109 protein-coding genes, 10 pseudogenes and 1 riboswitch (2 of these 120 cut by a window edge) are annotated in these 112676 nt (G+C 68.7%); of the genes and pseudogenes, 53 read left to right on the forward strand and 66 right to left on the reverse strand.

The window, feature by feature from the left end:
• On the reverse strand, positions 1-682 hold the 5' portion of the coding sequence (locus ACFYRY_RS00240) for an amino acid adenylation domain-containing protein (protein ID WP_389138439.1). It extends 3677 nt beyond the left edge of the window; the window shows 682 of its 4359 coding nt (coding positions 1-682); its start codon is at positions 680-682; the stop codon falls past the left edge of the window.
• On the reverse strand, positions 679-3186 hold the full coding sequence (locus tag ACFYRY_RS00245) for a beta-ketoacyl synthase N-terminal-like domain-containing protein (protein ID WP_389138442.1): 2508 nt from the start codon (positions 3184-3186) through the stop codon (positions 679-681). Before ACFYRY_RS00245 ends, ACFYRY_RS00240 begins: the two co-directional genes overlap by 4 nt.
• A gap of 169 nt (positions 3187-3355) precedes the next feature.
• Between ACFYRY_RS00245 and ACFYRY_RS00250 the strand changes: the two genes are divergently transcribed.
• From ACFYRY_RS00250 to ACFYRY_RS00290, 9 genes are all read left to right on the forward strand, one after another.
• The gene (locus ACFYRY_RS00250) at positions 3356-3592 is read left to right on the forward strand and encodes an MbtH family protein (protein ID WP_389138445.1); all 237 of its coding nucleotides are present in this window, start codon (positions 3356-3358) and stop codon (positions 3590-3592) included.
• Positions 3589-3843 carry a phosphopantetheine-binding protein gene (locus ACFYRY_RS00255; RefSeq protein WP_389138448.1) on the forward strand — a complete coding sequence of 85 codons (255 nt, stop codon included), beginning with the start codon at positions 3589-3591 and terminating at the stop codon, positions 3841-3843. Before ACFYRY_RS00250 ends, ACFYRY_RS00255 begins: the two co-directional genes overlap by 4 nt.
• Before the next feature lie 84 nt (positions 3844-3927).
• The gene (locus tag ACFYRY_RS00260; RefSeq protein ID WP_389138451.1) at positions 3928-4902 is read left to right on the forward strand and encodes a glycosyltransferase family 2 protein; all 975 of its coding nucleotides are present in this window, start codon (positions 3928-3930) and stop codon (positions 4900-4902) included.
• Between the two features lie 27 nt (positions 4903-4929).
• On the forward strand, positions 4930-6315 hold the full coding sequence (locus ACFYRY_RS00265; RefSeq protein ID WP_389138453.1) for a condensation domain-containing protein: 1386 nt from the start codon (positions 4930-4932) through the stop codon (positions 6313-6315).
• On the forward strand, positions 6251-6586 hold the full coding sequence (locus ACFYRY_RS00270; protein ID WP_389138456.1) for a transposase family protein: 336 nt from the start codon (positions 6251-6253) through the stop codon (positions 6584-6586). The genes ACFYRY_RS00265 and ACFYRY_RS00270 overlap by 65 nt, the downstream gene beginning before the upstream one ends.
• 264 nt (positions 6587-6850) lie before the next feature.
• On the forward strand, positions 6851-8089 hold the full coding sequence (locus tag ACFYRY_RS00275) for an MFS transporter (RefSeq protein ID WP_389138458.1): 1239 nt from the start codon (positions 6851-6853) through the stop codon (positions 8087-8089).
• A gap of 47 nt (positions 8090-8136) precedes the next feature.
• Complete coding sequence (locus tag ACFYRY_RS00280; RefSeq protein WP_389138461.1) at positions 8137-9489, forward strand: NAD(P)/FAD-dependent oxidoreductase; 1353 nt, start codon at positions 8137-8139, stop codon at positions 9487-9489.
• Between the two features lie 54 nt (positions 9490-9543).
• Positions 9544-11361 (forward strand): amino acid adenylation domain-containing protein, encoded by a 1818-nt coding sequence (locus tag ACFYRY_RS00285; protein ID WP_389138464.1) that lies wholly within the window; start codon positions 9544-9546, stop codon positions 11359-11361.
• A gap of 88 nt (positions 11362-11449) precedes the next feature.
• Complete coding sequence (locus ACFYRY_RS00290) at positions 11450-12226, forward strand: thioesterase II family protein (protein WP_389138466.1); 777 nt, start codon at positions 11450-11452, stop codon at positions 12224-12226.
• A 77-nt stretch (positions 12227-12303) separates the two neighbouring features.
• Here ACFYRY_RS00290 and ACFYRY_RS00295 read toward each other — a convergent pair whose 3' ends face one another.
• Positions 12304-12915: an LmbU family transcriptional regulator gene (locus ACFYRY_RS00295; protein ID WP_389138468.1), complete on the reverse strand. Its 612-nt coding sequence runs from the start codon at positions 12913-12915 to the stop codon at positions 12304-12306.
• Positions 12916-13641: 726 nt separating this feature from the next.
• Between ACFYRY_RS00295 and ACFYRY_RS00300 the strand changes: the two genes are divergently transcribed.
• The 5 genes from ACFYRY_RS00300 (at position 13642) to ACFYRY_RS00320 (ending at position 16748) form a co-directional block, all read left to right on the forward strand.
• Positions 13642-14391, forward strand: a complete 750-nt coding sequence (locus ACFYRY_RS00300) for a thioesterase II family protein (RefSeq protein ID WP_389138470.1) — start codon at positions 13642-13644, stop codon at positions 14389-14391.
• On the forward strand, positions 14388-15026 hold the full coding sequence (locus ACFYRY_RS00305; protein WP_389140982.1) for a class I SAM-dependent methyltransferase: 639 nt from the start codon (positions 14388-14390) through the stop codon (positions 15024-15026). The genes ACFYRY_RS00300 and ACFYRY_RS00305 overlap by 4 nt, the downstream gene beginning before the upstream one ends.
• Positions 15027-15095: 69 nt before the next feature.
• The gene (locus ACFYRY_RS00310; RefSeq protein ID WP_389138472.1) at positions 15096-15335 is read left to right on the forward strand and encodes an acyl carrier protein; all 240 of its coding nucleotides are present in this window, start codon (positions 15096-15098) and stop codon (positions 15333-15335) included.
• A 210-nt stretch (positions 15336-15545) separates the two neighbouring features.
• A complete protein-coding gene (locus tag ACFYRY_RS00315; protein WP_389138475.1) occupies positions 15546-15752 on the forward strand; it encodes a hypothetical protein in 207 nt (68 codons plus the stop codon).
• A 447-nt stretch (positions 15753-16199) separates the two neighbouring features.
• Entirely contained in the window at positions 16200-16748 is a 549-nt protein-coding gene (locus ACFYRY_RS00320; RefSeq protein ID WP_389138477.1) for a hypothetical protein, read from the forward strand.
• Between the two features lie 70 nt (positions 16749-16818).
• Here the strand turns inward: ACFYRY_RS00320 and ACFYRY_RS00325 are convergent, their stop codons facing one another.
• Positions 16819-17004 (reverse strand): hypothetical protein, encoded by a 186-nt coding sequence (locus tag ACFYRY_RS00325; protein WP_389138480.1) that lies wholly within the window; start codon positions 17002-17004, stop codon positions 16819-16821.
• Positions 17005-17592: 588 nt separating this feature from the next.
• Between ACFYRY_RS00325 and ACFYRY_RS00330 the strand changes: the two are divergent.
• A pseudogene (locus ACFYRY_RS00330) lies at positions 17593-17778 on the forward strand (hypothetical protein); the annotation flags it as partial.
• A gap of 7 nt (positions 17779-17785) precedes the next feature.
• Here the strand turns inward: ACFYRY_RS00330 and ACFYRY_RS00335 are convergent.
• Positions 17786-20803, reverse strand: coding sequence for a BTAD domain-containing putative transcriptional regulator (locus ACFYRY_RS00335; protein WP_389138482.1), 3018 nt, complete (start codon positions 20801-20803; stop codon positions 17786-17788).
• A 384-nt stretch (positions 20804-21187) separates the two neighbouring features.
• On the opposite strand from ACFYRY_RS00335, the gene ACFYRY_RS00340 reads away from it, so the two are divergent.
• Together ACFYRY_RS00340 and ACFYRY_RS00345 are read left to right on the forward strand one after the other, a co-directional pair.
• Entirely contained in the window at positions 21188-21598 is a 411-nt protein-coding gene (locus ACFYRY_RS00340) for a hypothetical protein (RefSeq protein WP_389138485.1), read from the forward strand.
• Between the two features lie 315 nt (positions 21599-21913).
• Complete coding sequence (locus tag ACFYRY_RS00345) at positions 21914-22327, forward strand: hypothetical protein (RefSeq protein ID WP_389138488.1); 414 nt, start codon at positions 21914-21916, stop codon at positions 22325-22327.
• A 261-nt stretch (positions 22328-22588) separates the two neighbouring features.
• Here ACFYRY_RS00345 and ACFYRY_RS00350 read toward each other — a convergent pair whose 3' ends face one another.
• Entirely contained in the window at positions 22589-22972 is a 384-nt protein-coding gene (locus ACFYRY_RS00350; RefSeq protein ID WP_389138491.1) for a hypothetical protein, read from the reverse strand.
• Positions 22973-23082: 110 nt separating this feature from the next.
• Between ACFYRY_RS00350 and ACFYRY_RS00355 the strand changes: the two genes are divergently transcribed.
• Positions 23083-23232, forward strand: a complete 150-nt coding sequence (locus tag ACFYRY_RS00355; protein ID WP_389138493.1) for a hypothetical protein — start codon at positions 23083-23085, stop codon at positions 23230-23232.
• A gap of 214 nt (positions 23233-23446) precedes the next feature.
• On the opposite strand, the gene ACFYRY_RS00360 is transcribed toward ACFYRY_RS00355, so the two are convergent.
• From ACFYRY_RS00360 to ACFYRY_RS00410, 11 genes and pseudogenes are all read right to left on the reverse strand, one after another.
• A complete protein-coding gene (locus tag ACFYRY_RS00360) occupies positions 23447-23920 on the reverse strand; it encodes a phosphotransferase family protein (protein ID WP_389138495.1) in 474 nt (157 codons plus the stop codon).
• 5 nt (positions 23921-23925) lie between these two features.
• Complete coding sequence (locus tag ACFYRY_RS00365; protein ID WP_389138498.1) at positions 23926-24360, reverse strand: hypothetical protein; 435 nt, start codon at positions 24358-24360, stop codon at positions 23926-23928.
• Positions 24361-24572: 212 nt separating this feature from the next.
• On the reverse strand, positions 24573-24899 hold the full coding sequence (locus ACFYRY_RS00370) for an HAD family hydrolase (protein WP_389138500.1): 327 nt from the start codon (positions 24897-24899) through the stop codon (positions 24573-24575).
• A 102-nt stretch (positions 24900-25001) separates the two neighbouring features.
• Positions 25002-25511, reverse strand: coding sequence for a hypothetical protein (locus ACFYRY_RS00375; protein WP_389138502.1), 510 nt, complete (start codon positions 25509-25511; stop codon positions 25002-25004).
• A 725-nt stretch (positions 25512-26236) separates the two neighbouring features.
• The gene (locus tag ACFYRY_RS00380) at positions 26237-27148 is read right to left on the reverse strand and encodes a MerR family transcriptional regulator (protein ID WP_389138504.1); all 912 of its coding nucleotides are present in this window, start codon (positions 27146-27148) and stop codon (positions 26237-26239) included.
• A 179-nt stretch (positions 27149-27327) separates the two neighbouring features.
• A complete protein-coding gene (locus ACFYRY_RS00385; RefSeq protein ID WP_389140984.1) occupies positions 27328-28197 on the reverse strand; it encodes an IS5 family transposase in 870 nt (289 codons plus the stop codon).
• Positions 28198-28557: 360 nt separating this feature from the next.
• Positions 28558-28863 (reverse strand): DUF6207 family protein, encoded by a 306-nt coding sequence (locus ACFYRY_RS00390; protein WP_389138507.1) that lies wholly within the window; start codon positions 28861-28863, stop codon positions 28558-28560.
• Between the two features lie 210 nt (positions 28864-29073).
• Positions 29074-29888: pseudogene (locus ACFYRY_RS00395) on the reverse strand (alcohol dehydrogenase catalytic domain-containing protein).
• Entirely contained in the window at positions 29885-31111 is a 1227-nt protein-coding gene (locus ACFYRY_RS00400) for a cytochrome P450 (RefSeq protein WP_389138510.1), read from the reverse strand. Before ACFYRY_RS00400 ends, ACFYRY_RS00395 begins: the two are co-directional and overlap by 4 nt.
• A 23-nt stretch (positions 31112-31134) precedes the next feature.
• The gene (locus ACFYRY_RS00405; protein WP_389138513.1) at positions 31135-32142 is read right to left on the reverse strand and encodes a PDR/VanB family oxidoreductase; all 1008 of its coding nucleotides are present in this window, start codon (positions 32140-32142) and stop codon (positions 31135-31137) included.
• 68 nt (positions 32143-32210) lie between these two features.
• On the reverse strand, positions 32211-33038 hold the full coding sequence (locus ACFYRY_RS00410) for an IclR family transcriptional regulator (RefSeq protein ID WP_389138515.1): 828 nt from the start codon (positions 33036-33038) through the stop codon (positions 32211-32213).
• An 812-nt stretch (positions 33039-33850) separates the two neighbouring features.
• On the opposite strand from ACFYRY_RS00410, the gene ACFYRY_RS00415 reads away from it, so the two are divergent.
• From ACFYRY_RS00415 to ACFYRY_RS00450, 8 genes are all read left to right on the forward strand, one after another.
• Positions 33851-35053 (forward strand): family 1 glycosylhydrolase, encoded by a 1203-nt coding sequence (locus tag ACFYRY_RS00415; protein WP_389138518.1) that lies wholly within the window; start codon positions 33851-33853, stop codon positions 35051-35053.
• 23 nt (positions 35054-35076) lie between these two features.
• Positions 35077-35901 carry an SDR family NAD(P)-dependent oxidoreductase gene (locus ACFYRY_RS00420; protein WP_389138521.1) on the forward strand — a complete coding sequence of 275 codons (825 nt, stop codon included), beginning with the start codon at positions 35077-35079 and terminating at the stop codon, positions 35899-35901.
• 54 nt (positions 35902-35955) lie between these two features.
• Positions 35956-37785, forward strand: a complete 1830-nt coding sequence (gene uidA, locus ACFYRY_RS00425; RefSeq protein ID WP_389138524.1) for a beta-glucuronidase — start codon at positions 35956-35958, stop codon at positions 37783-37785.
• 102 nt (positions 37786-37887) lie between these two features.
• Positions 37888-38436, forward strand: coding sequence for an SDR family NAD(P)-dependent oxidoreductase (locus ACFYRY_RS00430; protein ID WP_389138526.1), 549 nt, complete (start codon positions 37888-37890; stop codon positions 38434-38436).
• Between the two features lie 56 nt (positions 38437-38492).
• Positions 38493-38735 (forward strand): SDR family oxidoreductase, encoded by a 243-nt coding sequence (locus ACFYRY_RS00435; protein ID WP_389138529.1) that lies wholly within the window; start codon positions 38493-38495, stop codon positions 38733-38735.
• 145 nt (positions 38736-38880) lie between these two features.
• Positions 38881-40233 carry an MFS transporter gene (locus ACFYRY_RS00440; RefSeq protein ID WP_389138531.1) on the forward strand — a complete coding sequence of 451 codons (1353 nt, stop codon included), beginning with the start codon at positions 38881-38883 and terminating at the stop codon, positions 40231-40233.
• A gap of 52 nt (positions 40234-40285) precedes the next feature.
• Positions 40286-42949 (forward strand): family 78 glycoside hydrolase catalytic domain, encoded by a 2664-nt coding sequence (locus ACFYRY_RS00445; RefSeq protein ID WP_389138534.1) that lies wholly within the window; start codon positions 40286-40288, stop codon positions 42947-42949.
• A gap of 145 nt (positions 42950-43094) precedes the next feature.
• On the forward strand, positions 43095-43700 hold the full coding sequence (locus ACFYRY_RS00450) for a TetR/AcrR family transcriptional regulator (RefSeq protein ID WP_389140986.1): 606 nt from the start codon (positions 43095-43097) through the stop codon (positions 43698-43700).
• Between the two features lie 90 nt (positions 43701-43790).
• Here ACFYRY_RS00450 and ACFYRY_RS00455 read toward each other — a convergent pair whose 3' ends face one another.
• On the reverse strand, positions 43791-44015 hold the full coding sequence (locus tag ACFYRY_RS00455; protein WP_389138537.1) for a 2Fe-2S iron-sulfur cluster-binding protein: 225 nt from the start codon (positions 44013-44015) through the stop codon (positions 43791-43793).
• Between the two features lie 496 nt (positions 44016-44511).
• Between ACFYRY_RS00455 and ACFYRY_RS00460 the strand changes: the two genes are divergently transcribed.
• The 4 genes from ACFYRY_RS00460 to ACFYRY_RS00475 all read left to right on the forward strand — a co-directional run bounded on the left by ACFYRY_RS00460 (position 44512) and on the right by ACFYRY_RS00475 (position 48151).
• A complete protein-coding gene (locus ACFYRY_RS00460) occupies positions 44512-45327 on the forward strand; it encodes an oxidoreductase (RefSeq protein ID WP_389138540.1) in 816 nt (271 codons plus the stop codon).
• Positions 45328-45623: 296 nt separating this feature from the next.
• Positions 45624-46706 (forward strand): SMP-30/gluconolactonase/LRE family protein, encoded by a 1083-nt coding sequence (locus tag ACFYRY_RS00465; RefSeq protein ID WP_389138542.1) that lies wholly within the window; start codon positions 45624-45626, stop codon positions 46704-46706.
• 51 nt (positions 46707-46757) lie between these two features.
• Positions 46758-47348, forward strand: coding sequence for a TetR/AcrR family transcriptional regulator (locus ACFYRY_RS00470; protein WP_389140988.1), 591 nt, complete (start codon positions 46758-46760; stop codon positions 47346-47348).
• Positions 47349-47560: 212 nt separating this feature from the next.
• Positions 47561-48151 carry a TetR/AcrR family transcriptional regulator gene (locus ACFYRY_RS00475; protein ID WP_389138544.1) on the forward strand — a complete coding sequence of 197 codons (591 nt, stop codon included), beginning with the start codon at positions 47561-47563 and terminating at the stop codon, positions 48149-48151.
• A gap of 301 nt (positions 48152-48452) precedes the next feature.
• Here the strand turns inward: ACFYRY_RS00475 and ACFYRY_RS00480 are convergent, their stop codons facing one another.
• The 12 genes and pseudogenes from ACFYRY_RS00480 to ACFYRY_RS00535 form a co-directional block, all read right to left on the reverse strand.
• Entirely contained in the window at positions 48453-49472 is a 1020-nt protein-coding gene (locus ACFYRY_RS00480) for a dihydrodipicolinate synthase family protein (RefSeq protein WP_389138547.1), read from the reverse strand.
• A 23-nt stretch (positions 49473-49495) separates the two neighbouring features.
• Entirely contained in the window at positions 49496-50989 is a 1494-nt protein-coding gene (locus ACFYRY_RS00485; RefSeq protein ID WP_389138549.1) for an NAD-dependent succinate-semialdehyde dehydrogenase, read from the reverse strand.
• Between the two features lie 8 nt (positions 50990-50997).
• Complete coding sequence (locus tag ACFYRY_RS00490) at positions 50998-51978, reverse strand: ornithine cyclodeaminase family protein (protein ID WP_389138551.1); 981 nt, start codon at positions 51976-51978, stop codon at positions 50998-51000.
• 33 nt (positions 51979-52011) lie between these two features.
• Positions 52012-52193 (reverse strand): annotated as a pseudogene (locus tag ACFYRY_RS00495) (succinyl-CoA--3-ketoacid-CoA transferase); the annotation flags it as partial.
• Between the two features lie 35 nt (positions 52194-52228).
• Positions 52229-52312, reverse strand: a pseudogene (locus ACFYRY_RS00500) (succinyl-CoA--3-ketoacid-CoA transferase); the annotation flags it as partial.
• 43 nt (positions 52313-52355) lie between these two features.
• On the reverse strand, positions 52356-53108 hold the full coding sequence (locus ACFYRY_RS00505) for an SDR family NAD(P)-dependent oxidoreductase (RefSeq protein ID WP_389138554.1): 753 nt from the start codon (positions 53106-53108) through the stop codon (positions 52356-52358).
• Positions 53105-54064 carry a fumarylacetoacetate hydrolase family protein gene (locus tag ACFYRY_RS00510; protein WP_389138556.1) on the reverse strand — a complete coding sequence of 320 codons (960 nt, stop codon included), beginning with the start codon at positions 54062-54064 and terminating at the stop codon, positions 53105-53107. The genes ACFYRY_RS00505 and ACFYRY_RS00510 overlap by 4 nt, the downstream gene beginning before the upstream one ends.
• A gap of 111 nt (positions 54065-54175) precedes the next feature.
• The gene (locus ACFYRY_RS00515) at positions 54176-55114 is read right to left on the reverse strand and encodes a VOC family protein (RefSeq protein ID WP_389138558.1); all 939 of its coding nucleotides are present in this window, start codon (positions 55112-55114) and stop codon (positions 54176-54178) included.
• Positions 55111-56202 carry an amidohydrolase family protein gene (locus tag ACFYRY_RS00520; protein ID WP_389138561.1) on the reverse strand — a complete coding sequence of 364 codons (1092 nt, stop codon included), beginning with the start codon at positions 56200-56202 and terminating at the stop codon, positions 55111-55113. Before ACFYRY_RS00520 ends, ACFYRY_RS00515 begins: the two co-directional genes overlap by 4 nt.
• Positions 56199-57329 (reverse strand): FAD-dependent oxidoreductase, encoded by a 1131-nt coding sequence (locus tag ACFYRY_RS00525; protein WP_389138563.1) that lies wholly within the window; start codon positions 57327-57329, stop codon positions 56199-56201. Before ACFYRY_RS00525 ends, ACFYRY_RS00520 begins: the two co-directional genes overlap by 4 nt.
• Positions 57330-57392: 63 nt before the next feature.
• The gene (locus tag ACFYRY_RS00530; RefSeq protein WP_389138565.1) at positions 57393-58349 is read right to left on the reverse strand and encodes a cyclase family protein; all 957 of its coding nucleotides are present in this window, start codon (positions 58347-58349) and stop codon (positions 57393-57395) included.
• Complete coding sequence (locus tag ACFYRY_RS00535) at positions 58346-59344, reverse strand: fumarylacetoacetate hydrolase family protein (protein ID WP_389138567.1); 999 nt, start codon at positions 59342-59344, stop codon at positions 58346-58348. The genes ACFYRY_RS00530 and ACFYRY_RS00535 overlap by 4 nt, the downstream gene beginning before the upstream one ends.
• A 128-nt stretch (positions 59345-59472) precedes the next feature.
• On the opposite strand from ACFYRY_RS00535, the gene ACFYRY_RS00540 reads away from it, so the two are divergent.
• Both ACFYRY_RS00540 and ACFYRY_RS00545 read left to right on the forward strand, forming a co-directional pair.
• Complete coding sequence (locus tag ACFYRY_RS00540) at positions 59473-60399, forward strand: LysR family transcriptional regulator (RefSeq protein WP_389138570.1); 927 nt, start codon at positions 59473-59475, stop codon at positions 60397-60399.
• Positions 60400-60580: 181 nt separating this feature from the next.
• Positions 60581-61792: an MFS transporter gene (locus ACFYRY_RS00545; RefSeq protein WP_389138572.1), complete on the forward strand. Its 1212-nt coding sequence runs from the start codon at positions 60581-60583 to the stop codon at positions 61790-61792.
• Positions 61793-62111: 319 nt separating this feature from the next.
• On the opposite strand, the gene ACFYRY_RS00550 is transcribed toward ACFYRY_RS00545, so the two are convergent.
• Positions 62112-63251 (reverse strand): PucR family transcriptional regulator, encoded by a 1140-nt coding sequence (locus tag ACFYRY_RS00550; protein WP_389138575.1) that lies wholly within the window; start codon positions 63249-63251, stop codon positions 62112-62114.
• Between the two features lie 85 nt (positions 63252-63336).
• On the opposite strand from ACFYRY_RS00550, the gene ACFYRY_RS00555 reads away from it, so the two are divergent.
• From ACFYRY_RS00555 to tal, 3 genes are all read left to right on the forward strand, one after another.
• Positions 63337-64392 (forward strand): ferredoxin reductase, encoded by a 1056-nt coding sequence (locus tag ACFYRY_RS00555; protein ID WP_389138578.1) that lies wholly within the window; start codon positions 63337-63339, stop codon positions 64390-64392.
• Positions 64393-64399: 7 nt separating this feature from the next.
• Positions 64400-65518, forward strand: a complete 1119-nt coding sequence (locus ACFYRY_RS00560; RefSeq protein WP_389138580.1) for a fatty acid desaturase family protein — start codon at positions 64400-64402, stop codon at positions 65516-65518.
• Positions 65519-65840: 322 nt separating this feature from the next.
• On the forward strand, positions 65841-66989 hold the full coding sequence (gene tal / locus ACFYRY_RS00565) for a transaldolase (protein ID WP_389138582.1): 1149 nt from the start codon (positions 65841-65843) through the stop codon (positions 66987-66989).
• Between the two features lie 361 nt (positions 66990-67350).
• Here the strand turns inward: tal and ACFYRY_RS00570 are convergent, their stop codons facing one another.
• Positions 67351-67536, reverse strand: coding sequence for a hypothetical protein (locus ACFYRY_RS00570; RefSeq protein ID WP_389138585.1), 186 nt, complete (start codon positions 67534-67536; stop codon positions 67351-67353).
• Between the two features lie 620 nt (positions 67537-68156).
• Positions 68157-68594 carry a MarR family winged helix-turn-helix transcriptional regulator gene (locus ACFYRY_RS00575; protein WP_389138588.1) on the reverse strand — a complete coding sequence of 146 codons (438 nt, stop codon included), beginning with the start codon at positions 68592-68594 and terminating at the stop codon, positions 68157-68159.
• A 299-nt stretch (positions 68595-68893) separates the two neighbouring features.
• Between ACFYRY_RS00575 and ACFYRY_RS00580 the strand changes: the two are divergent.
• The 4 genes and pseudogenes from ACFYRY_RS00580 to ACFYRY_RS00595 all read left to right on the forward strand — a co-directional run.
• Positions 68894-69010, forward strand: a pseudogene (locus tag ACFYRY_RS00580) (DUF4440 domain-containing protein); the annotation flags it as partial.
• A gap of 26 nt (positions 69011-69036) precedes the next feature.
• Positions 69037-69417, forward strand: a complete 381-nt coding sequence (locus ACFYRY_RS00585; protein WP_389138591.1) for a nuclear transport factor 2 family protein — start codon at positions 69037-69039, stop codon at positions 69415-69417.
• Between the two features lie 283 nt (positions 69418-69700).
• A complete protein-coding gene (locus ACFYRY_RS00590) occupies positions 69701-70840 on the forward strand; it encodes an ABC transporter substrate-binding protein (RefSeq protein WP_389138593.1) in 1140 nt (379 codons plus the stop codon).
• Between the two features lie 67 nt (positions 70841-70907).
• Positions 70908-71111 (forward strand): annotated as a pseudogene (locus tag ACFYRY_RS00595) (cation:dicarboxylate symporter family transporter); the annotation flags it as partial.
• 229 nt (positions 71112-71340) lie between these two features.
• Here the strand turns inward: ACFYRY_RS00595 and ACFYRY_RS00600 are convergent.
• Together ACFYRY_RS00600 and ACFYRY_RS00605 are read right to left on the reverse strand one after the other, a co-directional pair.
• Positions 71341-71535 (reverse strand): hypothetical protein, encoded by a 195-nt coding sequence (locus tag ACFYRY_RS00600; protein ID WP_389138596.1) that lies wholly within the window; start codon positions 71533-71535, stop codon positions 71341-71343.
• Positions 71536-71740: 205 nt separating this feature from the next.
• Complete coding sequence (locus ACFYRY_RS00605) at positions 71741-72469, reverse strand: sulfite exporter TauE/SafE family protein (RefSeq protein ID WP_389138599.1); 729 nt, start codon at positions 72467-72469, stop codon at positions 71741-71743.
• Positions 72470-72720: 251 nt separating this feature from the next.
• On the opposite strand from ACFYRY_RS00605, the gene ACFYRY_RS00610 reads away from it, so the two are divergent.
• The 5 genes from ACFYRY_RS00610 (at position 72721) to ACFYRY_RS00630 (ending at position 76046) form a co-directional block, all read left to right on the forward strand.
• Positions 72721-73134 (forward strand): peptidase, encoded by a 414-nt coding sequence (locus ACFYRY_RS00610; RefSeq protein ID WP_389138603.1) that lies wholly within the window; start codon positions 72721-72723, stop codon positions 73132-73134.
• A 104-nt stretch (positions 73135-73238) separates the two neighbouring features.
• Positions 73239-73472, forward strand: a complete 234-nt coding sequence (locus tag ACFYRY_RS00615) for a hypothetical protein (protein ID WP_389138606.1) — start codon at positions 73239-73241, stop codon at positions 73470-73472.
• Between the two features lie 82 nt (positions 73473-73554).
• On the forward strand, positions 73555-73695 hold the full coding sequence (locus ACFYRY_RS00620) for a hypothetical protein (protein ID WP_389138609.1): 141 nt from the start codon (positions 73555-73557) through the stop codon (positions 73693-73695).
• A gap of 174 nt (positions 73696-73869) precedes the next feature.
• Complete coding sequence (locus ACFYRY_RS00625; RefSeq protein WP_389138611.1) at positions 73870-74604, forward strand: response regulator transcription factor; 735 nt, start codon at positions 73870-73872, stop codon at positions 74602-74604.
• Positions 74601-76046, forward strand: coding sequence for a sensor histidine kinase (locus tag ACFYRY_RS00630; protein ID WP_389138613.1), 1446 nt, complete (start codon positions 74601-74603; stop codon positions 76044-76046). The genes ACFYRY_RS00625 and ACFYRY_RS00630 overlap by 4 nt, the downstream gene beginning before the upstream one ends.
• 177 nt (positions 76047-76223) lie before the next feature.
• On the opposite strand, the gene ACFYRY_RS00635 is transcribed toward ACFYRY_RS00630, so the two are convergent.
• The 3 genes from ACFYRY_RS00635 to ACFYRY_RS00645 all read right to left on the reverse strand — a co-directional run bounded on the left by ACFYRY_RS00635 (position 76224) and on the right by ACFYRY_RS00645 (position 79485).
• Positions 76224-76838, reverse strand: coding sequence for a TetR/AcrR family transcriptional regulator (locus tag ACFYRY_RS00635; protein ID WP_389138616.1), 615 nt, complete (start codon positions 76836-76838; stop codon positions 76224-76226).
• Positions 76838-77686: an oxidoreductase gene (locus tag ACFYRY_RS00640; protein ID WP_389138618.1), complete on the reverse strand. Its 849-nt coding sequence runs from the start codon at positions 77684-77686 to the stop codon at positions 76838-76840. The genes ACFYRY_RS00635 and ACFYRY_RS00640 overlap by 1 nt, the downstream gene beginning before the upstream one ends.
• Positions 77687-78198: 512 nt before the next feature.
• Entirely contained in the window at positions 78199-79485 is a 1287-nt protein-coding gene (locus ACFYRY_RS00645; protein ID WP_389138620.1) for a hypothetical protein, read from the reverse strand.
• A 283-nt stretch (positions 79486-79768) separates the two neighbouring features.
• Between ACFYRY_RS00645 and ACFYRY_RS00650 the strand changes: the two genes are divergently transcribed.
• Positions 79769-80218 (forward strand): DUF1931 family protein, encoded by a 450-nt coding sequence (locus tag ACFYRY_RS00650; RefSeq protein WP_389140990.1) that lies wholly within the window; start codon positions 79769-79771, stop codon positions 80216-80218.
• Positions 80219-80446: 228 nt separating this feature from the next.
• Here the strand turns inward: ACFYRY_RS00650 and ACFYRY_RS00655 are convergent, their stop codons facing one another.
• The 10 genes from ACFYRY_RS00655 to ACFYRY_RS00700 are packed head-to-tail and all read right to left on the reverse strand — an operon-like array spanning position 80447 to position 90566.
• Positions 80447-80944 (reverse strand): Hsp20/alpha crystallin family protein, encoded by a 498-nt coding sequence (locus ACFYRY_RS00655; RefSeq protein WP_389138621.1) that lies wholly within the window; start codon positions 80942-80944, stop codon positions 80447-80449.
• A gap of 47 nt (positions 80945-80991) precedes the next feature.
• Entirely contained in the window at positions 80992-82773 is a 1782-nt protein-coding gene (locus tag ACFYRY_RS00660; protein ID WP_389138622.1) for an FAD-dependent oxidoreductase, read from the reverse strand.
• Complete coding sequence (locus ACFYRY_RS00665; protein ID WP_389138624.1) at positions 82773-83036, reverse strand: UBP-type zinc finger domain-containing protein; 264 nt, start codon at positions 83034-83036, stop codon at positions 82773-82775. The genes ACFYRY_RS00660 and ACFYRY_RS00665 overlap by 1 nt, the downstream gene beginning before the upstream one ends.
• Positions 83037-83042: 6 nt before the next feature.
• Positions 83043-83501, reverse strand: coding sequence for a thioredoxin (gene trxA, locus ACFYRY_RS00670; protein WP_389138626.1), 459 nt, complete (start codon positions 83499-83501; stop codon positions 83043-83045).
• A complete protein-coding gene (clpB, locus tag ACFYRY_RS00675) occupies positions 83498-86137 on the reverse strand; it encodes an ATP-dependent chaperone ClpB (RefSeq protein WP_389138627.1) in 2640 nt (879 codons plus the stop codon). The genes trxA and clpB overlap by 4 nt, the downstream gene beginning before the upstream one ends.
• Positions 86128-86535 carry a chaperone modulator CbpM gene (locus ACFYRY_RS00680; RefSeq protein WP_389138628.1) on the reverse strand — a complete coding sequence of 136 codons (408 nt, stop codon included), beginning with the start codon at positions 86533-86535 and terminating at the stop codon, positions 86128-86130. The genes clpB and ACFYRY_RS00680 overlap by 10 nt, the downstream gene beginning before the upstream one ends.
• Positions 86535-87482 carry a DnaJ C-terminal domain-containing protein gene (locus ACFYRY_RS00685; protein ID WP_389138629.1) on the reverse strand — a complete coding sequence of 316 codons (948 nt, stop codon included), beginning with the start codon at positions 87480-87482 and terminating at the stop codon, positions 86535-86537. The genes ACFYRY_RS00680 and ACFYRY_RS00685 overlap by 1 nt, the downstream gene beginning before the upstream one ends.
• Before the next feature lie 6 nt (positions 87483-87488).
• Positions 87489-88106, reverse strand: coding sequence for a nucleotide exchange factor GrpE (locus tag ACFYRY_RS00690; protein ID WP_389138631.1), 618 nt, complete (start codon positions 88104-88106; stop codon positions 87489-87491).
• A gap of 9 nt (positions 88107-88115) precedes the next feature.
• Positions 88116-90026: a molecular chaperone DnaK gene (gene dnaK / locus ACFYRY_RS00695; protein ID WP_389138633.1), complete on the reverse strand. Its 1911-nt coding sequence runs from the start codon at positions 90024-90026 to the stop codon at positions 88116-88118.
• A 51-nt stretch (positions 90027-90077) separates the two neighbouring features.
• A complete protein-coding gene (locus tag ACFYRY_RS00700; RefSeq protein ID WP_389138635.1) occupies positions 90078-90566 on the reverse strand; it encodes a general stress protein in 489 nt (162 codons plus the stop codon).
• A gap of 244 nt (positions 90567-90810) precedes the next feature.
• Between ACFYRY_RS00700 and ACFYRY_RS00705 the strand changes: the two genes are divergently transcribed.
• On the forward strand, positions 90811-92559 hold the full coding sequence (locus ACFYRY_RS00705; RefSeq protein WP_389140992.1) for a PucR family transcriptional regulator: 1749 nt from the start codon (positions 90811-90813) through the stop codon (positions 92557-92559).
• 333 nt (positions 92560-92892) lie between these two features.
• Here ACFYRY_RS00705 and ACFYRY_RS00710 read toward each other — a convergent pair whose 3' ends face one another.
• The 4 genes from ACFYRY_RS00710 to ACFYRY_RS00725 all read right to left on the reverse strand — a co-directional run bounded on the left by ACFYRY_RS00710 (position 92893) and on the right by ACFYRY_RS00725 (position 98459).
• Complete coding sequence (locus ACFYRY_RS00710; protein WP_389138636.1) at positions 92893-96096, reverse strand: glycoside hydrolase N-terminal domain-containing protein; 3204 nt, start codon at positions 96094-96096, stop codon at positions 92893-92895.
• Positions 96097-96281: 185 nt separating this feature from the next.
• On the reverse strand, positions 96282-96434 hold the full coding sequence (locus ACFYRY_RS00715) for a hypothetical protein (protein ID WP_389138638.1): 153 nt from the start codon (positions 96432-96434) through the stop codon (positions 96282-96284).
• 256 nt (positions 96435-96690) lie between these two features.
• The gene (locus tag ACFYRY_RS00720) at positions 96691-97296 is read right to left on the reverse strand and encodes a dihydrofolate reductase family protein (RefSeq protein ID WP_389138639.1); all 606 of its coding nucleotides are present in this window, start codon (positions 97294-97296) and stop codon (positions 96691-96693) included.
• Between the two features lie 197 nt (positions 97297-97493).
• Positions 97494-98459, reverse strand: coding sequence for a helix-turn-helix transcriptional regulator (locus ACFYRY_RS00725; protein WP_389138641.1), 966 nt, complete (start codon positions 98457-98459; stop codon positions 97494-97496).
• A gap of 92 nt (positions 98460-98551) precedes the next feature.
• On the opposite strand from ACFYRY_RS00725, the gene ACFYRY_RS00730 reads away from it, so the two are divergent.
• The gene (locus tag ACFYRY_RS00730; protein WP_389138642.1) at positions 98552-98917 is read left to right on the forward strand and encodes a VOC family protein; all 366 of its coding nucleotides are present in this window, start codon (positions 98552-98554) and stop codon (positions 98915-98917) included.
• Here the strand turns inward: ACFYRY_RS00730 and ACFYRY_RS00735 are convergent.
• Both ACFYRY_RS00735 and ACFYRY_RS00740 read right to left on the reverse strand, forming a co-directional pair.
• Positions 98820-99635, reverse strand: a complete 816-nt coding sequence (locus ACFYRY_RS00735; RefSeq protein WP_389138644.1) for an alpha/beta fold hydrolase — start codon at positions 99633-99635, stop codon at positions 98820-98822. The two genes, ACFYRY_RS00730 and ACFYRY_RS00735, sit on opposite strands and share 98 nt — an antisense overlap.
• 408 nt (positions 99636-100043) lie before the next feature.
• Positions 100044-100742 (reverse strand): TetR/AcrR family transcriptional regulator, encoded by a 699-nt coding sequence (locus tag ACFYRY_RS00740; protein WP_389138646.1) that lies wholly within the window; start codon positions 100740-100742, stop codon positions 100044-100046.
• Positions 100743-100901: 159 nt separating this feature from the next.
• On the opposite strand from ACFYRY_RS00740, the gene ACFYRY_RS00745 reads away from it, so the two are divergent.
• Positions 100902-101579: an SDR family NAD(P)-dependent oxidoreductase gene (locus tag ACFYRY_RS00745; RefSeq protein WP_389138647.1), complete on the forward strand. Its 678-nt coding sequence runs from the start codon at positions 100902-100904 to the stop codon at positions 101577-101579.
• Positions 101580-101931: 352 nt separating this feature from the next.
• On the opposite strand, the gene ACFYRY_RS00750 is transcribed toward ACFYRY_RS00745, so the two are convergent.
• Both ACFYRY_RS00750 and ACFYRY_RS00755 read right to left on the reverse strand, forming a co-directional pair.
• Complete coding sequence (locus ACFYRY_RS00750) at positions 101932-102219, reverse strand: zinc-binding dehydrogenase (RefSeq protein WP_389138649.1); 288 nt, start codon at positions 102217-102219, stop codon at positions 101932-101934.
• A 509-nt stretch (positions 102220-102728) separates the two neighbouring features.
• Positions 102729-103265 (reverse strand): AAA family ATPase, encoded by a 537-nt coding sequence (locus tag ACFYRY_RS00755; RefSeq protein WP_389138650.1) that lies wholly within the window; start codon positions 103263-103265, stop codon positions 102729-102731.
• A gap of 510 nt (positions 103266-103775) precedes the next feature.
• Here ACFYRY_RS00755 and ACFYRY_RS00760 point away from each other — a divergent pair.
• Positions 103776-103926, forward strand: a pseudogene (locus tag ACFYRY_RS00760) (AAA family ATPase); the annotation flags it as partial.
• Between the two features lie 21 nt (positions 103927-103947).
• On the opposite strand, the gene ACFYRY_RS00765 reads toward ACFYRY_RS00760, so the two are convergent.
• The 7 genes and pseudogenes from ACFYRY_RS00765 to ACFYRY_RS00795 all read right to left on the reverse strand — a co-directional run bounded on the left by ACFYRY_RS00765 (position 103948) and on the right by ACFYRY_RS00795 (position 109225).
• A complete protein-coding gene (locus tag ACFYRY_RS00765) occupies positions 103948-104499 on the reverse strand; it encodes an adenylyl-sulfate kinase (protein WP_389138651.1) in 552 nt (183 codons plus the stop codon).
• A gap of 276 nt (positions 104500-104775) precedes the next feature.
• Positions 104776-105435, reverse strand: a complete 660-nt coding sequence (locus tag ACFYRY_RS00770; protein ID WP_389138653.1) for a class I SAM-dependent DNA methyltransferase — start codon at positions 105433-105435, stop codon at positions 104776-104778.
• Positions 105436-105442: 7 nt separating this feature from the next.
• Entirely contained in the window at positions 105443-106204 is a 762-nt protein-coding gene (locus tag ACFYRY_RS00775) for a glycine-rich domain-containing protein (RefSeq protein ID WP_389138655.1), read from the reverse strand.
• A complete protein-coding gene (locus ACFYRY_RS00780) occupies positions 106201-106653 on the reverse strand; it encodes a hypothetical protein (RefSeq protein WP_389138656.1) in 453 nt (150 codons plus the stop codon). Before ACFYRY_RS00780 ends, ACFYRY_RS00775 begins: the two co-directional genes overlap by 4 nt.
• Before the next feature lie 166 nt (positions 106654-106819).
• Positions 106820-106957 (reverse strand): annotated as a pseudogene (locus ACFYRY_RS00785) (integrase core domain-containing protein); the annotation flags it as partial.
• A gap of 135 nt (positions 106958-107092) precedes the next feature.
• Positions 107093-108256: a hypothetical protein gene (locus tag ACFYRY_RS00790; protein ID WP_389138658.1), complete on the reverse strand. Its 1164-nt coding sequence runs from the start codon at positions 108254-108256 to the stop codon at positions 107093-107095.
• A 546-nt stretch (positions 108257-108802) separates the two neighbouring features.
• Positions 108803-109225: an AMP-binding protein gene (locus ACFYRY_RS00795; protein WP_389140994.1), complete on the reverse strand. Its 423-nt coding sequence runs from the start codon at positions 109223-109225 to the stop codon at positions 108803-108805.
• Between ACFYRY_RS00795 and ACFYRY_RS00800 the strand changes: the two genes are divergently transcribed.
• The 3 genes and pseudogenes from ACFYRY_RS00800 (at position 109224) to ACFYRY_RS00810 (ending at position 110523) form a co-directional block, all read left to right on the forward strand.
• On the forward strand, positions 109224-109409 hold the full coding sequence (locus ACFYRY_RS00800; RefSeq protein ID WP_389141132.1) for a hypothetical protein: 186 nt from the start codon (positions 109224-109226) through the stop codon (positions 109407-109409). The two genes, ACFYRY_RS00795 and ACFYRY_RS00800, sit on opposite strands and share 2 nt — an antisense overlap.
• Positions 109410-109582: 173 nt before the next feature.
• A pseudogene (locus ACFYRY_RS00805) lies at positions 109583-110321 on the forward strand (IS5 family transposase).
• 28 nt (positions 110322-110349) lie between these two features.
• Complete coding sequence (locus tag ACFYRY_RS00810) at positions 110350-110523, forward strand: hypothetical protein (protein WP_389141134.1); 174 nt, start codon at positions 110350-110352, stop codon at positions 110521-110523.
• Here the strand turns inward: ACFYRY_RS00810 and ACFYRY_RS00815 are convergent.
• The 3 genes and pseudogenes from ACFYRY_RS00815 to ACFYRY_RS00825 form a co-directional block, all read right to left on the reverse strand.
• Positions 110498-110943, reverse strand: a pseudogene (locus ACFYRY_RS00815) (transposase family protein); the annotation flags it as partial. The gene ACFYRY_RS00810 and the pseudogene ACFYRY_RS00815 sit on opposite strands and share 26 nt — an antisense overlap.
• Positions 110944-111016: 73 nt before the next feature.
• Complete coding sequence (locus ACFYRY_RS00820; protein ID WP_389138660.1) at positions 111017-111331, reverse strand: DMT family transporter; 315 nt, start codon at positions 111329-111331, stop codon at positions 111017-111019.
• Positions 111332-111341: 10 nt separating this feature from the next.
• Positions 111342-111403, reverse strand: a riboswitch (guanidine-III (ykkC-III) riboswitch).
• 182 nt (positions 111404-111585) lie between these two features.
• Complete coding sequence (locus tag ACFYRY_RS00825; RefSeq protein WP_389138661.1) at positions 111586-112017, reverse strand: hypothetical protein; 432 nt, start codon at positions 112015-112017, stop codon at positions 111586-111588.
• 469 nt (positions 112018-112486) lie between these two features.
• Between ACFYRY_RS00825 and ACFYRY_RS00830 the strand changes: the two genes are divergently transcribed.
• Positions 112487-112676, forward strand: partial view of a VOC family protein gene (locus tag ACFYRY_RS00830; RefSeq protein WP_389138662.1) — the start only. It continues 239 nt past the right edge of the window; the window shows 190 of its 429 coding nt (coding positions 1-190); it begins with the start codon at positions 112487-112489; the stop codon falls past the right edge of the window.

Here is a 112676-nt window from a genome sequence, read left to right on the forward strand (position 1 = left end):
AGGACAAGGACGCCCCCGCGAAGGTCTGCACGACCGGCCGAGGGCGGTCGGCCGGCAGATCGACCACCGTCGGGAAGCCCGTGAGCTCGCTTACCTGCGCGGTCCGTCGTTCCACGGCCTCCGGCGTGTTCGCCCACTCGCGCTGCCTCCTCGCGAAGTCGACGTAACGGGTCGGCGGCAACTCGGGCAGGTCCGGGACACCGCCTGTCCTGTCCTTTCGGTAGAGCTCGGCGACCTCGCGCAGAAAAATGTCCAGAGACCGGGCGTCGGCCACGACGTGATGCAGTACGAACACCAGAATTCTGGTGCCATTGCTGCCCTGCACCAGACCTACCCGCACCAAGGGAGCGTCGGTCAGGTCGAACGGTTCGCGGGCGAGTTCCTCCGCTTTGGCGAAGACCGACGGTTCATCGGACGCGTCGAGCTTCTGCACGGTGATGCGTGCGTCGTCCAGCACCTCCTGGACGAGGGCGTCCTCCAGGATGCCGAAACGAGTCCGCAGGACCTCATGCCGTTCGATCACGCCGTTGACAGCGTGTTCGAGAGTCGGGACGTCCAGTTCGCCGCGTACGACGAACCGCGCGCACAGGTTGTTCCGGGAGGTCCCGGGCAGCAGCTGTTCAGTGAACCAAAGCCGCTGCTGCGAGAGCGAGGCCGGGTTTGCACTTGCGTCGAACGTCATCGGCTGACCTGCTTTCCCGACAGTTCCGCCGGGTCGATCCCGGGGCAATGCTCCAGCAGTGACGGATGCAGACAGGGAGTCCGCTCGAAAGTCCGCGGTGCCATGTCGATCCGGAGCGCATGATCACGCTCGGCGTAGGCCTGCCAGTCGATCCGCACACCACGTTCCCAAAGGGCTCCGACCGCCTGGAGCAGCGAACGTCGGCTGTCCGAGGCTTCTCCGTCGGACACCAGGGCCAGGGCGGCGTCTTCGCGGAGCTGGGCCGACTGCAGCAGACTCGTCCCGCCGTTCAGCTGGAGGCACACCGCCTCGGGGTGCTCGGACACCACCGAGCGCAGGACATCGTCGAACGGGACGTGCTCACGCAGTTGCGCACCCCAGTATCCGGGATCACGGGCTTCCTCGCTGGTCAGCCAAGTCCCGGTGACGCAGGAACGCGTCGGCGTCGTGGGAGGGCTCAGCCGCACGTCGCGCATCCGACGGGTGAAGCGGACGGCGGCTTCGGCGCGTTCCGCAATATCTGACATGGCCTGGCTGCGCCAGCACACCGCCCGCGCCGCGTCCTCGAACGAGAGGACACCGCTCAGCTGGGCAGCGGTCAGCTCGCCGACGCCGTGTCCCACCAGCAGGTCCGGTCCGACTCCCAGGTCGCTGAGGAATGCGTGCTGTCCGACGCCGAGCAGGTGGAGCACCGGTTGAGAGACCTGCGTCGCGGTCGGATACCTGCCGTGGAGGAACGCATCGCGCACGGCCGCGAACGTCTGGGGAGGCAGTACCTGTTCCATGGTTGCGAGGCCGTCGTCCACGGTCGATCGGAAGACAGGCTCGGCCTCGTAGAGCGCGAGCGCCTCGTCCGACGCGCCGGCCTCCTCGCCCGGGAGCATGAAGACGAGTGTCGGCGGCCCGTCGGGAGCCGTACGGAACTGCACCGGCTGCGGCCACCTCACGCCGGTCGAACTGTCGTCAACAGGGATCAGGGCGGCCGCGCGTGTGGTGAGTTCGGGGCGACCGGTGCGCAGCGTGTGGCCGATGTCCTGTCGCACCGCGGCCGATGCTCCGTCCACGGCCGCACGCACGGTGTCGACGGCTTCGGTGAGGCGTTCCGGGTCGTCCGCGGACAGCGGAAGCAGTTGCCAGGACCGCCCCTTGCGGGAGGCGAGCAGCAACTCCGACTCGGCGTCGCCGATGATGACATGCGCGTTCGTCCCGCCCAGCCCGAACGAACTGACCGCCGCATAGCGGCCCTGGTCCGACCGTTGCCAGGCGGTCGGCTTGCCTGCCAGCTTGAACGGTGTGCCCCGAAGGTCGATGGGCGGGGCTCCGTCCACCAGGGGAGCGTTGGGAGGGATCTGGCCATGGCGCAGGGCCAGAAGGCAACCGATGATGCCAGCTGCGCCGGCCGCCGCGGTGAGGTTGCTGATGTTCGCCTTGACAGAGTGGAGTCGACACTCGCCGGCACCGGCTCCGGTGGATCGAAAGGCCTGGGTCGCGGCGTCAATCTCCAGCGCGTCCCCGATGCTCGTGCCTGCGCCGTGCCCCTCCAGCAGGCCGATGCTGGAGGAGTTCAACTCGGCAACGTCGAGGGCTTCTTCGATCAGTTCGGTCTGACCGGCAACTCCTGGGGCCGTGAAGCCGGCGCGCTCTCGGCCGTCGTTGTTCACCGCGGTACCGGCGATGACTCCGAGGATCGGGTTGCCCGCGGCCAACGCCGCATCCAACCGGCGTAGGAACAGGACGGCAACGCCATTGCCGTCCACCGTGCCGTCGGCTGACGCCATGTATGGCTCGCACCGGCCTCGCCGTGAGTAAATGCCGCCCTCGGTGAACGTATATCCCGCGTCCCGTACGTCCAGGGCGACGCCGCCCGCCAGTGCAGAGTCACACTCACCGGCGAGAATCGCCTGACAGGCGAGATGCACTGCCACACTTGAGGACGAGCAGGCGGTCAGGACCGTCATCGAGGGACCGGTGAGACCGTAGGTGTAGGAAACTCTGCTCGACATGTAGTCGGGATCGGTTCCAATGGCCAGGCCGGCGAGATCCACCTGACTGTCGGCTACGGCCGAGCAGTGTTCGATCTGCGCACCGTAGCCACTCGTCCGTGATCCGACGAACACTCCGACGCGATCCGGCAGCGAACCGATGAAGCATCCCGAGCTTTCCACTGCCCGATAACAAGCTTCCAACATGGCCCGATGCTGTGGGTCGGTCAGTTCCGCCTCGGACCGGCCGAATCCGAATGCCTTGAAATCGAACCCGAGGTAATCTTCCATGGAATACGCAACGGGCACGTATGTCGGGTCCTTGTATATGCGGCCTGGAATCCTACGTCGCGCCAGTTCAGCATTGTCGATTTCACGCCGACCGGAACGGCCCGTGCTCAGCATTCGCCAGAAGTCCGCCGTGCTCCGCACGCCGGCCGCACGAATCGACATTCCTATCACGGCAACACGATCAGACATTACCCTGCCCACCTCACCCATAGCGTCGACCAGGTCGCCCATGCGGACGACCAGGCGTCCGGCTCGCGATCAAGCTTGTCTCGCCAGCGAGACAAGCACAATAATCAGCCGGGTGAGGCGTGCCGGGCATGGCGGGCATACCTGCGCCCCATTTCGACACTTTGTCGCCCTTGCGCTTCAAGGGCGTAGATAGATTCAGAAGGGGGAGCCCGTGGCGAATCCACTCGAAGACGACGAAGGTGTTTACCTGGTCCTTGTCAACGACGAGAACCAGCACTCCCTGTGGCCTGCGTTCAGATCGGTGCCGGCCGGTTGGAAGGTGACACACGGAGAGGACACTCGAAAGAGCTGTCTTGAGTATGTTTCCGCGCACTGGACCGATATGAGGCCGGCCAGCCTGGTCAGGGCGATGGACGACGAACCGCACGGAGAGGCCTCGGGAGCATGACGAACGACAGCGAGTTCCGCAACTCCATGGACGCATTGATAGTCGACAGCGTGCGAAAGCTGACGGGTAACGCCGACATCGGCCTTGACGACGACTTCTTCGACGTGGGCGGCAACTCCATCATAGCCATCCGACTCGCACAGGCCCTGAGTGAGGAACTCGGGATACGTCGAAATCTCCGCCTCGTTTTCAAGAATCCCGTACTCAGGGACCTCAGCGATGCCGTGGGAGCTCTTGACACGATCTCGTGAAGGTGCCCTGATCGCACCCAAGTCTTCGACGGGCAACTGGTTGAGCTTCTACACCGGGCATACATGGGAAAGGGTTGGTGTGCGATGCCACCGACACTGAGCGTCGTCATTCCGATGTTTGACGTCGAGCCATACATCTCCTCCTGCCTCGACTCGTTGCTCGACCAACAAGTCGCGGACGTCGAGATCATCGTGGTTGATGACGGGTCCACGGATCGCAGCCACAGCATCGCCGAACAGTGGGCGCGCAAGGACTCCCGCGTTCAAGTGCTCCAGCAGCCGCATTCCGGAGTGAGCGCTGCCCGAAACGCCGGGGCTCGGGCGGCCCGCGGACGCTATCTCGCTTTCTGCGACGGTGACGACATCGTGCCGACCACCGGGTACGCCTCGCTCATCAAGTCGCTGGAACACACGGGATCCGACTTCGCTTCCGGAGACGTACGTCGACTGCACAGCTCCGGTGTGAAACCGTATTTCGGATACCAGGACGTGTTCGAGCAGGACCGGCGACGCACACACATCCGGAGCCACACCGCGCTGGTACGCGACCGTATGGTCTGGAACAAGGTGTTCCGGCGCTCGTTCTGGAATGCGCGAGATCTCGTGTTCACCTTGCCCGAGTACGAGGACGCGCCGGTGATGATACGCGCGCACATCGAGGCGTCGTCCGTCGATGTGGTGTCGGAGGTCGTCTATTTCTGGCGTATTCGCGAAGAGGGCGCGCTGTCGATCACTCAGCGGGGCGAAGAACCGGAGAACATCGCGGCCTGTATGCGGATGGTGCTCGACACATTCGAGGTCATCACGGATCTCGCCCCGGAACTTGTCCCCCCGTACGCGGACGACATGTGCCGCGGCAACGTCCGGCGGGCGCTCCGCACGCTGCATCTGCACAGTGACGCCACACTGCGCGACGCGCTGTCGCCCGCCCGCTCGTTCGTCAGGAGTCTTCCCGCCGACCTTCTTGACGCGTTGCCGGCCACGGACCGGCACCTCATGACTCTGCTGGTACGCGGTGAGCTGTCGGAGATTCGTCGCCTGGTGGAGGAACCGGAATAAGTAATGGCCGACGCGAGAGGCAGAGCAGTGTCAGAAAGTGTCGAGAACGCGACGGGGGAACGAGAAGGCCGTCTGAACTGGCCCCAGGCCGACTGGTTCGCCGAGCGCCCCACCGATCCTGAGGAGCTCAAGAAGCACAACGAGGATACTCACGAGGACAACCTGTACACCGTGGTCGACGGAAAGGGAGCCACGGTCCCTCAGGTGCTTCAGGCACTGACCCAGTTGGTCGCCCGGCACGAGTCCCTGCGCACCCTGCTGTCGTTGGGCGGAAACAGCAGTGACAGGCAGCGGGTCACCGCGGTGTCCGCCCCGGCGGTGGAGGGCGCCGTCTCGGTGAGCAGCGTCCAGGCAGCCGAGGAGCTCTTCACTCAAGTCCGGCACTCTTCCTTCGATTTGTCGCCGAAATGGCCGTTCCACGCGGTGCTGTCGACCAGGGCCGGGCGCGTCGAGGAGATCGGCCTGGTGACCGACCACAGCGCGGTCGACGGATGGGGCATGAACGTGCTGCGGCAGGATCTCGACGGCTTTCTGCGGGGGGTGCCCCCTGCCGATCCGGACGTCACGCAGCCGTTGGATGTCGTCCGCTGGGAGGACTCGGAGGCGGGGAAGCGCCACGGCCGACAGGCTCTCGAGTACTGGACCGATCAGTTCCAGGAGCTCCGGAAGGCTGTGGGGCCACCAGGCGGCGTCGATGCCAGCTCGTCGGTCGTTTCCACGGACTCGGACCGGTATGCCGGCTGCATGCTGCGGTCCGCCTCCCTGCTCAAGGCGGCCGAGGTCGCGTCGGTCAGGCTCCGGGTTCCGGTGGCCACGGTGCTGCTGATGGCATACGGTGCGGCGCTGTGCCGTTTCACCGGCACTCCGTCGATCGGCGTGCTGGCCCTCTCCCACAACAGGTGGCTGAAGAACGTCCGGTCCAGTGCGAGCAAGATGTTCCTGCAGGCTCCGGTGCTCGTGTCCAGTCCGTCACCGGAGGACCTCTCCCGCTCCGCGAGAGACACCTTCCGCCGGCACACCCAGGCCAACCTGTTCGCCCACATCGACCGTGCGGAGGCCGAGACCGTCAGGGATGAGCTGCTGCCCGGCGCACACTCGATCCGGGTCGCCGGCGCCCTGTTCAACTTCATCGACACATCGATGTTCGACCTCCACACAGATCCGCAAGGGCCTCTCGCGTCCTCCCTTGCGCCGCAGCTCCTGCCCGACGAGGAGATCGTCCTTGAGGAGGAGCGGAAACACGGTCCGCAGCTGATGCTGTTCGCCTGGCAGGAGGCGGACAGCATCTCCATGCGGCTCGCCTGGCGCTTGAACGGAGAACTCACCCGCCCGGGCGACCTCTTCCTGCGTGACATCGGCGACGCGGTTACAGCCCTGGCACGCGGCCTCGATCCTCACGCCGTCGCGTCGTGAGGTCGTCCAGGATGAGCAGCTGGCCACGCACCGAATACGGATCACGTCTCCGTGGCGAGGGCTGACAGCGGGGTGTCAGGGGCTAATCGTTCTCGCGCATCCGCGGTACGGCGACACCTACGCCCAGCTCCCGGCCTGGTTCGGCATGAGGATCGCCACCGTGTGCCGCTACGTCCACGAGGCCGTCGCCATCCCGGACGGCACCCCGCCGCTGCAGATCAGCGACCGGGTAGCCGCCGACCGCCCGTACTGCTCCCGGAGTGCTTTGTAACCGCGCCGCCCGCACCCACGGCTACGGCGCCCCAACACCACGCACGCCAAGCCCCGGTGCGTCGGCGAACGGGCCACGGCCACGCTCCAGGGGGCGTGCGGACCGCGGACCTGGGCGTCGGTGCCGTCGATCCGCAGGGGCACGTATGCCGCGCCCGCGTGGGCGAAGGCCGGGGCGTCCATGAGTGGGCAGCAGCACACCCGGCCTGGTGCGGGGCCTGGACCCCGTTGACTGGCACGCCTCCCAGCCCCGACGATCAGGCGCATGTCTGCCGCCCTGGCGCCGCTGCGCCACCGCCCGTTCCGTCACCTCTTCATCGGTACGACGGCCAATCTGCTCGGCAACGGAGTGGCGCCGATCGCCTTGGCCTTCGCCGTACTCGACGCCACTGGCTCGGTCGGCTCGCTCGGGTTGGTGGTCGGCGCCCACTCCCTCACCAGCATCCTCTTCCTGCTGTTCGGCGGGGTGTTGGCGGACCGCCTGCCGCGCGGCCCGCTGCTGGTCGGCAGCAGCCTGATCAGCGCCGCCAGCCAGGCGGTGGTCGCCGCCCTGGTCCTCACCCACAACGCCGCCATCCCCCTGCTCATGGCGCTCGCCGCGGTCAACGGGGCGTCGAGTTCCTGCTACCAGCCCGCCGCCCAGGCCCTGTTGCCCCAGGCCGTGCCGACCGAGTTCCGCCGCGCCGCCCTCGCGCTCTCCCGGATCGCGGGCAGCAGCGCGACGATCGTGGGCGCGTCGCTGGGCGGCGTGCTGGTCGCGGCGATCGGCCCCGGCTGGGGCCTGGCCGTCGACGCGCTCAGCTTCGCGCTCGCCGCCTCGGCCTTCGCGCTGGTCCGCGTCCAGGCCGTGCCGCCCGCGCCCAGCCCCGGCCTGGTGCACGAACTGCGCGTCGGCTGGCAGGAGTTCACCTCCCGCAGCTGGGTGTGGGTGATCGTGGTGTCCTTCTGCTTCCTCAACGCCGGCGTCACCGCCTCGTTCACCGTCCTCGGCCCAGCCGTTGCCGACACCACCGGGATCGGTCGCACCGGCTGGGGTCTCGCCGTCGCCGCGGGCTCGGTCGGCGCGGTCGCCGGCGGTCTGCTGTCGCTGCGCTGGCGGCCCCGGCGCGCGATCCTGGTCGGCTGCGCGCTGATGAGCCTGACGGCGCTGACACCGCTGCTGCTCGCGCTCGCGCCGTACACCTGGGTGCTGGTCGTGGCCAACTTCGTGTCGGGTGTGGGCGTCGAGCAGGCCGGCGTCGCCTGGTATTCGACCCTCAACGACCAGATCCCCGAGGACCGTCTTGCCCGCGTCTACGCCTACGACGACCTCGGCTCCTATCTCGCGCTCCCGCTCGCCCAGTTCGCCGCCGGTCCCGCCGTACTCCTCATCGGCCTCCACGCCACCCTCTACGCGGCCGCCGCGCTCATCCTCCTCGCCACCCTCGCCATGGTCGCCACCCCCTCCATCCGCGCGCTGGCCCCGAAGCCCCCGGAACCGCTGCTCGCCACCGAAGCGGCGTGACACGCGCCCGGCGCCCCCCCCCCTTCCGGAACACACAAGGAGACGAGTTGCCGACCAACGTATTGACGGTCGATTACCTGGTCATCGGCGCTGGTGCGATGGGAATGGCTTTCGCCGACGTCCTCGTCGGCGAAAGCGCGTCCACGATGGCCATCGTGGACCGCAATGACGCCCCGGGCGGTCACTGGACCGTTTCCTATCCATTCGTCAGGCTGCACGGGCCCTCGAACTTCTACGGCGTCATTTCCCGGCCGATGCCCAGTGACGAGGGAACGCGAAGCCGCGCGTCACGCAATGAGATCCTGGACTACTACGACCGTGGGATGCGCGAGACGTTGCTCGCCTCGGGGCGCGTCACCTATCTGCCCAAGCACCACGTCGACGTGGCGGAGCCCGGCCGCCCGGCCAGGGCCCGCTCACTGGTGACAGGGGAGACGACGGAGATCGTCGTGCGCAAGCGCGTCGTCGACGCCTCGTACATGAACATCACGGTCCCCGCGATCCGGCCCGCCGGTTTCGACGTCGACGACGCGGCGACCGTGGTCCCGATCAATCAGCTGCCCGAACTGGACCGCTCGCCCGAGCGGTTCACCGTCATCGGCGCCGGCAAGACGGGGATCGACGCCTGCCTGTGGCTGCTGGAGCGGGGCATCGACCCTGACCGCCTCACCTGGATCGTGCCCCGTGACGCGTGGCTGATCAACCGTGAACTCGAATGGCAGAACGGCGGCTTCCAGCCGCTGCTGAACCTGCTGATGTGCCGCTCGGCCGACGAGGTGATCAGGGTCCTGGAGGAGAAAGGCGTCGTCATACGACGTGACGTCGACATCGAACCGGCTGCCTTCCGCTGCGCCACCGTCGACACCGAGGAACTGGTCCAGCTCCGCCGGATCAAGAACGTGGTGCGTCTGGGACGGGTGCGTGCCGTCGGTGCCACGACCGTGACGCTCGACGAGGGAACGATCCCGACCACGCCGGAGACGGTGCACATCGACTGCACCGCGGACGGCCTGACGCAGAAGCCGCTGAAGCCGGTGTTCGAGGACGGCGCCATCACGCTCCAGCCGCTGCTGCCCTGTCTCCTTCCGCCCAGCGCGGCCGTCGCCGCCCGCCTGGAGTGCATGGACGGCGACGACGAGTGGCGCAACGGCCTGTGCCCACCGGTCGTCAACCCCGGCTCCTCGCGCGACCTGCTGTCCTTCTACTCCCTCAAGCTGGAGCGGATGGCGCGGTGGGCGCGGTCGCCCGAACTGTTCGAGTGGCTCGTCACGTCGCGCTTCATGTCCGGGGCCGGACTGGAGAAAATGGCCGAACCGGACGCACAGGCCGCGGCCTTCTTCTTCGCCTCGCGCATGGAGGACCTCCTCAAAGCCGACGCCGCCGTGTCCGTCGCCGGGTGACACGACGCCCCCAATTGGCAGCCGACCATCTGGAAAGGCGCAGAAGGACCGATAATGACATCGACCGCTGAATCGGTGCACGCGGCTTTCGAGCGGCGGGCGGCCACCTTCCCGGACGCAGTAGCGATATCCATGAGTGGCCAATGCGTCACTTATGGGGAGCTCAACGCGCGGGCCAACCAGCTCTCCCGGCACTTGCGCGGTAAGGGAGTCGACGTGGAGACCCCGGTCGGGGTCTGCATGGAGCGATCCGTCGACACCGTCGTCGCCCTGATCGCGGTCCTGAAGGCCGGCGGGCACTACGTCGCGCTCGACCCGCGCCAGCCACGTGAGCGTCACGCGCTTCTGACGGCGGAGGCAGGCATCCGTCTGGTCCTCACTCAGGAGCGTCTGCTCGCACAGGTTTCCGGGCTGGCCGACATCCTGGTGATCGACTCCGACACCCTCGAACTCACCGATCTGCCCACCACCGACCTCGCGCTACCCGTACAGCCGGACCATGCGGTGTACGTGGCTTACACCTCCGGGTCGACCGGCAGACCCAAGGGCGCGTGCATCACGCACCGCGCCGTGCTTCGTCTCGTCCAGAACAGCAACTTCCTGGCAGTCGAACCCGACGACGCCTTCCTGATGTTCGCTCCGCTCGCCTTCGACGCCTCAACGCTGGAGATCTGGGCCCCCCTGCTGGGCGGCGCCCGGCTGGCGGTCGTCCCGCCCGGCGAACCGTCCTTGGCGGAGCTGGCCGAGACGGTCGTACGGGAGCGGGTGACCGTGCTGTGGCTGACCGCGGGTCTCTTCCACCAGATGGCCGAGGGCCCGATGGCCCGGATGACAACGCTGCGTCAACTGCTGGCCGGCGGAGACGTGCTCTCCCCGCACCACGTCAACCGCACGTTCGCCGCCCTTCCCGGAATCCGTCTGGTCAACGGCTACGGCCCGACGGAGAACACCACGTTCACCTGCTGCCACATCATGGAGGGACCGGTCGACGGCGACACCGTCCCGATCGGCCGACCCGTCACCGGCACCGAGGTGTACGTACTCGACGACCGTCTGCGGCCGGTGCCGGACGGCGAGAGCGGCGAACTCTACGCCGGAGGGGCCGGCGTGGCCCGCGGATACGTGGGGCGCGCGGACCTGACCGCGGACCGCTTCCTGCCCGATCCTTTCGGCTCCGAACCCGGCGCACGGATGTACCGCACCGGCGACCTCGTCAAGCGCCGGACCGACGGGGTCGTCGAGTACCTCGGCCGCCTCGACCACCAGGTCAAGGTCCGCGGCTTCCGCGTCGAGCCCGGTGAGATCGATACGGTGCTGCTGGCTCACCCCGGCGTCAAGGACGCCTGCGTCGTGGTCCATACGCACACGGAGGCGGGAAAGCGCCTGGCCGCCTTCTACGTCTGCGCCGAGAACGTCGGGGCCGCGGACCTGCGCGAGCTCCTCCGCCGTTCACTGCCGCCCTACATGGTCCCGTCGGTCTTCGCCCGGCTCGAAGCCCTGCCCCTGACGAGGAACGGCAAAGTCGACCGGGCCGCGCTCGCGGCACGCCAGATCCGCGAGCGCCCCGAGACAAACGCCGACTTCCGGGCCGCGCGGACGCCGGTCGAACGGCAAGTCGCCGACTTGTGGGCCGATTTGATGGGGCTGGACGAGGTCGGCGTGGACGACGACTTCTTCGAACTGGGCGGCGACTCCCTGCTGGTGACTCGGATCGTCACCCACATCGCCGAGCGCTACGGCGTGGAACTCCGCCCGCGCGACCTCTACTTGAGCTCGACCGTCGCCGAACTGGCCGAGATCATCGACGAAGCGCTGTCACCGGGAGCCCCGGCGCCGGCCCCGTCAGGAGCGGACGCGGCGACGACGGACTGACGACTCCGCCCCGCCGCGAGCTGCTTTCGTCACCACTCGCCCCCTGCCTCCCCACTCCCCCGTTCCGACGTTCCACATGAGGAGAAGGATGACTTCCGCCCAGCGTCCCTCGAAGTGGCTGCTGCGTCGCCCCAAGGACGACAGCCCCGCGCGCATCTTCCTGTTCCCCTACGCAGGGGTGGGGGCGTCGATGTATGCAAGATGGCCGCGGTACATCGGCGGCGCCGAGGTTTGCCTCGTGCAACTGCCCGCGCGCGAGAACCGGCTGCGGGAACCGCACTTCGGCACCTATGACGCCCTGGCCGGCCCGCTGTTGGAGGGGCTGGAGCCCTACCTCGACCGCCCCTTCACCTTCTTCGGCCACTGCAGCGGCGTCCTGCCCGCGTTCGCCGTCACGGTGGAACTGGCCCGGCGGGAGCGGCGGCTGCCGGACCGGCTCTTCGTCTCCTCCCAGGTGGCCCCGCACGACGGCCCGTACGGGCGCCTGCTGGAGCTCACCGAAGACGAACTCCCCCAGGAGATCGAGGCCATGACCCGGGCCATGGGCGGCGAGCCGCATCCCGACCTCGTCGAACTCGGCGTGCAGCTCCTCGCCGCCGACATCGAGGCCAACCGCCGGTACCGGCCCACCGAGCCGGTGCGGCTCGCGACCGGCATCACCACCATCGGCTGGCGGGAGGACACGGTCATCCCCGCCCGGCTCATGGGCGGTTGGCACCCGTACGCCGATGAGGGGCGCGTCCGCGAGGTACTCCTGGACGGCGCCCACTACGACTTCCTGGGCGCCCCAAACGCGTTGCTCACCGAGCTGGCCCACGACATGGAGAACAAGGAGGCCGACTGGACGGCGGGATCGTACAGGTGACCTTCGGCGCGGGTTGGGCGGCCAGAGCCTTCTTGGCCTGGTCCACCCAACCGCGCACACTCTCGGAACGGATGTGCTCAGGAACAGGCGATGGCGCGCCGTACGATCTTCGCCGCCCAGGTCTCGATCGGCTCGCCGTCCCTCCTGGCGGCTCTCTCCAGACCCTCCAGGTCCTCGGCCGAGAGCTGGAGTTTCAGCGGGCGCGCTTCGGGCGCGGAGGTGGTGTCGAGCAGGGCCGGCGTCGACCTGGACCCGGCCGCTGTGCGGTCGATGCCGCCTGCCTCGTCGTCGCTGTCGGCATCTGACGGCATCAGGTTGCCTTGCCGCATGAGCAGACTGCTGCGGACCTCACGGCGCAGCTTGTTTCGGCTCCAGCCCAGTTCTTCCGCCTTCCGCAGCCAGTAGTCCTGCTCCGGCTTTTCAAGGGCCACGACTTCGAGATGGTGGCTGAAGCTCAGGGTTTGATGCCTGCGGGACAACGAAAACGCGCGCGCAACCCAGCTGTAGTTGCGCAGGGTCTGGTAACTGAGCGACGTACGCCTGATGGCTTCCTCGTAGCGGTCGTGGAACACGGACTCGCCGTAGACCAGCCAATCGGCGATCCACCAGGTGGAGGAGTCGGCGAAGGAGAACAGTTCGGTACCCAGATCTTCCCAGGTGCTGAAGCTCTGCTTGGTCGTGAACAGCAAGCCAGATTTGTGGAGCTGGACACCCGAGTTCCGCGGTCGCCGCGCAACACCTGCCGCCGCTGTGTGCCGTGCGGCTTGATTTGCCGAGCTGACTACTTTACGCATCTTTACCCCTTGGACACGTTCCATGCATCGTCTGGCCTTCGGTGATCGTATCGATCACCGAAGGCCGTACGCACGTACTATCGGCAAATTTTCACGCCGTGATCATTCTTGGTTGGCACTTTTCCCTAAAACCTGGCGTTTAAAGCCAGTTGGGTTACGCAAGGATGTGACTGTCGCTGGAGGGACCGCTGGATAGCACTCGGCCGCACCTTGGTGGCGCGATCACGGCGGGTCACTGCACCAACTTGACGCGGCGCAGGGGGCGTCGATCGAAGAATGGGCGATGAGCTGCTCTTTCGTTAGCCCGTCGCGGTCTTCGCGGCGGTTCTCCGGTCACCTGACGCTTGACGGCGGGTAGTCAGGGGCTCGAAAGATCCGCCGGGCCCTTGACGAACTCTCGGGGCTCGAAGCAAGATCGGCGGGGCAATACAACCGGTTGCCAGCGGCAGGGCATTCGACGATTCACTCTTGTTCGGTATATCAAACACGAGGCACGGGGGCGCGCTTATCCCCTTGCATTTCGCCCCCCTCGGGGGCATCGTCGCGAATCGGAAGGAAGGCAATTCCATCAGCGAGCGCATATTCCTGTATGGCCCGCCGTCCTCTGCAGCCGGCCTCCGGATGTTCTGCCTGCCGTACGCGGGCAAGGGCGCCAGCCTCTATCGGCAGTGGTGGGAGGGCTCGGACCAACGGATCGAGTTCGTGCCGGTCCAGTTACCGGGCAGGGAGAACCGTTTCCGGGACAGCCTTGTCCACGACATGCAAGAGCTGGTGGGCTCCCTTGCCGCCGATCTCGCGCCGCATACGGATCGGCCCTACGCGCTGTTCGGCTACTGCATGGGGGCAGGCGTCGCGTTCGAGCTGGCGTACAAGCTGTCCGACCTCACCGGGAACCGGGCCCAGCACCTGGTCGTCGCCGGGGGCGCCCCGCCGCACCGGCTGCAGGCCGTGCCGTCGGCGCAACCGCGCACGGACGAGGAGTTGATGACCGAACTGCGGGGACTGGGCGGCACACCCCAGGAGGTACTGGACGACGAGCGGCTCCTCTCGTTCGCCCTGCCCGTGCTCCGCGCGGACTGGCGCGTCGTCGACGGGTACGGCTACCAGCCCAGACCGGCACTGGACATCCCGATCACGGTCCTCGGCTCCACCGACGACCCCGGTCTCCCGACGGACGAGCTCCAGCACTGGGACCACCACACCCATGCCGGCACCAAGGTCCACGTCTTCCCCGGCGACCACTTCTTCGTGGACCGCTGTCGTGAGGAAGTCCGAAGCCTCCTGGTCAGCGAGCTGACTGTCGATACGAACGCGTCGCGCGCGGCACTGCACGACCTCGATGCCGCCGACGAAACGACGTGCTCGTCGTGACGGACGATACGGACAAGACTGGTCCTGATCCGGCCGACCACGACCGGATATCGAAAGCGTGCGCAACGCTTGGCCAGGTCGACGACCTGCGCGGCAGGGCCGGAACCGCACCGGCCCCGATTCTGGAACTCGGGGCTGGCATCGGCGCTACCACGGATGGCCTACTGCCGAAGCTGCCCGCCACTGGGATTGAGCTGCGTTACGCTTACAGCGATATCTCACCAGAGTTCCTCGAGACAGCGCGCGAACGCTTCGCCGCCCATCCGTTCGTCGAGTTCGAGTTGCTCGATATCAAGAGGAGAAGTGGGCCGGCCGCACCGCCGGCCGACGTGTTGTTGTCAGCGAATGTGCTCCACAACGCCCACAATGTCGGGGCGACGCTGACGCAACTACGGCGGATGACCGCGGACCGGCGCTGTTCATGCTGCCGACCCCCGAGGGGAACCCTCGGCCCGGCTCGGCCGACTTCCGGTCCGCCTAGACTAGAACCGTGTTTTCCTCACCCCCGCGGAATGGCACGAGCAATTGCGTCTGGCCGACTTCACCTCGAAAGCCACAGTGCCGTACGGAAAGGGGACCCTCCGGCGGTGCTGGAACAGCATCTCTACGTGGCCACCCCCGGCACGGCAGCATGACATGGGATTGCAGAGAATCTAGTGGGTCAGGAGACTGCATTGTCCTCGCACAGCACCACTCGGGATGTCATGTCCCAGATGTGGCTCCAGAGGCTTGGCCGTTCGACCGATGGGCAGGTTGAGGATCACGAGAAGTTCTTCGAATGCGGAGGTGACTCGATCGGCGCGATCAAGCTGTACATGGAAACGGAAGAGCGGCTTGCCCCGCTCGTCGATGCCGCCGAATTTCTGGGGACCCTTGCGGAAGGCGATTTCGGGGACATCGTGCGGCTGGCGGAGGGCGCCGGGGGTGAAAAGGCTTCCGAGTAGGCCTACGAGGGCACGGACGGTCACCTCGTCACGAGAATCCGGCGAGACCCACTACTCAGGTTGAATCGGTGATGTCCGAGCGGTCGTGACGAGTGGTGATCCCTGCGGTACGACGGCGTCATGCGGTACGGGCAAGGGGCCCGCCGTCCCGCGGCTTCGATGATGAGGACCAGGGCTGGACACTCAAGCGCGTGAAGTCAGGCCGCCGCCATGCCGACCGGAGGGTTCACCCGCTCCGTCGGCATGCGCTTCGCCATCGTCGGGACCGCCCAAATCCAGGCTCGCGACCTCGACCACGGCCTCGAGCTCGGCTACCGATCCGTCGACATCCTCGCCCGCGTCCAGTCGAGCCGGGCCAAGGACTACCTGGCCGAGTTCAACGCGACCCTCGCCCCGCGAGCGGGCGGAACGGGATGATGTTGTCCGCAGCCAGGAGGTCCGGCGACGGCTGTGGTGCCTGCTGCTGTTGGGTGAGGACGGCGTTGGCCAGCGTCAGATTGGTCACCAGCTGACCCAGTTCTTTGAGTTCAGTCGGCACTGGCATGCAGTCGTACTGGGACAGATTCCATCCGAACTGGTCGGTCAGCAGCACTGCTAGCGCCGTGAGCTCCGAGCGGTCGAGGAACAACCGGCCCTAGGTCTTCTCCGAACGGTTGCCCCCCAGCAGGTTGCGATGCGTCACGTGGACCTGGCCGCCCGGATAGGTCGTGCGCGGCACGTTCCCGTGCGGGCGGTGTGATCGAGCCGCGTAGGTGTGGAAGGCACCGGGGCTCAGGGCGGTTTCGAACGGAAAATAGCGGCTGCCGCTGCCCCTGGCACGCCTCTAAACTTCAGATTCCCAGAGCAGAGAGGACCGCCCGTCAGATGGCTGCGCCGGACGATTCGACATCCCAGAGTGGAGATCCTCAGCCCTGCGACCCGCAGCCAGACGGCAGCGACGGACAGCGGACCCTGCGCCAGCGCATCGCGGACAGATGGAACAGCTTCGGGCACGTGCGCCAAGCAGGTTTTGTGATCGGCGGCGTGGCCGTTGCAGTGGCCGGAGCCGTCCTCATCTCCCTTTCCAACCCCCGCGCGACTGCGCCCTCCGCGTCGGAGGAGGAGGACACCGACCTGCTCATCACCCGCCGGTGGACCAACCATGCAGGCGGCTACTTCGTGTGCAGTCACATGGGGTGTGCGAAAAAGGTAGATCCGACCATCTTCGGTCACGACTGCTGCGGCCGCTGCCGGCCCGGCCGGGACTGCCAGAGCGCCGCACAACGCGATTACGACGGCCCCGGCGGCTTCGCTCACAACTACTTTGAGGTGGCCCTGCGCCCCGGCATCTGCGAAGACTGCGGCGAACCCCCCGAAGCACACCACTGGGTGTTCGACCGCAACCGCGGCGACCGCTACCGCCGGGCCGCCTAAGGAGACCGCGGGTGGCCAGGCCTCGCTGGGCGGGGATGCAAGGGCAGCGCGCCCAGCGCCATGTCGAAGATTAGTACCGGGTCTGCACCCACAGCACGATCAGGCTGACCGTGCCGCTGCCGACGCCATAGGCCATGCCGCGGACGACGTGCTGGCGGATCTGCCACTCTCGAATCCGCCGACGAAGCCGGGCGGTGCGGCTCTCCGGCTCGTCGGGCGTGTTGCCGGGGCCCTCCGTGTTGCTACCGTCGCTCATGACGGATCTCCTTCATCGATGGGATTCGGTCCGCATCCAGGGCTCCTGGCCCGATGCCCGGTCAGGCTCAGCCGGGCCTAGGAGCCCTGCAGCGCGGTGGGCCAGCGGCCCGATGTGATGACGATGAAGGATTGACAGTTAGCGCCGCAAGTCGTCGTTTGCGCAGGTCAGTTGAGGGTTGGCCTAGGCCGTCCGTAGCTATGTTCGCTCTGCTGTTCGGGCAACACTGGAGTCAGTGGCCAAGGTTGATTCTCAACTTTGATGGTCTGGCGGTGGGCTTCGGCGGCGTGCTCAGCCGGAGAACGTAGGAGTTTTACGTCCGTGGACCGTCAGCCCGCGGGGCTCGGGTGTGGGCAATCGTGCATGCGGCCGACGGAGCAGGCCCTGCTACACGAGGACAGGGCCGGGAAGGTGTTTCGATCGAAACGAAACGCCCGCTCGACTCGGCTCGACCAACCCGAAGCCGGCGCCTGCCAGACATGGCCAACATGCCTGACGCCCCTCGGATATCTGTCAGGCACGTCCCTGAACAGGGCACTTGCCTCACATGCCTGACGCCCATTTTTTACCCCAGACAACGACGATCCCGCCCGTGCCGTACGCCTGCTGGCCGAGACCGGGGCGACCAGCCAGTCCTGTACCCTCACCCCGGCCGATCTCGGGCTGGGCCGGCCGCACTTCCCCGAGCCGTCTGTCGTGGGCGCGGGCCCGGAGCCCGGTTCGGCTATGCGGCTGCTGCGGCAGCGATGCGAGGCCGGGATGGTCGCCAGCGGCCACCAGCTCAAGCGGTCCGTATGTCGTCGGCGTCGTCTCGCGCACGAGCCGCGGCCGGGTGGTCGCCGGCCAACTCGTGTGCCTCGGCCAGGGTTTCAAGGCCAACTGCCAGCCACCTGCTGGAGCCGATCTGCCTCCAGAGCCTGACGGCCGCTTCGGCGCGCCTGCGGGCTGGTGCCCCACGGCCCACCGCGAGTTGTGCCTCGGCGAGCGCATTGAGTGTCGCCGCTTCGCCCCAGAGGTTGCCGAATTCCCGGTAGGTCCACAGGCTCCGGGCCAGCAGGCGGCGTCCTTCCCGGTGCTCGCCCTGCCGGATCAGGACGTCCCCGAGCCAGCACGTGGCGTGTGTAGCGCTGAGGCGGTCGCCGAGGTCCTCACTTATCGCGACGGCTCGCCGGTAGGCGTCGGCGGCGGCCGGATAGGCGCCGAGTGCGCGATGGCTTTGGCCCAGACATCGCAGTGCTTGGGCCTCTCCCGGCCGGTAGCCTGAGACCCTGCTGACCCGCAGGCACTTGGTGAATCGCGCGATGGCGGCCTCGACACGGCCCTGCTCGAGGTCGATGACGCCGAGGCCGTTGGTCGCGTAGACGAGGCAGTTGACGTTGCCTGCCGATCCGGCGAGCTCGGCGGCCTCTTCGAAATGGAGCACGGCGGAGGAGTACTGGCCGAGGAGCCGGTACACATAGGCCAGCCCGGCCGTGGCGCTGGCCCGGTAGGTGGGCCCCTCGCCCTCGGCGAGCAACAGGGCCTGCTCGAAGTGGTCCAGTGCTTCCGGATAGCGGTCGAGGATGGTGGTGAGTTCGCCGAGGCAACGGTGGGCCTTTGCGGCGCTGCGCCGGTCGCCGCTGCTCAGGGCCGTCTTGAGCGCCCGGTTCTGGAGCCTCTCCCAATCGTCGAAGTGGCTGCCGACCTGGAAGAGGGTCGTGAGGGTCGTGGCCAGCCCGACGGCGGGTGCGACGCCCTCCGTTCCGTTGAGCGCCTGTTCAGCCACGGCGATGAGGAACTGGCGTTCGTCGTTGAACCAGGCGAGTGGATCGGCGAGCAGCTGATCGGCCTCGGCGGCGGCTGGCCGCCAGGAGGCCAGGTCCAGCTGTGAGATGCCTTGGAAGTCGACGCTGAGGGTGTCTGCGGCGAGGTCGGCGAGATGCAGGCTCGCCCCGAGCAACCGGGTGAGCGCGGCCCTGCGATCCCGTTCCGGGACGTCTTGCTCCGCGCGCTCCCTGGCCAACAGTCGTACCAGGTCGTGCAGTTGATAGCGGATTCCGGTGGCGTTCGCTGAACCGGTCTGCACCAGGTGTACCTCGACCAGGTCGTCGAGGACGGCCTCCGCCTCGGACATGCCCGCGTCCAGCAGCGCGGCCAGCGCCCAGGCGGCGAAGCTCGGTACGGGCAGCAGGGCGATCATCCGCAGAGCGTGCTGCGTCGCCTCGGACATCTGCTGGTACGTCAGTTCGAGACTGGCCCGTACGGCGATGTGGCCGACGGCCAACTCGTCGAGCTTGCGCTGCTCGTCGGCGAGGGCGTGCGCTACCTTGGCCAGCGGCCAGTGAGGTCGAGCAGCCAGCCGCGCACCGGCGACCCATACTGCCAGGGGAAGTCCACCGCAGGTGTCCACGATCGAGCGGGCCCACCCGGACTCCGCGTCGGTCCGGTCCCGGCCCAGCATCTCGCGCAGCAGGTCGAGTCCCGTCGCGGAGTCCAGTACTCCCAGAGGGAGTCGGCGGCCGCACACGTCCGCCATGGTCGTCCGGCTGGTGATGATGGTGGCGCAGCGCACGCCACTGGGCAGGAGGTCACTGACCTGCTGGGCACTGGCGGCGTTGTCCAGGACGACGAGTATCTGCCGCCCTGCCAGCAGGGTGCGGTAGAGATGGACGCGGCCGGTCAGCTCTGCGGGCACGGTACCGCCGGGGATACCGAGCGCACGGAGGAAGGTGCCCAGGACCGTGAACGGCTCGGCCGGATCGTCGCCGAAGCCCCGCAGATCCGCATGGAGCTGACCGTCCGGGAAGCGGGAAGCGAGCAGGTGCCCTGTACGTACGGCAAAGGCGGTCTTGCCCACTCCGGCGGGGCCGGTGACCAGCAGTGTCACCGAGCTAGGCCGTTCTTCGCCAAGCAACCGACGAGCCTCGTCCACCTCGTGCTCCCGGCCGACGAAGAGTGACAGGTCCGCCGGGAGGAGCCGGGGAGCGAGCTGGCGTGCCATCGGCGGGCCTACGTTTGCCACCGTGCCGCTCTTGCCGGACGGTTTCGTGGTGACGGGCGGTGCAGCGGCGCGGGGCGCAGCCAGCTCCGGGTCGCCGGCGAGGATCCGTTCATACAGCCGCTGCAACGCCGCGCCGGGGTTGACCCCCAGTTCGTCTGCGAGCCGCCGCCGAGCGCACTCGTACATTTCCAGCGCTTCGGCCTGCCGTCCGCACCGGTACAGGGTCAGGATCAGTTGTCCGATCACGCGTTCGTCGAGCGGATACGCCTCGGCCCGGGCGGCGAGTTCGCTCACCATCCCATCGTGCTGCGCCAGGCGGAGCCGCACATCGACCAACTCCAGCTGGGCTGCCAGCCGTTCGCCGTCGAGGAGGTGGCGCTGCGTGTTGAACCACAAGGTGTCCGCTCCGTCGAACGCGCTGCCTCGCCACAGCGCCAAGGCTTCCCGCCACAGAGCCTCCGCCTGCCCGTCACTGCCCGCCTTCCGGGCCCGGCCCGACAGGTCGCGGAAGCGGTGTGCGTCCACCAACGAGGGCTCGACCGCCAACCGGTAGCCGCCGCTCCGCTCCCGTGTGATGGCCGTTCCGTCGGCCGCCAGTACGTGCCGCAGCCGGGAGAGGTATCCATACAGTCTCCGACGGCCGTACGCGGCCCCTCCGTCGCCCCACACCCGGTCCACCAGAGCGTCGGCCGGCACCGCCCGGTCCGCGTCGACGAGCAACGCCGCCAGCACTCGCCGTTGCATCGCGTGCCCCACGTCGATCGGCGCCCCGTTCCGCCGTACCTCGATGGGCCCCAGGATCCCGAAGTGCGTGGCCATCACACCCCCTGCGTCACCGATCACCGCTACGCCCCACTCTGCGCGCCACTGACCTGGTCTCCTAGGCGGATTCAAGCTTTTCCGAAGGTTTGCCGATGCCGGCCCCGGCATCGTGAGCAGCACGTCCCCGAACTTCAGGAGAGTGGACCTATACCGAAAACTGCAGGCGCTGGGAACTGCGGAGGGTCGGTGTGACGGCGAAGGTGATGGCCTTCGTGGTCCCGCGGTTCGGCGAAGTGTGTAGTCGGTCAACCGGATGGTGAAGGTGGCACCAGGTCGCCTTGTCAGCCTCGAATGTGAAAGCTTCTTGGTAGGGGGTTTAGTGTGAAACGGGAGAACCGCCAGAGGAGTCCGCGCAGGTGGGCACTTACGGCGACCAGCGGGGTGCTGGCACTGGCGGGGGTTTTGGCCTCCGCGAGCACCGCACAGGCAGCCACCGCTTGGAACGCGACGGGTACCCAGGCTGATGTTGTGGGGGCCTGGGCGCACGGCGACTACTGGATCGACAGCTCGCACATGCCTTACACCAGCTACGCCAAGGTGACAATCACCGACTCGAAGTCGGACCGCGCCTCCGCTCGCGTCTATTTCCGCTGGCGCTTCACTTGGGGAGACACCAGCGGGATCTACGGGCCGCTCACCGCTTCCGGTTACCAGAACGAGACGACGCAGACGTACCACGAGGATCGCGACTCCCTCGACACGTGGCAACCTTTCGAGGTGATGGAATGCCGAGTTGACGACGGGCGAGAAGTCGCCTGCGGCGGCTGGGACGTTCCGTCACCGTACAACTGACCGGGCTGAATTGCGGGGGGGGAGGGGGAGTAGGCCCACCAACTGGTCCTGCTCCCCCGGCAACTGCTGTGACGTAGCCCTTTCTCGGGGCCGATGCGTCCTCCTTGGCTTGTCCGCCAGCCGAGCACGTACTGGAACAGGAAAGCCGGCGCAGCAATGGCCCGCTGAGGCGAAACGTGCGGGAGTTCGTTCGTTTACCAGCGCAGCTGTTTTCCCTTACCCGCTCCGGGCGCGAGTCCACCCATCAGGCTCCCATCATTGGATCAGAAAGGAAACGCAATGCGTCGAACTGGTGCCCAGCTTATTGCCATCATCATGGCAATCGCCGCGCTATTCGTCACTGCGGGCGGCGCTTTCGCTTCCAGCGGAGACGTCGACCTCCTGGTTGGCGTCGAGCGTGTCAGCACAACCAATGGGTTAACCCTCTACAGCGGGGTGAAGACCGAGGCCCAAGCCGCCGCCCTCTGCGACGACGCCTTCTGCGCCTACAGTTCAAACGCGGGAGAGGTTCAGGTCGCCGACGACTGCGGCGTCGGAGCCTACATCCCACAGAGTTGGAGGACTGGGGCCGCCGGCGGTTGGTGGCAGAACAGCCTGCCCACTGGCTTCGTCTCCATGTACAACAACGCGGGGACCAACATCTACGACACGCCGGACGCCTACTCGGCGGACTGGACGGCGAACTGGGGCCCCGTCCGCTACTGGGAGATCCAGTGCGGGAACCCGTGACAGACCGCATGCACCCTGCCTGACGCAAAGACCGTGTCCTACCTGAGCTTTCTCGGACTCGCCATCGCCCTGTGCTGGTACAAGAGACTTGTCCGCCTCACGCGAAATCGAGGCGCCGGAAGCTCACCGCCGACAAGCTCCAGGCGACTGCAGACCTCGGGCTGGAGGCGGTACGGGTGGGGCTCCGTAAGTCGCCTTACGGAGCCCAGCAAGGGCGTTGCAACCCACGCCAGTGCAGCGCCCGCGGACCGCTGGAGCGGACTACGGGTAGAGCTTGATGCTGTTGATCGGCGTGATGTCGGCTACGCCGACGGTGTAGCTGTTGATGATCAGGCCGGTGCAGTTGGCACCGCTGTACCCGTAGCACAGCTGGGCCTTCGCGCCGGAGTACTGGTTGTTGAAGACCCACTTCTTGCCGTACTGGTTGTTCAGGTTGTGGGCGCCGTACTGAGACCAGCGGTGGCTGGGTTGGCCAGCGTTCCAGTCAGCCTCATTCTGATACATGCAGACATAGCCGAGCTGGCAGCCTGCGTAGTCCCCCTGCTGCGCTCCCAGTTCACCGGCCTGTACAGTCGCGGCGGTGGCGGCGAGAGTACCGGTAGCCAGTGCCAGGGCCACGGCGATCCGCTTGATCTTCTTGAGCATCGAATTCCCCTCGTTGGACGAGTACGCGGCAGCGAGGTGTCGCTCATCCGCGCCCCGGTTGCGTGTGCAGCATCCTCACCAGTGGTCCGTGTTGCGTGAACCTCGCATGTGTGAGGTTGACGCGTCTGCTCCCTGGCTCGCTGCGCCTGGAGGACGGCACCGAGTTGAAGCTCGCCGTATTCCTGTCCAACATCAGAAGCCGGTGGGCGAAACTCACCGCAGACAAACTCCAGGCGCTCCCCGAACTCGGGCTCGGCTAGGCGACGTCCTGACGCTGTCGGGCAGACCCCGGGCTCTGTGAGCGGCCCGGGGGCATTCGCTGTCTGAGGCTTGCCGCATCGCACTGGAGCGTGTGTAGGCACTGGGATCTTGGGCGGCTCCCCTCTCGGCCATGTGGCGGCCGGGAGGGTTCGCTGAGGTCCGAGCGCGGTCACGACAGGCAAGAGGATATCTGCCGCGCAATCAGCTCAGGCGTTAGCCGAGGAGCCCCAGACCGGCGGTCGCAGCACGGTGTTGGTAGGCGCGCAGTCCGGGGGGTGCGGGCTTGCGGGCGTTGCGGTGCCAGTGGCCGGTGAGCGCGGCGAGGAACGCGGTGGTGGTGTCTGGGCTGCTGGCGGTGACGGGGTGGTCGCGGAGCAGGCGAGCGATGGCTGCGGGTGTGTGTCCGGCGAGGATGAGTTGCAGGGCGAGGGAGGCGGCGTCGATGCAGGCCGGGCCTGTGGTGGCGTGTGCCCAGTCCACGAAGGTCACGCCAAGGTGGTGGTCGCGGACCATGTTGTCGGCCCGCAGGTCGCCGTGGACGATGCGGTTGCCGTGAGCGAGGGCGGGCCAGGCGGCTTCCAGTTCGGCGAGCTGCGGAAGGCGGTCGCGGGCGGCGGGGGCGAGGTCGGCCGGCGGATCGGCAAGCAGTTCGTCCCAGCCGTGTAGAACGGCCGCTGTTGAGGGCATGGTGCTCACCGCCGCGGCGTAGGGGGCAGGGGCGGGGCTGGAGGTGAGCTTGTCCAGCAGAGCCCAGGTCTGTTCGGCGTCGCCGGACTGCGGGGAGAAGTCGGGGTGCGGGCCGTCCAGGTAGGCGATGACGACGGCGGTCCAGTCGGCGCGCGGTGGATGCGCAGCAGGCCCGGGGCCGGAGCGCCGGGCGGCAGCGCGTCCAGGACGTCGGCCTCGTGGACGTTGGCGGCGGTCAGCGGGTCGTCGTCGGGGGCCGCCTTGGCGAAGCCCCGTCGCCCGCTGTCCAGGCGGAGCGCGACGGCGAGCTGGTGGCCGAAGCCGGCGCCCGGAGTGACCGTGTCGGTGACGGGTGAGGCCAGGACGTCTTCGATGCGGGCGCGCAGCTCCAGGGGGACATCGGTCCATTGCAGGCGGCCGCTGGTGGGCGGCACAGGCATCGGAGCAGCTCTCAGAGGTCCAGGAACCGGCGGCCGGGTGATGGGGTGCGGGCCGAGCCGGACCGCGAGTCGGCTGAGGACCGGGGTCGTCAGTGCTCCAGCTCGGCGCCGGGCGCCCGCCGCCGCATCACGCGCATCGCCTGTGTCCTCTGGGTGCAGAAGTGGAGGGGAACCCGTTGCAGGTTCCCCTCCACTGCAGTGGGGCTACTGGGTCACGCGCTGTCGATCAGGGGCAGGTGGCGCAGCAGGTACGGCCCGATGCCGGCGGGCCCGGGCAGGAGGTGATCGGCGCCGCCGGCCGCGCGGAGAGCGGCAGGCGGGTGCCAGCCCCAGACCGCTCCGAGGGCGAGGACTCCGGCGGCACGGGCCGCGGTCATGTCGGTGGGACTGTCCCCGACGAACACCGCGCGCTCCGGCTCGATGTTCAAGCGGTTCAGGGCGAGATACAGCCCGTCGGGAGCCGGCTTGGGCGGTGCGTCCTGCCGGGTGATGACAAGCTCCAGCAGTTCGGACAGGGCCGGCGGCAATCGTTTGATCACTGCTGGTCAGGCAAGGCTCCGCTCAAAGTGAGGGAGGGTGCGGCGACTCCGCGGCCGGGTCGATGGAGACGACCCGGCCGCCGTGGAGCGTGTTTCCAACCATCAGCGGATCAGGTGGACGGTGATCTGAGTTTCGGTGTCACTGGTGTTGACGGCGTGGATGAACCCGTGGGCTGTCTGGTAACGGCCCGTGCCTCCTGTGATCGCCAGGGTGATGTCACCCGGGCCGGAACCGGAAATGCTGAACACTCCCTGCACGGTGATCTGCCCGTCCGGCAGCGAAAGGGTGATCTGGCACTGCAGGTCGCTCGTGTCATTGGGGCCAGTACGGGTCACCGTGCAGACCTCGTCGAAGCGGCCCACCGTGGCATTGGGAACGATGTCCCCGGTGACGATGAGCTCGTCCCCTTGACTGTTCCCAGGAGGGTCCACATCAACGAAGTTCAACTGAGTCGGCATCGCCGTCAGGGAGAAGACCTCTTCCTTGTCATGGAGAGGAAGAGGGTCAGCTGCACCAACGGGCGGTGTGGCGGCCGACGCCAGGGGAGCACAGAAGAGGGCAGCGGTCAGGCCGGTGACCGCGCTCAGACCAAGACGTTTGACATGGCGCATGATGCGTCTCCTGATGGCGTACAAGAAGGGCGAGTGTCCTGTGTCACTTGAGGCGCCCACTTCCAGGTCAGCTTGCGGCGGGCGGCGGGCCACAGCTACTTCAGGCGGGCATCCAGGTGAGCACTGTGCAGCGGGCGCACGGACAGGCTCGAACAGGCCGTCGAACCATACGGCGGCGCCTACGAGCTTGTTGCGCAGTACAAACGGCCAGCGTTGGTCACGGCTGTGGCCGGGATCGCGGTGCCAGCGGACAAGGGCGCGGGCGGCGGCCGGTGGACGTCACAGGCAGGGCAGAGTTCCATCCACACGCCAGCCCCCACAAAACATTTCACTGCACCAGGAGGCCGCCCTCCGCAGCGGGAACATGCCCGGCCAGCCGTTCGCCTCGGTCCGGGCCGGTGGCCGGGCGCAGGCGGAGAAGCCCTTCGCCACTGACGTTGCCCAGGTCGGCACCGACGTTGCCGGTGGGGAGAAAGGAGCCGTCAGGACGCACAATTCAGACTCAGGTGCCGACCCCCTAGGCTCGGGCGGCCAGGGCGTCGCACAGGATGCTGTGGGGCGTACGTGCCATGCGGACTGTCGTCGGGATGGCGCCCTCTGCCCTCGGGGCGGGCCGCGGGGCCGTGTCGTACATCGTCGTCATGCCCGGTCGACCAGCGGGCCGTGCCATGGGACGTGCGGTCCCGGTCTCCGTACCTGTTTCTGACCCCCGCCTATGCCGTGTTTTAGGTAGCGGGTGGCTCTTGGGCGGATAGTTCTTCGGCCAGTTCCATACAGCGCAGGCGGGCTGGGGAGAAGTCGTAGGGCATCTTGCCGGTGGCTTCGAGCACGCTCATGGAGTCAGCCTCCCGCCTGCCAGAGCTGAGGTCGGCCTCGTCCTCGCCGTCATCGGCGGTGGCAGGGTGCAAAGTGTCCCAGGCGTCGAAGAGGGCATCGTCGTCTTTCCCTAGGCCGGACTCCTCGATGAAGGCCTGCAGGGCGCTTTCGAATGCGTGCCGCTCGACGGCCACTTGAGCCACCCGTGGATCATCGACGGCGACGCTGTCATCGAGTGCCTCCTCGGCGTCATCGATGCGGTCGGAATCCTCCCGCAGAGTGGGATGCGTGGCCAGGATGACGAAGCGGGTGGCCTGGATGGCCGCGCCGAGCGGGCCGAAGATCCGCTCAGTGACCAGCAGACTGTCCAGGTCCGCCTGACGCAGGGAGCCCTCAGGCCGGCTCTTGAGGCGTTCGGTGACGAAGTCGGAGAGCAGGCCCATCCGGCTGCCTTCGGTGCGCATCCGCTGCACCGCGGTCCGCTGCCGCCGCAATTCCGCCTCCTGCTCGGCGAGGGTTTCCTCCAGCCGCTCCAGGATGCCCGCGATACCGTCTCCGCTGTCCGCACCGGCGGAAGCCGTGCCGGTGGTAAAGGCGTCACGGATGTCGTCCAGGGCGATCCCGGCGTCGGCCATCTTGCGAATCCACAACAGGCGGATCATGTCCTCGTACCCGTAGCGGCGGCGGTCATCGCCGCCCCGCTCAGGCTCGGGGAGCAGGCCGATCTCGTGGTAATGGCGAATCGCCCGCGGCATGGTGCCGGCGAAGGCCGCCGCGTCACCGATCTTGACCTGGCGAGGTGGCATGAACGGCGAATGCATGAGCAAGGACCTTTCCTCAAGGGACCGGGACGTAAGTCCACCGGACCACATGCCGCTACGGAAGGTGCAACCCCATACACACCGCCCCGCGCCAATGCCAGGAAACGCGCTGTTCCTCCGTAATGACCGCAGGCCTGTCCTTTCCTGCTGGGGCATCCGCACGACGGCAGACTGAGGGTTCACAACCACTGATAAATCGCCGCGACCTGAACCGTCGCCTCGAACCGAACTGCAAGTTTGTCGAACCGGGTCGCCACGGCCCGGTGCTGCTTGAGACGGCTGATCCCGCATTCGACCGCATGCCGGGCCTTGTAGTCCTCGCGGTCGAAGACGGGCGGACGGCCACCGCCACGGCCGCGGCGCCTGCGGTTGCGGACCTGACCGACCGGCTCAGGAATCGTGCACCTGATGCCACGTCTGCGCAGGTAGGCGCGATTCGCGCGTGAAGAGTACGCCTTATCGCCTCGCACCCGCAGCGGGCGGCTTCTCGGCCGGCCGACACCAAGCCGGGGCACACCGATCGCGTTCAGGACCGGCTCGAACTGCGGACTGTCACCGCGCTGCCCGGCGGTGATCAGCAGCGCCAACGGCTCCTGTCCCTGCTCACACGCCAGATGAATCTTCGTGGTGAACCCGCCTCGCGACCTGCCCAGTCCATGGTCTTCAGGTTCGGCGCTCACTCCGCCCGGCGGTTCCTTCTGCACAGCACCGCGTCGGCGGGCACCGGCAGCCTGCTGGTGTGCCCGGCAGATGGTGGAGTCGACGTTGACCTCCCAGAAGATCAGCCCGGCCGCATCAGCCCTCGCCTGCAACAACGTCAACAGCCGGGCCCACACACCCCGACGCTGCCATCTCCGGAACAGTCCATACACCGTCTGCCACGGTCCGTACTCGAACGGCAGGTCCCGCCAAGGAACTCCGGTCCGAACCCGCCACCGCACACCGTTTACCAGCCGCCGACAGCCAGGCCACCTGCGACTTATGCCCACCGCAGGCAGCAACGATTCCAGCACCGACCACTGCTCATCAGAAAGATCCCCTCGCCCCACATCTTGATCATCACCGTGCAGGGCGCGCACAGGAATCAGAACCTAAAACACGGCCTAGCAGGTCCCGGCCGACGACGCTCGTTCGTGCCGTTTCCCAGCATCGCCCCGCCTCGTCGGGGCGGCCCAGGGCATGCGGGCCGACCTCTCCCCCGCCGACGTCCCCCGTCCGACGTCATCGCTGCACTGACGGCGGCGCAGCGCGGAGACCCGGCCGACGCGCACACCCCGATCCCCGGCAGCGTCCGCGCCGCCCATCCCACCCTCCCACTCCTCAACTGCAGCCAGGGCATGGGCGAAGAGCGGCTTCAGGCAGCACTCCACTGGTGTGCGCTGCCGCCGCGCCACTCGATCCACCGATCATCAGCACTGGAAGGCCGAGGGGCCCCTGCCTGAGCGGTCATGGACGGGGTCCGTAGACACCGAGGACAGGAGCGTAACGGCCTTCGATGTCCTGTGACGCCGACGAGCTGCGCGCAGCCGACCGGATACGGCCCTGGCAAGTCCAGTTAGTAACGCAGCCGTTGCCTGGCTGCCCGCGTCCCGCGTCGTTTGCTCCGCTGTCACCGTCGCCCACCGGTCGGTGAGCAGTTGTGGGAAGGTGAGCGCGGTGGCGTCGTGATTGCTCTTGATGCGCGCCGCAAAAACGACTCCCTCAGAAACCGACACAGTCAGTCATGCGATTGCCGGCGTCCCGCCCGACCGACCTCTGTTGGCGGGGCCGTCAGCCGCCGTCTGGTTCGTGGTAGCGGGCCTCGTACGCGCGTATCTCGTCAAGTATTTGATCAGTACCCATAGGGGCACCCCCCCCAGAACCCGGCCACCGGCGCGCCATCCCTCACCCCGCCCGTCTGACCCGGCGCTCGATGAGGGTGGCCGTCACAGGACGACCACCGAGCGCAGCACGTCGCCCTTGTGCATCCGGGCGAAGGCATCCTCGACACCGTCCAGCGCGATCGTCTCGCTGACGAACACGTCCAGGTCGAGGCGACCTTGGAGGTACAGGTCGATGAGCGTCGGGAAGTCCCGACTCGGCAGGCAGTCGCCGTACCAGCTGGACTTCAGCGCCCCACCGCGGCCGAAGACGTCCAACAGCGACAGGTCCAGATTCACATCGGGGTGGGCGCTCCGACGAGGACGACCGTTCCAGCGAGGTCACGGGCGTAAAAGGCCTGCCAGTACGTCTCCGGACGCCCGACCGCATCGATGACCACGTCCGCGCCGAAGCCCCCGGTCAGCTCACGCAGCCGCGAGCCGACCACCGCCGCGTCGCCGACGCCGCCGCAGCCGATGACGGCGACGGAGTCACCGCGGCCGGGTCCACCGTCGTGCACGGGACAGCTCCGTGCCATCGTTGCGGGTGTCGAAGCAGTACCAGGGGCGGCCTCGCAGGCAGGCCCGGCACTGACCGCACACCGCCCGCCAGTTGAGGATCACGAAGTCGCCGGGCGCGACGTCGGCCACGCCTTCACCGACCGATTCCAAAACACCGGCCGCCTCGTGGCCGAGCAGGAAGGGGAAGTCGTCGTTGACGCCGCCCTCGCGATAGTGGAGGTCGGTGTGGCACACACCCCGCGTGTCTATATCTTCACCACCGCCTCCCCCGGCCCCGGATCGGGGATCACGATCGTCTCCACCCGCACCGGCTCACCCTTCGCCCGCGCCCTTCGCTTTCCTCGGAGACGACCGCTCAGACGGCCGGGCGGACGGCCGGGCGGACGCGCAGGGGCATGGACGCCCACGAGCGCAGGGTGTTGTTGGGGTGGCGGTGCGGTGTGCCGGCGAGTTCGATGTGTTCGACGCGGCGGGCCAGGGTGGCCAGCAGCGCCTCGGCCTCCAGGCGGGCCACGTGCTGGCCGATGCACTGGTGGAGGCCCATGCCGAAGCCGACGTGCCCGGACGGGTCACGGGTGAGGTCGAAGCGGTCGGGATCGTGCCATCGGGCGGGGTCACGGTTGGCCGCGCCGAGGAACATCAGGATCTTCGTGTCCGCCGGGATGAGCGTGCCGGCGATGGTGACGTCGGTGGTGGCGGTACGGAAGAAGGTCTGCACCGGTGACTGCCAGCGGACCGCCTCATCGAACGCGGCCCGCGCCAACTCCGGTCGCTTCCGCAGCAGTTGCCACTCCTGGGGGTGGGTGGCGAAGGCGTACAGGCAGGCCGCCAGTCCGTGCACGGTGGTGTCGACGCCGGCGGTGAGCAGGGAGCGCACCACCAGCGGCGCCTGTTCGTGCGTCAGATCACCGCGGTCTGCGGCTGCCCAGATGGCGGCCCCGAAACCGTCCTTACTCAACGCCTGTCGTTCGCACTGGGCGTTCACCCACGCCGACAGCTCGGCCACCCGGTGCGCGTCCGCCGCCACGAGGTCGTTGCGCGGACCGAAGGCGTTGAAGGCCATGTTGCCGTACGGCAGCAGGTTCTCTCGTCCGTCCGGGCCCAGACCCACCGCGTCCGGGAAGGCCCGCAGTGGGAACGCCTCCGCCAACGCCGTGAAGGCGTCGAACTCGTTTCCCCGGGCGAGGACCTGGTCGACGAGTTCCTCGGCGACGCCATGCCACATCTCGCGCAGTCGGCGCAGCGCGGGTGGGGCGAGGATCTCCCGCAGGACCCGGCGCGGGGCGTCGTGCCGAGGCGGGTCGGCCTCCAGCAGCAGGCTCGGCGGGCGCCACGGCTTCTCGTGGCGGAAGTTGGCCAGGCCCACGCCGGAGCCCGACTCGAAGTGCTGCCAGTCCAGCAGGGCGGCGTGCACCTGCTCGTAGCGGGCGAGCGCGTGGACGTCGTAGCGGGAGAGGTACACGACCGGGCCCGCCTCGCGCAGGGCCCGGTGCAGCGGTTCGGGGTCGAGCAGGGCTTCGTGGGTGAACGGGTCGGCGTCGCTGACGGACGGTGAGACGGCCCGCTCCAGTGCCTCGGTCATCGCGGCTCCTAGCAGAAGGGGGATTACAGGTCGAGGACGATCCGGTCACCGCAGGACCGCGACACGCACAGGAACATGCAGTCGTTCGCGGCGCGTTCGTGGTCGGCGAGGACCGAGTCCCGGTGGTCCGGCTGTCCCTCCAGCACCGGTGTCAGGCAGGTTCCGCAGGTGCCCTGCTCGCAGGAGGACAGCACGTCGGCGCCCGCCCGGCGCACCGCCTCCAGCACGGACTCGTCAGGGGTGACGGTGACCGTGCGTCCTGTGCGGCGCAGCTCGACCTCGAAGGGCGCCCTGCGCACCGGTGGGGTCTGTGCGGCGGCGGTGAAACGCTCGGTGCGCAGGGCGTACGGCGGCCAGTCGGCGCACGCCCGTTCCACAGCGGCAAGCAGGGGGCCCGGGCCGCAGCAGTAGACCTTGGTGTCGGGTCGCGGTGTGCCCAGCCAGGCCGCCAGGTCCGGCAGTCCGAGTTCGTCCTGCGGGACGAGGTGCACACGCTCGCCGTAGGCCTCGGCGAGTTGCTCACGGAAGGCCATCGATGACCGCGTACGCCCGCCGTACAGCAACTCCCAGTCAGCCCCGAGGAGTTCGGCCTGGTGGACCATCGGCCGCAGCGGGGTGATGCCGATGCCGCCCGCGATGAAGAGGTACTTCTTGGACGGTACGAGGGGGAAGTGGTTGCGCGGTCCGCCGACCCCGACGAGATCTCCCGGCCTCAACTCGTCGTGGACGTAGGCGGATCCGCCCCGGCCGGCGGGCTCCCGCAGGACGGCGACGCGGTAGGTGTGCGCGTCCCAGCGGTCACCGCAAAGGGAGTACTGGCGCGTTGTTCCTTCCGGGAGGACCAGGTCGATGTGGGAACCCGGCGTCCAGTCCGGCAGCCGGGCACCGTCCGGGTGCGTGAGAGTGAGGGCCACGACCCCCTCGGCGACGTCCTCCTTGGCGGAGACCGTCAAGGTCCCCGCGTTCCACGGCGTCGACCGACCTGCGCCGACGCCTGACCCGGCGTCCGCAGCCACGCTGGTTCCGACCACGTTGTCGCCTCCCGTCGTTGGGTTGCACGAAGGATGCGCGGTGCCGACGGACGGTCGCGACGGCATTCTCAATCACTGAGAGACGAGTTTCGGCGCGTCTCAAACGACCTTGGTGCCATCACGCGGGTCACCCGCGTCCCGACCTGGGACGTCCGGGCTCCCAGCGCACGTGAGACACCGCGTGCCGCCGTCCGCACCACCGGCACGACGGACGACGCCCCCGCCTCGTTGGGGACGATCACCGCCAGCGCGGCCACCACCTCGCCGCGCGTGTCGCGCACCGGCGCCGCGATGCCCAGGGCGTCCGGATGGACGTATCCCGGGCAGTACGCGTAGCCCTGGCGGCGGACTTCGGCCAGCACGGCCCGCAGCCGCGTCGCGGTGGCAGGGGTGTCCGGGGTGTAGCGGTGCAGAGATCCGTCGAGCACCCGCCCGCGCAGGTCGGCGGGTCCGTGGGCGAGGAGGACCAGGCCACTGGAGGAGGCGTGCAGCGGCAGACGGCCCGCGATTCGGGTGTAGTTCACGACCGCGCCCGGTGCCGTCAGCCGCTCCAGGAAGAGCACCTCGTCACCGTCGAGCACGCCAAGCTGCACATGGTGGCCGACGACATCGTGGACGCCCTCCATGAACGGCATCGCCGCGTTGCGCAGCGACAGGGTGGGCGAGGCGCGGGTGGCCAGCTCCCACAGGCGCGTGCCGATACGGACCCGGCGGTCCGCGTCCCGGGTCAGGAAGCCGTACGAGACCAGCTCGGCCACCAGCCGCGATACGGTCGCCACGTGCAGTCCCGTGCGGCGGGAGATCTCCGAGACGGTCAGCGCCGACTCCTCGGGGGTGAACGCCTCGAAGATCCGCACGACTCTCGCGAGAACCGACTCGCCGTTCTGTGTCCTCACCCGGCCATCATCGGTTTCTTCTCCGACAGGTCAAGTCCGACGCCGCCGGATTTCCACGCGCAGCGAGCCCTGCCGGTCTCGTCGTCGGGCAGCAGTTTGGAGCCCTGCGCTCGGCGGGCTCACGGCCGGCCACCCTCCGTCGGATCCTCACCACGTCGACGGGCCACCCACCTTCCGGCAGACTGCGCACCGGCCGGTCGCGCGGGCTGCTCGCGGCGCCGACGCGGCGCGGGAACCTGATCGGGCGGGAACGCTCCTGCTGAACGTGGCAGTGCGGTGCGGCCAGGTCGCCGACCAGGCCCGCGCCTTCGCCCTGCGGCCCGACGCCCGCAGCCGTCTGGACACCGGCTGTACGACCTGCGCGTTCCTCGGCGGCAGCGCTGCCTGTGCTGACGAACGGGTTCGGCACCGAACTCCGGGCGTGACACCACATGCCCACACCGACATCACCATGACACCGGCTCCGGCACCGCACCCCCGAGTCGATGCCAGTGCATCGTCGCCTCGTCCCTCCGCCTTCGCCGGGAACGGCGGGCGCCGCTTCCCCTGCGGCCGACTACCCCCATGTAACGCTCTGGTTACGAAGTCGAAATACGGACTTCCCCCGCATGCGATCTCGGCCTACCTTCCAGCAACAGCAAAACTAACCATGCGGTAAGCATTGGCGCCGCAGCGCACGTCGGTCACGATCCGGGCACGTCACAGCACCCCGTGCCCGTCCGAACAGCAGCCGCCGCTGATCACCCGCCTGCCCTGGCGCAGGGCAAGCGCGGCCGGGTCCACCACGACCGACACGAAGGAAGGCAGTCGACATGACCGAACTCGTCCCTGGGTTTCTCTGGGGAGCCTCCACAGCTCCGCACCAGATCGAGGGCAACAACGTGGGCAGCGACTTCTGGGCGAGCGAGGGACGCGTGCCGGGCATGGAGCGCAGTGGGGATGCCTGCGACAGCTATCACCGGTACCGCGAGGACATGCAACTGCTCGCCGACGCCGGCCTGAACGCCTACCGCTTCGGCATCGAGTGGGCCCGCATCGAGCCCGTCGCCGGCATGGTCTCGCGGGCCGAACTCGCCCACTACCGGCGCATGATCGAGACGGCCGTCGAGCTCGGTCTCACCCCGGTCGTGACCCTGCACCACTTCACCAGCCCGCTCTGGTTCGCCCAGGAAGGCGGCTGGCTCGGCGACCGGGCCGTGGAGCGGTTCCGGGCGTACGTCGAGGCGGTCGTCCCCATCCTCGACGGCGTCGAGTGGGTCGTCACCATGAACGAGCCGAACATGCTGGCGATCATGGTCGGCATGGCGCAGGCCATGCAGAGCCGGCAGGACGCCGGGGAGTGGCAGAGCCCCACCGTCGACAACGAGGGGCCGCGACCGCCGCTGCCGGCGCCCGACGTGAAGATCGGCGAGCGGCTGGTCGAGGCGCATCAAGCGGCCCGCGAGGTGCTGCGCGGGCGCACCGGAGCCAAGGTCGGCTGGACGGTCGCCAACCGCGCCTTCGTCGCCCGTCCCGGAGCCGAGGAGAAGATGCGGGAGCTGGAGCACGTCTGGGAGGACCTCTACCTGGAGGGATCGCGCGGCGACGACTTCGTGGGCGTGCAGTCGTACTCCAGCCAGTGGGTCGGCCCGGACGGCGTCGAACCCCACCCGCAGCACCCGGACAACACGCTCGTGGGCACCGCCTACCGGCCCGACGCCCTCGCGATCGCCGTGCGGCACACCGCCGAGGTCACCGGCGGACTGCCGATCCTGGTCACCGAGAACGGCATCGCCACCCACGACGACACCCGCCGGATCGCCTACACCAGCGAGGCCCTGGAGCACCTCTTCCGGGCGATCGGCGGCGGCATCGACGTACGGGGCTATCTGCACTGGAGCCTGCTCGACAACTACGAGTGGGGGCACTGGGAGCCGACCTTCGGCCTGGTCGAGGTCGACCGGGAGACCTTCGAGCGCCGGCCCAAGCCCAGCCTCGCCTGGCTGGGCGAGACCGCCCGCCGCTCGCGCGCCTGACCCCACCGTCTTCGGAAGGACACATGATGCAGGTATCCGTGCCCGACGTCTCGTCCCGGTCCCTGACCGAGCTGATCTCGCTGTCCGGGCGGCGCGCCGTCGTGACGGGCGCGGCCCGCGGACTGGGCCGGGCCATCGCCGGGCGTCTGGTGGAGGCGGGAGCGGACGTCCTCGTCGCCGACATCGAGGACGAACTCGCCACCGCGGCCGCCAAGGACCTGGGTGCCCGTGGCCAGGGCCGTGCGGTGGCTGCCCAGCTGGATGTCACGGACGCGGACAGCGTCGCCGCGGCGGCCGATCTCGCGCTCCGGGAACTCGGAGGGCTCGACATCTGGATCAACAACGCCGGGATCTTCCCCGCCGTACCCGCGCTGGAGATGTCCGGTGAGACCTGGGACGAGGTGTTCGCCGTGAACGCGCGCGGTGCCTTCCTCGGTGCCCGGGAGGCCGCGCGCCGGATGAGCGAGGCCGGACACGGGGGCGTCATCGTCAACGTCGTCTCCACGGCCGGCTTCCGGGGGACGGCTCCCGGGCTCGCCGCGTACGTCGCATCGAAGCACGCGGCGCGCGGCCTCACCCGCCAACTCGCCCTCGAATTCGCGCCGTTCGGCATCCGTGTACTGGGCGTGGCACCGACCTTCGTCCCGACCGAGGGGAACATGGCGGCAGCCGCCGCGGCGGGGATCCCGATGGACTCCGAGACGATCATGTCGGTGATGCAGCCCGGGCCGCTGGGCCGGCTCGGTGTGCCCGACGACATCGCCCGCGTCGTGCTGTTCTGCGCGAGCGACCTCTCCGCCTTCATGACCGGCAGCACCCTCCTCGCCGACGCCGGCGAAACGGCCTGATCCGCCACTCCGTACGCGCCGGTCACGGCCCCCACAACGACGCAGAGGAACCCGATGCTTTCTCCCCGCACCAGCCCCACCCGCGACATCGTCGGTCTCGACGGCCTGTGGCGGTTCGCCCTGGACAGCCGCGCCGGCGCCACCCCTTGGACGTCGCGGCTCGCCTCGCCCCTCGAAGTCCCGGTCCCCGCCAGCTACAACGACCTGTTCGTGGACCCCGAGATCCGCGACCATGTCGGAGTCGTCTGGTACCAGCGCGAGGTGCGGGTGCCGCGCGGCTGGGCGGGCGAGCGGGTGGTTCTGCGCTTCGGCTCCGTCACCCACGCCGCGCAGGTGTACGTGGACGACCAGCTGGTGGCCGAACACACCGGCGGATACACACCGTTCGACGTGGAGCTCACCCACATCGTCCAGCCGGGCGGCGAGTTCAGGCTGACGGTCGGTGTCGACAACCGGCTGACCAACGAGACGCTCCCGCCGGGCACCCTCACCACCGGCCCCGACGGCCGCCAACGCCAGTCGTACCTGCACGACTTCTACAACTACGCGGGCATCGCCCGCTCGGTCCGCCTGTGCAGCACACCGCTGACCTTCGTCGAGGACGTCACGGTCGTCACCGAACGGGACGGCGGGGCCGGCAGCATCGTCGACTACCGCGTGGAGATGGCCGGCGAGGCCGTCGACTCGACCGCCGTCCTGGTGCACGTGGTCGACGAGGCGGGCCGGGCCGTGGCGGCGGCAGAGGGCCCTGAGGGTGTCCTGCGCATAGCTGACGTGACCCTCTGGCAGCCCGGCGCCGCCTACCTGTACGACCTCGTGGTGGAGTTGGTCACCGAGGACCGGACGGGCGCGAGGGAGGTGGTCGACAGCTACACCCAGCCCTTCGGCGTGCGCACCGTCGAAGTGCGGGGAACCGAGTTCCTCATCAACGGCGAACCGTTCTACTTCACCGGCTTCGGCAAGCACGAGGACACCCCGGTGCGCGGCAAGGGCCACGACGACGCCTACCTCGTCCACGACTTCCAGCTCTTGGAGTGGACCGGCGCCAACTCCTTCCGCACCTCGCACTATCCGTACGCCGAGGAAGTCCTCGACTTCGCCGACCGGCACGGCATCGTCGTCATCGACGAGACCGCCGCCGTGGGCCTCAATCTGGGCGTCATGGGCGGCCTCACCGGCCAGGCGCCGACCCCGACGTTCGCCCCGGAGAACTTCGGCGGAGTCACCCGCGACGTCCACGCCACGCACCTGCGGGAGCTGATCGAACGGGACAAGAACCACCCGAGCGTGGTGATGTGGTCCCTCGCCAACGAACCGGCATCCAACGAGGACGGCGCCCGCGAGTACTTCGAGCCGCTGGTCGAACTGGCCCGCAAGCTCGACCCGACCCGCCCCCTGACCTACTCCGCCGTCATGTTCGCCACGTCGCAGAACGACCAGATCGGCGACCTGTTCGACGTACTGAGCATCAACCGCTACTACGGCTGGTACCTGTTCACCGGCGACCTCGCGACCGCCGAGCAGGCCCTGGAGCAGGACCTCCGCGGCTGGGCCACGCGCTTCGGCAAGCCGCTCCTGATGTCCGAGTACGGCGCCGACACCCAGCCGGGTCTGCACTCCGTCTGGGACACCCCGTGGAGCGAGGAGTACCAGAGCGAGTTGCTCGCCATGTACCACCGCGTCTTCGACCGCCTCCCCGAGTTCGTCGGCGAACACGTCTGGAACTTCGCCGACTTCCAGACCTCGGCCGGCATCCACCGCGTGGACGGCAACAAGAAGGGCGTGTTCACCCGCGACCGCAAGCCGAAGACGGCAGCGTACGCCCTCCGCAGCCGCTGGAACGGCCTGGAAGGGCGCAAGCCCGGCCCACCCGCAAACGGCTGACGCCTGTCGCGCGATCCCGTGGGTCCGGTTCGCCGGACCCGACCATCGACTCACTGAATCGTTTCAGCACGGCTTCCACGTGCATCTGAAAGGCCGAACCACATGCTCCATCCCCCGCTCACGGCGCACAGCACCATCGACGCCTGGCTGAACCACGCGAAGGGCGCACCGCTCATCCAGTCGCTGCTGGATCAGGCCGGGATACCGCGGGAGATGCTCGCCCCGGTCCGCACACTCCCGCTCCAACAACTTGTCGCCGTCAGCCAGGGGCAGCTGCCGCAAGCGGTGGTCGACGACCTGGTGTCGCAGGTCAACGACGGGGTCATGCCCGAGGACGAGAGCGCCCCGAGCGGGTGGACCGAACGCGTCACGTCAGGACGGTTCGACGGCAGGACCGTCATCGTCACCGGTGCGGCCGCCGGTATCGGCCGGGCGACGGCGTCGCGGATCGCGCGGGAAGGCGGCCGTGTGATCGCTGTGGACGTCGCGGCCGAGCGCCTCGAAGCCTTCGCCGCGACCGTTCCCGATGGAGCGATCGCCGCCGTCGCCGGCGACATCACACAACAGGAGGACATCGACCGGATCGTCGCGGCGGCCGACGGGCGCATCGACGCCCTCGCGAACGTGGCCGGCGTGATGGACGACTTCTAGCCGGTCCACGAGACCTCAAACACGGTGTCATCGGCCTGACGAGGTCGGCGGCCTTCATGTACGGCCCGCACGGCATCCGGGTCAACGCGGTCGCGCCCGGCGGTGTGGCGACCGGCATCCCGATGCCGGCACACACGTCAAAGACGGGTTCCGCCCGCCTCGCCCCCTTCCAGCAGACGATTCCGAGCCTGGCCACCGCCGAACAACTGGCAGCCTCCATCACCTTCCTGCTCAGCGACGACGGCATCAATGTCAACGGCGCCGTCCTCCCCTCCGACGGGGGCTGGTCGGTCCAGTAACGCGCAACCCCCGGTGGTGGTCGATGGCCAGGCGGTCTCGTGACGCGCCGCTGGCCATCAGCCCCACCGACTCATCCACCAACGCGGTGTCATCGCCCAGCAACTGCCGTGCGCTACCGGGCACTCATGAGACGAAGGAGTCCTCATGCCTCACGACGATCAGGACATCAGTGTGGCAGTTCCCTCTCCGACCCCTTCGGCACCGGACCTCGACGGGAGTCCGGCCGAACCCCCGGCCCCCGTACCCGAGGTGGAGGCCCCTCCGCTGCAGACGGTCGACAGGGCCTACCTCACCTGGTTGCTGATCGCCAGCTTCGGCGGCTCGCTGGCCCTGATGGTTCCGCTGTCGTACTCACTGGCGCTGCGGATCTCCGACCTCGCCCCCGGGCACGAGGAACAGCTCGGTTACGTCACCGGGTCCGCCCAGTTCGTGTACCTGGTCCTCAGCCCCATGATCGGTGTGTGGAGCGACCGGACCCGCTCCCGCCTCGGCCGCCGGACCCCCTTCATGATCGCCGGTTCGGTACTCGGCATGGTCGGGCTCCTCGGGGTCGCTCTCGCACCGACCGTCCTCCTGGTCGGCCTGGCGTGGGCCGTCGGCATGATCGGCTGGTCCACGACCGGGCAGGCCATCCAGAACGTCCAGGCGGACCGGGTCCCCGAGGAGCAGCGCGGCCGTATCTCAGCTCTCACCAGCGTCATGACCCAGATCGCCCCGGTGCTCGGCATCGGTCTCGCGTACACGGTGGCCTCCAGCACCCTTCTGGTGTTCCTGCTGCCCGGTCTCCTGGGAGCGGTGTTGGTGGTGCTCTTCCCGTTCTTCAAGCCGGAGGGCGACTCCCGCGCGCTCGTGCACACCGGCGGCGTGACGCTCAGGAACCTGGTGACCAGCTACGGGTTCAATCCGCGCAAGTACCCGGACTTCGGCTGGAACTGGCTCGGCCGCTTCGTCTTCTTCATGGGCCTGTACTTCAACACCACCTTCGGCACCTTCTTCTACGCCCAGCGGCTCGACATGCCGGTCAAGGAGGTCGCCGGGATCGTGGCGGCCATCGGCGTCATCGGGGTGCTCGCGGCCACGGGCGGCGCCATCGGAGGTGGCTTCCTGTCCGACAAGCTCGGCCGGCGCAAGCTGTTCACCCTGATCGGTTCCGCGCTCTTCGTCGTCGGGGCGGTCACGGAGGCGTTCGCGTACTCGCTGCCCCAGCTCATCGTCGGCGCCGTGGTGATGCAGCTCGCCATCGCGGTGTTCAGCGCCGTCGACCTGGCGATCGTGTTCGCCGTCCTTCCGGACCGGGCTCAGGCCGGCCGCTATCTCGCGGTGGTCGCCTTCTCGCAGAAGATCCCCAGCGCCCTCGCTCCGCTGATCGCCCCGCTCGTCATCACCGTCGGCGCCACCGGCGGCCAGAAGAATTACACGGAGCTCTACCTGATGGGCGCGGTCCTCGCACTTGTCGGCGGTCTCATCGTCAAGTTCAAGGTCAAGTCGGTCCGGTAGCGGCGCGGACAGCCGTCATCGCGAACACCCTCTCTCTCCCTGAAGGCAGACCATGCACCACGCACCGTACGACCTGAGCATCGACAGCGGCGGTGACCAGTTCCCCGTGTCGGGCCCCACCCCGCGTCTGTCGTGGAAGCCGCCGACGGAGGCGGCACGCCCGGTGCGCTACGAGCTGGAGTGCACCGTCGACGGCGAGCGGCGGCCCGCGGTGACGACCGACGTCGGCCGCCACCGGTTCGTTCCCTGGCCCTGGTCCGCGCTGGACAGCGGCCGCCGGGTGGCCTGGCGGGTCCGGGCCCGCGACGCGGAGGGCCCGTCGCCGTGGTCACCGTGGCACGCCTTCGAGGTCGGCCTCCTCGACCGGGACTGGCGGGCCCGCTGGATCTCGCCGGCCGAGCCCGCGGATCCGGGATACGGCAGGCGCCCGGCAGACGTCCTCTCGGCGCGGTTCACCGCACGGGCCGCAGTGCGCTCGGCGCGACTGTACGCGACGGCGCTCGGTCTGTACGAGGCGTACGTGAACGGCGAGCGGGCCGGCACCGCCCAGCTGTCGCCCGGCTCGACGTCGTACGACCGCACACTCCACGCGCAGGCGTCAAACGTGACCGACGCCCTCCGCCCGGGCGGCAACCGGATCGAGCTGGTGCTCTCCGACGGCTGGTACCGGGGGCAGGTGGGCGCCTTCCGGCAGCCGGCCGGATGGGGCACGGTGCTCGGCACGCGGGCCGAGCTGCACATCGCCTACGAGGACGGCTCACGCCAGGTCGTCCGCACCGACGAGACCTGGACGTCCGCGACGTCGGCCATCACCCGGGCCGACCTCATGGACGGGCAGACCACCGACTACCGCCTCCGTCCCGACGCCCAGCGGCCGGTCCTCGTCGACCAGGTCGAGGCACCCGCGATCGACTGGTCGCCGGCGCCGCCGGTGCGTGTCGTCCAGTCGCGCCCCGCCCAGTCGGTCGAGCAGATCAAGGACGGGCTCTGGATCGCCGACTTCGGGCAGAACGCTTCCGGCTGGATCACCCTCGGCCACCTCGGGCCGACGGGGACCCGTACCGTCATCGACTACGGCGAACACGTCGGCCCCGACGGTGATCTGACGACGAGTCATCTCGATGGCTTCCGGCCGAACGAGGCCCCGGTTCCCTTCGTCCAGCGTGACGAGGTCGTATCGGCGGGCCGTGGTGAGACGTTCGAGCCGCGCCACACCGTGCACGGTTTCCGGTACGCGCGCATCCGGCGCGAGGGCGCACCACTTGATCCCGCGAGCCTGACCATGCGCGTCGTCCACACCGACCTGCGCCGCACCGGCACCTTCGCGTGCAGCGACGACGACCTCAACGGCCTGCACGAGATCGCCGACTGGAGCTTCCGCGGCAACGCCGTCGACGTGCCCACCGACTGCCCGACCCGCGAACGCCTCGCCTGGACCGGTGACTACCAGATCTTCGCGCCGACCGCCACGCGCCTGTACGACGTCCTCGGCTTCAGCCGCAAGTGGCTCCGCTCGGTCCGCGACGACCAGCTGCCCGACGGCCGGATCGCCAACTTCTCCCCCGACGGCCGCCGTATCAAGCACCACCTCGACGACCAGTTCGCCATGATGACCGGCTCGGCCGGCTGGGGCGACGCGATCGTCGCCGTCCCCTGGGAGCTGTACGAGACCTACGGCGACGAGGAGGTCCTCGCCGAGAACTGGGAGGCGATGGTCCGCTGGGTGGAGTGGGCGCTTCAGACCGCCCGCACCGCCCGCCACCGCTCCCGCGTCGAGCGCTCGGCCGAGCCGCTGCCGCACGAACAGTACCTGTGGGACGGGTCCTTCCACTGGGGCGAGTGGACCGAGCCGAGGGCGAAGGCGGCCGACGGCACCCGTATCGACCCGGTCAGGACCGACCCCCTCGCCTGGTTCATGGCCGACAAGGGCGAGGTCGGCACCGCGTTCCTGTACCGCTCGACGACGACCCTGGCCCGCGTCGCCGCGGTGCTGGGCCGCGCCGAGGAAGCCGCTCGCTACACGGTGACCGCCGAACGGGTCCGCGACGCCTGGCGCACCGAGTTCCTCACCCCTGAAGGCCGCACCACCGGCGACACCCAGGCCGGCTACGTCCGCGCGCTCTCGCTCGGGCTCGTCCCCGGCGAACTGCGCGCGGCGGCCGCCGCGCGCCTCGTCGAGCTGGTCCGCGCCGCAGGCACCCACCTCACCACCGGCTTCCTCGCCACCGGCGACCTGCTCCCCGTCCTGGCCGACACCGGCCACACCGACATCGCCTACGCACTGCTCCACCAGCGCACCGCACCCTCCTGGCTCTACATGCTCGACCGGGGCGCCACCACCGTCTGGGAGGACTGGGAGGGCATCGACGAGCACGGAGACGCACACGAGTCCCTCAACCACTACAGCAAGGGCGCCGTGATCCGCTTCCTGCACACCCACACGCTGGGGCTGCGGCAGGCACCGGGATCGGTCGCCTGGGAGTCCTTCGAGGTCGTCCCCGTCCCTCATCCCTCGCTGACCTGGGCCCGCGGCACACACGAGTCCCCGCAGGGCACCATCGCCGTCGAGTGGCGACGGACCGGCGACGAACTCACGGTCACGGTCGACGTGCCGCCGGCCACCAGCGCGCGCATCGTGTTCCCCGACGGCAGCACCGCGGAGTCCCTTCCGGCCGGCACCTTCACCATCACCAGGCGTATGAGGCAGGAGAGTTGAGACCCCGGCACTTCCCGCGGCAGGACCGGCGCAGCAGCGAACACAGGCGCGGTGCAATCAAATTTCAACCATACGGTAGATTTTGTACGGAGCTGGGCGCATGCGACCTGTCAGGACCGGCTTCGCCAAGGAGAGTGAGCGCACCGTGGGTCAGGCGAGGACTCGGGGACCGTACGCCAAGACACCGGCCCGCAGGGCGGAGATAGTGCGGGCGGCGCGCGACAGCTTCGCCGAGCGCGGTTACGCCGACGCCTCCCTGCGCGACATCGCGGAACGGGCCGGCATCACCCACGCCGGGCTCCTGCACCACTTCCGCAACAAGGACGAACTCCTCGCCGAGGTGCTCGCCGCCCGCGACTTCGAGGAGTGGCAACAGGGCGTCCACGAGGTCGACACCCCCGACCGGCTCGGCCCCTATCTCGCCGAGCTCATCCGCCACCACCAGAAGGCCCCCGAGCTGATACGCCTGTGGATCGAGCTCGCGGCGGCGGCCTCCCGGCCGGATCATCCCGCGCACACGTACTTCGTCGGACGCTACGAACGCAGCCGTGCCCAGTTCTCCGACGGATTTCCCGACGAGGCGGCCCGCGGCAGACTCCGCGAGGGCGTCACCCCCGAGAGTGCCGCAATCCTCTTCCAGGCCGTGCTCAACGGGCTGCAGCTGCAGTGGGTCCTCGACCAGGGCCTCGACATCGTGGGGCCGGTCACCGACTTCGTACGGCTACTGTTCGAGCGGGACGACGCCCGCTGAGCTGCTGGGACCGGCGCCGGACCGGACGCGGTTACAGCGGGCAACGGCTGGATCCAGGCGAGAGGCGCTCACCCCCTGAGCGGAGGGCGCTCAGCAGTCGATGGTGACCCCCGGCCCGGCGATCCTGGACACGCAGGCGCACATCTGACGGCCCTCGGCCCTCTGCCGTGAGGACAGGAACACGTCACGGTGGTCAACGGACCCGTCGGCCTGAAGGATGCGGACGCGGCACAGTCCGCACTCGCCGCGCAGACAGTCGTACATGATCTCGACGCCCGCTTCCTGCAAGGCGTCGAGCATGCTGGTGCGCGGCACCGGGATGCTTCCGGCGTTTCCAAGTGATTGAGACCGGGGGCCGCGCAGCTGCCGGAGGCGACCGCGCTGGACGGCGCTGGGTGACCTGTACGGGTGCCTGAGAACCACGATGGCTCAGACGGCGCACCCTCTGTAGACGAGGCGCGTTGGCCGCCGATGGTTCGGGGAGCTGAGGAAGGAAATAGGCCGCGCTGCGGGTGGGCGCGGCAGAAACCTTCGCGAATGAAGCGAATGCAGCGGGCCGCTGGCGCGGTCGCCGGCTCGGCGGTGGGTGACGCCCTGGTCAGGCGAGCGAGTTCACAAAGGGACTGGGCGCCGAAGGCCGGCCGACGGTTCCGGCCCGTCGGGCCCGCTCACGGGCCTTCCCGTACGCACCCCACGTTTCCCGGACCTTTCTCGAATTTCCGGGCGTGACCGCTTGCCACCGACCGACGACCACCATATGGTCGTATGAACGTAAGACATACGACCATAATGCAAATCGAGGAGTTTCGTGATGGCATCAACTCGGCCGGTGGCACTCGTGACAGGTGCCTCATCGGGAGTCGGCAAGGAGACGGCCCGCGCCTTCGCCGCGGCGGGCTTCGAGGTGATCGGAACCGCCCGCGACACCGCGCGAGTCACCGCGCCCGCCGGGGTCACCTACCTCGACCTCGACGTGACCAGCGACGAATCGGTCGACTCCGCGGTCAAGCAGGTGATCGACCGGTTCGGGCGCATCGACGTCCTGGTCAACAACGCCGGCGTCGGAGCCAACGGCGCCGCCGAGGAGTTCTCCGTCGCCCGGACGCACGAGGTCTTCGACGTCAACGTCTACGGCATCATGCGGATGACCAAGGCGGTTCTGCCGCACATGCGCGCTCAACGGCGCGGACGCGTCATCAACGTCTCCTCCCTCAGCGGATTCGTCCCCAGCCCGTTCATGGCCATCTACACCTCGACCAAGCACGCGGTCGAGGGCTACTCCGGGTCGCTGGACCACGAGGTCCGCGAACACGGCGTCCGGATCCTGCTCGTCGAGCCCGGCCCGATCAACACCCCGTTCGGTGACCACAGCGTGCAGGGCGACACCCCGTTGCCGCTCTACGCGTCGGGACGGCGCACCTTCGACGAGGTGCTGGCGAAGAACACCAGCGGTGGCGACGATCCCGCCACCGTGGCCAAGGTGATCGTCGCGGCGGCCACCGACCGGAACCCGAAACTGCGGCGCACCGCCGGCTCGACGGCCGCCGGCATCAGCGTGTTCCACCGCGTCCTTCCGGCCCGGATCTTCGACCGCATCGTCCGCAGATTCAACCGGATGCCGAACTGACGCCCGACCTTCACGTGCCCGACCCCGCCCGGAAGCGACGGCGCGTCTTCGACGAGGTGACAGCGGATGCGGTGGAGGACGGCGACGCCCCCGCCGTCTTCACCAAGACGGTCGTCACCGCGGCCACCGTTCGACCAGCAGCTCCGCAGGAACAACCGTTTGCCCGCCTGGCATCCCGGTCCGGTTTCACGGGCGCCATTCCGCACGAACCTTCCCGATCCACCCGACATCTCCGATGTCCACGGCGTCTCCCCAAGTCCATTGATCAGCCACTCGTTGATTCACCTAGGAGAGTCATGCAACAGCAACACCAGCACACGGCCCGGCGCAGTACATCCAGCGCACAGCGTTTTCTGAGGAGGAACGTCGGCATCGCGCTTGCGGTCACCGCGACCGCGGCCGTACTGGTCTCGGCGCCGTCCGCGTCCGCATGGACGGGAGGCTCGTACGGCGGGTCCGTGGTCACTGACGTACGGACCGCGGCGGCGTTCGAGTTCGCCGCCGGCGAGATCCCCGAGAACATCACCGCCAACCCCGACGGTTCGGTGACCCTGTCCATGCTCGGCAGCTGCGCGGTGTGCCAGCGCACCCACGGACCGGAACTGATGCGCATCTCGCCCTCCGGAGAGCGCACGGTGCTCGTCACCGGGCAGGTGGGTGAGGCGATCAGCGGCAACGCCCGCGGCAGTGACGGCACCGTCTACTACGCGTTGTGGGCCCCGGGCAACGCGGCCAGGAACGGCGTGTACCGGCTGCTTGGCGACGGCACCCCTCAGCGCGTCGCCGCTCTGCCCGCCGACTCGGGCCCCAACGGGCTGGCCGTCGACCCGGCCACCGGCACCCTCTACATCGCGGACAGCCTCAAGGGCATCATCTGGTCCGTTCCGGTCTCGGGCGGATCGGCGACGCCGTGGCTGACCGACGCCGCTCTCGCGCCGGTACCGACCGAGGCACTGCCGATCGGCGCCAACGGGCTCAGGTTCCACAACGGCGCCCTGTGGGTCAGCAACTTCAACAAGGGCACCCTGCTGCGCGTACCGATCACCCCCGCCGGCGCGCCCGGCCCGATCCGCCAGGTCGCGGGCGGCCTGCCCAACATCGACGACCTCAGCTTCCTGACCCCCTTCTCCGATGTGGTGTTCGCCGCGCAGAACGGCTCCTCCTCGAACAACGGCCCGGACAGGGTCGTGGTCATCTACCCCAACGGCACCTACAAGCCCGTCCTGACCAGCGCGGACGGCCTTGCCTCACCCTCCGCGACAGCCGTTCGCGGCGACCGCCTGTACATCACCGACGGCGGGGTCCCCGAGCCCCACGACCCGAAACTGCAGATCGCCAGGATCAACTTCCCCGCTCTCCTTGCAGGCGTAGCCCACTGACCTGACCAGCGGCAGCCGGGGCACAGGGCCCCGGCTGCTACGGAGGAACGCATCGTGCGATACGCGAAAGAACACAAGCAGGAGACACGGCAGCGGATCATCACGGCGGCCGGCCGCCGGCTCAAGCAGGACGGCATCGACGGCTCCGGAGTCGCGACCCTCATGAAGGACGCGGGCCTGACCAACGGCACCCTCTACGCCTACTTCACGTCCAAGGACGACCTCGTCGCCACCGCGGTCGCCGACCAGATGCGCGCCCAGCACGAGAACATCGTCGCGCAGGCGGCACCCGGCCGCGCCGGGCTCGAACAGATCATCCGCTGGTACTTCTCCACCGACCAGCGCGACGACATCGAGGACGGCTGCCCCAACGCCGCCCTCCTCGACGAGATCGCACGCTCCACGCATACCACCAGGCAGGCATACACCAAAGGCGCGCTGATCCTCATCGATGACTTCGCCGCCCGCCTGGCACCCCACGACCCGCCCTCGGCACGCCTGAAGGCACTCAGTCTTCTCGGCATGATGGCCGGCACGCTGCAGCTATCCCGTGCCCTCACCGACCGGCAGCTCGCCGACCAACTCCTCGAACAGGGCATCCGCACCGCCCTCGCGCTGATAGATGCCGAACAGCACAAGTGATACGAAGATCGCCGTCGAGTGGGGGACGGCCGCTTCCGCCGGCGACCGGAGTGGGAGTGCGGATGCCGGGCCCGTGCCTGCTCTCACTGATGAAAGCCCCATGTCGCCGGCGGTCGCCGCTGCCCGCTCTTTGGATTACGTTTGCAATACCATAGACTGGCTGAGTCGGTGAAGGGCAACCGGTCCTTCCGGCCGGCGAAGGAGCGTGTGGCGTGGTGCGGTACGGAAAAGAGCACAAGTCGGAGACGAGGCGGCGGATCATCGAAACGGCGGGCCGCCGGTTCAAGCAGGACGGTATCGACGGCTCCGGGGTCTCGACGCTCATGAAGGACGCAGGGCTGACCAATGGCGCCTTCTACGCTCACTTCGCATCCAAAGATGACCTCGTCACCACGGCTGTCGCCGACCAGTTGAAGGCGCAGGCCGAGAGCGTCGTCGCGCTGGCCGCGCCTGGCCGCGCCGGACTTGAGCAGATAGTGCGGGGATACCTTTCGCCCCAGCACCGTGACATGCTCGGCGACGGCTGCCCCAACGCCGCTCTGCTCGACGAGATCGGACGCTGCACCGAGACGACCAGGCAGGCGTACACCGACGGTGTGCTGATCCTCGTCGAGGGCATTGCCGAACGCATGGCGCCCGACGACCCGTCCTCCGCACGTGTGAAGGCGCTCAGCCTCCTCGGCCAGATGGCCGGGACACTGCAGCTTGCCCGCGCGTTGACCGACAGCCGACTCGCCAACGAGCTTCTCGATCAGGGGGTGGACAACGCCCTCGCCCTGCTGGACGCCTGGCAGCGCGTCTGACGCACGTCCGCGCGTGGACCGGCCGCTCCAGTCCGGCCGCTCCAGCCGGCCTTACTGGCTCCAATCAAAGCTGTTGATAGTAGTGCCGGTTGAGGACACACGGAACAGGTCGAAGGAGAGGGTGTACTCCGAGTCGCAGTACATCCGCTGTCTCCCTCATCACCGCGGTCCGGCCCCCGAGCGCCCACGGGGAAACCGGACTTGTCGCCTGCTCTCCATACTCCCCACCTATGTGACGTCGGGCAATCCTGGGTGCGCGGGGCGATCACCTCGCGGCGGGGGCATGGCAGCCTCCTGCGGCTCAGGCCGGGTTGCGGCCGGTGAAGAACTCGCGGAACGGGTCCATGCTCGGTTCGAGGCCGGCGTCGACGAGGCCCTTGCGCAGGGCGTTCATCTGGGCGTCGTGGATGCGCTGGGTGGGCATGCGCAGCGGGCCGCCGTTGTAGCCCTGGAGCCAGCCCTGGAACTTCCATGCCTGGCGGTTGATGAACGCGCCGCCGTGCAGGGCCGGGGCGAGGCCCCCCTTGATCTTGCGGGCGGGGTGGAGCTGCCAGTAGATGTCGGCGGCGTCGTCGTACTTGCCCTCCCGCAGGAGCTGGAAGACACGCGGGATCATCGGGCCGTAGTACTCGTGGTCGCTGGTCGCGGAGAACTGGAGCGGCATGATCTGCGACAGCGGGATCAACTCCCCTTCGATGGGCATCGAGATGACGACCTCGTCACCGAAGTGACGGTGGCACTCGATGACGCTCTGGATGCTGGGGAAGCCGCCCTCGGCCTTGATGGCGACGATGTTGGGGCAGTCGTCGAGCAGGCGCCGGATCAGGCGTACGGGGATGTCGGAGGGGTGGATGCGGGGGCTGAAGCCCCACAGGTACATCGGGAAGAGCATGACGCCGAGGTTCGTCGCGTCGCAGACGGCCTTGGTGTAGTCGTAGATCTCCTGCTCGGACTCGGGGTAGAAGTTCGGCGGGTACGACAACAGCACCAGTTCGGCGCCCGCCTCCTCCGCGCCCTTCACGGCCTCGATGTTCTGTTCCAGGTTGTTCCAGCTGGCGTGGTGGGTGAGCAGCAGCCGGTCGCCGGCCTCGTCCTTGATGACGCGCAGGAAGTCCAGGTACTCGGGGAGCTGGATGGAGACCTCCGAGACGCCGAGGGTGCCCATGAAGCCGTGTTCGATGGCGAGGCGGGTGTCGTGGCGGATCGCCTTCTCGTTGATCGCCGTCAGGTCGGCCGTGAAGGACGGGATCGTGCAGTTGACGACGCCGACCAGGGTCTCGCGCGCCCAGTCGCGGGCTTCGGCGCGGGTGTAGCGGGCCATGGTGTGTGCTCCTTGCGGGGTGGTCAGCGGGGTTCTTGGGCGGAGGCGGAGGTCTTCGCGCCTTCCCAGGCGAGGTACTTGAGCTCCAGGAACTCGTCGAGGCCGTAGACCGAGCCCTCGCGGCCGACGCCGGACTGCTTGACCCCGCCGAAGGGGGCCGTCTCGTTGGAGATGAGGCCGGTGTTGATGCCGACCATGCCCGCCTCCAGGGCGGCGGCGACGCGCCAGACGCGCTCGGCGTCCTTGGCGAACAGGTAGGCGGACAGGCCGAATTCGGTGTCGTTGGCCATGCGGACCGCGTCGCTCTCGTCGGTGAACCGCACCAACGGGGTCACCGGGCCGAAGGTCTCCTCGCGGGTGACGGCCATCTCGGCGGTGACGCCGGTCAGGACGGTCGGCTCGTAGAAGAGGCCGCCGCGTGCGTGGCCCCTGCCGCCGTGCAGGACCACGGCCCCGTGGGCGACGGCGTCGGCGACGTGGGACTCGACCTTCGCCACCGCGTCCTCGTCGATGAGCGGGCCCTGCTGGACGCCCTCGTCGAAGCCATCGCCGACGGCGAGGGCGCCGACCCGTTCGGCGAGTCTCTTCGCGAAGGCGTCGTGGATCCCGTCCTGTACGTAGACGCGGTTGGCGCTGATGCACGCCTGGCCGGTGTTGCGGTACTTGGTGGCGATCAGGCCCTCGACCGCCTCGTCGAGGTCGGCGTCGTCGAAGACGAGGACGGGCGCGTTGCCGCCCAGCTCCATCGATGTCTTCTTCACGGTCTGAGCCGCCTGAGCCAGCAGCAGCCGGCCGACCTCGGTGGAGCCCGTGAAGGTGATCTTACGGACCAGTGGGTTGCCCGTCAGCTCGGGGCCGATCTCGCGCGGGTCACCGGTGATCACGTTGAACACGCCCGCCGGGATGCCCGCCCGGTCGGCGAGTTCGGCGAGCGCCAGGGCGGTCAGCGGGGTCTGCTCGGCGGGTTTGAGGACCATCGTGCAGCCGGCGGCCAGCGCGGGCCCCGCCTTGCGGGTGATCATCGCGGCGGGGAAGTTCCACGGGGTGATCGCCGCGCACACACCGACCGGCTCCTTGAGAACGACGATCCTGCGCGAGGCCTCCGGCGCCTCCATGACGTCACCGCGGATGCGCTTGGCCTCCTCGGCGAACCACTCCAGGAACGACGCCGCGTACGCGACCTCGCCGACGGCCTCCGGGTACGGCTTTCCCTCCTCCAGGACGATCAGCCGGGCGAGGTCCTGCGCGTGCTCGGTGACCAGGTCGAACCAGCGCCGCAGGATCCGGGAGCGCTCCTTGGCCGGGCGTGCTCGCCAGGCCGGCAGCGCGCGGTGCGCCGCGTCGATCGCCGCGGTGGTCCGGGTCCGGTCGAGCAGCGGCACCTCGGCCAGCAGGTCGCCGGTGGACGGGTTGCGTACGGCGAGGGTGGCGCCGGTGGTGATCCAGGTGCCGTCGACGTACGCGGCGCTCTTCAGCAGGGACGGGTCGTCGAGTTCTCTGCCCACGGCGTTGCTCACGGGGTCGCTCACTTCGAGACTGGGGAGATGGTGACGGGCAGTTCGGTGCCCAGGGACAGTTCGGCGGCCCGCCGGACGCACATCGCGGCGACGGCGAGGTCCTGCGCCGCCGAACCGACCGACTTGTAGATCACGACCGCGTCCGGGTCGTCCGCCGGCCGGCCGGGCGTACGACCGGAGACGACGTCGGCGAGCGGGACCACTTTCCCGGCCAGTTCGACGCCCGCCTTCCTCGCCGCGATCAGGTCTCCCGTGTCCTCGGCGACCTCGTCGGCCATGTCGGCGACGATCACCTCGGCGCGGGCGATCACCTCGGTCGCCAGTTCGCGCTGCTCGGGAAGGGTGGACCCGATCGACACGACCGTGACTCCGGGCGGGACCTCCCGAAGGGTCGGCTGCTCGTCCCGGGAGCGGGCCGCGCAGATCACCAGGTCGGCATCGGCGACGGCCGCCTCGGGGCTCTCCGCGGTGGCGAGCGGCAGCCCGAGATCGGCGAGTTCCCGGGTGAAGCGGGTGCGGCTGGCCGGGTTGGGGCTGAACACCGTGACGGACGACAGCGTGCGCGTCGCCGCCAGGGCGCGGACGTGGTTCTGCGCCTCGAAGCCGGACCCGATCACGGCTACCCGCAGGGGCCCGGCGGGGGCGAGCAGGTCGGCGGCGAGCGCCGACGTGGCGGCGGTTCGGAATCCGGTGATGGAGTGGCCGTCCAGGAGCGCCGTCAGTTCCATGCTCTGCTGGTCGAACAACGGGATCAGATACGAGGCGCGCCGGTGCCGGGGTGAGGCGGCGATCAGCTTGGCCCCCATGGGGCCACCGTCACCGGGCACACCGCTGAGCGTGCGCAGCCACAGGCCGTCTCCGCGAGCCATCGTGCGGGCCGGGAAGCGGGACTCGTCGGGCGGTGCGGCGTAGGCGCTGCGCAGGGCCGCGATGGCGTCGGCCCAGTCGAAGGCGGCTCTGACGTCGGCGTCGGTGAGGAAGACGGTCATCTCGTGGCTCCGTGCGGGATGAAGGGAGGGGGATCAGCAGGCGGCCGTGACGGCGTCGGTGTGCAGCGGCGCGCCGGTGCGGGCGCGGATGTCCTCGACGGTGACCCCGGGTGCCGTCTCGACGAGCGCGAGGCCGGTCGGCGTGACATCCAGGACGCCGAGGTCGGTGAGATGCGGTGGACGCACCGCTCGCCGGTCAGCGGCAGGGAGCAGTCGCCGACCATCGAACTCCTTGTTCTCGCCGACGTAGGAGGCCGAAGCCCCCGACGGCCGGCGAGGCACCGTCCGGAGGGTCGGCGACCGCCTCCGCGGCTCCGGCGCTGACCTTGTTCACTTGCGAAGGTCCTTTCTGGTGGCCGCACGGCCCCGGGTGTCGGTCATGGCGTCTCCGGTCGCAGGGCGTCCGAGACGGACTTGGCTCCGCCGTGCGCGGTGAGGCCCCCGTCGACGGGGATCTCCGCGCCGGTGATGAACGACGACTGGTCCGACAGCAGGAAGACGATCAGTGGGGCGACCTCGTCGACGGTGCCGGTGCGGCCGAGCGGGGTCTCGCGGATGTTGGCCTCGCGGAAGGCGGGGGCGGCGGAGGCGGTCATCTCGGTCTCGATGTAGCCGGGGTGGATCGTGTTGACGCGGATTCCGCGCGGTCCGAGTTCCAGCGCGGCCGCCTTGGACAGCCCGCGCAGGCCCCATTTGCTGGCGGTGTAGGCCACCGGGTAGTGGGCGGTGAGCGCGGCGGACGAGCCGACGTTGACGATCGAGGCGCCGGGCGGCATCAGCGGGGCGAGGTGCTGGATGCCGAGCAGCGGGCCGGTGACGTTGACGGCGTGGACCCGGTCGAAGTCCTCGGGGCGTACGTCACCGAGCCGGGCCCGCCAGGTGACGCCGGCGTTGTTGACCAGGCCGTGGACCTGCCCGTACGCCTCCTCCAACTCTGCGGCGAGATCGGCCCAGTCCTGCTCCTCGGTCACGTCGAGACGGCGGCAGCCGGGTGTCTCGGTCACATCGGTGGCGATCACCCGGGCGCCCTCGCGGGTGAGTGCCTCGGCCTCGGCGGCACCCTGTCCGCGAGCCGCGCCGGTGACCACGACCACCTTGCCCAGCAGCCGCTGGGGGTAAAGGTCCGTCATGGCCGCTCCCGGCTGCGGCGCCGGCCGGTCGGCAGGGGTACGGGATCGACGCCGGGGACGACGGTGTTGGTGAGCGTGCCGATGCCCTCGACGGTGAGCGAGACGGTGTCGCCGGGCCCCAGCGGCGGCGGAGTCCGCTCGCCCCGCAGCCCCCACAGTTCGGCGAGGCAGCCACCGTTCCCACAGGTGCCGGAGCCCAGGACGTCACCCGGCACGACCCGGGTGCCACGGGAGGCGTAGGCGACCATCTCCTCGAAGGTCCAGCTCATGTTGGACAGCAGATCCTTGCCGACCACCTGCCCGTTGACCTCGGCGGTCAGGGCCAGCCGCAGAAAGCCCTCGGCGTCCCGGTACGGCTCCAGTTCGTCGGCGGTGACCAGGTACGGACCGAGGGTGGTGGCGGTGTCCTTGCCCTTGCAGGGGCCGAGGCCGACCTTCATCTCGGCTGACTGGAGATCGCGTGCGGACCAGTCGTTGAAGACCGTGTAGCCGACGATGTGCTCACGTGCCTGCTCGGGAGTGAGGTCCCGGCCCTCGCGGCCGATGACGGCGGCGACTTCGAGTTCGAAGTCCAGGACCTGGGACCCCGGGGGCACGGGAATGTCGTCGTGCGGCCCGAACACGGCGTGGGGGTTGGTGAAGTAGAAGGTCGGCGCCGCGTACCAGGCGTCCGGCACGCCACTCGCCCCGTCGACCGAGCGTCGTACGCCCTCGACGTGCTCCTCGAAGGTGACGAAGTCCCGTATGGAGACCGGCCGCAGCGGCGGCAGCAGTCGCACCTGGGAGACATGTGGTCCGGCCGGGGCGTCGAGGGCCGTGGCCCCCGCCTCGAACAGGGCGCCTGCTGTGATCAGTTCGGTGAGTGTGCGCTCGCCGGGGACCGGGTGGAGGCGGCCGTCCTCGCCGACGGCGGCGACCTCGCGCTGGTGTCGGTGCTCGTACGCGGCGAAACGCATCTGCGGCTCCAGGCTCTGTTGCTACGGGGTTCTCGGGGGCGGGAAGTACCGGGGGCGCGGCGGGCGGTCAGGGCAGGACAGGGCGTGCCGCGCCCCCGGAACTGAAGGGGGTCAGACCGGCGGGGCGATGAACACGCCGGGGTCGACGTCGTTGAACGACTCCTTGGCGACGAGTTCGTTCATCGGGTTGGCGGTGCCCCACTGGTCGGCGACGTCGGGCTGGGAGAAGTCGTAGACCTGCGGGTGCCAGGTGTCCTCGTCGACGACCTCCAGCTCGGTCGTGTACTCGACGGTGTTGCCGTGCGGGTCGAGGAAGTAGCTGAAGGTGTTGTCGCCCGCCGTGTGCCGGCCGGGGCCCCAGACCTTGTGGACTCCGGCCCGCAGCAGGCGTCCGGTGCCGCGCAGGTACTCGTCGATGCCGCGCATCTCGAAGGAGACATGGTGGACGGAGGTGTGCGGGCCCTGCGCGACGGCCATCGAGTGGTGCTGGTTGGAGATCCGCATGAAGTGCATGACCTCGCCCATGTGCGGCGAGCTGAGCGTGTCGGTCAGGCGGAAGCCGAGGTGACGCTCGTACCACTCGCGGGTGCGGTTGAGATCCGGGGAGTTGAGGACGACGTGGCTCAGCCTGACCGGGATCGACTCCTTCTCCTCGATCCTGCGGTGCTGCCGGGCCTCGACATCGGCGGAGACCTCGACGGTGCGGCCGTCGACGTCGAAGAAGCGGAAGCCGTAGCCGCCTCCGGGGGTGTCGACCTTGCCAGGCTGGGAGATCAACTGCACACCGCCCGCCAGGAGTTGCTCGGCGAGGGTGTCCACGTCGGCTGAGTTCGCGGCGCCGTAGGAGACGAGGTCGAGGCGCTTCTCCTCGGCCTTGCGCAGCCGGACGACGTACTGCTCCGGGCTGCCCTCGGCGGCCAGGAAGGAGATGCCGGAGTCCTCGGCGACCTTGGTCAGGCCCCAGACGCCGGCATAGAAGTCGAGCTGCTTGTCGTAGTCGGGTACGGCGAGGTCGACGTGACGGAGGTGGGTCAACAGACGTGCACTCATGATGGGTTTCCTCCTGTGGGGGCAGGTGAGCGCGGGGGTCGGGCGAGCCGCAGCAGCGCTGCCGCGTTGCCCCCGCGTACGGCGTGGAAGTCGGCGTCGGACAGGTGGGCGGCGCGCAGTGCCCCGACGGGGTCCTCGGTGCCCATGTCGAAGGGGAAGTCGGAGCCGAGCAGGACCCGGTCCGCGCCCGCGGCGGCGATGAGCGCGCGCAGGACGTGGGGGTCGTGGACGAGGGAGTCGAAGTGGAGCCGCTCGAGGTAACTGCTGGGCAGGTGGGCGCAGTCCGCGCCCGCGTCGGCGCGGACGGACCAGGCGTGGTCGGCGCGGCCGATGTGGGTGGGGAGGTAGCCGCCGCCGTGCGCCGCGATCAGCTTCAGTCCCGGATGGCGGTCCAGGACCCCGGAGAAAATGAGGTGGGACAGCGCGACCGCGTTCTCGGTGGGCTGGCCGACGCTGTTGGACAGGTACCACCGGTCCAGCCGCTCGTCGAGGGTGCAGCCGAACGGGTGCAGGAAGAGCACCGCGCCGGTTTCCTCGGCCCGCCGCCAGAAGGGCTCGTAGGCCGGGTCGGACAGCTCGCGGCCCGGGGCGTGGCTGGAGATCTCGACGCCCAACAGGCCAAGGCTCAGGGCGTGTTCGAGTGCCGGGACGGTCAGTTCGGGGTGATGCAACGGGACCAGGCCCAGCCCCTTCAGCCGGTCCGGCGCGGCCGAGCAGTGCGCCGCCGTGCCCTCGTTGGCCAGTCGGCACACCTTGTCGGCGGTCGCCTCGTCCGTCCAATGGTGGTAGTGCGACGGGGACGGGCTGACCAGCTGCACATCGACACCCTGGGCGTCCATCGAGGCCAGCCGCACACCGGCGTCGGTGAGCCGGGGGATCCGCTCGCGCACCATGGGGCCGTTGACGGCGAGAGCGGCCGGTCCGTTGCGGCGGGCGTCGAGCGCCCTCGCCTCGGCGAGGGCCGGCGAGCCGTCCACCAGTGCCTCGATCGCGGGCAGCAGGACGTGGGCGTGCACATCGACCGTTGGCCAGATGTGCGGGTCAGTGCTCGTCGTGGGTGGGTGGCCGGTTGGCGGGTGGAGGGTCACGGCAGGTCCCTGAGCATGGTCGACATGCGGTTGACCAGGCCGGGCACATCGGCGTCACGCACCCCGTCGAGCTGCCACTGCCCGATCTGCATGGAGGCGTCCACCACCGGGCGCACCCGCGACATGCGGCGCTCGTAGTACGTCCGGAACAGCTGGTCGTCCCAGTCGTCGGTGCCGGTGAGCAGCTCGGCGAGGACCAGCGCGTCCTCCAGGGACATCGCGGCGCCCTGGGCCAGGGTGGGCGGGCAACTGTGGACCGCGTCACCGATCAGCACGACCCGTCCGCGGTGCCAGGAGCCCTCCACCAACAGGCGGTGGTACCACGTGTAGTTGACCTTCGCCGGATCGTCGATGTGCTTGACGATCTCGGTCCAGTGGCCGCCGTACGCCTGCACGAGGCCACGCATCTCGTCGGCGTAGCTCTCGGGGGGTATGGAAGCGCGATCGCGGTTGGCCTCGACCGCGTAGGCGTAGATGGTGTCCCGGCTGGTGGGGCAGTAGCCGGCGATGTAGGCGGGGCCGCCGTAGGCGAGGTCGGTGCGCTCCAGGCCCTCGGGGCGGGGAGCGGCGATGCGCCAGATGGCCATGCCGGTCGGCACGGGACGGTCGGCGATGCCGATCGCGGCTCGTGTGCTCGATCCCATGCCGTCCGCGGCGATCACCAGGTCGTAGCGGCCCTCGCTGCCGTCGGTGAAACGCACCCGCACGCCGTCGGCGTCCTGGTCGAAGCTCTCGGCGCGGGTGCCGAGGCGCACCGAGGCGCCGCTTGCCCGGACGGCGTCGATGAGGATGCACTGCAACCGCGAGCGCTGCATGCCGACGGTGGCGGGCAGGTCGTCACCGCCGGTGCGGATGTCCTCGACGACGTGCAGGACAGTGCCGTCCGGGCCGGTGATGCCGAGCGATCCGAAGCCGAACCCGGAGGCCCGCACCTGCTCCCACACGCCCAGTTCGCGCAGGACCCGCAGGGCGTTGCCCTGCACGGTGATACCGGAACCCGCGGTGGCGTTCCAGTCCTCCCTGGCCTCGATGAGGTCGACGGTGAGTCCGGCGCGGCTCAGCAGGATGGTGACGGCATTGCCGGCCGATCCGCCGCCGACGACCAGGACGGTGCGGGGTGTTCTCATGGGGGAAGTCCTTTGTCCTCAGGCTGGTCCGGGCGAGGGTGTTCCTGCGGACACCCCCTAGGGCTACTTGACGGCGATCGGGTTGACGGGAGAGCCGACGGCTCCGGTGATCGGGAGGGGTGCGGCGGTGAGCCAGAACTCGTACACGCCGTCGGCCGCGCAGTCCGCGGCGAGCGAGTCGAGGTCCCACATCTCGCCGACCAGCAGGCCCATGTTGGGGATGACGACCTGGTGCAGGGGCTGAAAGGCGTGCTCGAACTCGTTGGGCCGGACCTCGAAGCCCCAGGTGTCGGTGGCGATGGCGGCGATCTCCGTGCGGTGCAGCCAGCCGGCCGTGGTGAACGACAGGCCGGGTGCCGCGCCGCCCGCGTAGTCGCCCCAGCCGTCGCGGCGGACCCGGCTGAGTTGTCCGGTGCGTACGACGACGATGTCCCCGCGGCCGACCCGCACCCCGTGGGCGGCGGCGGCCTGGGTGAGGTGCTCCTCGGTGACGGCGAACCCGTCGGGCAACTCGCCGTTCTGCCCGTGGACTTGGCCGACGTCCAGCAGCACACCGCGCCCGGCGACGTGCGGCGCCATGTGCTCGATGCCGGTGACCAGGTCGCCGTCGGAGGTGACGACCCTCTCGGCCGCCCGGCCGTTCCACGCCTTGCCGTGGTCGAAGATGTGCCCCAGGCCGTCCCACTGGGTGGAGCACTGGAGCGGCATCGCGATCACGTCGTCGGCGCCGCCGATGCCGTGCGGGAAGCCCTGGTTGCCGAGGGCGGCGTCGGTGCCGGTGTCGAGCATGGTGTGCACCGGGTTGGTGCGGCGCCGCCAGCCCTTCTGCGGGCCGTCCATGTCGAACCGCTGCGACAGCGAGAAACTCGCGCCCCGCCGGACGAGGGCGGCGCCCTCGCGCCGCTTGCTCTCGTCGAGGAAGTTGAGGGTACCGAGGACGTCGTCCTCGCCCCAGCGGCCCCAGTTGGAGTATGTCCTGGCGGCCTCGGCGATCATGCCCTCGGGGTCGTTCCGGTTCATGAACCCGTCCCCTCGGACACGCATCGGGTGCGCTGCACGCCGAGACCGGTGATGGACCCCTCCATGACATCGCCGCCGCGCAGCAGCCGCCCCCAGTGGATGCCGTTGCCGGCCGGGCTGCCGGTCAGCACGAGGTCGCCGGGCAGGAGTCGGGAAGTCCGCGAGATGTACGACACCAGCCTGGCGACTGAGAAGAGCATGTCCTTGGTGGACTCGTCCTGCATGGTGTCGCCGTTGAGTTTGAGCGTCACCCGCAGATCGCCGGGGTCGGCGATCGACTCGGCGGGCACGATCCACGGACCGAGCGGGGTGAAACCGGGGGCGTTCTTGCTGCGCAGCCAGTCGGTGCCGATGGCGGGCATGTCCCGCCGGAAGACGGTGGCCCGGTCCGTGAGGTCGTTGGCGATGGTGTAGCCGGCGACGTACTCCAGCGCCTCCTCCGTGGACACCCGGTAGGCGGATTTGCCGATGACGGCCGCCAACTCCAGTTCCCAGTCCGGCTTTTCGGCCCAGTCGGGAAGGTGTACGTCGTCGAAGGGCCCGGTGATCGCGCTGGGCAGGCCGATGAACACGTACGGCAGGTCCTCGGCCGCCCGCCGGTCCATGAGAGCGGCGATCTCCTCGCGGGCCTCCTCGACGGTGCGGGGGTCGTCGGGGGCGCGGTGGGCGACCTCCAGGTCGATCACGTGCTGCCGGAAGTTCGCACCCGACTGGAAGACCTGCCGGGGCTCCACCGGAGCGTGCACCCGCAGGTCCCCGAGACGCTGCCAGGCGGCCTTGCCGTCCCTCGCGAGGACGTGCAGGCGGGGACCGGCCTCGTCCCAGCGTTCCAGGAGGGTGCGGACCGTCAGTTCGTGCTCACCGAGGGCGGCGCGCAGGTCCAGGGCGCGGCCGTCCGGCGCGACGAGAGCGGGGAACGGGATCCCGTCAGGGACCGAGAGGGTACCGAGGGCAAATGGTCCGGCGAAAGGGACGGACGTGGCTGCGGGTTTCACGAACGTGTCCTCCTGATTGCGATGGGACTAATCTGGCCGCAGCTTTGGGATAAGGGAAATCGATTATCTGGATGGCAGTCATCCGTCGGACTTATCCTCTCGACGCCGTCGCACGCTGGAGAGCCGCCGTGAACCTGGCAAGCCTTGATCTCAATCTGGTCGTCGCCCTGCGCGCCCTGCTGGAGGAGCGCAACGTCACCCAGGCCGGCCGGCGCGTCGGTCTGAGCCAGCCCGCGATGAGCGGCGCGCTGGCCCGGCTGCGCCGGCACTTCGACGACGACCTGCTCGCCCGCGTGGGAGGGCACTACGAACTGACGGCCCTCGGCCAAGTACTGCTCGACCGCACCTCCACCGTCTGCGACCAGCTGGAACGCCTCTTCACCAGCCAGGCCGACTTCGATCCGGCGACGGAGTCCCGCGAATTCGCCCTTGGCGTCAGCGACTACTCGGTGGCCGTCTTCGGGGCCGAGCTCACCCGGATCCTCGACCGTGAGGCGCCCGGCATCCGGGTGCGCTTCGTCCAGATCCCGCCCCGCATCACCGAGGTGGCCTCTGCCGTGCTGAGCACCCTGGACGGCATGGTCATGCCGCACGGCATCATCAGCGACTTCCCCGTCACCGACCTGTACGAGGACGACTGGGTGTTCCTCGTCGCCGAGGACAACCCCGAGGTGGGCGACCGCCTCTCCCGCGACGACCTGGCGCGCCTGCCCTGGGTGACATACCTGCGCGCCTACGACACCCCGGCGGTCCAACAGCTCGGCATGCTCGGCATCGAACCGCGGGTGAGCGTCTCCGTCGACAGCTTCACGGTGCTGCCCTTCCTGGTCGCCGGCACCCACCGGATCGCCCTCGTCCCGGCGCTCCTCGCCGAACGCCTGCGCGGCACCGCACCGGTACGGATCATGACGCCGCCCTACGAGACCGTCCCGCTGCGGGAGGCGCTGTGGTGGCACCCCGTCCACACCCACGACGCCGCGCACATCTGGCTGCGGGAGACCGCCGCCCGCGTGGCGTCGGCGGTGCGAGCAGGCCCCCATCCGCGGCACGGATGACGAGGATCCGGCAGTGCGATCACGTGAGGGGTAGTCGCCGGAAACGGCCTGGCTCATAGTCGGGGCTGTCCCCGACGCCCGCTGTCCCGGGCGCGTCCCCTCCGGTGCGCCGGTGCCCCGCTGTGTGTCCGAGCCGCAGCGGTTCTGCGCCGCACCCCTGCCACCACCCGTGGAGTTCGGCATGTCCAGACCCGTTTCCCCACCCGCACCCGCGCCCGCCGACAACCTCCGCCCGCATACCGAGAACGCGGGGCCGCTGCGCGCCGTGCTGCTGATGGCGGGCAGCTGTCTGCCGGTGCTGGGCGCCGTCCTTCTCGCGCCGGTACTGCCGAAGATGCAGGAACACTTCGCGACCGTGCCCGGAGTGAAGACCCTCGTCCCGGTCGTCCTGACCGTCCCCGCGCTCGCGCTGGCACTGCTGGCCCCCTTCGCGGGCGTCATCGTGGACCGCCTCGGCCGGGTACGGCTGCTGGTCGCGGCGACGCTTGTGTACGCGCTGCTGGGAACCGCCCCGCTGTGGCTGGACTCGCTTGGCGCCATCGTGATCAGCCGGGTGCTCGTCGGCATCGCCGAGGCGGCCATCATGACCTGCTGCACCACGTTGATCGGCGACTACTACAGCGGTCGGACCCGCGAACGCTACCTGGCCCTGCAGACCATGTGCGCCTCCATCTCCGCCACCGCGTTCTTCGTCATCGGCGGCGCCCTCGGCTCGGCGGGCTGGCGCGCGCCCTTCTGGATCTACGCGGTGGGCCTGCTGCTGGCCCCCGCCATGGCGCTCACCCTGTCCAAGCCCGGACCGGCCGGCGCCGCGGACGCCGGAGAAACCGCGGACGAGAAGAGGCCGTTCCCCGTGCGCCCGCTGGCGGGCATCTGCGCACTCACCGTGTTCGGCGCGATGGTCTTCTACACCGTGCCCGTCGAGATGTCCTACCTGCTCGACGACCTGGGCGTGAAGTCCACCGGCGTCATCGGCCTCGCCACCGCGGTCGCCAGCGCCGCCACCGTGGTCGGTTCCCTCGCCTTCACCAGACTGTCCGGCAGCCCGGACCGTCGGCTGCCCCTGGTGTTCGCCCTGTGCGCGGCCGGTTTCGTGGTCATCGCTCTGGCGAACAGCCCGGTGTTCGTGATCGTCGGTGCGGTGCTCAACTGCCTCGGCACCGGCATGTTGTTGCCCTCGCTGCTGACCATCGCGATGTCCAGGCTCAGCTACGCCGACCGGGGCCGCGGCACCGGTCTGTGGACGGCCGCCTTCTTCGCAGGCGAGTTCATCTGCCCGCTCGTCGTGATCGGCCTGGAATCGGCCACCGGCAGCATGGCGCACGCCGTCGGCCTCCTCGGCCTCGCCTCGGCCCTGGTCGCCGGCGGGCTGTTGCTCGGCCGTCGCCGGTAACCGTTGGCGCCCCGGCCCACTTGGAGATCCTCGCCCAGCACGCCCTGGCCCGGAGGCCGCCGGTGGCGTATGAGCGGTGGGAGCCGGCCGCGTTCAAGGCCCGCGTGGACGAGGTGCTGCGACGGTTCGTCGCCCAGGACGCCGATGAGTTCGCGGCGGTCGATCCGCTGCTCGGTGCTGTGGCCGAGAGACCTCAACCCCCAGTCTCAGCTGACCAATACGCTCTTCCCCTGGCCGCATGAGCCAGCCGATGACACCGAGGACGAGGCCCGATTATTGGACCGCTCGCGGACGCGGTCGTGGACGGTCGAACAACGCGTCAGCTGGCTGGAAGACCGACCGCCAGCGTCAGTTCAAGGACCCGTTGCGGCGATGCGAGATCCGGGAACAGCTCCCGCACCTGCGACATGCGGTACCGGACGGTCTGGGGGTGGACGAACAACGCCGCCGCCACCTCCTCCCGTCTGCCCTGGTGCAGCAGCCACGCCCGCAAGGTCTCCTCCAGCCGCTGCGCGGTCGCGACGGGCAAGGTCCGCAACGGCGCGAGGGCTCGGGCACGCAGGTCTGCGAACGCGTCCCCGTCGGCGCTCAGCACCAGCTCGGGCAGGTGGTCCTCGGTGTCGCGAATATCAGAGGAGAGGGAGCGCGCGCGTACGGCTCGTGCGTACGAGGCGGACACGCGAGTCCACGGCCGGGCCGGGCCGACCACAGCGGTGCGGTCGGTCAGCCGCCGCAAGAGATGTGATCGGTCGGCATCGGGGACGAGCAGCACGCCGAAGGCATCCGGCAGATCGTCGAGGACGAGGGTGCTCGGGTCGAGCACGCGGTAGGCAGGCCGGACCTGGGCGGCGGGCAGCAGGACCGCGGTCAGCGAAACCGGAGGCTGCCACCCGGCCCGTTGAGCAGAGACAAGCAGCACATCCGGGCTCGCGCCGGCGAGGAGGTCACGAGCCAGCTGTTCCAGGTGGCGCTCCTGAGCCCGGCCCTGGGCGGCCAGTTCGTCGGCGTGGCCCGCGGCGCTCGCGGCGGAGAGCTCGTCGATGTAGGCGAAGGTCAGCTCGGCGAACTTGGCGACCTCGGCGGCGGGCAGACCTGCGGGTACGGCACCCGCTGCCAGGCATCGCCAGGCCACGCGGGCGCCGACGCGGTAAGCGCTGAGCAGGGCGTCCATCGAACGGCCGTCCCGGACCTCGCCCCGGCCCAGCTCGTAGGCTGCGTCACCGGCGTCGCCGCCCGTGGCGTTCCCACTCGCGAGGTCCAGGTAATGCCCCAGGGCTGTGCGGACGGCTCGGCGGATGGTGCCGCCCATGCTGCCCGAAAGGGCGTTGGCGTAGGGAGGGACCTCGTCGATGATCGCCTGGACCACCTCGTCGGCGGTGGTCTTCAGCGCGGCCCGCAGTGCGGTGACCGTCCTCTCATCCAGGGCCAGTTCGCTGGCCCTCTGGATTGCATGGCTCATATTTGTTCCCTGCGAACAACTGAAGCGACCAGATTCACATCCTGCGGTCAGGACTTTACGCCTTGGGGCACATCAAGCTGGAGTCATGACGAGTGCAGCCCTCCGCAGCAGGGCGTGGAAACTGCTGGAGATGGTCACGACGCCGCTGCTGCCGTCGGACTACCTCGACCTGGTCAGCCCGCTGCGTGCGGGCGCTGACCTGCGTGGGCGCATCGAGGCCGTGCACCCCGAGACGGGTGACGCCGCGACCATCGTGATCAGGCCGGGACGGGGCTGGCGCGGCCACACGGCCGGTCAGTACGTGCGGATCGGCGTCGACGTCGACGGGGTGCGCCTGTGGCGTGCCTACTCGGTCACCTCACCGGCAAACCGCCGGGACGGCCGTGTCACGATCACCGTGAAGGCGATCCCGGACGGCAAGGTCAGCAACCACCTGGTCCGCAGGGCGAAACCGGGCACACTGATCCAACTCGACCAGGCGACCGGTGACTTCGTGCTGCCGGAGGCCAAGCCCGCCAAGGTGCTCTACCTGACGGCCGGCAGCGGCATCACGCCCGTGATGGGCATGCTGCGCGACAGCGAGTTCGACGACGTCGTCATGGTCCACTGCGCGCCACAGCCGCACGACGTGATCTTCCGCAACGAACTGCACGACCTGGTCGCGGACAAGAAGCTGCAGCTCACCGAGGTGCACACCGACACCGACGGCATGCTCGACATCGCCCGTCTCGACGAACTCGTGCCCGACTGGGCCGAGCGCGAGACCTGGGCCTGTGGGCCCGCAGGCCTGCTCGACGCCGCCGAGAAGCACTGGAGCGAGCACGGCGTACCGGAGCGCCTGCACACCGAACGCTTCCGCCCCGGCATCGTCGTCGCCGGTGACGGCGGCGAGATCACGTTCAGCGCCACCGGCAAGACCGTCGACGCGGACGGCGCCACGCCGTTGCTGGACGTCGGCGAGGAGGCGGGCGTCCTCATGCCCTCCGGGTGCCGCATGGGAATCTGCTTCGGCTGTGTCACGCCGCTCAAGGCGGGCGCCGTCCGCGACCTGCGCACCGGCGAGATCACCGAAGCCGAGCCGGGCGTCCTCATCCAGACCTGCGTGTCCGCCGCGGCGGGCCCGTGCGACATCGAACGGTAGGAGCACCTTGACCGCCATCGACCCCACCGCCCACCTGACCGCGGAGCAGATCGAGGAGCTCGGCCGCGAGCTGGACGCCATCCGCGACGAGGTGATCGCCGGCCGCGGCGACAAGGACGCCGCCTACATCCGCAAGGTCATCTCTGCGCAGCGCAAGCTCGAGCTGGTCAGCAGGGGCGTGCTGCTGTTCTCGATCTTCCCGCCCGCGTGGCTGATCGGCACCGCTGGTCTGTCCGTCGCGAAGATCATGGACAACATGGAGATCGGTCACAACATCCTGCACGGCCAGTGGGACTGGATGCGGGACCCGAAGATCCACTCCACCACCTGGGAGTGGGATCACGTCTCGCCGGCCGACCAGTGGAAGCACTCGCACAACGAGCTGCACCACACGTACACCAACGTGATCGGCAAGGACAACGACCTCGGCTACGGCATCATGCGCGTCGACGAGGACCAGAAGTGGCACCCGTTCCACCTCGGCCAGCCGCTGTGGAACTTCATCAACGCCTGCTTCTTCGAGTACGGCATCGCAGCGTACGACCTGGAGCTCGGCAAGAACCTGCACAAGCGCCGCCGCAAGAACCCGGAATTCCGCGCGCGGGCCAAGGCCGTGGGCCGCAAGATCCGCAAGCAGGTACTCAAGGACTACGTGATCCACCCGCTGCTGTCGGGCCCGTCCTTCCTCCCCACGCTCGCCGCCACGTTCACCGCGAACCTGGTCCGCAACGTCTGGTCCCACTCGGTGATCATGTGCGGGCACTTCCCCGAGGGCGTGCAGGTCTTCGAGCGCCGGTCGATCAAGGGCGAGACGCGCGGCCAGTGGTACCTGCGCCAGATGATGGGCTCGGCGAACATCAGCGGCAGCAAGGCCATGCACTTCATGACCGGCAACCTGTCGCACCAGATCGAGCACCACCTGTTCCCGGACCTGCCGAGCAATCGGTACGCCGAGGTCGCGGTGAAGGTGCGCGCGTTGTTCGACAAGTACGAGCTGGAGTACGTCACCGGGCCGCTGCCCAAGCAGGTGTTCTCCGCGTGGCACAAGGTGTTCCGGCTCTCACTGCCGAACAAGAAGAACAAGGTCAAAACGCCGACCCGCGAGCAGGAGCTCGTCGCAGCCTGATGCCCGGTAGTGGTTCTGGATGGCGTCCTGACGGTGAGTCCGTCCGGCCGTGGCCTGACCGGCTGCCCTTCGGCGAGGTGGAGGCGGTTTCCTCGATGACCCGCTGCTCGTCGCGTGAGGGCTTCGGTACTGCCCCGAACGCTCCAGGCGGCTTCGGCACGCGCTGATGGTGCACTCCGGGGCGGCGTCGCCGTGGGTGTGCGTTTGACCGGTGTCCGACCGGCCGCAGGCCGACCTGCGGCCTGGCGCGTGCTGGGTGAGTCTTGAACCGAGGAGTCTTTACCCGGTCCGTGACGCCCATGCCGGGCAGAGGAGGCACACGGTGACCGACACGCTCGCTCAGCTGTCCGAGTCCGGGGTTTCGGTCTGGCTGGACGATCTGAGCAGGCAGCGGCTCGTCGACGGCAGCCTGGCGAGGCTGGTCGCGGAACGGCACGTCGTCGGTGTGACCACCAATCCGACGATCTTCGCCAGGGCCATCGAGCACAGCGACTGCTACGACGAGCAGATCACGGATCTGTCGTTGCGCGGGGTCGGTGTGGAGGAGGCACTGCGCGCTCTGACTACGTTCGACGTGCGCTGGGCCTGTGACGTGTTGAGGTCGGCGTACGACGCCAGCGGAGGTGTGGACGGGCGGGTCTCGATCGAGGTCGACCCGCGGCTCGCACACGACACCGCGCGCACGGTCGCCGAGGCCCGCGCGCTGTGGTGGCTGGTGGACCGGCCGAACCTGTTCGTGAAGATCCCCGCGGCCAAGCAGGGCTTGCAGGCGATCAGCGCCTGTCTGGCCGAGGGCATCAGTATCAACGTCACGCTGCTGTTCTCGCTGGAGCGCTACGACGCGGTGACGGAGGCGTTTTTGACCGGGATGGAACGCGCCCGGGACGCGGGGCACGACCTGACCCGTATCGCGTCGGTGGCGTCCTTCTTCGTCTCCCGGGTGGATACAGAGATCGACCGGCGGCTCGACCGGACGGGCGGCGAGAAGGCGGCCGCGCTGCGTGGGCGCGCCGCCATCGCCAACGCCCGCATCGCCTACGAGCACTACGAGCGCATGCTCGCCGCCGTCCGATGGCAACGGCTGGAAGGGGCCGGTGCTCGGCCGCAGCGGCTGCTGTGGGCGTCCACAGGCGTGAAGGATCCCGCGTACATGGACACCCGGTACGTGGTCGACCTGGTCGCACCGGACGTGGTCAACACCATGCCGGAGGCCACCCTCAGTGCGTTCGCCGACCACGGCGTGCTGCCGCCCGGCCACATCCGCGACACCTACGGCGAGGCACACCAGGTGCTGGAGGACCTCGCCGACGCCGGTGTCGACTACGACGATGTCGTCCAGGTGCTGGAGGACCAGGGCGTCGAGACGTTTGACGCCAGCTGGGACGACCTGGCCGGGAAACTCACGGCCCGCCTGCACGCCTCCTCCACCGCACGGCCGGGGCGCACCGACGACAGCGGGGAGCACGCGTGATGGCACCGCGTACGTTCGTGATCGTGGGAGCGAGCCTGGCCGGTGCCAAGGCCGCCGAAGCGCTGCGCGGGCAGAGCTTCCAGGAGCGGATCCTGCTCATCGGGGACGAGCCGGACGCCCCCACGAGTGGCCACCGCTGCCAAGGGATACCCGCGGGGCAAGCAGTCTCGCGACACGATCTTCGTCCACGCGGAACAGTGGTGCACCGACCAGGACCACGGGTGCCCCGCCGCGCCGCCTGCCGGTGCCTGGCGCGGACCTCGACGACGGGCTCTACCTGCGCCGGGTCGCGGATTGCGAACGCATCCAGCGGACCTTCCAGATCTCTTCCCGTATCGTCCTCGGGATCAGTGAGTGCGCGCTACCCCTTCAGCTGGGCGTACATGTCTTCCAGGTCGGCGGACAGCTGCGATTTGATCCATCGCGTGATGTCGTCGACCAGCACCTCGTGGGCCCCCGCCTCGATACCGTCGAGCGCGGCCACGGCGACGTCACGGGGGTCGGCCTTGGGCACGTCGCTGCCGCCCGACGTCATGGCGGTGTCCACGTACGCAACATGGAGCCCGATCGGCAACGGCCAAGCGGTCACCCCCGGCGCGCTCGCGTACTACCGGCGCTGCCCCGGCGACGACGGGTCGATGCTGAGGCCGTTCGTGGAAGCCGACCGGGCCACCATGCAGAGCCGGGGGTGGAAGCGTGGCGGCGGCGCCATCCGGTCTTCTCCAGGCTGCTGTTCACCCGGACGCAACGGGGCCGCCGGAATCGAGAACCGAGTCAGCGCGCTGCGCATGGCCACCCGAGAGCCGGCGCCGCACCCCCTCCTGCACGAAGTCCCCGCCATCAATGCCTCGCTGACCGACCTCCTCCAAGACCGTGTTCTGCGTGGTGAGGCGGTACGGGGCGGGGAACGTGGAGTGAGAAGTTCCGGACTCGTATCGGAGCTCGCCGCCCACGTACGGAAGTTGCAACCGCACTGGAGTACCAGGAGCCTGGCCATCTGCGGTGGACCAGAACCGCCCGACGTGAAAGTCGGCCCTCTGGCGGCCCTTCCCGCTCCCGCCTGGCCCATACGGCCCGCTGAATGAACCGACGACCGTCATGGGGAGCCAGGGGCAGGCTCTGGTGGCGTCCGAAGCCCGCGACGGTGATCTGGATATGGACAGGAACTTACGCGTTCGCCTCGCGGAGCGTGCGCAGGATGCGCTCGAGGTGGCGGCGATCCTCGACTGAGAGTGGTCCGGCGAGGTGGTTGCGCAGGTGCGAGACGTGGGCGGTGAGTGCGTGGTCGAGCGCCTGACCGCCCTTGTCGGTCAGTACGGCGAGTGCGGCTCGCCGGTCGGCAGGATCGGGGTCGCGGCGGATGAGTTGTTCCTTTTCCATACGGTCGGCAAGCCGGGTGAAGCCGCCCGAGCTGAAGGACACGGCCTCTGCCAGGTCGGTCATGCGGAGCTGGTGGCCGGGGGTGCGGCCCAGTCGCAGCAGCACTTCGAACCAGGTGTGCGGTATGTCGAGATCGCGATTCACCAGGGGCTTGATACGGCTGTAGGCCTCCACGAAGAGCCCGAAGAGTGTCACGTCGTCGTCGTTCAGCAGTTGCTCGTTCACTGCTCCAGGGTGACAGAAGGACATGAGCGGAAGAAGCTGCCGTTGCAAATTCTGCCGCAGCAGATATATTGTCTGCGTCGGCAGATACTTCGTCGGAAGCACCCCACAGTTGTGGAGCCTGTCCCATGGGAAAGCGCGTCCTGGCCGAGTCCGGCGTCGCGGGCGGCCCGTCTGCGGCGCCCACTTCGGCGGGGGCCACCACCTCCTCCTCCAACGCCGAGCGGACCGACTCAAGCGAGGAGGCCCAGTTGCGGGCGCTGTACCGGCAGGCCGTGGCCGAGAGCGGTCGGCACGCCATCACCGGTGAACCGATCGACGTCCGCGCCGCCCACCACTTCGTCGTACGCGGCGGACTCATCGTCCGCTTCGAGCAGTTCGTCGACACCGCCCTCGTCCGCGACGCCATGACTGGCTGAAATACCCGCCTCAAGACAGGAATCCCATGTCCGCCACAGACAACAAGGCACTCGTCATCTCCTTCTACGAGCAGGCGTTCAACGACTACCAGCCGGAAGCGGCCGCCGCCGCTCATCTCGGCCCCAGCTACACCCAGCACAACCCGGAGGCGCAGGACGGCCCGCAAGCCTTCGTCGGCTATGTCCACTGGCTGCGCGGGCAGTTCCCCGACCTGCGCCTGGACATCAAGCGGGCTATCGCAGACGGGGACCTCGTCGTCACCCACAGCAATCTCCACCTCAAGCCCGGTGACCGTGGCATGGCCGTCGCGGACTTCTGGCGCGTCACCGACGGAAAAATCGTCGAGCACTGGGACGTGATCCAGGAGGTACCGGAGAAGAGCGCCAACGACAACACCATGTTCTGAAGCCCGTCCGGCAGGGCACATCACTCGCGCACCACAGGGTGAGTGCTCCTGCACGACGGTCCCGGGTGCCGCCAGGCGGGAGCGGAAAGCTTCGTCACCGAACCGCTCCAGGCTAATTTCGGCCAAGCCTGTGCGGAGGTCAACCGAATGGTTGACCTCAGGTTCCACCTTCTAGAGCGCCTCCATCTGCCTGGATGACGCGCAACCGGGTCCGCCCGCATGCGAATGAGCACCACCCTCGGTGCGAACCCCCTCCCCCCCCGTGAAGGAAGGTTTCATCGGCATGTCCATCCTCCCCAGCAGGCGACGTATCCTGGCGGCTGGTACTGGTGCCGCCATAGGCGCCGGAGTGTTCGGCACCACAGCAGCCTCCGCCTCTGCCGCCGCGTCCCCGCACCCGGCCGGCTCCGAAGAGACCCGCACGCTCGACGAGCTCTACCAGGCCGCCCTCAAGAAGGGCGAAAAGCTCGTCATCTACGCCGGCGGCGACACCCCGACGCAGCAGGACAGCACCAAGGCGGCCTTCAAGTCCCGCTTCCCGGGCATCGACCTGACACTGGTCGTCGACTACAGCAAGTACCACGACGTCCGCGTCGACAACCAGTTCGCCACCGACACCCTCGTTCCCGACGTCGTACAGCTGCAGACCGTGCAGGACTTCGTCCGGTGGAAGCAGCAGGGCCGGCTGCTGCCCTACAAGCCCGCCGGGTTCTCAAAGCTGTACGACGCGTTCAAGGACCCGCAGGGCGCGTGGATGGCCGTCAGGGTGAGCGCGTTCAGCTTCCTGTACGGAAAGGCGGCCGTGGGCTCGGACGCCCCCCGCAACCCGCTCGAACTGGTCGACCCGAAGTGGAAGGGCGAGATCGCCTCCTCGTACCCGCACGACGACGACGCCGCCCTGTTCCTCTACACGCTGTACACCCGCACCTACGGCTGGGACTGGATCGCCAAACTGGCCACCCAGGACGTGCAGTTCGCCCGCGGCAGCAACTCGCCGGGCGTCGCCGTCACCGCCGGGCAGAAGGCGATCGGCGTCGGTACCTCGGGCTCGGCAGTCCCCTCGTCCACGTCCCCGTCGACGTGGGTGATCGCCGACGGGCACCCGTTCATGAGCTGGGGCCAGCGCGCGGCCATCCTGAAGCAGGCCAAGAACCCGACGGCCGCCAAGCTCTACCTCAACTGGCAGCTGTCCGCCGAGGTGCAGCAGAGCTCGCCCAACGGCTGGTCGGTGCGCACCGACATCACTCCCGCGGGCGGCCTGAAGCCCATCTGGGAGTACCCCAACGCCCACCTGGACGGCTTCCCGACATTCATGGGCGACCGTGCCGAGGTGGAGCGGTGGAAGCAGACCTTCGCCCTGTACTTCGGCGAGGTCAAGGGTGACCCGACCCCCGGCTGGCTCGGACTGCATCCAGGGGCCTGACCGCCGACCGGTGCCGCCGGCCCCGCACTCCGCGCGATGGGCCGGCGGCCTGGCAATTCCGACACTCCTCGACGGCACCGCCACCTACCTGACCACGGGCTCGGTCTTCCTCGCCCAGGCCCTCGGCATCGAACTCAGCCTCACCCAGCAGCTGTCGATGCTCGCGGTCACGCTGCGCACCTCCAAGGGCGCCGCCGGCGTCACCGGCTCCGGATTCATCGTCCTGGCCGCCACGCTCAGCGCCGTACCGCACGTCCCCGTCGCCGCCCGCCGGACAGGCGGGCGGCTGACAACGATCAGGCACGTCACGCCGACCCAAAGATCATTTACGGGACGCCTGGGCGCCGCTCAAAAAACGATCAAGGTGTACGAGTTCGAGTGGCTGCGCTCAACTGCCACTGGCCCGAACGGGCAATCACCGGACGACGCAGGGCGTTGCCAGTTCTCATCGAGACCAAGTGCTTCAGTCCGGAACGCAAGAGCGGAATCGGCTGAGCAACTCAAGGGAGGAAGCAGCGGTACCGCTCGCTGCCCGGCATGTCCTCGATCAGCTCCAGAACCTGCCGTGCCTGGCTCCCTGCCCAGATGGCGACAGCGTCACCTGTCAGGCTTGGGGAGGTCAGGTGGCTGGCGGGGTCGGTGATTCGGACAGCTTCGATCAGTTCGGCCTTGAGATGAGTGGGGGGCAGCAGCATGCTCCCAGTGTCGCTGACCACAACCCCGCATGACCGAGTTGCGGGGATCCACGGGGCGTGGGGCGGGGTGCCCCGAGCCTCACTCCACTCGACAGAGCGCCGGTACACCTGTGAGCGCCGCTTCGACGCAAGCGGACAACTCTCGGGGACCTGGTCTCGCCGGGGCTGGGTGATGATGCCCTGGTTGGTGCACTGGCCGCGGTGATCAGCCGCCGGTGATGGCCAGTAGCAAGCCGGAGGCGATCAGGCCGATCTCGACCACGATGACGAAGACGTGGGCGGGCAGCCGGTCGACGATCTTCTTTCCGACCCAGGCACCTGCGGTGCTGGCCGGGGCGAGGGCCAGACCGATGAGCGCGCTGGAGGCGCTCAGTACCGCGGCGGCGCCGAAGACGACCAGCTTGGTCAGGTGCATGACGACGGCGGAGGCGGCCTCGGTGCCGATGTAGGCGCCGCGCAGCAGGCCACGGGCGAGAAAGAACGGGGCGACCATCGGGCCGACCGAGCCGACCAGGGCGGAGCCGAAGCCGGACGCGGCGCCGACAGCGGCGAACGCACTGTCGTCCAGTCGCGCGGCGTGCGGTGAGCAGCGCCGCCAGGCGACTACGACCAGCAAGAACACGCCGATGAGGCGGGTGAGTGCGGGCAGTGGTGTGGTCGCGAACAACAGCGCGCCGGCGGCTGCGGCCGGGACGGCGCCGATCGCGAAGACGCCGACCAGGCGCCGGTGGACCTCGCGGCGGTTGAACCAGACCCGGCTGCCGTTGCTGGCCAGTTGGGCGACGGTGAGAACCGCGACAGCGTCGCGGGTGCCGAGGACAGCGACGAACACGGGCAGGAGCAGCACCCCGCCGCCGAATCCCGCCACCGCCGAGAGGGCCGCAGTACCGAAGGCGGCGACGACGATGGCCATCACCTGCAGTGCCTGTTCCATGTCGGGCATTCTTTCGCCCGCGGTGGCGGCCGGGCCGGGCGGGATCTCAGCCCGCGGCGGTGTCCTGTGCCCGGGCCACGCGGATGCTGGCGAGCCCTGTATGGCGAAAGATTGGCAGTCTGCTGGTCTGCCTCTCTGCATGTGCTGGGCTTTCTCTCAACAGCGTGTTCCTAGGGTCGTAGTCATCCCCCGAAGGCCCGGATCCACCGCCTTCGAACCCGCGAGATTCCCCAGTGTTTGGAGACACCCTGATGCGTGCTCTGCCCCGTCGTGCCGTGCTTGCCGCTCCCTGCGCCGTGCTGATGCTCGCGCTGGTCGCCTGCGGCGGATCCGACTCCGGCTCCGACAGCTCCAGTGCCGCGGACACTCAGCAGCAGGCCCAGAGCGCGGGCGGCGCCGAGGCCGGCGGTGAAGCGGCCGGCGACACCGACGACAAGAAGGAGCCGCCGCTGACCGGTGACATCAAGACGAAGGCCGAGGCCGCCGCACTCGCCGCGTACCCCGGCACCGTCCTGAAGTCCGAGGAGGACGCGGAGAAGCCCGGCATGTACGCGGTGGAGGTCAAACAGGCCGACGGCACCTCGATCGAGGTCTACCTCGACAAGTCCTACAAGGTCACCGACACCAAGAAGGAAGGCACCGAGGAGGCCGACGACGCCAGCTGACGGCCACGGACCGAGCCGCTGGAAGGGCGAATCCGATGCCATCCGAACCCGAGCACGGCCCTGCCTCACTCCCAGACGCCGAACAGACAACGATCCTCGATGCGGTGTCCGGCACACCGGCGCCGCGCGGCTACGGGGACCGCTTCGTAGAGGACGCCTTCGACTACCCCTCCTCGCAGGCCACCCACACCTGGTCCGCCGACGCCGCGTCAGCCACAGCTACCGGTGAGACGGCCACGCGTCACAGGTGCCGACGCAGGGGCGAGCCCGCGCAGGAAACAGGGCACGGGGCGCGGGTGGCCGGCGACAGGTGGCCGGCCGGCACCGGTCCCTCCTGATGGCCGCTGCCACGCTGGTTGTTCTGGGCGGTTTCGGGTTCGCGCTGTCGTCCGTCAGCGCGAGACCGTCTCCTCCACTGCCTTGCCTACGCGGACGAGCTCGTCGCCAGGCGTCGGCGAGGACCGGGGGCGCGAGGAGGAGCACGGGCGGGAGGAGCACGGGCGGGAGGACCACGGGCTGGAGGAGCAGGGACGCGAGGACGGCGACGACGCCGACGACTGACCCCCGGTCGGCGCCGCCGACGTCCCACCACCGCCGTCCGGCCGACGCCGTCCTCCCGTCCCGTCGGCCGGACGACACACCCTTGTCCGGCATCATCCCGTACGTCCCCCTGCTCCCAGGCGGCTTCCCGTGAACCGTTCAACTCCTCTGGCACAGCTGTGCGAGCCTGGCGCCATGCGGCTGCTGCTCATCGAAGACGACGATCGAATCGCCGGACCCCTCACCGAGGGCCTGGGACGCTACGGATTCACCGTGGACCACGTCCGCACCGGCGCCGCGGGGCTCGCCGGCACCACCACCGCGCCGGATCTGGTCCTGCTCGACCTCGGCCTGCCGGACATGGACGGCCTGGACGTCTGCCGCAGCCTGCGCGCCCGCTCCGACGTCCCCATCATCATGATCACCGCGCGGGGTGAGGAGGCCGACCGCATCGTCGGCCTCGAACTCGGTGCCGACGACTACCTCGCCAAGCCCTTCGGCGTACGGGAACTGATAGCCCGCATCCGCGCGGTCACCCGCCGTGCCGGAGCACCGGCATACGCGCCGACCGGGCCCGTCGACGCACCGCAGGTGCACCAACCTGCCTCCGGTGCACAGGTGTTGGGACCGCTGGCCCTCAACCGCCGCACCCGCGAAGTACACCTCGACGGACGCAAAGTCGCCCTGACGCCCAGGGAGTTCGACCTGCTCGCCTACCTCGCCGATGATCCCGGGACGGTGTACTCCCGCCAGCAGATCATGGACACCGTGTGGGACCCGCACTTCTTCGGCCCCACCAAGACCCTGGACGCCCACGTGGCCGCGCTGCGCCGCAAGCTCGGTGATCCGGGCTGGATCACCACCGCCCGCAGCGTCGGCTTCCGCCTGACCGTACCCGGCGACCACCCTGCCGTGGAGGCCACGGGATGACCCGGCGCCTGCTGCTCAGCTACCTCGCCCTGGCCTTGCTGGTGCTGGCCGGCTTGGAGATCCCGCTCGGCTACATCTACGCCCGCGGCGAGACCTCCCGCGCCTCCCAGGAGGTGGAACGCGACGCGTCCATGCTCGCCGAGGTCACCGAGGAGGACATCGAGGAAGGCAAGCTCGACGAACTGCCCGACGTCATCGGCGACTACGCCAAGCGCACCGGCGGCCATGTCGTCGTCACCGACAAGCAGGGCATCGTCCTGGCCGACTCCGACCCGGCCGCCCGCACCGGCATCAGCCTCGCCGCACAGCCGGACATCGCCCGTGCCCTGACCAACCAGCCCACCGTCACGACCACCACCGACAGCGCCGGCCGCGAGGTGCTGTCCGCGACCATGCCCGGCGCCTCCGGCACCACCATCCGCGGTGTCCTGCGGCTGACGTATCCCCTGGACCAGGTCAGCACCCGGGTGCACCGCATCTGGGGCGCTCTCGCATTGGCCGGTGCCTGCGTGCTTGCCGCGGTCGCCCTGGCCGCCTTCACCCTGGCCCGCTGGATCACCCGTCCGCTGCGGACCCTGGAGGCCGCGACCGCCCAACTCGCCGAGGGACAGCTCACCTCCCCGCCCGACGCCACCGCCGGACCGCCCGAACTGCGCCGCCTCGCCACGTCCTTCACGCACACCGCGACCCGGCTCCAGCACCTGCTCAAAGCCCAGCAGGCATTCGCCTCGGAAGCCTCCCACCAGCTCAAAACCCCACTCACGGGACTGCGGCTGCGGCTGGAGAACTTCGAGCCCTATCTCGACCCGCGTGCCCACCCCAGCCTGGAGGAGGCCGTCGGCGAGGTCGAACGCCTCGGCCGCATGGTGCAGGGCCTGCTCGCCCTGGCCCGACTGGAGAACACCGCCACCACCCCCGAACCCGCCGACCTCGACACGATCGTCGCCGACCGGGTGGCGATGTGGGAGCCGCTGGCCGCCGAACAGTACGTCGCCCTCGACATCACCGGCCCGCCCGCAGGACAGGTATGGGCCATCCCCGGCGCCCTGGAACAGATCATCGACAACCTGCTCGCCAACGCCCTGCGCGTCTCCCCACCCAGCACCACCATCACCCTGCGCCGCACCCCGGGCACCGAGTTGCATGTAATCGACCAGGGGCCGGGCATGAACGCGGCTGACCGGGAGCGGGCCTTCGACCGGTTCTGGCGCTCGTCCGACTCCCACCACGACGGCACAGGCCTCGGCCTGCCCATCGTCCGCCACCTCGTCGACGCCTCCGGCGGCACCATCACCCTCCACCCCGCCCCCGGCACCGGCCTCGACGCCCGCATCCGACTGCGCCCCGCCACCGCGCACCCGGGCGAAGTACAGCCGAGAGCAGAGGACTTCGGCTCGCGCCGCCCCCGCAGCCGTCGAACGCAGACAGCCGGCCGCCGGTGAGATCGTGCAGGGCACGGTCAGGTCCCGAAGCGCGGAACTCTGCTGCACGGTGAGTCCGTCTCCGCGGGGTGGGGCAGTGCGGCGCCGCCACCTGGCACCCGGGGTGAGCTGGCCTACCACCCGGTGCGCTTCCTGCGGCTGCGCGAGTGGTACTGCCCTTCACGCAAGATGCCTCATTCAGGTGGTGAGACCGGCACTGGTCAGCCAGATGTGTTCGCAGGTTGAAGATGCCTTTTGCAACTCCTCGCGGGATTCCTGCGAGGCGTGGTAAAAGGTCCGCTCGATCATCCAGCACAGGGCGCGTGCCATCGCTGACGCTTGTTCTGGTTCGGTGCCGGCCTGAACGCCGGCTCGTTCCAGGACAGTGGTGATGGCCGTGATGAACAAGTCAGCCGTGTGGCTCCACAGCTCGCCGATCTCCGGCACGGTCAATGACAGGTCGATCGCCGTGCGCATGACCAGGCCGTGCTCATTCCACAGCTCAACCGTGCGCTGCATGGCTGCTGCGATGGCTTGGCGCGGCTCGTCGGTCGCTGCAGTGGCCAGGGATCTCGCCCACAGATGCTCAACGGTCCGGGCCACGAGTGCCGTGACCACTTCTTGCTTGGAGCCGAAGTAGAAATACAGCGCGCCGCGTGTGATGCCGGCACCCTGAGCTATGTCGCCGACAGTCATGGCGTCGTAGCCCTTTTGCACCAGCAGAGCTTCGCAGGTGTCCAGAATGGCCCGCTCCCGGACATCGCCCTTGCGTTCGGTGGCGCGCCGGCTCCGCGCAGAGTGGTGGCTGGGCATCACAGTTGAGCACCCTCGGCAAAGTCGGTCGTACGGGAGAGGGGCTCCCAAGCGCGGATGTCCTCGTCGACAGCCGTGCGCGCGGCGGTGACCAGTCGCAGCGCATCCGAGCCAAGGACCAGGTGGGCCGGCGGCTGGTCGACCGACGTGATGTGCACGACGGCCTCCCCGGCCTTGGCCGGATTACCCAGCTGATTCCCGCTGGCCTTCTGCCGCGCTTCACGGATGGGGGCGAACAGTTCGTCGTAGTCATCGATGGACTGAGCAGCGCGCGTCATGGACCGTCCGGCCCAGTCGGTGCGGAAGGAGCCGGGCTCGATCGCCGTCACGTGGATCCCGAACTGGGCGACCTCCTTACCCAGTGCTTCCAGGATGCCTTCCAGGGCGAACTTACTGCCGCAGTAGGCGGACATGCCGGGCACGGCCATGAGCCCGCCCATGGAAGTGACGGCCATCAGGTGTCCGCGGCGGCGCCGGCGCATGTGGGACAGTGCTGCCTGCAGGGTGGCCACTGCCCCGAATACGTTGACCTCGAACTGCCGCCGGACCTCGGCCAGCGGGGTTTCCTCGAAGGTGCCCTCCAGGCCGTAGCCGGCGTTGGCGACGACGACATCCAAAGGACCGACGCTCTGCTCTACCTCCACGACCACACTCGACACGGCGTCGCCGTCGGCCACATCCAGGATGCGGCCGTGCGCGTACCCGGGTTTCAGCCCTTCGAAGGCCCGCAGGTCCTCCTCGGAACGGACCGTTCCGACGACGGTGTGCCCGGCGGCCAGGGCGGCCTGGGCGAAGGCACGGCCGAGGCCCGTGCTGACGCCGGTGATGAGCCAAGTCTGCTTTTGCATGTGCTCCTCCAGAGCAGATCCGCGAGGGGCTGGGTTGCTCCCTCACTCCCAACTCTACACAACGTCGATTTTTATCGTCGCTGCGTAGACTGTGGCGTCACTCACGGCTCCGCCGACCGCCCGTGCCGGTCCTCTCCGAGCGAGGGCAAGGAGGACACGATGCGCGCAGCCCACTTACAAACGACCTTTCCCAGAGCAAGATCGAAAGTGATCGGCGGGGGGGCGGTCCGGAGCGGACGCCGCCCCTGCGCACGCTGTCACGCATCGTCAGGCTCACCCTGCCGCTCGCGCTCCGGCGCGGTCGCCGGGTCCGACCACACCGGCCGCTTCACCAAGGGGCCCCGGCTCGCGAAACTCCTGCGCGTTCTCGACCCTCCCCCAGGACCTCCAGACGCAGCTCGACGCGCTCGCGGCCACCGGAGGCCGTCGAGACGGCGCATGCCGTTTTCGCCGCCCTCGCCATGATCAACGCGTCGGCGCACATCGCGCTGCTGGTTGTGCCGGTAATCGGTTCAGTTCGAGGGCTGGTCACCGTGGTCTCGGAGCATGTGACGACGTTCCTGTTCGCGCTTGGAGTAGGCGGCTGCCCGGATCGCATCGTCACTCTCCAAGCCTGATCCCAGCGCGCCGCCCACCGTGGCGACCGAGGCGACGAACCAGGACAGCGTCACGTACTCCTCGGCGTGCAGTGGGGTTCGTGTCACGGAAGCGAACAGTTGGTCGTTGAGGATGAACAGCGCCCACACCCAGTTGATGACCATCAAACCCACGTAGCAGACGAGCACCCCGATCCCGACGGTCACGACCGTCGAGGCGTTGTAGAGCCGCGCCCTCTGCCTCGCCTCAGGCGAGCTCTCTGCCGCTCGATGCCACAGCTCCGCGTCTAAGATCAGCCAGCCGATCATGAGCGCGACAGATCCGACCGTGGCGATCACGAGGCGTGGCGTGCTGAGGGACGCGGCCAGGCTCCATACGGTGGAGTTCACGGTGGCGACTGCTCCCGTGGCGAGTGCGGCCGCCAGGGCTTTCGACAAGCCCGGCACCAACCGCCACGGCCGGTTGGCGCGGACCATTCCGGCGAGCACCCGCAGGTAACCGCGCGGCCCGCTGACGACGTACCGAAGATCGTCGGTCGCCTTCTCACCGGTTGGGCCCGGATGAACAGGCGCGAGACGATCGGCGAGGGGCCCCAGAAGCGGCTGCTTTCGCGGAGGTCCTTCAGTCCCAGTGGTGTGCGGACCCGCCAAGCCGAGCACGGCCTCTTCGACGGCCCGTCGGGCCCTCGTCTGCAGCCGAAGGCCTCCCAGTGAAGGAAGAGAGAGCAGCGCCAAGCCGTGTTCGTGATTCAGATGCACAACTAGCCTGCGGCCGTGTGAGTGAAGCGGAAGGTCGGTGAGGGCCACGACGATGTCCCAGTTCTCCGCACTCCCACGGTCCATGATCCGGCGCATCAAGGTGGGCGGGTCCTCCGTCCCCGAGGTGAAGGGCTCACTGACCACCTCGACGCCGAACCGTCGCCCCTGGCCCGACTTGTCGGCGAGCCGAGCAGAAAGTGTCCGGGCCATGCGCTGCGCGATCTCCGTCGGCGTGTCCGGATCCGCCAGGAGAGCCACGACCGTAACGCCCTGAGACGACACCCGCATAACTGGACCCTTCTCGTCGGCTGTCCCGCGATCCCAAGTGCCCACAGACGCCGCCGAGGTAACGTCGACGCCGCGTGACAGGCTGGCCCCCGCCAGCAGGTGCAGGCGGAACGACCAGATCTCCTTGTCTTCCCAGACCCGGGCCGCTCCCACCACCGGGCCACGATCGCGTCCGCCACCGCGAAGACCCGCTCAGGCATCACCCCGGCACGCACCACCGACCACCCGGCTTCGGTGTCCGCCCGAGAGCCGGAGTCCGGCAAAGCCCCGCCCTATGCGGGGACAAGCCGGCCAGTCGGACGCATGGTCCTGGCAGGGCAATACAGGGAGGCTAATTGGGCCCGACATGCGCATGCGTTCGCCCGCCCCCGTCGGCCAGGCTGACTGGGAAGCCCAGAGGCCGGGAGCCACCCGGCTCGCGCTGCCGGAGGTTGCCGTCATGACCGTGATGTCCATCGCCAGATTCGAGAGGTTCTTTCGCGCGGCCGCAGGACTGAACGTCGACAAGAACGATCTCAAGCGCTACAGCGACTTCGTCGACGCCAAGCTCTACGATCTGCTGACCGTCGCCCAGGCCACTGCCAAGGCCAACGGGCGCGACATCATCCGGACCTGTGACCTGCCGATCACGAAAGGCCTGCAGGAGAGCATTCACCACTTCCGGAAGATCGACCAGGAAGTCGAACTCAAGCCGATCCTGGAACAACTCGCCACCCATCCCCCTCTGGACCGCCCGCCCGATGAGGAGACCGAGGCGGCCTGTCCGGACATTATCGGCGGACTCAGCCTGGCCCTTGCCCAGAGCTTCAAGATCCTCCACCCCGACCTGAAAAACCCCCAGCCCCAGCACTGGGACGAGGCTCGAGCCGTTTTCGACCTCCTGCTGTGAGTGGCGGAAGAACAGCGCCGGCGAGCACCACTGGACCTGCTCCCCTCCGGCTGCTGCGCGCCGGCGTCTGCGGCGCCGAAAGGAAGCCGGTGGCAAGCCACATGCCGAGCCGCCGCCCGTCGTGAGGGGCTGTCATACGGGACGTCATTCATGAGTCACCCCGGATGACGAGCCCCGTCGGCCCGGCCGCGGTGCCGGACGGGTGTCCGGCACCGCGGCGTTCGCGTCTCAGCCGCTGCTCCCGGTGCTTTCAGTCGTGTCGCTGATCTCGACGTGCCGGGGCTTTGTGACCTCGGCCTTGGGGACGGTGATGGTGAGCACCCCGTCCGACATCCGCGCATTGATCTTTTCGGTGTCGACCTCTCCGGGCAGCCGCAGCCGGTACTCGAACGCTCCGGTGCGGCGGGTGCTCCGGCGCAGGACGCCTTTGCGTTCCTTCTCCTTGATCTCTCCGGTGACCACCAGCTCCTGGCCGTTCGCTTCGACGTTGATGTCCTTGCTCTTGACGCCGGGGAGTTCGATCTCGACGTGGAAAGCCCCGTCGGACTCCGTGACATCCGCCAGGGGTGTCCACGCGACTGCGGGTGCCGCGCCTCCCACCGTGGATTCGATCAGTCCGCTCATCTCGCTGAGCAGTTGGTCGAACTCCGTCAGCGGATTGCGTGCCCAGCCAAGGGGCCTGTCCTGCATTGCGCCACCGCGGTGGCGCCGGACGGGCGTGGTCATTCCCATCGCCTCCTTCTCCTTCTCGTGATCTCGTCGCCTGCTGGGTGTCATGCGAGCCAAGCGGACTCCTTCGGACGGGTGTGCGGTGAGCTGTCGGTGCCGCCGGGCGCGGCCGTGTGGCCCAGGTAGCGGTGCACGAAGTGGATGCTCATCGCGCCTTCGCCGACCGCGGAGGCCACGCGTTTCACCGAACCGCTGCGGACGTCTCCGGCGGCGAAGACGCCAGGCAGGCTGGTCTCCAGCGTCAGGCAGTCGCGGCCCTGGCTCTGCCACAGTCCGGGGGCGGAGCATGCCTGCGCCTCCGCGCCGGTGAGCACGAAGCCGCGCGCGTCGAGGGCCAGCGCGCCGGACAGCCACTCGGTGTGGGGGTCGGCGCCGGTGAAGACGAACAGGGCCCGCACCGCGAGGTGGCGATGCTCGCCCGTACGGTGGTCGACCACGGTGACCGCCTCCAGCACCTTGTCGCCGAGTGCCTCGGTCATCTCGGTGTGCAGCAGCACGCGCACCCGCGGGTGACGCTCCACCTGATCGATCAGGTAGCGGGACATGTGCGCCTCGAGGCTCGGCCCACGGACGAGCAGATTCACCTGCGGCGCGTACCCGGCCAGGAAGAGCACGGCCTGGCCCGCGGAGTTGCCTCCGCCGACGACGGCCACCGGGTCGGTGCGGCACTGCTGGGCCTCGTAGACGGTCGCCGAGTAGTGGACGCTCGTTCCCTCCAGGCGTTCGATGCCGGGCACCTGGAGGCGGCGGTAGCGAGCGCCGGTGGCCAGGACGACGGTACGGGCGGTGATCTCGCTGCCGTCGCCGAACCCGACGGCGTAGTGCCCGTCCCGCCGTTCGAGCCGAGCCGCCTCCGCCGGGACACTGATCCTGGCGCCGAACTTGTCGGCCTGGAGCACAGCGCGTTCGGCGAGTTCGGCGCCGGAGATGCCGGAGGGGAAGCCCAGCAGATTCTCGATACGGGACGACGTGGCGGCCTGGCCGCCGCTGGCCAGGGCCTCGACCACGGTCGTGCCGAGGCCCTCCGAGGCGGCGTTCACCCCGGCGGCGAGACCAGCGGGTCCGGAGCCGACGATCAGGAGATCGCCGGGATGGCTTCCGGCAGGCAGCGACGGCAGGCCCATGAGCCGGGCCAGTTCCGCGTTGCTGGGGTTGCGCAACAGAGTGGTGTCCCGCCAGATGACGAGCGGGGTCTCCTCCGGGCCGACGCCGAAGCGGCGCAGCAGCTCCTCGGCCTCCTCGTCGGTCTCCAGATCGATCCAGCGGTGCGGCAGCCGGTTGCGGGCGGCGAACTCGCGCAGCCGCCGGGTGTCAGGCGAATAGCGCGAGCCGATGATGCGGAAACCGGCGCCCTGCCCGACGAGCAGAGCACGTCGGCCCAGGCAGGCGCGCAGCACCACATCACCAAGGACGGAGTCCCGGGTCACCAGGTCACGCAGCTGATCCATGGACAGGGCGAGGACCTCGCCGGGGTCCCTGACCAGAGCGGTGTAGAAGGCCACCTGCCCGTTCAGGAGGCCGAGTTCGCCGATGAAGCGCCCGGGGCCGTGCACACGCAGCAGACGTTCGTCGGCCGTGCCGTAGCCCTCGGCGATGGCGACCGAGCCACTGAGGACGACGTAGAACGTCTCGCACCGCTCCCCCTCCCGGATCAGCACGTCACCGGCGTCGACCGCGCGCCGCCGGCCACGCTGCGCCAGGCGGGCCAGCTGGTCGTCCGGCAGGCGGGGATAGGCGCCGTAGATGTCGGCGGTCTCGAAGGGGACGCTCTCCTCCGCGTCGTCCGGCACAGGCGCCGGGCTTGGCCGCGTCTCGTCGCCGGGCATCACACGAACGCCTCGTGGACGAAGCACCACCGCCAGTCCTCGCCGGGCTCCAGCGACGCCACGATCGGATGGCCGTCGGCGGCGGCGTGCCGGCGCGCGTGCCGGTTCGGCGAGGAATCACAGCAGCCGACGTGGCCGCAAGTCAGGCAGAGCCTGAGGTGGACCCACGGGGAGCCGAGCAGCAGACACTCCTGACACCCCTCGGGGGTCAGTGGCTGGACCGGCCGGACGAGCTCGAGGTGGGGGTCGGTTCGTACGGTCATGGCTGATCACCCTTTCCCGGCCGGTTCGCGGCCCGCGATCGACTGCTCCACCCACCGCCGCAGGGCAGGGGCAGGCGCGGCACCCGCCTGCCGGGCGATGGTCTGTCCTTTGTCGAGGACCAACAGCGTCGGTACCGCCTGGACCTCGAACCGCTGCGCCAGGCGCGGGTTCTTGTCGATGTCGACCTTGACCAGCTTGATCTTTCCCGCGAGATCGGCGGCGACCTTCTCCAGCGCGGGGCTCACCATGCGGCAGGGGCCGCACCAGGTGGCCCACAGGTCGACGACGACGGGCACGGTGGCCTGCTCGACGACCTCGGTGAAGTCGTCGTCGCCCGCGTCGGCCACCCACGGCAGAGGCTGCTTGCAGTTGGCGCACCTGGGGCGGCCCTCGGCGGCCACGGGTACCCGGTTGGTGCGCCCGCAGTGCGCGCAGGTGACGTTGGTGGCTTGCACGGTACTCATGCCGCCCTCGCTCCCTGCACGTCCTCGGGCTGGTCGTAGGTGACGACCAGCTCTCCGTGCTCGGCGTCGACCCGGACCTTCGCGCCGTCCTGGACATCGCCGCGCAGCAGGGCGCGCCCGACCAGCGTCTCGACCTCGTGGGAGATGTAACGCCGCAGCGGCCGTGCACCGTACACCGGGTCGTAGCCCTGGTGGGCAATCAACTCCCGTGCCGCGTCGGTGAGTTCAACGGTGATGCGGCGTTCGGCGACTCGCTGCCGCAGCTCGTCGAACTGCAGCTCCACGATCCGCTCGATCTGCCGCTCACCGAGCGGCTTGAACAGCACGATGTCGTCGACGCGGTTGAGGAACTCCGGGCGGAAGTGCCCGCGCAGCTCACCCATCACCAGGGCACGGGCGTCCGGCTTGATCTCACCCTCGGCGGTGACGCCGTCGAGGAGGTGCTCGGAGCCGATGTTGGACGTCATGATGATCACGGTGTTGCGGAAGTCGACGGTGCGGCCCTGGGCGTCGGTGATGCGGCCGTCGTCGAGGATCTGCAGCAGGGTGTTGAAGACATCGGTGTGCGCCTTCTCTATCTCGTCGAACAGCACAACCGAGTACGGCTTGCGGCGTACGGCCTCCGTGAGTTGACCGCCCTCCTCGTAGCCGACGTACCCGGGCGGGGCACCCATCAGCCGGCTGACGGTGTGCCGCTCCTGGTACTCGCTCATGTCGAGGCGGACCATGTTCTCCTCGGAGTCGAACAGGGCCCGGGCGAGGGTCTTGGCCAGCTCGGTCTTCCCGACGCCGGTGGGGCCGAGGAAGATGAACGAGCCGATGGGGCGGCGCGGGTCCCGGATGCCGGAGCGGGCGCGGATGATGGCGTCGGCGACGAGCTTGACGGCCTCGTCCTGGCCGATGACGCGCTCGCGCAGGATCTCGTCGAGGCGCAGCAGTTTCTCGCGTTCGCCCTCCTGGAGGCGGGCGACGGGGACGCCGGTCCAGGCGGCGACGATCTCGGCGATCTCCTCCTCGGTGACGACCTCACGAAGCAGCCGGTTCTGCCCTTGTTTGGAGGCCAGTTGCTCCTCCTCCGCGGCGAGCCGGCGCTCCAGGTCCTGGAGGCGGCCGTAGCGGAGTTCGGCGGCGCGGTTGAGGTCGTAGGCGCGTTCGGCCTCCTCCGCCTCGTGGCGGACCTGCTCCAGTTCCTGGCGCAGTTCCTGCACGCGGCGGATGGCCTGCCGTTCGGCCTCCCACTGGGCATGTTTGGCGTCGGCTTCGCCGCGCAGGTCCGCGAGTTCCCTGCGCAGCTCCTCCAGGCGGGTTTTGCTCGCGGGGTCGGTCTCCTTGGAGAGGGCGGCCTCCTCGATCTCCAGGCGGGTGACGCGGCGGGTGATCTCGTCGAGTTCGGCGGGCATCGAGTCGATCTCGGTACGCAACCGGGCGCACGCCTCGTCGACGAGGTCGATGGCCTTGTCGGGCAGGAAACGGTCGGTGATGTAGCGGTGGCTGAGGGTGGCCGCGGAGACCAGCGCGTTGTCCTGGATCTTCACGCCGTGGAAGATTTCCAGGCGTTCGCGCAGTCCGCGCAGGATGGAGATGGTGTCCTCCACGCTCGGCTCGTCGACCAGGACCTGCTGGAAGCGGCGTTCGAGGGCGGCGTCCTTCTCGATGTGCTTGCGGTACTCGTCGAGGGTGGTGGCACCGATCATGTGGAGTTCACCGCGGGCGAGCATCGGCTTGAGCATGTTGCCCGCGTCCATGGCTCCTTCGGCGGCTCCCGCGCCTACGACGGTGTGCAGTTCGTCGACGAAGAGCAGGATGTGCCCCTGGGCGGCCTTCACCTCGGACAGCACGGCCTTGAGGCGTTCCTCGAACTCGCCCCGGTACTTTGCCCCGGCCACCAGGGAGCCCATGTCGAGTGCGAACACGGTCTTGTCGCGCAGTCCTTCGGGCACGTCGCCGCGGACGATGCGCTGGGCGAGGCCCTCGACGATGGCGGTCTTGCCGACGCCGGGGTCGCCGATGAGGACGGGGTTGTTCTTGGTCTTGCGGCTGAGGATCTGGGTGACGCGGCGGATCTCGGCGTCCCGGCCGATGACCGGGTCGAGTTTGCCGTCCCTGGCTTCGGCGACCAGGTCGCGGCCGTACTTCTCCAGGGCCTCGTACGCCACTTCGGGGTTGGCCGAGGTCACGCGCTGGTTGCCGCGGATCCGGGTCAGCGCGCTCAGGAACGAGTCCCGGGTGATGCCGTGTTCCTTGAGCAGCCGTCCGGCGGCGGTGGACGAGCCCTCCTCGGCCAGGGCCAGCAGGAGGTGCTCCACGGACACGTATTCGTCCTTGAGGCGTTTGGCCTCCCGCTCGGCCGTGTCCAGCAGGCGCGCGAGCCGCTGGGTGACGAACACCTGACCTGGGGCCGCGCCGGGTCCGGTGACACTGGGGCGGCGCGCCAGCTCTTCGCGCACGGCTTCCTGGAGCTGCCCGGGCTCCCTGCCCGCCTGTTGCAGCAGCCGGGGGATCAGGCCGTCCTCCTGGTCGAGGAGCGCGAGCAGCAGGTGCTCACCGTCCACCTCGGTCTGGCCCATGCGGACGGCGGCGGTCTGCGCCTCCTGGAGGGCTTCCTGTGACTTCTGGGTGAGACGGTTCATGTCCATGGGGGTGAGTCACTCCTCCTGCCGCGCTCGCGCAGTGCGGCTTCGAGCAGGCTGATGCGGTCGAGCAGGTCGAGCACCAGACCGATGGATGCGTAGTTGAGGCAGAGTCCGGAGCGCAGCCGCTGGACGCGGGCGAGGACCGCCGGGGCCGCGGGGTCGAACACGAGGTGCCCCGCGGCGTCGCGTTCGGCGTCGACCAGTCCGAGGGCGACGAACCGGCGGACCAGGTCGGGGTGGAGGCCCGAGCGGCGGGCCACGGTGTCCAGGGAAAGTTTGGGCACGGGGACGAGCGCGTACCGCACGGCCGTGGAGCCGGCGCTCGTCCGTACGGGACGCCCGCCCGCGTCGGCCCCGGCGGTCCGACCGCCGGTCGACGCCCATGAGGGTCGGTCGCTCATCACGTCCTCCTGGGGTCGTACGAAGAGGTGGCGGCGAGCTCCTCGAACAGCTCGCGCTCCCGGTCGCCGAGGGCGGGCGGCACCATGACGCGGAGTTCGGCGTACAGGTCACCGTTCGCGCCGCGCGGGTTCGGCATGCCCTCGCCGCGCAGCCGCAGTCGCCGGCCGCTGGACGAGCCCGCGGGCACCGTGACCTTGGCCGTGCCGCCACCGGGGGTGGGCACCGGCACGGTCGCACCCAGGGCCGCCTCCCAGGGGGTGACGGGGAGCTGTACGTGGACGTCGCGGCCGTCCAGCCGGAACCGGGGGTGGGGCCGGATACGCACCCGCAGATACAGGTCGCCCGCGGCGGCGTCACCACTGCCCCGGCCGCCCTCGCCCGCCAGGCGGATGCGCTGCCCGTCGGTGACGCCGGGCGGTACGTCGACCTGGTACCGCCGCGGCTGCCCGGTGGGGCCGGCGAGCGTGACGGTACGGCGGCCGCCCCGGTACGCCTCCTCGACGGTGAGCGGCAGCTCCGCCTCCTGGTCGGCCCCCGCTACACCGCCGGGAGCGGCGCCTGCTCCGAAGAGCGAGCCGAGCAGGTCCTCGATGTCGACGCCCTCCGCTGCGAAGTCGTCGCCGAAGCCGGTGTACCGGACGCGGGGGCCGCCCGCACCGGCGGTCCTCCGAGCGCGGAAGCCGCCGCCCGCTCCGGCCGCGACCCGTTCGTCGAAGTCCTCGGGGATCTTGCGGAAGTCCTCACCGAAGCGGTCGTAACGCGCCCGTGTCTTGGGGTCCGAAAGGACGCTGTATGCCTCGTTGAGGTCCTTGAACCGTTCCTCCGCCTCCGGGTCCTTGTTGACGTCGGGGTGGTACTTGCGGGCGAGTTGGCGATATGCCTGCTGGATCTCGTCCTGGCTCGCGGTCCGTGACACGCCCAGCACCTCGTAGAAGTCCCGTGCCATGACCGGTCACTCCCGCTTCGCGACAGTCACGGCGGCGGGCCTGAGCTGCCGTTCCCCGTCCCCGTAGCCCGGGCGCAGCACCTCGACGACCGTGCCCGGTGGGGCGTCGGGGTCCTGGACGACGCCGACCACCTCGTGCCGGGCGGGGTCGAAGGCGACGCCGGTCTCCGCGTGCCTCGGGTAGCCGAGCAGTTCGAGGACGTTCACCGCCTGGTCGCGGACCGCCCGGACACCCTCGACGATCGCGCCGGGGTCGGATCCGGCATGGGTCAGGGCGAGTTCGAGGTTGTCCAGGACGGGCAGGAAGGCGGCGGCCGTGCGGGACCGCTCGGCTGTCCGCTCCCGCCCCAGTTCCCTGGTGTGGCGCTTGCGGAGGTTGTCGAGGTCGGCTAGCGCGCGCCGCCAGCGGTCCTCGAGTTCCTTGAGCTCGGCCGTGGGCTCGTCCTCGGACAGTGCGGGGCCGCCGGCCGCGTCCGGGCCGGGTTCCTGGTCCGTGTCAGACCCCGGCCCGGTCGGCCGGCCCGAGCGCGGAAGATCCCCTCGGGGAGGGCGTACGGCGCCCTCCGGAGTCGGGTCGGCCGGGTCCGGCACGGCCGGGTCGGATTCCCTGGGGTGGATCGGCATGGCGGTTCCTCAGTCCTTGTCGAACTCGGCATCGATGACGTCGTCGTCACCCCCACCGCCGCTCGGGCCGCCGCCGGTCGCACCGTCCCCGGTGGTGCCCTGGTCGGGACCGCCCGTGGTGGCGCCGCCCTGATGCGCCGCCAGCCCTGACAGCACCTGCTGGAGTTCGGAGGTCAGGGGCCGCACCCGCTCCACGCCTGCCTCCTCCTTGACCGCCGCCCGGGCATCCGACACCAGCATCTCGGCGCGTGCCTTCTCGTGCGCGGGTGCGGCGTCGCCCAGCTCGGCGAGGCGCTTGTCGACCTGGTAGGCGACGGCGTCGAGCTCGTTGCGGGCGTCGACGGCCTCGCGCAGGGCCTGGTCCTGGCCCTGGTTGCGCTCGGCCTCCTGGACCATGCGCTCGACCTCGCTCCGGTCGAGGTTGGAGCTCTCGGTGATGGTGATGCCTTGTTCCTTGCCGGTGTCCTGGTCTCGGGCCTTGACGTTGAGAATGCCGTTGGCGTCGATGTCGAAGGTGACCTCGACCTGCGGTTCGCCGCGCGGCGCCGGGCGGATGTCGGTGAGCTGGAAGCGGCCGAGCACCCGGTTGTCGGCGGCCCGTTCGCGCTCGCCCTGGAGGACGACGATGTCGACGGCGGGCTGGTTGTCCTCGGCGGTGGAGAAGGTCTCGGTGCGGCGCACGGGGATGGTGGTGTTCCGCTCGATGATCTTCGTCATCACGCCGCCGCGTGTCTCGACACCCAGCGACAGGGGTGTGACATCGAGCAGCAGGACGTCCTTGACCTCGCCCTTGAGCACCCCGGCCTGGATCGCGGCACCCAGGGCCACGACCTCGTCGGGGTTGACGCTCATGTTGGGTTCCTTGCCGCCGGTCAGCCGGCGCACGAGGGCCTGGACGGCGGGGATGCGGGTGGAACCGCCGACGAGGATCACCTCGTCGATGTCGTTCTCGCCGACCTTGGCGTCGGCCATGGCCTGCTGGACCGGTCCCAGGCAACGCTCCACCAGGTCGCCGGTGATCTGCTCGAACGTGGACCGCATGACCGAGTCGGTGAGGTGCTTGGGGCCCGAGGCATCGGCGGTGATGAACGGCAGGCTGACCTGCGTCTGCGTCACCGAACTCAGCTCGGTCTTGGCCTTCTCCGCCGCTTCGAACAGGCGTTGCAGGGCCTGCGGATCCTTGCGCAGATCGATACCGTTCTCCTTCTGGAAGTCGTCCGCGAGGTAATCCACCAGACGCCGGTCGAAGTCGTCACCGCCCAGGTGACTGTCGCCCGCCGTGGAACGCACCTCCACCACGCCGTCGCCCACGTCGAGGATGCTCACATCGAACGTGCCGCCACCGAGGTCGAAGACCAGCACCGTCTCGTGCTGCTTCTTGTCCATGCCGTACGCGAGGGCGGCCGCGGTCGGCTCGTTGATGATCCGCAGCACTTCCAGTCCCGCGATCCGCCCGGCGTCCTTGGTGGCGGTGCGCTGGGCGTCGTTGAAGTAGGCGGGCACGGTGATGACCGCCTCCGTGACCCGCTCCCCGAGCTGCTTGGAGGCGTCGTCGGCGAGTTTGCGCAGCACCTGGGCGCTGATCTCCTCGGGCGCATAGAGCTTGTCGCGCACCTTGAAGCGGGCGACGCCGCCCGGGCCCTCGACGACGTCGTACGCCACCGCCCTGGCCTCGTCCGGGATCTCGTCGAAGTGCCGGCCGATGAACCGCTTGGCCGAGTAGATGGTGCCCTTGGGATTGAGGATCGCCTGGCGTCGGGCCAGCTGGCCCACCAGCCGTTCCCCGGTGTCGGTGAAGGCCACCACGGACGGTGTCGTACGGTTGCCCTCGGTGTTGGGCACGACGTTAGGTTCGCCGCCCTCCCACACGGCGATCACCGAGTTCGTGGTGCCCAGGTCGATGCCCACTGCCTTGGCCATGAGGAACTCCTCCCGTGCGGCGGCAAGCGCCGGCACTGCGGATCCGATCGTTCAGGTATGGGCGGGACGTCCACCGGCACCGGCGGTCCGCAACCCGCCGAGCAGCCGTACCGCCTCGTCGGCGACCGCTTCGTCCACGACGACGTCGTACCGGCTGGGCTGCATCGTGCGGACGGAGGCGAAGTCCCGTCGACCGCCCTGCAGGGCGTACAGCAGCAGGCCGAACAGCGCGCCCACGATCGCTCCGAAAATCAGGCCGTAGAGGGCGACGAGCAGAGCGGATACGAGCGGGTCCACCCAGTCGACCAGGCCGAAGAGCCAGCCGATCAGCGCTCCGGGAAGGGCCCCGCTCGCCGCTCCGTGCAGGGCGGCCCTGCCATGGTCCACACGGCCGACGACCTGCTCGACGAGGCGGACGTCCTGGCCGATGATGGCCACCCTCTGCACGGGAAACCCCTGGTCCGAGAGGTGGTCGACGGCGCGTTCGGCTTCCTGGTACGTCTCGTACGTGGCAACGTTCCTACGAGGCTGCTCGCTCATCGCCCAGCCCTTCCTGCCGGTGTGCACGGCGGCCCCGGCACGCCTCAGACTCGCGGACTGAGCAGCTCCGCGCCTGCACCCGGCAGGTCGAAAAACAACGGAGCCTCTCCCCCCGCGAGAACGAGAGGGAGCCTCCCGGACATCTCGGGTACGTTGCGGGGAAGGCGTAGAGGAAGACGCGCTGTCACCTCTCTGGGGGCTCAGGGAAGGGAGTGGTCCCATGGCCGGCTTCAGGGGCCGGAGCATGTACCGACGCCGTCCCGACCGGGAAGGCGGCCTTCCGCCGGGCCGTCTGGGACAGCACCCCACGATCTCGCGGCGAGGGTCTCGCCCGTCCCTTTCCACCCTGGCGTCCCGCAAGCTGCCGGCAGTCTCTCGCGCCCTGTTCGACACTCTGGACGAAAGCGAGATCCTGCGCCTGGCCATGGACCACGTGTCGGCTGTCGGCCCGTACAGAGCCGAGGCCGGATACCTCAGGGTGCACGGCCATATGGTTCCCAGCCCGCAGGTCGAGCCGGGTCATGCGTCAGCCGTCGACCGGACGGTGCGAGAGCTGACAGGGCGGGACGTCCCCGTAACCGTTCCCGGCCGGTCCAGGGGCCGGGCCCTGGCCCTGCACGGACCCGGTGGACTGCACGGCTACCTTGTGGTGACGTCTCCGTCCCGGCCCACCAAAGCCCAGCACTTCCTGCTCGCCACGCTCGTACGCCTCACCGCCGCGGCCCTGTCGGTCGCGGTCGCGCACCGCCGGCAGCGGGAAGACGCCCTGGAGCTGCACCGACTGCGACGGGAACGGGCAGCCTTCCAGCGGCGGCTGATCTCTCTCGTGGTCGAGCTGGGATATCAGCGGGCCGTGCATGAGACCCTCGCCGAGGTCGCGGCCTCGGGCGGCGGCGAGGATGCCCTCACCCGCGCACTGCATGAGCTCACCGGATTTCCCGTGCTGGTGGAGGACCGCTTCGGCCGACTGCGGTCCTGGACCGGTCCCGGCCGGCCCGACCCCTATCCGGAACCGGACCCCGCATGCCACGAGGAGATGCTCCAGACGATCGCCCGGAGCGGCGGAGCTGTGCGCATCAAGGACCGGCTGATCTCCCTGATACACCCCCGCGGTGAGGTCCTCGGAATACTGGCCCTGGTCGATCCCCGGGACGACGCCGACGAGTACACCGTGTTCGCGCTGGAGCACGCCGCCACGTCACTCGCCGTGGAACTGTCGCACCTGCGCCATCTGGCTGAGGTCGAGCTGCGGCTGCGCCGCGAACTGGTCGACGATCTTCTGGGGGGCACGGACGAGGCGAGTGCCTACGCCCGGTCCGAGGCGTTCGGACACGACCTGCACCGCATCCAGTACGTGGTCGTCGTGCAGTGGAGGAACCGGGCCGCGGACGACGCTTTCGCGCGGATCGTGGGCCGGGCGGCTTCGGCTGTGGGCATGCCGTCGCTGGTGACTCGGCGTTCCGACCACGTGGTCCTGGTCGCCGAGGGCAGGCCCCACGAACACGCCTTGTACGAGTCGCTCGCCCGGGAGACCGGAACACCGGACGGGACGATCGGGGTGAGCGCCCGCTGCGACACCCCGGACGGTATCCCCGGCCGCTACCAGGAAGCACTGCGTGCCCTGGAGGTACGGCGCAGGTCCCGAAGTCGGTACGGCACGACGTTCTTCGACGATCTGGGCCTCTACCGCATCCTGGGGCCTGGAAACGAACGCCAGGAGCTGGAGGTGTTCGTTCGGGAATGGCTCGGACAGCTCGTCGACTACGACGGCCGGCACCGTACGACGCTCGTGGAGACCCTGTCCCGGTACTTCGACTGCGGCGGCAACTACGCCGAGACCGCCGAATCCCTCGCGATCCACCGCAGCACGCTGCGCTACCGGCTCCAGCGCATCCGTGAGATCAGCGGCCATGACCTCACGAACGTGGAGGACCGCCTCAACCTGCAGGTCGCGACCCGGGTGTGGAAGATCATTCTGGGCGGACCGGGTTGAGGAGCTCACGGCTATGGGACCAGCTCGGCGGTCCCTATCGCCGTGGGGAGCAGCCTGCAATCACTGCCGACGAGGACGGGACTGTCTGGGTCACCGGCACCGCCACCAGCTACCTCCAGGGGCACCCTCGCTCTGTGCCCCCGGGGTTCAATACCACACCGGCTGGAGCGAGGGCGCCGTGTCGCCCGAGGACAACTCGTAGGCCGCAAGCAGGCGTTCGGTGTCGGCCGCGCCACATCCGTGTGGGTCGGCGAGGCACAGAACCTTGGCGAACCAGGGCGCTGTCCGCAGCTCCGCAGCCACGGACAGTGCCGGGGAGCCCCGACATCCGAGTCAGGGTTTGGCCGGATTCACCTTGGTCTCCACGCCGTTCACGCGCACGGTGATTTTCCCGCGGTCTCGCGCGCGGTCGGCCACGATCTTGTAGGACGTGACCTTCCCGTCCCGCCACACGCAACTGACCTCGTAGCCCCCGCGGGCTCGCAGCCCGGTGTAGGAGCCCTTGGCCTTCCAGCCGTCGGGCAGGGCGGGAAGCAGGTGGATGACGCCGTCATGGCTCTGGAGGAGCATCTCCACCACGGCGCCCGAGATGCCGAAGTTGCCGTCCATCTGGAAGGGAGGGTGGTTGCAGAACAGGTTCGGCAGCGTGTTGTAGGTCAGTAGCCCGCGCAGCATGATCTGGGCGCGGTGCCCGTCGCCGAGGCGGGCGAAGAGCGCGGCTCGCCAGGGCCAGGTCCACGAGCGGCGGCTGTCGCCCGACACCGTCGCGGCGGTGAAGGGAACCCCTTCCTTCTCACCGCATCGCGCCTTGAGCGAGACGAGGGCGGCGGCCGCGAACTCGGCTGTCCTCGGGGTGATCTGACGGCCGGGATAGACCGCGAAGAGGTGCGACGTGTGGCGGTGGATGTCCGTGGGGCTGTCGATGTCCTCCTGCCATTCCTGCAACTGCCCCCATTTTCCGACCTTGTTCGGCGCGAGACGGGCCTGCATGTCCGCGACCTTCGCCCGGTAGGCGGGGTCGGCCTTGAGGACCGCCTCGCAGTCGAGGTAGTTCTGGAACAGGTCCCAGATGATCTGCTGGTCGTACATGACGCCGTCCTCGCGCGGCCCGTGCTCGGGGGACCAGCCGTCCGGTGAGACGAGGAGTCCGTCCTCGCGCTCCTTGAGGTGGTCCTCCCAGAACTGGCAGATCTCCTTGATCATCGGGTGCGCGACGGTGGTGAGGTAGTCCAGGTCCTGGGTGAACGCCCAGTGTTCGTAGAGGTGTTGGGCGTACCAGGCGCTCGCGACAGTGTTCCACTCCCACGCGTTGCCGCCGAAGACGCTCTGGCTGGTGCGGGCGGTCCAGCCGCGCGTGTCCTTGCCGAAGGCGTTGCGGGTGGCCACACGGCTGGGTACGGCGACCTGCCTGACGAACTCGACGAGCGCCTCGTGGCACTCCGGCAGGTTCGTGGTCTGGGCTCCCCAGTAGTTCATCTGGATGTTGATGTTGGTGTGGTAGTCGGAGGCCCAGGCGGGCGCGTTGCTGTCGTTCCACAGGCCCTGGAGGTTGGCGGGCAGGCCGCCCGGGCGGGAGGAGCTGATCAGCAGGTACCGGCCGTAGTCGAACATCGTCTGTTCGAGTGTCGGATCGTCGCCGCCCGCCGCGTAGCGCGCCAGCCGGGAGTGGGTCGGCAGGGCGACGACGGCGTCCTCGGTGGTGCCCCAGTCGACGGAGACCCGGTTCATGAGGGCGCGCATCTGGGCGGTGTGCTCGTCGCGCAGCGCGCCGTAAGGCCTCTTGGCCGCCCTGTCGAGCGCCCGGTCGACGGCCGCTCGCGGATCGGTTCCGCGCCACCCGGCGGCGGCGTCGAGTTTGTAGTCGGTGCGGGCGTCGAGCAATAGGGTCAGCGTCGTGCAGCCGGTGAACCTGAGGGCCGAGCCGTCGGTGCTCAGGGTGCCGTCGGTGTGGGCGACCCGTACGGCGCACGCGTGCTTGAGGCCGTTGCCCATGACCCCGTGGAAGGCGATCCGTCGGGCGCCGGAGTCGACGGTTGTCGGGGCCTCGTCCTGAGCGGACGTCAGGGAGATCGTTCCGGAGAGCCCCCGCGCGCGCTCCGACGTGTACCGGAAGACCATGACGTCCGAGGACCGGCTCGCGAAGGCCTCTCGTCGAAAACGCTTCCCCGGTGCGCCGAAGCGGGTGGCATGGACACCCTCGGTGAAGTTCAGGGCGCGTTGGTAGTCGACGACCGTGCTCTGCGTGCGGGAGTCGAAATCCGCTCCTTCCAGGGCGACTTCAGCGATCTGGAAGCCGGTGGACGACTCACCAGGGGTGAACGCGAGCCGGTAGGAACCGTACGCCGTCGTGTTGGTGACACGGAACGTCCGGGTCTCGCCGCGCCCGGTGAAGGGCACCGCGGGGTTCTGTGTGTCGAGCGTCACCCAGGCCTGGCCGTCCTGCGAGGCCTGGAGCGTCCACCGCCGGGGGTCGTCCCGTGGCCGGTTCGGGGCCGCCGTCAGGGTGTACGAGGTGACGGTGACCTCGCTGGACAGATCGGCCTGCCAGACGACCGTCTTCGCGGCGCCACCGACCCGCCAGACCGTGCCGGGTTCGCCGTCCACCGAGCGGGAGATGCCCGTGTCTCCCGATCCGGTGCCGCCACCGGATCCTGCGGAGTGCCCGCTCGGCGAGGACAGGTACACCGGACCGACGCCGCCGCGGAGGTCGACACCCGCCAGACCGATCTCGCTCACCTGGAAGTGGCTGACCCCCGCCTTGGGGACGAAGTCGAACCGGTAGAAGCGGAACGAAGCCCTGGCGGCACAGGGGAACTCCTTTGTCTGGAACCGGCTTTCGAAGGGTGCCGCCAGGGTGCGGTCGTCCAGCGTGGCCCAGGTCGAACCGTCGGCGGAACCGGAGAGCGTCCACTGCTGCGGGTCACGCTCCGGCACGTCGTTGGCACTGGTCAGCCGGTAGGACGTGATCGCGACGGGGTCGGGCAGCTCGACCTGCCACTGCACTGTCGAACCGGGCCCCTCGATGCACCACTTGGTGCTCGACGTGCCGTCGTACGACTTGTCGACCCCCTCCGACGAGGAGGAGCTGTACGGCCCTCCAGGGGCCGTCACCTTCGGCCGGAAGCCGCGGGACCCGAAGGCGACGACGACGTCACCGAAGCTCCGGTACGAACCGAAGCCGGTCATACTGGTGTCGAACGCGCTGTCCGGCTGACCGGCGAGGGCGTTGTCGTAGTTGTTGACCCCACCCCACAGGCTCTGCTCATTGAACTGGATGCGCTCCTCGTAGGGGTCAGCGAAGAGCATGGCACCGAGTCGCCCGTTGCCGATCGGCAGGGCCTGGGACTGCCAATCCGCAGCCGGAACGGGGTACTTCAGCGCTGTGCGCGACAGGGCGGGCCACTGAACGGCAGCCAGCCCCGCTCCGTCGGCGGCGACGGCCTGTCCCGCGAAGAGGCCGTCGGCCAGCGGTGCGAGGGCGAGGGCACCGCCGAACTTGAGAAGGCTTCTTCGCTGCGGTTCGGACGCACGGGTCACGACGGATCTCCCAGCATGTGGTCGGTTCTTCTTACGGAGGGAAGCGCGGCCTCAGCTGAAGGCAGCGCCATCATCACCAGGCGACAGATAGGATGTCTAGAGGGATGCGGCGCCATGATTCCGAGGCTTCCCCGCAGGTCCTAGGCAGAGAGTCCACATACATAGGACGTATACGTCAGAGGTGCTCAATCGGCCTTGCGCCGACGAATCCGCAGGCTGAACGCGGCGCTCCTCGGGCGGCGTTGGCGGGTCAAGACGCCCTTCTTGTTCCCGTCGACGCGGAAGAGGCCGGGCGCGGTGGCGAAGTCGGCGCAGCTCCAGCCCTGTTCGCCGACCACGCTTCGACGCGGTCGAACACGTCACCTGGAGCGGCATGCCGACGTACCGGCGGATCTGCGGCACGAGGTGCGGGCGGCCGCCTTCCGGATGGCCCAGCTCCGTGACTGTTCTGCTGCGGCGTCACCTCCCGCAGCACAGCGACGATGGACCGACCGGGTTTCCTGACGTTGGCCGTTCGCCCTCTATTAGGTCTTGCTCCGCGCCCGCCGGCCCGGCCTGGCCTGGCGACCGTCCAGCCCGGCGGACCGGGCGACGTCACGCAGGGACGGCGAGCGGCGGGTGCTCGAGCACGCGGGGCTTGTACTCGACCAGCTGGATGCGGCCGTCGAAGGTGCGGTGCCCGATCATCTCGAGGGCAACGTCCGGATAGCCGTCGTAGATGCGTTCCTCGCCCGTAGCCCCGGTAATCACCGGGAACATCACGACCCGGAAGCGGTCGACGAGTCCGGCTCGTAGCAGGGACCGGCACAGGCTGAGGCTGCCGATCGTGCTGAGGAGCCCCGAGCCACTCGACTTCATGGCGCGGACCGCCTCGACGGCGTCGTCGCGGACGAGCGTGGAGTTGGCCCACGTCAGTGGCTCCTCGAGAGAGGAGGAGAACACCACCTTGGACGCTTGCGTGAGCTCGTCGACGGACGCCTCTTCTTCGGGCCTGAACTCGTCTTGTCCCTTCGGGACCTCGCCTGCGGCGAAGCCCGACATCAGGCGGTAGGTGTTCGCTCCCATCAGGTAGGTGACCTCGGGCTGCTCACCGAGCCATGCGAGGTACTCCGGGCCCTCGAGGCCCCAGAACCCGGGCCATCCCTCTCCCGATGCGTGGCCGTCGAGGGAGGTGATGAAGTCGACAAGAAGCTCCGACATGGCGGTGTCCTTTCCTACGGTGTCACGAGCTTGGACCGGCCAGGAGCCACAAACTCATCGGCCACGCTGTGGAGTAACGAGAAACCTACGTCAATGCCCCAGCTCAGCCCCACCCGCGGACGACGCCGACGATCTACGCGATGCCGGAACTTGAAACCGCCCTGCCCCTCCACCGGACCAAGATCGGCCGTTGCGGGTCAGGACGCTGGTGACGGCGCATAGTGGTGGGCAAGGTCGGTGGCGAGGTCACGGAGGTGAGCCCTGACTTCGGTAGGGCCGTGCACAGTGATGGCGCCCCCGAACGGCAGTAGTGCTCGCACGTCCTCCAGATGCAGGAAGCGGATCGTCGCCTTGTGGCCGGTGGCGGATTCCTCATGGTCGTCCCGGACGAGTCGTTGGCCAAAAATCCGTCGTGCTCGCTCGATCTGGGTCTGGTCGATGGTGACGCTGACCTCTATCGCATGGTTGTGTTCCCACTGATCAACGAGCGCTGCGGCGACGGTGGCCAGGGTCTGGTTCTCGCGGATCCGTCGTGGCTGGTCGACTTCTTTCCACGTCGTGATCCGTTCGAGTCGGTACATCCGTGGCACTCGGGCACAGTCGGCGACGAGGTACCAGATACCGGCCTTGGCGAGCAGCCCGTAAGGATCCACGACCAGGCCGCGTGGGCATGACTCGCGTGGGCTGTCGTACTCGATCCGGAGCCGGCGACCTCGCCGCACTGGGCCGATCAGCGAAGCCGGAGTCGTGCCGGAAGTATGTGCCTGGAGCCACGGCCGGCTGTCCACGTGCACCACGTCGGTGAGCGGCAGGAGCTCATGAGCTCGACGTGACTGTGTAGCGCCGATCTTGGAGAGCGCGCGCCGACTTTCGACGGATGCGTTGAGCTCCGCAAGTTGCTTCTCGTCCAGCCCCGTGAGCGACAGATGATCACGCTCGCCCGGCGTGAGTCGCGTGACGTCGAGCCCGGACCCGGGCAGCATGGTCACGCCTCCGAGGCGGCCCCGTTGTGCGGTCACCGGCAGACCGGCGTCGCGGAGCCAGTTCAGGTCCCGGGTGATGGTTCGAAGGGACACCCCGAGCGCCGAGGCAAGTTCCTGTGTGGTCACGGCATCCCTTGATGCGAGGAGCAGCATCAGAGAGAAGAAGCGGTCTGGGGTCACACACCAAGTTTTTCAGGAATTGCGACACGATGCGGCGCATATCCCGGTCAGGCTGGTGGATGCGTACCTACGACCTGCGAGAAGGAACAACCATGACCACCTCCGTCGTGTCCATCGTCTATGTGAACGACGCTCCCGCCGCAGCCCGTTTCTACGGCGACCTCCTCGGCATGAGGCCGTCGTTCGAGACTTCGGGATACATCACCTTCGACCTCGGGCCAGGCGCTGACCTCGCTGTGTGGTCTGACCAGTTCGAGGATCTGTCACCTGACGTCCCGCGTACCAGTGAGGTTTGCCTGGCCATCAACGGTGGACCCGACGAGCTCAACGCGATCTTCAAGCAGTGGCAGTCCAAGGGCGTCACGATCCTGCACGAGCCTCACGATGCGGGGTTCGGGCTGACCTTCCTCGCAGCCGATCCTGACGGGAACCGGATCCGCGTGGCACCGCGGGGCTGAAAGGCCACAACGGCAGGCGCGCACGATAGGTGTCGCGCCTGCCGTTGTCTGACTTCGAGAGGACGACGAGTGCCCCACGGCGAATGCCCCCTGAGCGTCGAGAGCCGTAGGCGGCTCGTGAAGCGGTACCAGACCCGTCCCATCGCCCACGTCGCCGCTGAGATGGGCATCTCCCGCGCATGCGCCAGCAAGTGGGTAAATCGCTGGCGGCTACACGGTGACGCGGGATGGCAGGACCGGCGGCCCGGACAAGCGGTACGGAAGTCGCCCTGAAGCCGCTCCTCGCCCGGTGGTAAGCCGGACGGACGACCGGGTCGCGACCCGATCGCCTGCGCCGCAACCGGGTCGAACAAGGTGCGCCTACGCCGCGCGCGACGGCGTTGCCGACACGGCTGACCGATACGCCACCCAGGCTGTGCCCGACCAGCACCACCGGGCCGTTCCGCGCCGCGCGCCGCACGATGCCCGTGACGCGCGCCTCGTAGTCGTCCAGCCCGAGGCCCCTCAGTGGGGATGGCTCGACTGCCATCGCTTTGAGGTCCTGCCGCTGGTACGACTCCGGGACGAATGCTTCCGTGCCGTGCCACGGCTGATCCACCATCACGACGCGGTGACGGCGCAGCGTCAGCGCCCGCGCGATCGGCATCCAGAACACGCCGGCGCTGTGGGTACCGTGCACGAGCACATAGGTGGTGGGCCCGCGACGTGGCTCCGCCACCGCTCGTTGTCGTACGACGAGGAGTGGATGGTGGTCCTCGACGGCTGGCTCGACGGCACATCACCGGCACCCCGGACGGCGTCTTCACCGAGCTGCGCCAGGCATGGGCGCCATGGGCAGGTCCCCCTCCCCCTCCGCTTCGTCCTCCGGCGGAGCATGGGCATGAAGTTCATGCTGACGATCAAGCCAGTCTGCGCCACCGCCGTCGCCGTCCTCCTCTGGCGGATCGCCCACAGCGGCAACGCTGTTGGCGCGCGATGCACACCTGCATGGAGACCCCTCGCCCTCGCCGGGCTCCGCGGACCGCGGATCTGCGTGCGCCGCGTCCTGCGCGACATGCCGCCTTGGCCGCCCCTCCGGGCATGCTGCCGCCGCGCTTGACGCAGGCACGGCGGAAGCGGCCCGGGGTCAGCCGGCCGTGTCCGGTTCCGGTGTGGTGAGTTCGGCCGGACTGGCACGGAGCATGGCCTTGTGGAGGTCGTCGTGCGGGGGCGACGGGGGCAGGGGGCCGCGGGCCGGAGCTTCGAGGGACTGGATGAACAGGGCGACGACGCGCCGCCAGGCATCGGGGGCGGCGCCGCCGGTGGCGTTGACGACACCGGCGTTGGCCATATGGAGCAGCACGATGTCCGAGGAGTCGAAGTCCTCGCGCAGTCGGCCTGCCGCCTTGGCCCGGTCGATGAGCCGCAACATGCCCTCGAGTGCCTCGTTGCGGCGTCCCTCCATGGCCTTGGCGGTGGGGAAGGACGTGGTCAGCACGTCGGCGAAACCGTAGTCGGCGGCCTGCATCGCACAGGCGGTCTCGATGTAGCCGACGAAACCGTGCCAGGGATCGGGGTCCTCAAGGGCGACGGCGACCGCGTCGGCGTAGGCGTCCATGCGGTCGGCGAAGACGGCGGCGACCAGCTCTTCCTTGGTGGGGAAGCGGCGGAACATGGTGGCGATGCCGACACCTGCCTCGCGGGCCACCGACGCCATGGAGGCGTTCAGGCCGTCGCGGGCGAACACACTGCGCGCGGCTGCGATGATCCGCCCCCGGTTGCGCTCGGCGTCGCTGCGCAGCGGCTGGGCGGCGGTGTCCTCGGGATGCTGGGAGCCAGGGGTCATGCCCGCCAGTTTAGCAATCGGATTGGCCTATCCATTTTTAGTGCTAGCCTCGTTCCAGCGAGCCGGATAGACCTATCCGGTTCTCAAATCGGATAGGTCTATCCAGTTGTCTCTGTCCCATGTTCCCGCTTCCCTGACACGCCTTACGAAAGGATCGCTGTGACCAGCATCGCCATCGTCGGAGCCGGCCCCGGTATGGGCCTGGCCATCGCCCGCACCTTCGGCTCCCAGGGTTTCGACGTCGCCCTGATCTCCCGCAACCGTGAGAAGCTCGACGGCCTCGTCGGCACGCTCAGTGCCGAGGGCATCACCGCCGCCGCCTTCCCCGCCGACGTGCTCGACCACGACGCGCTCACCCAGGCACTCAAGGACGCAGCCGCCAGGTTCGGCGGCATCGACGTCCTGGAATACTCCCCGCTCGCAGTGGAATCCACCGTGCTGGCCACTCCGGCCGAGAGCGACCCCTCCCACATCCAGCGCGAGATCGAGGTCCAGCTGTACGGGGCCATGGCCGCCACCAAGGCGGTGCTGCCCGCGATGCGCGAGGCCGGCACCGGCACCCTGCTCTACACCACCGGCGCCGGCTCTCTCGACCCGCTGCCGCTGGTCGGCAACGTCAACGCCGCCGCCGCAGCGCTGCGCAACTGGGTGGTCAACCTGCACAAGGAGCTGGACGGAACCGGCATCCAGGCCGCCCACATCGCCATCGACGTGGCGCTCGGCGGCGTCTCGATCGACCCCACGCTGAAGGCGGCCACGCCCGAGGCTGTTTCCTCCGTCTACTGGGAGCTGCACACGACCAAGCGTGACCAGGGCGAGATCGTCTACAGGGGCTGAGGCCGCGTTCGGCTCCCGCGCCGCTCCCTGGTCGCGCCGCAGCGCGACGCGACCAGGGAGAAGGGCATCGGACTGATCCTGCCTGCGGTCTACCGGAACAGTTCCAGCCTGCCGCGATCACTCACGCCCGCCGCAAGGAACCTCCCGCCGCCGCTGGCGAGCGTCGCTGCTTTGGGCTCGCCCGGGTCACCGGCCGACGCGCGGTCCGGCAACTCCTCGACTCGACAGCGGCCGTGTGGTCACTGCCGTGGTCCGGCTCGCCAACTCTCGGTCAATGCCACGTGTCGCCTTCTGCGTATTGTGCTGGAGTCGCGGCTGGGAGGCCCGCCGACAGCCGTAGTCCGAGGAGCGGCTACACACAGACCGCGAGCTTGCCCACCGATCCGGCGCTCAGGGCGGCGAAAGCCTGCTCGATCTCCTCCAGGCCGAAGACACGGGTGACTGGAGCACGCAGTCGTCCGGCGCCGGCGAGATCAGCGATGGCGAGCAGGGCGTCCTGGTCGATGTCGGCCAGGACGTTGACGGCGTGGATGCCGGGCAGGCGTTCGGGGTCGGCGGCATGCCCGGTGCAGGCTACTCGACCGCCGGGGCCATGAGACGGGTTGCGAGGGCGGTGAGGGTGTCCTGTCCTCGACGTCACCGACGACGGCCTCGCACTGGTCGAGACCACTCCCGGCGTCACCGCTGAGGCCATTACCGCCCACACGCACCGCCAGGTACGTCTGGAACCTCTCTCGACCGCCTTCTGACACGCAGTTACCCCGCCGCTCCCTGTCGAACAGGTCCTCGCTGCCGCGGACATGGCCGGAAGCTGCTTCTGCCCAGGTCCTCGAACCGACGCCCCTGACCGCTCCCTCGCGGGCTTGTCCCGTCACTGTGAACGACGAGCCGTGTGGTTGTCCGACACCCGCGGTGCTCGTCCACCAACTCGTGGGTTCGCGTGCTTCATTGGGGCACAGAACTGCCGAAAGACGGTCGCAACTGCTCATGCGGCATCAACAACACCCGCCCGAAACTCAAGCGGCTGACCGCCCGGGGAATCCTGGTCGAGACCCAGCAGGGCTTGTTCACCCAGCCACGGCCGTAGCCTCCCGGCGACACCGCGGCCAGCCCGCTTGCCCCTCCCGAAGGAGTGGAACGGACATCAACTCACGCACCGCCTCTCAGCTCCTGAACTGCGTCGATCACACTGTCCACCACGTCGGTCACCGGCTTGGACGCATCGATGATCGTCGCGCCATGGCTCTCGTAGATCGCTCGCATCCGAGGATTCCACTTCAGGGCCGCTGCGAGCTCTTCGGGATGTTGACCGAATGCGTTCGTAGTGCGGGTCGCGAGCCGGTGGCGGAGGGTGTCGTCGTCAATCGCCAGGCACACGATGAGGTCGAAAAGATCGCGGACGTCTGCCTCGTTCTCCGCTGACCCACACAAGAACGCAATTCGGAAACGAGACTCCTCGACGAGCGTCTCAACGCGCTCGCGGACGATCGCCCACCCGTATCGATCGAGCCAGCCCCCGGGAACCGGATACGGAGGATCCATCACGACTTCGCCCTTAGCTCGGTCGATCCAGCGACAGAAGCCGTCCTCGTCGCCGTCGAGCGCGACGTAGCCACGCTCTCGCAACACCCCGCAGACCGTGGACTTACCAGTCCCGGAATTGCCCGTCACCCACACCAACGTCACGCCGCCAGCGTAGACATGAACCCTGGGCCCGCGACGCTAGCGCCGCGATCAGGCAAGGTGAAGCTTCGAGTGACTGCTCCGGCACAGCCGGTGAATGACCAAAGCCCCAGCTCAGACACCATGTTACGTGCATCAAGCACGCCATCGCGGCCGGTCACTCAACCCGAGCTGCACTCAAGCCGAAACGGACATCAACTCACGTACCGCCCTCTAACTGCCGTGGTGCCCGGAACCCGGCCCCGCGGTTCCGGGCACGACGGCGATACGCCACTCAACTGTGGTTGTCCGAGCGGCTCTCGGGACGCCAGGCCAAGGGCATCTCCGCCTGGAGGGGCGCGGCCTCGGTAGTGGGAGTGTTGCCAGTGCTTCGTCCGGCTCGAGGCCGTCAGTGTCGTCGTTCCAGAGTCGGCGCAGATGTTCGCGGCAGGCCGTCGGATCGTTCTCGTCCCAGCGGTTGTCGTCGGGCTCCGGCCAGCGACGGCCGTCGGGATCCCGATTTTGCAGCTGGCACGCGGGAGGAGAAGAAGTGTCGCCATCGCCTTAAACGAAGCCTTCGGCGGCTGGGCCAAGACGTTCCAACGGCACGATCATCGAGACCGGCACCGGCTCCTACCGCCTGGCCCAGTCCCGTGCCAAGGCAGAACAGGCTGCCGCGACCTGAACAGAGCCGGGGAGCTTGCCGTCAGTCCACCATGGCGCGATGGCGAGCTTCCCGGATGACGCAATCGGCGGTCTCCTCGGGAGTGAGGGCCGCTGTGTCGAACCACCAGCCGACATCGCCGAGCTCGCGCTTCATGCCGGCATCGAGGTCTTCATAGCCGTCGAAGTCGAACCGCTCCCGTGGATCACGGAGAGTGTTGCGGCACTGGCACACCTCGATGCCCGGTGCGAGAACGACGAACAAGATCTGCCGAGCCGGAAGGAGAGGCACGAAGAAGTCCAGTTGCGCGCGGGCGGGGATCACCCAGTCGATCACGGGTGTGAAGCCGGCGTCGGAAAAGTTGTTCGCCAGCGTGCACAGATTGCGGTTGCACAGCTCCACTTGCCGCGCTGCCTCGTCGGCAGGCTCGCCAAGAGCCCAGACGCGACCGCTGACGACCAGCCTGCTGATGAAGTCGCCGTCCAACCGGGCGGAGCGTGGCAGGCGTTCGGCAACGAGCCTGGTCACCGTCGACTTCCCGGCCCCCGGCATCCCCGTCACGATCAGGCAGTCCGGCGTCTCAGCAGTGATCACGCCCGCAATCGTGTCAGCGTGCCTGGTGGTCGGCAATCGTATTTTCGAGGTTCGGTCCTGGTGGGCTGTCCGCTCCTGCCCTTGGGCCAAGAACGCCCTCGCTCAGGTCTCCGGGAGTCCGCGAGCGAGAGCGCAGCACGGGTCTGGCCCGACGGCCGCCTGGCCGTGCGGTGCTCCTGAAACTCGCCGATGTTTCTGCGACTGAGCCCCGTCAAGGGTTCCCGGAACTCACCATCACGCGTTGCTGCCTCCCACCGACACAATCAGCTGGCTCGCTCAGCTTTCGGCTGCCCCGGCGGCTCGGCGCCGGGAGGAGCCGGTGTCAGGAGAGACCACCGCCAGAAGGCCGATCCACCTGCCGACATGCGGCCGTGAGAGCACCGCGTCATGGACGACGGTGAAACCGGCGGATTGCAGCAGCTGCTCCATGGCTTCCCTGTCATAGGGGTGGAACCATCGGCCGGTTCGGTCGCGCCAGGAGGTTGCTCTCCTCCCGGGGATGTTCCCCTCGCGCACCAGCACGAAGAGAACGCCGTCGTCGGTGAGGGTGCGCCGGAACTCGCGGAGGGCCATGGCTGCTTGTGGGGGTGTCAGATGCATAAGTGAGGCGCAGCACCAGACTCCACGGAACGAGACGGCACGAAACGGCAGTCGGAGCATGTCGGCCTGTATGAGGGAGGCATCCGCGCACCGCCTCGCTTCGGTGAGGAGGCCTGCCGACAGGTCGACGCCGATCGGCTCGACACCCAGGAGGCGGAATCCCCGGAAGTCACGTCCGGCTCCGCAGCCCGCGTCCAGGACGGGCCGGCTTCGACGGGGAAGGCGGACAGCGAAGAGTTCCTGCTCTCTCGTCATTTCGGCTGCGGCGAATCGCCGCGCATACGCCTGGGCATGGGAGTCGTAACTTCTGATGGTTTCCTCAAGCGGCTCCGTCACGAGGACCTCAGGTGGCAATGTCGAGGATCTTGTTTTCCACCAGTGTGGAAACCAGGGCGATCTTTTGGTCGTCCATCAGATCTCCCGGCAATTCCCGGACGAAGAAGGTGCCCGTGCGGGTGATGAATTCAAGGGCAGATCTTGCGATGCGATCGACCGCGAAGATCGGTTCTCCTTTTCCGTTCAGCAACTCGATCATGTCTTCATCCTCGCGCAGGCTGACGGCGCCGAGGCGCGAATTCACGATCCGCCGATCCGGGGTCACGCTCTTCTCGTCGTACCAGAGGTCGGGCAAGGGTTCCCCGAAGAGATTCTCGTACGTATCCGAGAACTGCTGAAATGTGGACGGCCGACGTGGGGCCAGACCCTCGACTGGCGGAGCGGTACTCGGCGCATGCTGGATATACTTGCCGAAATTACGGCGGCAGTAGTCGATGTACTGGCGCGTGAACAAAATAAAGTGGTGCCAGACCTGATCCACTCTCAGTGAGTACATCGCCCAGACGGCGGTACGGTCGGCTGCCACCATGACCAGATATCGTTTCACCTCGCGGAACAGCGCCTCCGCCTCGTCAACGGACTCGACGACGCGGTCTTTCATGAGCTTCTCGATGAGAAAGGGAGCTTCGTACGTCAGTGCCGGGGACCAGGCCTGCTCCGCCGCGGATCCGGTGGTGGTCGCGATGCTGTTCCTGGTGGTGGTTCCGGTGTCGGTCCTGGTGGTGGTTACGGTGCTCGTCCCGGTGGCCGTCACGGTGGTCGTGGTCATTGCGCGAGGCACTGGGATGTGCAGGGGACGCAGCGTGTCCCGTCGCAGAAGTACTCGCACGTGCAGACGTCATTGGTCTGCGGACGAACCCTCATTCGGAGCCCGCCCCGCCGTACCGTCCTGAATCCACCGGCCGACGACCTGCGGTCCGCGCACGACTCGGCCGTTTCGACGACGTGATGATGGAGCGCGGCGTCCCGTTTCACATAGAGAGCCACAGCGCCGAGACCGGATTTCGGCAGTTCGACGGACGCGACAATGTCGCTCTCGGCGATCTCGATGCTTCTGGACATGTCATTGAGCCCAGTGAACAGGCGCACGTGGCCCTTGCGGGCGGACGGAGTGACAAAGCCGGTGAGCGTGACGGTGTCCTCGCTCCCTGCGTCAACGAGACCGGCGACCACTTGGTTCACTCTTGCCCTCTTACTCACACCAGGTTCCTGGGCCATGAGCCATCTCCTCTTTTGTGACCTGGTCCGATCACAACACGCTCTCCGGGGCCCCGCCTGACATGCTCGCCCATACGCGTACCGGCTGCGCCGGGCCTTGACCCCGGGTCCTGGACACGGGTTCTGCGGCTGGTGTCAGCGTAGTTGGCGTGAGTTGGAGGGCGTTCTCGAAGGCGATCGGTGATCGTTGTCCGAGTCGGGAGTGTCGGCGGCGGGTGTTGTAGCGGTGGAGCCATCTGAAGGCGTCGAGTCGGGCCTCGCCCTTGGTTGGTCGGCTCTTTCGCCCTTGCAGGGTCTCGCGTTTGAAGGGGATCCCTCAGCGGACACATGTGATCTTGCCTGCCCGGCGAGACCGGCCCGCGCGCATCGTCATTTTGGGCTGGTGACCCGTTCGTAACCCCACGTCGGCAGAGTCTGCGAAACCTGGGCCGGCTCGTCATCACCCCAGCGCGAAGAGTTGTTTGAGGCGGGCCTGGACCAGCGGCTGGCCGACGACGGGGACGTCATAGTGGCCTGCCCCTTGCAGGACCGAGAGATTGATGTCGTTTCCGTTGGTCAGCATCTTGTTCACGACGTTGTAGGTGACGGAGTTCGGGCTGGTGATGTCATCTGTCCCATACAGCCACAGGACCGAGCCCGGCAGGGTCGAGCTCTCGAGCTTGCCTTGGTTCTGTGCGAAGAATCGTCTGATCTCCGGAAGCGAGTTGGGGCTGTTTCCGCGAACCCCCGGATAGGTGTTCAGACGGTGGGACGGAGAGGCGCTGACATACCTTTGGATGTCCTTCCTGACGGCGGCGTTCAGGTCGTCGATGCAGGCCTGCCAGTCCTGACGGTAGAACCGGAGCATGTTCGGGCCGTAGACCTGCCTCGGGTCGACGTCGTAGCCCGCGTAGCGTTCGGTCTTCGTGAAGTAGATGGTTTCCGCGTTGGCGAAGACCAGCTGGCTGATCTGGTGATCCGTCGGGGGGAGCCCGGACTGAGAGGCGTTGTTGATGTCCTGCCACAGGATCTTGTTCATGGCGGGAACGTCCGGCACGGGGGCGAGGGTGATGGTGCCCCGGTACTCCAGGGCGGGATCCGCCTTGGTGGCCGAGGCGGAGTAGTAGGCGGCGGCAAGCGCGGCGAATCCGCCCTCCGACCATCCCGCCGGGGCCCACTGCCCGGACAGTCTGCCGCCGAGGTATCGCTGTGCGGCGACCGCAGCGTAGATCATGGAGTAGCCCTCGCTGGACAGGTCGTAGTAGCCGTGACCCGTTCTGACGCCCGCGGACGGCGGCACCAGCCCCTCGTAGTCCGGCGCGACGACGGCGACGCCCATCGTCAGGACGGACGCCAGCAGCGAGGAGTTCGGGCCGTCAGCCCACGTGCCGTGCTCCTGCAGTTGCACGCTGGGGGCGCAGTGCCGGGCCCATCCGGTGGTTCCGTGTCCCCACACGAGAAGCGGCCAGCCCTTTGCCGGAGGTGCTTTCTTGGGAGTGAACAGCATGGCCGTCGCATTGATCTGCTTCCCCTGCATCCCTGGCATGCGGTAGACGATCAATTCGCCGTTGGCCACGGTGGAGATGTCCTGGGGTATGTTGCGCAGAGGGGTGGGAGTACCCACCACGTTGCCGTTTGCGCTATCGGAGGAGGCGCCTGGGCCTTCCGAGGGAGCGAGGAACCCACTGATGAGGAGCACGGTCAGCAGCGCAGCCGCGCACGCTCTCCCCCCGTGAAAGTGCGACCTCCGGCGAAATCCCCGCCCTTCCGACCCCTTCGGGTGACCGGCACCAGGGGACGGCCCCGGCGGAAAAATGTGTCTGGCTGCGTCGGTCATACCCGCTACCCCGCTTTCCGTATTCTTTCCACGCGATGCTTGCTGCAGCACGCCGAAGCGTGCGTAGTCCGCAAGCTCAAGACGGCGGGGCCGCGTGCTCATCAGTTAGTGAACGTATGCGGCAAGGGGAGCCCGTGCTTCCCGAGAGCCGGTTCGGTGTGTCATTCGGGTTGCTGTGCCTGATCCGGTGTCGACCGTCGTCGAGGAAACGCCTGTCTGGTTCTCCTACGGCGCTGTCCTATGCCACCCGGGTGAATCCGCGCCTCCCCACACCAGACCGAACGCTCAAATCCCGCACCAGTCACGGCAGCCAGGAACACCCACCGCTTTGTGTTAGCCGTTGTTAGGCCCGTTTGATACTTGATCGCCCCCCCGCACTGGATCGCCGCGGTGCTCGCCAGCGACATCACCGAACTGCACTTGGTCGAGGACCTGCCGGCCGTGCTCCTCGAGAGTTGCCGACACCACGAGCACGGCTGCCTCGGCGTCCTCGCAGACCACGATGTGGTCCTGCACCGAGGCCAGGGCCTGGAGTCCCGTGAAGCGGCCTCCGAGGAGGTACGTCGCAGCCTGGACAATCCAGGACTCAGGCATGTTCGGGCTGAGCATGGTGACGCCCACCCCCAGGCCAACGCCGCGCCGACTGAGCGCACCCATGTACTGCGAGACCAGGTCCCGCACCTGGGCGTAGGTCAGTCGTCGGTCGCCCGCGACGAACGCCTCCGACGAGCTGTGCCGGGTCAGCGACTGGACGATGGCCGAGACCGCGGGCGAGCAGCAGTTCCGCCTGCTGTTCGCACCACGTCCGCCCGTCCCCGGCTGCCGCGGCCACGAGGGAAAGGCCGCGGCAGCCGTCCGCCAAGTCGTCGTGCAGCGCCAGCACGTCGTCCACGTGCTTGCGGGCCAGGCCGATGTGCTCGGGGGCTGCGTTCTGCGCTGAGTGACTTTCTCGATCTTGGTTAGGCTGCCTGGTCGTATTGATGCTGGTAGCGGCTGGTGCGGGTGCGTTGGTGTTCTTGCTGGAGATGAGAGGGCTATAACAACGGCTGACACAAAGCGGTGGGTCGTTCCTGGCTGCCGTGACTGGTGCGGGAGTTGAGCGTTCGCTCTGGTGTGGGGACGTCGCCGTGGATCGTGTCGGATGAGTTGTGGGACCGCGTGGAACCGCTGCTGCCGCAGCGTGAGCGCAGGTTCCGGTATCCCGGCCGCAGGCCGTTGCCGGACCGGGATGTGCTGTGCGGGATCTTGTACGTGCTGCATATGGGGATCCAGTGGGAGGACCTGCCGCAGAACCTCGGCTTCGGGTCGGGCATGACGTGCTGGCGACGGTTGCGGGACTGGAACGAGGCCGGCGTGTGGCAGCGGCTGCACGAGGTCCTGCTGGCCGAGTTGAATGTGGCCTCCCGGCTGGACTGGTCAAGGTGCGTGGTCGATTCCTCCCACGTCAGGGCGCTAGAAGGGGGATCCACACGGGCCCCTCGCCGGTCGACCGGGGCCGGGCCGGCTCGAAGCCCCATCTGATCACCGACAGCCACGGCACCCCGCTCGCGGTCCTGCTGACCGGGGCTACGCCCATGACATCTACCGTCACCAGGTTCGCGCCCGGGGCATCGTGCCCGCGATCGCCAGACGCGGCACCCTGCACGGCACGGGACTTTCGCAACACGCCCTAGGCACCTACCGCTGGGTCGTAAAGAGGAGTTTCGCCTGGCTGCACGGCTTCCGCCGTCTGCGCATCCGATGGGAACGCAGGGCCGACATCCATGAAGCGTTCCTCAAACTCGCCTGCTGTCTCATCACTCACCGACAACTCGGCTCATTGTGTCAGCCGTTGTTAGTACTCCAGCCGTAGATCGTGATCTTCAGGTCTGATTCGCGGCTTGCCGCAGCAGCCGGTGACGAACCCGGACCTGACCGAGGCGCAGTTGAAGCAGGCCCGGCTGCGGGTTCCGCACCTGCTGGAGGCGGAGACCGGCTACCGAAACGGCTCGCCCTCCCGGCCCCTGCCCGGTGAACCGCGGCCGACCTACGGATCTGGGCATGAGAGCGGTTGACGGCCTGCTGACCTGCGGACAGCTTCTCCCAGCGGCCGCGGTAGGGAACCCGCACCGTACCGCCAGCTCCCTGATACTCCTTGTCGGCCCAGCAACGGATGCCGGCGTCCGCCAGGGTGTCGATAATGCCGTGGGTGCGGGCCGCACGGATCTCGTGGACCGCTCCGGGCAGGGCTGCCGAGGCCCACAGCAGACGCCGGTCACATACCGGTGGACCGTGCTGGTGCCGACGCCGAAACCGGCCGCGAGCTGAGCATAGGTGTGCCCGCACCGCAGGTGGGCCAGCACCAGCAGCGCCTGCCGGTCCGCCGGCAGCCGACGCCATCGCGTACCGAGCTCCAGACGCCGGGCAGTCAGCGGACGGGACAGAAAACGAAGGGCCGAGCTGGACAGATCGATCCCCGATGGGTAGACAAGCACATGAAGATCCGGCCCTCTTCACGCACAGGGCTCCCATATCAACTCACGCCGGGATCAGCCAGGTTGGAAGGCCTCAGTGCGTCAGCTTCAGGCCGGCCACGCATCCGAGGATGCCGGCCAGCAGCACCAGTTTCAGCAGGCCTGCGGATTCACCGTCGACGAGCATGGCGTAAGTCGCGGTGAGCACCGCCCCAATTCCGACCCAGACTGCGTAGCCGGTGCCCACGGGCACTGTCCGAAGCGCGAAGGCCAGACCCGCCATGCTCAGTACCAGCCCGAGGCCGAAAACGACACTTGGCAAGGGGCGGGTGAAGCCCTCTGATTTGCCTAGCGCCGTCGCCCATACTGCTTCCAGCACACCGGACATCACCAGAACGATCCATGCCATGACAGACTTCTCCGCGTCGTCTTGTCATGACTGGGTACGGCGCACCTCGTCCAGGAGCCTGTCGGGCTCTGCCATCTACGATCGCACGTCACCCGGTGCGCTCGGCATGCCACGTTGGTGGTTTTCGTCACCAAGAAGCGGGCAGACCGCCTCACAGCACTAGCGGCGAACTGACTGGTCATGGGCCCGGATCGGCTGCCGTCAGGGTGCCCTGACACATGGCTGATCAGTGCAAACGGCAGGTTGGAAAAGGCTCAGTGGCCGCCGCTCGGAGGCTCGCAGCCAGTGCCGTCCGGGTAGCCGCCGAAGGCATCCGCCTTGGTGGAATCACTGCTCACCGTCCCGTCCACACACCAGGGAGACGCGCCGATGTCGATGAGGAAGCCAACCCCGGCGGACCCGTCCTGGTACGCCTGCACCTTCCCGGCGGAGTAACCGAGGCCAGTAAGCGCGTTGCGGACACTGTCCGGGCTGAAGTCGCCGCGCTGTCGCATCGGTTCCAGTGCGCTCTTGACGCGTCCGACGGCGGTGAGTCCGTCGCAGCGGCTCTGGCCGTGGAGCGGGATGGGAACTCTGAAGCCGTGGTTTTCGGCGTAGTGGTCGGTCGGCGGCACGGTTGAACTGGGGGTGGCGGCGACCGTGGGCGCCGTCGGCTTGGGGCTCTCGCCGGGGCAGGGGAAGTCCACTGGTGTACTCGGCGTCGATACGCCGGTCGGAGTTGGGTGCGAACGCCGGTACCCGTCGGCGGTATCCCCTGCCCGCTGCGTTCCGCACCCCGCCGCCAGCACAACCATCATCGCCAACGGCAGCATCCCGAGCCGGGCTCTCATCTTCCTCAGCGTCATCACCCCCCGATCCTGCCCGGCAGCTCGGTGGGGCGTCATGAGTACTTTTACTCATCAGGCCACACCCCGGTCAGCCTTGAAGGCAAACGATCCAAGTTCTGTGTCACCGGACAGCGATTGTCCGTCGCACGGAAGGTTGGCAGACATGTCCCGTCTCATGCGAATGGGTCCCTGTCTCGGGTGAGCTGGCCCGATTCGCTCGGCGTCTCAGGCGATCTGGTCCGTTGATGCTCATGTCACGGGAGACCTCGCCCCACACGCCGTGAAACCCCGGCTCTCGGTGAGCGGCACGCGCCAATATGGTGGGCCGATGACGTCGGTCAAGAAGTTCCAAGTCACCTTCGACTGCGCAGAACCTGAGCGTCTCGCTCGTTTCTGGTGCGAGGTGTTGGGGTACGTCGTACCGCCGCCGCCTGAGGGGTTTGACACGTGGGATGACTTCAAGCGCTCGCAGCCACCTGAGCAACAGGATTCATGGTTCGCCTGCAGCGATCCCTCAG

This window comes from Streptomyces sp. NPDC005263 (genome assembly GCF_042872365.1).
In the GTDB taxonomy this organism is placed as follows: Bacteria; Actinomycetota; Actinomycetes; order Streptomycetales; family Streptomycetaceae; genus Streptomyces.

Excerpts from the sequence above, each read along its gene's own strand:
- ACFYRY_RS00245 (WP_389138442.1), bottom strand. The coding sequence starts at position 3,186 with ATGGGCGACCTGGTCGACGCTATGGGTGAGGTGGGCAGGGTAATGTCT.
- ACFYRY_RS00255 (WP_389138448.1), top strand. The coding sequence starts at position 3,589 with ATGACGAACGACAGCGAGTTCCGCAACTCCATGGACGCATTGATAGTC.
- ACFYRY_RS00260 (WP_389138451.1), top strand. The coding sequence starts at position 3,928 with ATGCCACCGACACTGAGCGTCGTCATTCCGATGTTTGACGTCGAGCCA.
- ACFYRY_RS00275 (WP_389138458.1), top strand. The coding sequence starts at position 6,851 with ATGTCTGCCGCCCTGGCGCCGCTGCGCCACCGCCCGTTCCGTCACCTC.
- ACFYRY_RS00285 (WP_389138464.1), top strand. The coding sequence starts at position 9,544 with ATGACATCGACCGCTGAATCGGTGCACGCGGCTTTCGAGCGGCGGGCG.
- ACFYRY_RS00290 (WP_389138466.1), top strand. The coding sequence starts at position 11,450 with ATGACTTCCGCCCAGCGTCCCTCGAAGTGGCTGCTGCGTCGCCCCAAG.
- ACFYRY_RS00300 (WP_389138470.1), top strand. The coding sequence starts at position 13,642 with ATGTTCTGCCTGCCGTACGCGGGCAAGGGCGCCAGCCTCTATCGGCAG.
- ACFYRY_RS00310 (WP_389138472.1), top strand. The coding sequence starts at position 15,096 with ATGTCCCAGATGTGGCTCCAGAGGCTTGGCCGTTCGACCGATGGGCAG.
- ACFYRY_RS00315 (WP_389138475.1), top strand. The coding sequence starts at position 15,546 with ATGCCGACCGGAGGGTTCACCCGCTCCGTCGGCATGCGCTTCGCCATC.
- ACFYRY_RS00320 (WP_389138477.1), top strand. The coding sequence starts at position 16,200 with ATGGCTGCGCCGGACGATTCGACATCCCAGAGTGGAGATCCTCAGCCC.
- ACFYRY_RS00325 (WP_389138480.1), bottom strand. The coding sequence starts at position 17,004 with ATGAGCGACGGTAGCAACACGGAGGGCCCCGGCAACACGCCCGACGAG.
- ACFYRY_RS00335 (WP_389138482.1), bottom strand. The coding sequence starts at position 20,803 with ATGGCCACGCACTTCGGGATCCTGGGGCCCATCGAGGTACGGCGGAAC.
- ACFYRY_RS00345 (WP_389138488.1), top strand. The coding sequence starts at position 21,914 with ATGGCAATCGCCGCGCTATTCGTCACTGCGGGCGGCGCTTTCGCTTCC.
- ACFYRY_RS00350 (WP_389138491.1), bottom strand. The coding sequence starts at position 22,972 with ATGCTCAAGAAGATCAAGCGGATCGCCGTGGCCCTGGCACTGGCTACC.
- ACFYRY_RS00360 (WP_389138495.1), bottom strand. The coding sequence starts at position 23,920 with ATGCCCTCAACAGCGGCCGTTCTACACGGCTGGGACGAACTGCTTGCC.
- ACFYRY_RS00365 (WP_389138498.1), bottom strand. The coding sequence starts at position 24,360 with ATGCCTGTGCCGCCCACCAGCGGCCGCCTGCAATGGACCGATGTCCCC.
- ACFYRY_RS00375 (WP_389138502.1), bottom strand. The coding sequence starts at position 25,511 with ATGCGCCATGTCAAACGTCTTGGTCTGAGCGCGGTCACCGGCCTGACC.
- ACFYRY_RS00380 (WP_389138504.1), bottom strand. The coding sequence starts at position 27,148 with ATGCATTCGCCGTTCATGCCACCTCGCCAGGTCAAGATCGGTGACGCG.
- ACFYRY_RS00400 (WP_389138510.1), bottom strand. The coding sequence starts at position 31,111 with ATGACCGAGGCACTGGAGCGGGCCGTCTCACCGTCCGTCAGCGACGCC.
- ACFYRY_RS00415 (WP_389138518.1), top strand. The coding sequence starts at position 33,851 with ATGACCGAACTCGTCCCTGGGTTTCTCTGGGGAGCCTCCACAGCTCCG.
- ACFYRY_RS00420 (WP_389138521.1), top strand. The coding sequence starts at position 35,077 with ATGATGCAGGTATCCGTGCCCGACGTCTCGTCCCGGTCCCTGACCGAG.
- uidA (WP_389138524.1), top strand. The coding sequence starts at position 35,956 with ATGCTTTCTCCCCGCACCAGCCCCACCCGCGACATCGTCGGTCTCGAC.
- ACFYRY_RS00430 (WP_389138526.1), top strand. The coding sequence starts at position 37,888 with ATGCTCCATCCCCCGCTCACGGCGCACAGCACCATCGACGCCTGGCTG.
- ACFYRY_RS00435 (WP_389138529.1), top strand. The coding sequence starts at position 38,493 with ATGTACGGCCCGCACGGCATCCGGGTCAACGCGGTCGCGCCCGGCGGT.
- ACFYRY_RS00440 (WP_389138531.1), top strand. The coding sequence starts at position 38,881 with ATGCCTCACGACGATCAGGACATCAGTGTGGCAGTTCCCTCTCCGACC.
- ACFYRY_RS00445 (WP_389138534.1), top strand. The coding sequence starts at position 40,286 with ATGCACCACGCACCGTACGACCTGAGCATCGACAGCGGCGGTGACCAG.
- ACFYRY_RS00460 (WP_389138540.1), top strand. The coding sequence starts at position 44,512 with ATGGCATCAACTCGGCCGGTGGCACTCGTGACAGGTGCCTCATCGGGA.
- ACFYRY_RS00465 (WP_389138542.1), top strand. The coding sequence starts at position 45,624 with ATGCAACAGCAACACCAGCACACGGCCCGGCGCAGTACATCCAGCGCA.
- ACFYRY_RS00480 (WP_389138547.1), bottom strand. The coding sequence starts at position 49,472 with ATGGCCCGCTACACCCGCGCCGAAGCCCGCGACTGGGCGCGCGAGACC.
- ACFYRY_RS00490 (WP_389138551.1), bottom strand. The coding sequence starts at position 51,978 with ATGACCGTCTTCCTCACCGACGCCGACGTCAGAGCCGCCTTCGACTGG.
- ACFYRY_RS00505 (WP_389138554.1), bottom strand. The coding sequence starts at position 53,108 with ATGACGGACCTTTACCCCCAGCGGCTGCTGGGCAAGGTGGTCGTGGTC.
- ACFYRY_RS00510 (WP_389138556.1), bottom strand. The coding sequence starts at position 54,064 with ATGCGTTTCGCCGCGTACGAGCACCGACACCAGCGCGAGGTCGCCGCC.
- ACFYRY_RS00515 (WP_389138558.1), bottom strand. The coding sequence starts at position 55,114 with ATGAGTGCACGTCTGTTGACCCACCTCCGTCACGTCGACCTCGCCGTA.
- ACFYRY_RS00525 (WP_389138563.1), bottom strand. The coding sequence starts at position 57,329 with ATGAGAACACCCCGCACCGTCCTGGTCGTCGGCGGCGGATCGGCCGGC.
- ACFYRY_RS00530 (WP_389138565.1), bottom strand. The coding sequence starts at position 58,349 with ATGAACCGGAACGACCCCGAGGGCATGATCGCCGAGGCCGCCAGGACA.
- ACFYRY_RS00545 (WP_389138572.1), top strand. The coding sequence starts at position 60,581 with ATGTCCAGACCCGTTTCCCCACCCGCACCCGCGCCCGCCGACAACCTC.
- ACFYRY_RS00550 (WP_389138575.1), bottom strand. The coding sequence starts at position 63,251 with ATGAGCCATGCAATCCAGAGGGCCAGCGAACTGGCCCTGGATGAGAGG.
- ACFYRY_RS00555 (WP_389138578.1), top strand. The coding sequence starts at position 63,337 with ATGACGAGTGCAGCCCTCCGCAGCAGGGCGTGGAAACTGCTGGAGATG.
- ACFYRY_RS00585 (WP_389138591.1), top strand. The coding sequence starts at position 69,037 with ATGTCCGCCACAGACAACAAGGCACTCGTCATCTCCTTCTACGAGCAG.
- ACFYRY_RS00590 (WP_389138593.1), top strand. The coding sequence starts at position 69,701 with ATGTCCATCCTCCCCAGCAGGCGACGTATCCTGGCGGCTGGTACTGGT.
- ACFYRY_RS00600 (WP_389138596.1), bottom strand. The coding sequence starts at position 71,535 with ATGCTGCTGCCCCCCACTCATCTCAAGGCCGAACTGATCGAAGCTGTC.
- ACFYRY_RS00605 (WP_389138599.1), bottom strand. The coding sequence starts at position 72,469 with ATGGAACAGGCACTGCAGGTGATGGCCATCGTCGTCGCCGCCTTCGGT.
- ACFYRY_RS00610 (WP_389138603.1), top strand. The coding sequence starts at position 72,721 with ATGCGTGCTCTGCCCCGTCGTGCCGTGCTTGCCGCTCCCTGCGCCGTG.
- ACFYRY_RS00625 (WP_389138611.1), top strand. The coding sequence starts at position 73,870 with ATGCGGCTGCTGCTCATCGAAGACGACGATCGAATCGCCGGACCCCTC.
- ACFYRY_RS00630 (WP_389138613.1), top strand. The coding sequence starts at position 74,601 with ATGACCCGGCGCCTGCTGCTCAGCTACCTCGCCCTGGCCTTGCTGGTG.
- ACFYRY_RS00635 (WP_389138616.1), bottom strand. The coding sequence starts at position 76,838 with ATGCCCAGCCACCACTCTGCGCGGAGCCGGCGCGCCACCGAACGCAAG.
- ACFYRY_RS00640 (WP_389138618.1), bottom strand. The coding sequence starts at position 77,686 with ATGCAAAAGCAGACTTGGCTCATCACCGGCGTCAGCACGGGCCTCGGC.
- ACFYRY_RS00650 (WP_389140990.1), top strand. The coding sequence starts at position 79,769 with ATGACCGTGATGTCCATCGCCAGATTCGAGAGGTTCTTTCGCGCGGCC.
- ACFYRY_RS00655 (WP_389138621.1), bottom strand. The coding sequence starts at position 80,944 with ATGACCACGCCCGTCCGGCGCCACCGCGGTGGCGCAATGCAGGACAGG.
- ACFYRY_RS00660 (WP_389138622.1), bottom strand. The coding sequence starts at position 82,773 with ATGCCCGGCGACGAGACGCGGCCAAGCCCGGCGCCTGTGCCGGACGAC.
- ACFYRY_RS00665 (WP_389138624.1), bottom strand. The coding sequence starts at position 83,036 with ATGACCGTACGAACCGACCCCCACCTCGAGCTCGTCCGGCCGGTCCAG.
- trxA (WP_389138626.1), bottom strand. The coding sequence starts at position 83,501 with ATGAGTACCGTGCAAGCCACCAACGTCACCTGCGCGCACTGCGGGCGC.
- clpB (WP_389138627.1), bottom strand. The coding sequence starts at position 86,137 with ATGGACATGAACCGTCTCACCCAGAAGTCACAGGAAGCCCTCCAGGAG.
- ACFYRY_RS00680 (WP_389138628.1), bottom strand. The coding sequence starts at position 86,535 with ATGAGCGACCGACCCTCATGGGCGTCGACCGGCGGTCGGACCGCCGGG.
- ACFYRY_RS00685 (WP_389138629.1), bottom strand. The coding sequence starts at position 87,482 with ATGGCACGGGACTTCTACGAGGTGCTGGGCGTGTCACGGACCGCGAGC.
- ACFYRY_RS00690 (WP_389138631.1), bottom strand. The coding sequence starts at position 88,106 with ATGCCGATCCACCCCAGGGAATCCGACCCGGCCGTGCCGGACCCGGCC.
- dnaK (WP_389138633.1), bottom strand. The coding sequence starts at position 90,026 with ATGGCCAAGGCAGTGGGCATCGACCTGGGCACCACGAACTCGGTGATC.
- ACFYRY_RS00700 (WP_389138635.1), bottom strand. The coding sequence starts at position 90,566 with ATGAGCGAGCAGCCTCGTAGGAACGTTGCCACGTACGAGACGTACCAG.
- ACFYRY_RS00705 (WP_389140992.1), top strand. The coding sequence starts at position 90,811 with ATGTACCGACGCCGTCCCGACCGGGAAGGCGGCCTTCCGCCGGGCCGT.
- ACFYRY_RS00720 (WP_389138639.1), bottom strand. The coding sequence starts at position 97,296 with ATGTCGGAGCTTCTTGTCGACTTCATCACCTCCCTCGACGGCCACGCA.
- ACFYRY_RS00730 (WP_389138642.1), top strand. The coding sequence starts at position 98,552 with ATGACCACCTCCGTCGTGTCCATCGTCTATGTGAACGACGCTCCCGCC.
- ACFYRY_RS00740 (WP_389138646.1), bottom strand. The coding sequence starts at position 100,742 with ATGACCCCTGGCTCCCAGCATCCCGAGGACACCGCCGCCCAGCCGCTG.
- ACFYRY_RS00775 (WP_389138655.1), bottom strand. The coding sequence starts at position 106,204 with ATGACCACGACCACCGTGACGGCCACCGGGACGAGCACCGTAACCACC.
- ACFYRY_RS00780 (WP_389138656.1), bottom strand. The coding sequence starts at position 106,653 with ATGGCCCAGGAACCTGGTGTGAGTAAGAGGGCAAGAGTGAACCAAGTG.
- ACFYRY_RS00800 (WP_389141132.1), top strand. The coding sequence starts at position 109,224 with ATGGCCGAGACCGCGGGCGAGCAGCAGTTCCGCCTGCTGTTCGCACCA.
- ACFYRY_RS00820 (WP_389138660.1), bottom strand. The coding sequence starts at position 111,331 with ATGGCATGGATCGTTCTGGTGATGTCCGGTGTGCTGGAAGCAGTATGG.